Source organism: Rhodococcus sp. WMMA185, from assembly GCF_001767395.1.
In the GTDB taxonomy this organism is placed as follows: Bacteria; Actinomycetota; Actinomycetes; order Mycobacteriales; family Mycobacteriaceae; genus Rhodococcus_F.
In genome coordinates this window covers 3,088,261-3,203,603 of sequence record NZ_CP017014.1, presented here as the reverse complement: position 1 = coordinate 3,203,603, position 115,343 = coordinate 3,088,261, and the positions used below count along the sequence as shown (strand labels likewise).

102 protein-coding genes, 4 tRNA genes, 2 pseudogenes and 1 riboswitch (2 of these 109 only partly in view) are annotated in these 115,343 nt (G+C 64.2%); of the genes and pseudogenes, 55 read left to right on the top strand and 53 right to left on the bottom strand.

All coding sequences use genetic code 11. The annotated features are described in order from the left end of the window. Together BFN03_RS14400 and BFN03_RS14395 are read right to left on the bottom strand one after the other, a co-directional pair. Positions 1-42, bottom strand: the beginning of a protein-coding gene (locus BFN03_RS14400; RefSeq protein WP_070379571.1) for a D-2-hydroxyacid dehydrogenase. 990 nt of this gene lie to the left of the window's left edge; only the first 42 of its 1,032 coding nucleotides appear in the window; it begins with the start codon at positions 40-42; the stop codon falls past the left edge of the window. Positions 43-82: 40 nt separating this feature from the next. After that, on the bottom strand, positions 83-1,546 hold the full coding sequence (locus BFN03_RS14395) for an MDR family MFS transporter (RefSeq protein ID WP_070379570.1): 1,464 nt from the start codon (positions 1,544-1,546) through the stop codon (positions 83-85). 129 nt (positions 1,547-1,675) lie between these two features. Between BFN03_RS14395 and BFN03_RS14390 the strand changes: the two genes are divergently transcribed. Together BFN03_RS14390 and BFN03_RS14385 are read left to right on the top strand one after the other, a co-directional pair. Then, positions 1,676-2,560, top strand: coding sequence for a phosphoribosylaminoimidazolesuccinocarboxamide synthase (locus BFN03_RS14390; protein ID WP_070379569.1), 885 nt, complete (start codon positions 1,676-1,678; stop codon positions 2,558-2,560). 3 nt (positions 2,561-2,563) lie between these two features. Further along, on the top strand, positions 2,564-4,690 hold the full coding sequence (locus BFN03_RS14385; RefSeq protein WP_070379568.1) for a S9 family peptidase: 2,127 nt from the start codon (positions 2,564-2,566) through the stop codon (positions 4,688-4,690). A 102-nt stretch (positions 4,691-4,792) separates the two neighbouring features. Here the strand turns inward: BFN03_RS14385 and BFN03_RS20455 are convergent, their stop codons facing one another. The 3 genes from BFN03_RS20455 to BFN03_RS14370 all read right to left on the bottom strand — a co-directional run bounded on the left by BFN03_RS20455 (position 4,793) and on the right by BFN03_RS14370 (position 7,359). Further along, entirely contained in the window at positions 4,793-4,969 is a 177-nt protein-coding gene (locus BFN03_RS20455) for a hypothetical protein (RefSeq protein WP_157109618.1), read from the bottom strand. A 141-nt stretch (positions 4,970-5,110) separates the two neighbouring features. Then, positions 5,111-5,800 carry a response regulator gene (locus tag BFN03_RS14375; RefSeq protein ID WP_070379566.1) on the bottom strand — a complete coding sequence of 230 codons (690 nt, stop codon included), beginning with the start codon at positions 5,798-5,800 and terminating at the stop codon, positions 5,111-5,113. Beyond that, positions 5,797-7,359, bottom strand: coding sequence for a sensor histidine kinase (locus tag BFN03_RS14370; RefSeq protein ID WP_070380943.1), 1,563 nt, complete (start codon positions 7,357-7,359; stop codon positions 5,797-5,799). The genes BFN03_RS14375 and BFN03_RS14370 overlap by 4 nt, the downstream gene beginning before the upstream one ends. 158 nt (positions 7,360-7,517) lie before the next feature. Between BFN03_RS14370 and BFN03_RS14365 the strand changes: the two genes are divergently transcribed. The 3 genes from BFN03_RS14365 (at position 7,518) to BFN03_RS14355 (ending at position 10,281) form a co-directional block, all read left to right on the top strand. Continuing rightward, positions 7,518-8,903 (top strand): cation:dicarboxylate symporter family transporter, encoded by a 1,386-nt coding sequence (locus BFN03_RS14365; protein ID WP_070379565.1) that lies wholly within the window; start codon positions 7,518-7,520, stop codon positions 8,901-8,903. Between the two features lie 96 nt (positions 8,904-8,999). Further along, positions 9,000-9,494 carry a glutathione peroxidase gene (locus BFN03_RS14360; protein ID WP_070379564.1) on the top strand — a complete coding sequence of 165 codons (495 nt, stop codon included), beginning with the start codon at positions 9,000-9,002 and terminating at the stop codon, positions 9,492-9,494. Positions 9,495-9,576: 82 nt separating this feature from the next. Further along, positions 9,577-10,281 carry a DUF2334 domain-containing protein gene (locus tag BFN03_RS14355; protein WP_070379563.1) on the top strand — a complete coding sequence of 235 codons (705 nt, stop codon included), beginning with the start codon at positions 9,577-9,579 and terminating at the stop codon, positions 10,279-10,281. Positions 10,282-10,298: 17 nt separating this feature from the next. Here the strand turns inward: BFN03_RS14355 and BFN03_RS14350 are convergent, their stop codons facing one another. Beyond that, a complete protein-coding gene (locus tag BFN03_RS14350) occupies positions 10,299-10,946 on the bottom strand; it encodes an MBL fold metallo-hydrolase (RefSeq protein ID WP_070379562.1) in 648 nt (215 codons plus the stop codon). 131 nt (positions 10,947-11,077) lie between these two features. Here BFN03_RS14350 and purS point away from each other — a divergent pair, with 131 nt between their 5' ends. From purS to BFN03_RS14305, 9 genes are all read left to right on the top strand, one after another. After that, on the top strand, positions 11,078-11,317 hold the full coding sequence (gene purS / locus BFN03_RS14345; RefSeq protein WP_070380942.1) for a phosphoribosylformylglycinamidine synthase subunit PurS: 240 nt from the start codon (positions 11,078-11,080) through the stop codon (positions 11,315-11,317). After that, a complete protein-coding gene (purQ, locus tag BFN03_RS14340; protein ID WP_070379561.1) occupies positions 11,314-11,991 on the top strand; it encodes a phosphoribosylformylglycinamidine synthase subunit PurQ in 678 nt (225 codons plus the stop codon). Before purS ends, purQ begins: the two co-directional genes overlap by 4 nt. 61 nt (positions 11,992-12,052) lie before the next feature. Further along, positions 12,053-12,406 carry a VOC family protein gene (locus BFN03_RS14335; RefSeq protein WP_070379560.1) on the top strand — a complete coding sequence of 118 codons (354 nt, stop codon included), beginning with the start codon at positions 12,053-12,055 and terminating at the stop codon, positions 12,404-12,406. Positions 12,407-12,434: 28 nt separating this feature from the next. Continuing rightward, entirely contained in the window at positions 12,435-13,718 is a 1,284-nt protein-coding gene (locus BFN03_RS14330) for a M18 family aminopeptidase (RefSeq protein ID WP_084385790.1), read from the top strand. Between the two features lie 163 nt (positions 13,719-13,881). After that, positions 13,882-15,237 (top strand): DUF4185 domain-containing protein, encoded by a 1,356-nt coding sequence (locus tag BFN03_RS14325; protein ID WP_442971849.1) that lies wholly within the window; start codon positions 13,882-13,884, stop codon positions 15,235-15,237. Positions 15,238-15,356: 119 nt separating this feature from the next. Continuing rightward, positions 15,357-17,633: a phosphoribosylformylglycinamidine synthase subunit PurL gene (gene purL / locus BFN03_RS14320; protein ID WP_070379558.1), complete on the top strand. Its 2,277-nt coding sequence runs from the start codon at positions 15,357-15,359 to the stop codon at positions 17,631-17,633. A 3-nt stretch (positions 17,634-17,636) separates the two neighbouring features. Next, complete coding sequence (locus tag BFN03_RS14315; protein ID WP_070379557.1) at positions 17,637-19,406, top strand: alpha/beta hydrolase; 1,770 nt, start codon at positions 17,637-17,639, stop codon at positions 19,404-19,406. Continuing rightward, positions 19,403-20,071, top strand: a complete 669-nt coding sequence (locus BFN03_RS14310; RefSeq protein ID WP_070379556.1) for a CPBP family intramembrane glutamic endopeptidase — start codon at positions 19,403-19,405, stop codon at positions 20,069-20,071. Before BFN03_RS14315 ends, BFN03_RS14310 begins: the two co-directional genes overlap by 4 nt. 4 nt (positions 20,072-20,075) lie before the next feature. Further along, the gene (locus BFN03_RS14305) at positions 20,076-20,471 is read left to right on the top strand and encodes a sterol carrier family protein (RefSeq protein ID WP_070379555.1); all 396 of its coding nucleotides are present in this window, start codon (positions 20,076-20,078) and stop codon (positions 20,469-20,471) included. Here BFN03_RS14305 and BFN03_RS14300 read toward each other — a convergent pair. Beyond that, positions 20,468-21,862 (bottom strand): class I SAM-dependent methyltransferase, encoded by a 1,395-nt coding sequence (locus tag BFN03_RS14300; RefSeq protein ID WP_070379554.1) that lies wholly within the window; start codon positions 21,860-21,862, stop codon positions 20,468-20,470. The two genes, BFN03_RS14305 and BFN03_RS14300, sit on opposite strands and share 4 nt — an antisense overlap. A 175-nt stretch (positions 21,863-22,037) precedes the next feature. Here BFN03_RS14300 and purF point away from each other — a divergent pair, with 175 nt between their 5' ends. Together purF and purM are read left to right on the top strand one after the other, a co-directional pair. Beyond that, positions 22,038-23,615 carry an amidophosphoribosyltransferase gene (purF, locus tag BFN03_RS14295; protein WP_070379553.1) on the top strand — a complete coding sequence of 526 codons (1,578 nt, stop codon included), beginning with the start codon at positions 22,038-22,040 and terminating at the stop codon, positions 23,613-23,615. A 273-nt stretch (positions 23,616-23,888) separates the two neighbouring features. Then, positions 23,889-24,968 carry a phosphoribosylformylglycinamidine cyclo-ligase gene (gene purM, locus BFN03_RS14290; RefSeq protein ID WP_070379552.1) on the top strand — a complete coding sequence of 360 codons (1,080 nt, stop codon included), beginning with the start codon at positions 23,889-23,891 and terminating at the stop codon, positions 24,966-24,968. A gap of 154 nt (positions 24,969-25,122) precedes the next feature. Here the strand turns inward: purM and BFN03_RS14285 are convergent, their stop codons facing one another. From BFN03_RS14285 to ygfZ, 4 genes are all read right to left on the bottom strand, one after another. After that, complete coding sequence (locus BFN03_RS14285) at positions 25,123-25,323, bottom strand: DUF3073 domain-containing protein (protein WP_005244376.1); 201 nt, start codon at positions 25,321-25,323, stop codon at positions 25,123-25,125. 179 nt (positions 25,324-25,502) lie between these two features. Continuing rightward, positions 25,503-26,456: an asparaginase gene (locus BFN03_RS14280; RefSeq protein WP_070379551.1), complete on the bottom strand. Its 954-nt coding sequence runs from the start codon at positions 26,454-26,456 to the stop codon at positions 25,503-25,505. Next, on the bottom strand, positions 26,453-27,121 hold the full coding sequence (locus BFN03_RS14275) for an MOSC domain-containing protein (protein ID WP_070379550.1): 669 nt from the start codon (positions 27,119-27,121) through the stop codon (positions 26,453-26,455). Before BFN03_RS14275 ends, BFN03_RS14280 begins: the two co-directional genes overlap by 4 nt. Next, positions 27,118-28,239 carry a CAF17-like 4Fe-4S cluster assembly/insertion protein YgfZ gene (gene ygfZ / locus BFN03_RS14270; RefSeq protein WP_070379549.1) on the bottom strand — a complete coding sequence of 374 codons (1,122 nt, stop codon included), beginning with the start codon at positions 28,237-28,239 and terminating at the stop codon, positions 27,118-27,120. Before ygfZ ends, BFN03_RS14275 begins: the two co-directional genes overlap by 4 nt. 42 nt (positions 28,240-28,281) lie before the next feature. Between ygfZ and BFN03_RS14265 the strand changes: the two genes are divergently transcribed. From BFN03_RS14265 to BFN03_RS14235, 7 genes are all read left to right on the top strand, one after another. Further along, positions 28,282-29,154, top strand: coding sequence for an aminodeoxychorismate lyase (locus tag BFN03_RS14265; RefSeq protein WP_070379548.1), 873 nt, complete (start codon positions 28,282-28,284; stop codon positions 29,152-29,154). A 133-nt stretch (positions 29,155-29,287) separates the two neighbouring features. Then, complete coding sequence (locus BFN03_RS14260; protein WP_070379547.1) at positions 29,288-30,784, top strand: cytochrome ubiquinol oxidase subunit I; 1,497 nt, start codon at positions 29,288-29,290, stop codon at positions 30,782-30,784. A gap of 11 nt (positions 30,785-30,795) precedes the next feature. Further along, entirely contained in the window at positions 30,796-31,833 is a 1,038-nt protein-coding gene (gene cydB / locus BFN03_RS14255; protein WP_070379546.1) for a cytochrome d ubiquinol oxidase subunit II, read from the top strand. Then, positions 31,830-33,533, top strand: a complete 1,704-nt coding sequence (gene cydD / locus BFN03_RS14250) for a thiol reductant ABC exporter subunit CydD (RefSeq protein ID WP_070379545.1) — start codon at positions 31,830-31,832, stop codon at positions 33,531-33,533. Before cydB ends, cydD begins: the two co-directional genes overlap by 4 nt. Then, positions 33,523-35,202, top strand: coding sequence for a thiol reductant ABC exporter subunit CydC (gene cydC / locus BFN03_RS14245; RefSeq protein WP_070380940.1), 1,680 nt, complete (start codon positions 33,523-33,525; stop codon positions 35,200-35,202). The genes cydD and cydC overlap by 11 nt, the downstream gene beginning before the upstream one ends. A gap of 323 nt (positions 35,203-35,525) precedes the next feature. After that, entirely contained in the window at positions 35,526-35,903 is a 378-nt protein-coding gene (locus BFN03_RS14240; RefSeq protein WP_070380939.1) for a TA system antitoxin ParD family protein, read from the top strand. Then, positions 35,900-36,481, top strand: a complete 582-nt coding sequence (locus BFN03_RS14235) for a zeta toxin family protein (protein ID WP_070379544.1) — start codon at positions 35,900-35,902, stop codon at positions 36,479-36,481. The genes BFN03_RS14240 and BFN03_RS14235 overlap by 4 nt, the downstream gene beginning before the upstream one ends. A 95-nt stretch (positions 36,482-36,576) precedes the next feature. On the opposite strand, the gene BFN03_RS14230 is transcribed toward BFN03_RS14235, so the two are convergent. The 4 genes from BFN03_RS14230 to BFN03_RS14215 all read right to left on the bottom strand — a co-directional run bounded on the left by BFN03_RS14230 (position 36,577) and on the right by BFN03_RS14215 (position 39,918). After that, positions 36,577-37,299 carry an FABP family protein gene (locus BFN03_RS14230; protein ID WP_070379543.1) on the bottom strand — a complete coding sequence of 241 codons (723 nt, stop codon included), beginning with the start codon at positions 37,297-37,299 and terminating at the stop codon, positions 36,577-36,579. A gap of 240 nt (positions 37,300-37,539) precedes the next feature. Further along, positions 37,540-37,845, bottom strand: coding sequence for a DUF1416 domain-containing protein (locus BFN03_RS14225; RefSeq protein WP_070379542.1), 306 nt, complete (start codon positions 37,843-37,845; stop codon positions 37,540-37,542). A 3-nt stretch (positions 37,846-37,848) separates the two neighbouring features. After that, on the bottom strand, positions 37,849-38,685 hold the full coding sequence (locus tag BFN03_RS14220; RefSeq protein ID WP_070379541.1) for a sulfurtransferase: 837 nt from the start codon (positions 38,683-38,685) through the stop codon (positions 37,849-37,851). 453 nt (positions 38,686-39,138) lie between these two features. Then, positions 39,139-39,918 carry an LmeA family phospholipid-binding protein gene (locus BFN03_RS14215; RefSeq protein WP_070379540.1) on the bottom strand — a complete coding sequence of 260 codons (780 nt, stop codon included), beginning with the start codon at positions 39,916-39,918 and terminating at the stop codon, positions 39,139-39,141. A gap of 137 nt (positions 39,919-40,055) precedes the next feature. Between BFN03_RS14215 and BFN03_RS14210 the strand changes: the two genes are divergently transcribed. The 6 genes from BFN03_RS14210 to pstB all read left to right on the top strand — a co-directional run bounded on the left by BFN03_RS14210 (position 40,056) and on the right by pstB (position 45,979). Next, on the top strand, positions 40,056-40,829 hold the full coding sequence (locus tag BFN03_RS14210; RefSeq protein WP_070380938.1) for a winged helix-turn-helix transcriptional regulator: 774 nt from the start codon (positions 40,056-40,058) through the stop codon (positions 40,827-40,829). Beyond that, positions 40,829-41,749, top strand: a complete 921-nt coding sequence (gene mshD / locus BFN03_RS14205; protein ID WP_070379539.1) for a mycothiol synthase — start codon at positions 40,829-40,831, stop codon at positions 41,747-41,749. Before BFN03_RS14210 ends, mshD begins: the two co-directional genes overlap by 1 nt. Before the next feature lie 232 nt (positions 41,750-41,981). After that, the gene (gene pstS / locus BFN03_RS14200; protein ID WP_070379538.1) at positions 41,982-43,100 is read left to right on the top strand and encodes a phosphate ABC transporter substrate-binding protein PstS; all 1,119 of its coding nucleotides are present in this window, start codon (positions 41,982-41,984) and stop codon (positions 43,098-43,100) included. A 43-nt stretch (positions 43,101-43,143) separates the two neighbouring features. Further along, positions 43,144-44,247: a phosphate ABC transporter permease subunit PstC gene (pstC, locus tag BFN03_RS14195; RefSeq protein ID WP_070379537.1), complete on the top strand. Its 1,104-nt coding sequence runs from the start codon at positions 43,144-43,146 to the stop codon at positions 44,245-44,247. A gap of 3 nt (positions 44,248-44,250) precedes the next feature. Then, positions 44,251-45,159, top strand: a complete 909-nt coding sequence (gene pstA / locus BFN03_RS14190; protein ID WP_070379536.1) for a phosphate ABC transporter permease PstA — start codon at positions 44,251-44,253, stop codon at positions 45,157-45,159. A gap of 43 nt (positions 45,160-45,202) precedes the next feature. Next, positions 45,203-45,979 (top strand): phosphate ABC transporter ATP-binding protein PstB, encoded by a 777-nt coding sequence (gene pstB, locus BFN03_RS14185; RefSeq protein WP_070379535.1) that lies wholly within the window; start codon positions 45,203-45,205, stop codon positions 45,977-45,979. Positions 45,980-46,086: 107 nt separating this feature from the next. Here pstB and phoU read toward each other — a convergent pair whose 3' ends face one another. The 6 genes from phoU to BFN03_RS14155 form a co-directional block, all read right to left on the bottom strand. After that, positions 46,087-46,785: a phosphate signaling complex protein PhoU gene (phoU, locus tag BFN03_RS14180; RefSeq protein ID WP_070379534.1), complete on the bottom strand. Its 699-nt coding sequence runs from the start codon at positions 46,783-46,785 to the stop codon at positions 46,087-46,089. Positions 46,786-46,865: 80 nt separating this feature from the next. Continuing rightward, on the bottom strand, positions 46,866-48,809 hold the full coding sequence (locus BFN03_RS14175; RefSeq protein ID WP_070380937.1) for an LCP family protein: 1,944 nt from the start codon (positions 48,807-48,809) through the stop codon (positions 46,866-46,868). A 120-nt stretch (positions 48,810-48,929) separates the two neighbouring features. After that, entirely contained in the window at positions 48,930-50,072 is a 1,143-nt protein-coding gene (dusB, locus tag BFN03_RS14170; RefSeq protein ID WP_070379533.1) for a tRNA dihydrouridine synthase DusB, read from the bottom strand. A 76-nt stretch (positions 50,073-50,148) separates the two neighbouring features. After that, positions 50,149-51,105 carry an acyl-ACP desaturase gene (locus BFN03_RS14165; protein WP_070379532.1) on the bottom strand — a complete coding sequence of 319 codons (957 nt, stop codon included), beginning with the start codon at positions 51,103-51,105 and terminating at the stop codon, positions 50,149-50,151. Positions 51,106-51,462: 357 nt separating this feature from the next. After that, positions 51,463-52,764, bottom strand: coding sequence for a DUF1116 domain-containing protein (locus tag BFN03_RS14160; protein ID WP_157109617.1), 1,302 nt, complete (start codon positions 52,762-52,764; stop codon positions 51,463-51,465). A gap of 72 nt (positions 52,765-52,836) precedes the next feature. Beyond that, the gene (locus BFN03_RS14155; protein WP_084385628.1) at positions 52,837-53,838 is read right to left on the bottom strand and encodes an urea transporter; all 1,002 of its coding nucleotides are present in this window, start codon (positions 53,836-53,838) and stop codon (positions 52,837-52,839) included. A gap of 355 nt (positions 53,839-54,193) precedes the next feature. Here BFN03_RS14155 and BFN03_RS14150 point away from each other — a divergent pair, with 355 nt between their 5' ends. Together BFN03_RS14150 and BFN03_RS14145 are read left to right on the top strand one after the other, a co-directional pair. Further along, positions 54,194-54,745: a hypothetical protein gene (locus BFN03_RS14150; protein ID WP_070379529.1), complete on the top strand. Its 552-nt coding sequence runs from the start codon at positions 54,194-54,196 to the stop codon at positions 54,743-54,745. Positions 54,746-54,787: 42 nt separating this feature from the next. Beyond that, on the top strand, positions 54,788-56,110 hold the full coding sequence (locus tag BFN03_RS14145) for an MFS transporter (RefSeq protein ID WP_232320278.1): 1,323 nt from the start codon (positions 54,788-54,790) through the stop codon (positions 56,108-56,110). A gap of 151 nt (positions 56,111-56,261) precedes the next feature. Here the strand turns inward: BFN03_RS14145 and BFN03_RS14140 are convergent, their stop codons facing one another. Continuing rightward, positions 56,262-57,152 carry a hypothetical protein gene (locus BFN03_RS14140; RefSeq protein WP_070379528.1) on the bottom strand — a complete coding sequence of 297 codons (891 nt, stop codon included), beginning with the start codon at positions 57,150-57,152 and terminating at the stop codon, positions 56,262-56,264. A gap of 777 nt (positions 57,153-57,929) precedes the next feature. Between BFN03_RS14140 and BFN03_RS14135 the strand changes: the two genes are divergently transcribed. After that, the gene (locus tag BFN03_RS14135; protein ID WP_198163273.1) at positions 57,930-59,174 is read left to right on the top strand and encodes a pentapeptide repeat-containing protein; all 1,245 of its coding nucleotides are present in this window, start codon (positions 57,930-57,932) and stop codon (positions 59,172-59,174) included. Positions 59,175-59,376: 202 nt separating this feature from the next. Here the strand turns inward: BFN03_RS14135 and BFN03_RS14130 are convergent. Then, positions 59,377-59,452, bottom strand: a tRNA-Lys gene (locus tag BFN03_RS14130). A 338-nt stretch (positions 59,453-59,790) separates the two neighbouring features. Between BFN03_RS14130 and BFN03_RS14125 the strand changes: the two genes are divergently transcribed. From BFN03_RS14125 to BFN03_RS14105, 5 genes are all read left to right on the top strand, one after another. Continuing rightward, positions 59,791-60,447, top strand: coding sequence for a TetR/AcrR family transcriptional regulator (locus BFN03_RS14125; RefSeq protein ID WP_070380935.1), 657 nt, complete (start codon positions 59,791-59,793; stop codon positions 60,445-60,447). A 98-nt stretch (positions 60,448-60,545) separates the two neighbouring features. Continuing rightward, positions 60,546-60,618: transfer RNA gene (locus tag BFN03_RS14120), tRNA-Glu, on the top strand. Positions 60,619-60,719: 101 nt separating this feature from the next. Further along, positions 60,720-60,793, top strand: a tRNA-Asp gene (locus BFN03_RS14115). Positions 60,794-60,859: 66 nt separating this feature from the next. After that, positions 60,860-60,936, top strand: a tRNA-Phe gene (locus BFN03_RS14110). Between the two features lie 105 nt (positions 60,937-61,041). After that, positions 61,042-61,695: a TetR family transcriptional regulator gene (locus BFN03_RS14105; protein ID WP_070379526.1), complete on the top strand. Its 654-nt coding sequence runs from the start codon at positions 61,042-61,044 to the stop codon at positions 61,693-61,695. A 16-nt stretch (positions 61,696-61,711) separates the two neighbouring features. Here BFN03_RS14105 and BFN03_RS14100 read toward each other — a convergent pair whose 3' ends face one another. The 5 genes and pseudogenes from BFN03_RS14100 to BFN03_RS20955 all read right to left on the bottom strand — a co-directional run. Beyond that, on the bottom strand, positions 61,712-62,770 hold the full coding sequence (locus tag BFN03_RS14100) for a lysylphosphatidylglycerol synthase transmembrane domain-containing protein (protein WP_070379525.1): 1,059 nt from the start codon (positions 62,768-62,770) through the stop codon (positions 61,712-61,714). A gap of 241 nt (positions 62,771-63,011) precedes the next feature. Further along, positions 63,012-63,896 (bottom strand): universal stress protein, encoded by an 885-nt coding sequence (locus BFN03_RS14095; RefSeq protein WP_070379524.1) that lies wholly within the window; start codon positions 63,894-63,896, stop codon positions 63,012-63,014. Positions 63,897-64,054: 158 nt separating this feature from the next. Then, positions 64,055-64,885: a universal stress protein gene (locus BFN03_RS14090; RefSeq protein ID WP_070379523.1), complete on the bottom strand. Its 831-nt coding sequence runs from the start codon at positions 64,883-64,885 to the stop codon at positions 64,055-64,057. Between the two features lie 100 nt (positions 64,886-64,985). Further along, positions 64,986-66,533, bottom strand: coding sequence for a CYTH and CHAD domain-containing protein (locus tag BFN03_RS20960; protein ID WP_070380934.1), 1,548 nt, complete (start codon positions 66,531-66,533; stop codon positions 64,986-64,988). Positions 66,534-66,581: 48 nt separating this feature from the next. Next, positions 66,582-67,475: pseudogene (locus BFN03_RS20955) on the bottom strand (pseudouridine synthase); the annotation flags it as partial. A gap of 149 nt (positions 67,476-67,624) precedes the next feature. On the opposite strand from BFN03_RS20955, the gene BFN03_RS14075 reads away from it, so the two are divergent. Together BFN03_RS14075 and BFN03_RS14070 are read left to right on the top strand one after the other, a co-directional pair. Beyond that, on the top strand, positions 67,625-69,664 hold the full coding sequence (locus BFN03_RS14075) for a CocE/NonD family hydrolase (protein ID WP_070379522.1): 2,040 nt from the start codon (positions 67,625-67,627) through the stop codon (positions 69,662-69,664). 40 nt (positions 69,665-69,704) lie between these two features. Then, positions 69,705-70,583 (top strand): oxidoreductase, encoded by an 879-nt coding sequence (locus BFN03_RS14070; RefSeq protein WP_070379521.1) that lies wholly within the window; start codon positions 69,705-69,707, stop codon positions 70,581-70,583. 39 nt (positions 70,584-70,622) lie between these two features. Here the strand turns inward: BFN03_RS14070 and BFN03_RS14065 are convergent, their stop codons facing one another. Then, positions 70,623-71,045 carry an organic hydroperoxide resistance protein gene (locus BFN03_RS14065; protein WP_070379520.1) on the bottom strand — a complete coding sequence of 141 codons (423 nt, stop codon included), beginning with the start codon at positions 71,043-71,045 and terminating at the stop codon, positions 70,623-70,625. Between the two features lie 3 nt (positions 71,046-71,048). After that, the gene (locus tag BFN03_RS14060) at positions 71,049-71,507 is read right to left on the bottom strand and encodes a MarR family winged helix-turn-helix transcriptional regulator (RefSeq protein ID WP_070379519.1); all 459 of its coding nucleotides are present in this window, start codon (positions 71,505-71,507) and stop codon (positions 71,049-71,051) included. Between the two features lie 104 nt (positions 71,508-71,611). On the opposite strand from BFN03_RS14060, the gene BFN03_RS14055 reads away from it, so the two are divergent. The 3 genes from BFN03_RS14055 (at position 71,612) to BFN03_RS14045 (ending at position 76,211) form a co-directional block, all read left to right on the top strand. After that, entirely contained in the window at positions 71,612-72,376 is a 765-nt protein-coding gene (locus tag BFN03_RS14055; RefSeq protein WP_070379518.1) for a 3-oxoacyl-ACP reductase, read from the top strand. 26 nt (positions 72,377-72,402) lie between these two features. Then, on the top strand, positions 72,403-73,695 hold the full coding sequence (locus tag BFN03_RS14050) for an LLM class flavin-dependent oxidoreductase (protein WP_070379517.1): 1,293 nt from the start codon (positions 72,403-72,405) through the stop codon (positions 73,693-73,695). Positions 73,696-73,790: 95 nt separating this feature from the next. Then, positions 73,791-76,211, top strand: coding sequence for an ATP-dependent Clp protease ATP-binding subunit (locus tag BFN03_RS14045; RefSeq protein WP_070379516.1), 2,421 nt, complete (start codon positions 73,791-73,793; stop codon positions 76,209-76,211). Positions 76,212-76,432: 221 nt separating this feature from the next. Here the strand turns inward: BFN03_RS14045 and BFN03_RS21035 are convergent. The 5 genes and pseudogenes from BFN03_RS21035 to metE form a co-directional block, all read right to left on the bottom strand. Beyond that, positions 76,433-77,254: pseudogene (locus tag BFN03_RS21035) on the bottom strand (MFS transporter); the annotation flags it as partial. Between the two features lie 485 nt (positions 77,255-77,739). Beyond that, positions 77,740-78,207: a DIP1984 family protein gene (locus BFN03_RS14030; protein ID WP_070379513.1), complete on the bottom strand. Its 468-nt coding sequence runs from the start codon at positions 78,205-78,207 to the stop codon at positions 77,740-77,742. Between the two features lie 247 nt (positions 78,208-78,454). Further along, positions 78,455-79,387, bottom strand: a complete 933-nt coding sequence (locus BFN03_RS14025) for a hydroxymethylglutaryl-CoA lyase (RefSeq protein WP_070379512.1) — start codon at positions 79,385-79,387, stop codon at positions 78,455-78,457. Next, entirely contained in the window at positions 79,384-80,637 is a 1,254-nt protein-coding gene (locus BFN03_RS14020) for a CaiB/BaiF CoA transferase family protein (RefSeq protein WP_070379511.1), read from the bottom strand. Before BFN03_RS14020 ends, BFN03_RS14025 begins: the two co-directional genes overlap by 4 nt. A gap of 47 nt (positions 80,638-80,684) precedes the next feature. Next, entirely contained in the window at positions 80,685-82,952 is a 2,268-nt protein-coding gene (metE, locus tag BFN03_RS14015) for a 5-methyltetrahydropteroyltriglutamate--homocysteine S-methyltransferase (protein WP_070379510.1), read from the bottom strand. 308 nt (positions 82,953-83,260) lie between these two features. Here metE and BFN03_RS14010 point away from each other — a divergent pair, with 308 nt between their 5' ends. Further along, complete coding sequence (locus BFN03_RS14010) at positions 83,261-84,349, top strand: 3-deoxy-7-phosphoheptulonate synthase (protein WP_070379509.1); 1,089 nt, start codon at positions 83,261-83,263, stop codon at positions 84,347-84,349. Here the strand turns inward: BFN03_RS14010 and BFN03_RS14005 are convergent, their stop codons facing one another. The 3 genes from BFN03_RS14005 to thpD form a co-directional block, all read right to left on the bottom strand. After that, complete coding sequence (locus BFN03_RS14005) at positions 84,350-84,997, bottom strand: alpha-ketoglutarate-dependent dioxygenase AlkB (RefSeq protein WP_070379508.1); 648 nt, start codon at positions 84,995-84,997, stop codon at positions 84,350-84,352. It lies immediately after the preceding gene. Positions 84,998-85,047: 50 nt separating this feature from the next. Then, positions 85,048-87,216, bottom strand: a complete 2,169-nt coding sequence (locus BFN03_RS14000; RefSeq protein ID WP_070379507.1) for an MMPL family transporter — start codon at positions 87,214-87,216, stop codon at positions 85,048-85,050. A gap of 171 nt (positions 87,217-87,387) precedes the next feature. Continuing rightward, the gene (thpD, locus tag BFN03_RS13995; RefSeq protein ID WP_070379506.1) at positions 87,388-88,299 is read right to left on the bottom strand and encodes an ectoine hydroxylase; all 912 of its coding nucleotides are present in this window, start codon (positions 88,297-88,299) and stop codon (positions 87,388-87,390) included. A gap of 144 nt (positions 88,300-88,443) precedes the next feature. Between thpD and BFN03_RS13990 the strand changes: the two genes are divergently transcribed. Beyond that, the gene (locus tag BFN03_RS13990; RefSeq protein ID WP_070380933.1) at positions 88,444-89,082 is read left to right on the top strand and encodes a LysE family translocator; all 639 of its coding nucleotides are present in this window, start codon (positions 88,444-88,446) and stop codon (positions 89,080-89,082) included. 87 nt (positions 89,083-89,169) lie between these two features. Here the strand turns inward: BFN03_RS13990 and BFN03_RS13985 are convergent, their stop codons facing one another. The 4 genes from BFN03_RS13985 to BFN03_RS13970 form a co-directional block, all read right to left on the bottom strand. After that, complete coding sequence (locus BFN03_RS13985; RefSeq protein ID WP_070379505.1) at positions 89,170-90,612, bottom strand: PepSY-associated TM helix domain-containing protein; 1,443 nt, start codon at positions 90,610-90,612, stop codon at positions 89,170-89,172. A gap of 67 nt (positions 90,613-90,679) precedes the next feature. Further along, positions 90,680-91,258: a hypothetical protein gene (locus tag BFN03_RS13980; protein WP_084385626.1), complete on the bottom strand. Its 579-nt coding sequence runs from the start codon at positions 91,256-91,258 to the stop codon at positions 90,680-90,682. An 83-nt stretch (positions 91,259-91,341) separates the two neighbouring features. After that, positions 91,342-92,370, bottom strand: coding sequence for an AraC family transcriptional regulator (locus tag BFN03_RS13975; protein ID WP_070379504.1), 1,029 nt, complete (start codon positions 92,368-92,370; stop codon positions 91,342-91,344). A 2-nt stretch (positions 92,371-92,372) separates the two neighbouring features. Then, positions 92,373-93,554, bottom strand: a complete 1,182-nt coding sequence (locus BFN03_RS13970; protein ID WP_070379503.1) for a pyridoxal phosphate-dependent aminotransferase — start codon at positions 93,552-93,554, stop codon at positions 92,373-92,375. Between the two features lie 121 nt (positions 93,555-93,675). Here BFN03_RS13970 and BFN03_RS13965 point away from each other — a divergent pair, with 121 nt between their 5' ends. Next, the gene (locus BFN03_RS13965) at positions 93,676-94,275 is read left to right on the top strand and encodes a carboxymuconolactone decarboxylase family protein (RefSeq protein ID WP_070380931.1); all 600 of its coding nucleotides are present in this window, start codon (positions 93,676-93,678) and stop codon (positions 94,273-94,275) included. Here BFN03_RS13965 and BFN03_RS13960 read toward each other — a convergent pair. Further along, positions 94,270-95,193: a sigma-70 family RNA polymerase sigma factor gene (locus tag BFN03_RS13960; protein ID WP_070379502.1), complete on the bottom strand. Its 924-nt coding sequence runs from the start codon at positions 95,191-95,193 to the stop codon at positions 94,270-94,272. The two genes, BFN03_RS13965 and BFN03_RS13960, sit on opposite strands and share 6 nt — an antisense overlap. A 132-nt stretch (positions 95,194-95,325) precedes the next feature. Here BFN03_RS13960 and BFN03_RS13955 point away from each other — a divergent pair, with 132 nt between their 5' ends. Then, entirely contained in the window at positions 95,326-96,309 is a 984-nt protein-coding gene (locus BFN03_RS13955) for an LLM class F420-dependent oxidoreductase (protein ID WP_070380930.1), read from the top strand. Positions 96,310-96,346: 37 nt separating this feature from the next. Continuing rightward, on the top strand, positions 96,347-96,925 hold the full coding sequence (locus tag BFN03_RS13950) for a GNAT family N-acetyltransferase (RefSeq protein ID WP_070379501.1): 579 nt from the start codon (positions 96,347-96,349) through the stop codon (positions 96,923-96,925). Here BFN03_RS13950 and BFN03_RS13945 read toward each other — a convergent pair. The 3 genes from BFN03_RS13945 to BFN03_RS13935 form a co-directional block, all read right to left on the bottom strand. Further along, positions 96,917-97,585 carry a DUF3239 domain-containing protein gene (locus BFN03_RS13945; RefSeq protein WP_070379500.1) on the bottom strand — a complete coding sequence of 223 codons (669 nt, stop codon included), beginning with the start codon at positions 97,583-97,585 and terminating at the stop codon, positions 96,917-96,919. The two genes, BFN03_RS13950 and BFN03_RS13945, sit on opposite strands and share 9 nt — an antisense overlap. A gap of 38 nt (positions 97,586-97,623) precedes the next feature. Beyond that, positions 97,624-99,303 (bottom strand): DNA repair helicase XPB, encoded by a 1,680-nt coding sequence (locus tag BFN03_RS13940; RefSeq protein ID WP_070379499.1) that lies wholly within the window; start codon positions 99,301-99,303, stop codon positions 97,624-97,626. A 116-nt stretch (positions 99,304-99,419) separates the two neighbouring features. Then, positions 99,420-101,735 (bottom strand): helicase-associated domain-containing protein, encoded by a 2,316-nt coding sequence (locus BFN03_RS13935; RefSeq protein ID WP_070379498.1) that lies wholly within the window; start codon positions 101,733-101,735, stop codon positions 99,420-99,422. A 177-nt stretch (positions 101,736-101,912) separates the two neighbouring features. Here BFN03_RS13935 and BFN03_RS13930 point away from each other — a divergent pair, with 177 nt between their 5' ends. Next, positions 101,913-102,101 (top strand): hypothetical protein, encoded by a 189-nt coding sequence (locus tag BFN03_RS13930; RefSeq protein WP_070379497.1) that lies wholly within the window; start codon positions 101,913-101,915, stop codon positions 102,099-102,101. 66 nt (positions 102,102-102,167) lie between these two features. Here BFN03_RS13930 and BFN03_RS13925 read toward each other — a convergent pair whose 3' ends face one another. The 3 genes from BFN03_RS13925 to BFN03_RS13915 all read right to left on the bottom strand — a co-directional run bounded on the left by BFN03_RS13925 (position 102,168) and on the right by BFN03_RS13915 (position 103,962). Beyond that, positions 102,168-102,779, bottom strand: coding sequence for a resuscitation-promoting factor Rpf1 domain-containing protein (locus tag BFN03_RS13925; RefSeq protein WP_070380929.1), 612 nt, complete (start codon positions 102,777-102,779; stop codon positions 102,168-102,170). Positions 102,780-102,787: 8 nt separating this feature from the next. Further along, a riboswitch (cyclic di-AMP (ydaO/yuaA leader) is annotated at positions 102,788-102,997 on the bottom strand. 243 nt (positions 102,998-103,240) lie between these two features. After that, complete coding sequence (locus tag BFN03_RS13920) at positions 103,241-103,615, bottom strand: YccF domain-containing protein (RefSeq protein ID WP_070379496.1); 375 nt, start codon at positions 103,613-103,615, stop codon at positions 103,241-103,243. Between the two features lie 95 nt (positions 103,616-103,710). Further along, a complete protein-coding gene (locus BFN03_RS13915) occupies positions 103,711-103,962 on the bottom strand; it encodes a hypothetical protein (RefSeq protein WP_070379495.1) in 252 nt (83 codons plus the stop codon). Between the two features lie 185 nt (positions 103,963-104,147). On the opposite strand from BFN03_RS13915, the gene BFN03_RS13910 reads away from it, so the two are divergent. Continuing rightward, a complete protein-coding gene (locus BFN03_RS13910; protein WP_070380928.1) occupies positions 104,148-104,558 on the top strand; it encodes a cold-shock protein in 411 nt (136 codons plus the stop codon). Between the two features lie 42 nt (positions 104,559-104,600). Here the strand turns inward: BFN03_RS13910 and BFN03_RS13905 are convergent, their stop codons facing one another. Both BFN03_RS13905 and BFN03_RS13900 read right to left on the bottom strand, forming a co-directional pair. After that, positions 104,601-105,086, bottom strand: coding sequence for a DUF2771 domain-containing protein (locus BFN03_RS13905; RefSeq protein WP_070380927.1), 486 nt, complete (start codon positions 105,084-105,086; stop codon positions 104,601-104,603). A gap of 6 nt (positions 105,087-105,092) precedes the next feature. Further along, positions 105,093-106,799 carry an MFS transporter gene (locus BFN03_RS13900; protein WP_070379494.1) on the bottom strand — a complete coding sequence of 569 codons (1,707 nt, stop codon included), beginning with the start codon at positions 106,797-106,799 and terminating at the stop codon, positions 105,093-105,095. A gap of 220 nt (positions 106,800-107,019) precedes the next feature. On the opposite strand from BFN03_RS13900, the gene BFN03_RS13895 reads away from it, so the two are divergent. Further along, complete coding sequence (locus BFN03_RS13895) at positions 107,020-108,267, top strand: RNA-guided endonuclease InsQ/TnpB family protein (protein ID WP_070380926.1); 1,248 nt, start codon at positions 107,020-107,022, stop codon at positions 108,265-108,267. Between the two features lie 43 nt (positions 108,268-108,310). On the opposite strand, the gene BFN03_RS13890 is transcribed toward BFN03_RS13895, so the two are convergent. Then, positions 108,311-109,120 carry a glutaminyl-peptide cyclotransferase gene (locus BFN03_RS13890; RefSeq protein WP_070379493.1) on the bottom strand — a complete coding sequence of 270 codons (810 nt, stop codon included), beginning with the start codon at positions 109,118-109,120 and terminating at the stop codon, positions 108,311-108,313. A 41-nt stretch (positions 109,121-109,161) separates the two neighbouring features. Between BFN03_RS13890 and BFN03_RS13885 the strand changes: the two genes are divergently transcribed. The 3 genes from BFN03_RS13885 (at position 109,162) to BFN03_RS13875 (ending at position 113,397) form a co-directional block, all read left to right on the top strand. Further along, positions 109,162-110,097 (top strand): DUF3027 domain-containing protein, encoded by a 936-nt coding sequence (locus tag BFN03_RS13885; RefSeq protein WP_084385625.1) that lies wholly within the window; start codon positions 109,162-109,164, stop codon positions 110,095-110,097. Between the two features lie 125 nt (positions 110,098-110,222). Next, a complete protein-coding gene (locus BFN03_RS13880; protein ID WP_442971848.1) occupies positions 110,223-112,841 on the top strand; it encodes a sacsin N-terminal ATP-binding-like domain-containing protein in 2,619 nt (872 codons plus the stop codon). Continuing rightward, positions 112,831-113,397 carry a phosphatase PAP2 family protein gene (locus BFN03_RS13875; protein ID WP_070379491.1) on the top strand — a complete coding sequence of 189 codons (567 nt, stop codon included), beginning with the start codon at positions 112,831-112,833 and terminating at the stop codon, positions 113,395-113,397. Before BFN03_RS13880 ends, BFN03_RS13875 begins: the two co-directional genes overlap by 11 nt. 65 nt (positions 113,398-113,462) lie before the next feature. On the opposite strand, the gene BFN03_RS13870 is transcribed toward BFN03_RS13875, so the two are convergent. Continuing rightward, positions 113,463-113,711 carry a DUF2530 domain-containing protein gene (locus tag BFN03_RS13870; protein ID WP_070379490.1) on the bottom strand — a complete coding sequence of 83 codons (249 nt, stop codon included), beginning with the start codon at positions 113,709-113,711 and terminating at the stop codon, positions 113,463-113,465. 89 nt (positions 113,712-113,800) lie between these two features. On the opposite strand from BFN03_RS13870, the gene BFN03_RS13865 reads away from it, so the two are divergent. Both BFN03_RS13865 and BFN03_RS13860 read left to right on the top strand, forming a co-directional pair. Further along, positions 113,801-115,255 (top strand): NCS2 family permease, encoded by a 1,455-nt coding sequence (locus tag BFN03_RS13865; protein WP_070380925.1) that lies wholly within the window; start codon positions 113,801-113,803, stop codon positions 115,253-115,255. A gap of 33 nt (positions 115,256-115,288) precedes the next feature. After that, positions 115,289-115,343: the beginning of a MarR family winged helix-turn-helix transcriptional regulator gene (locus BFN03_RS13860; protein ID WP_070379489.1), read on the top strand. The gene runs 377 nt beyond the window's last position; only the first 55 of its 432 coding nucleotides appear in the window; it begins with the start codon at positions 115,289-115,291; its stop codon lies beyond the right edge, outside the window.

Below are 115,343 nucleotides of genomic sequence, written 5' to 3'. Positions count from 1 at the left end.
GAGGTATGAGGCCACGAGCACGTCGACCCGGTTGTTCGGCACAGTTGTCCTCCAATGTCACTCCAAGTGAATGCGAATCCTGTCAGCGCGGACCTCTCGACACCGGACCTCTCGACACCGGCGCGCGCGGCGCCGAGTCGGGGTTCGGGGCGAACTTCGGCATGGCCGCAGAGGCGAGAACGAGCATGACCGCGGCGACGACAAGGGCCAGGAACACCAAATGCAGGGCCTCTGCCAGTGCGGTGGGAGCGGGGTTGTCGGCGCCGCCGAGCCTGGTGTTGACAAGCGCACCGAACAGCGCCACCCCCAAAGCGCTGCCGATGGACCGCCCGAACATATTGGTGGAGGTCACGACACCTCGTTCCGACCACCCGACGCTCGACTGCGCGGCGATGAGGGTGGGGCTGGCCACGAGACCGATCCCACAGCCGATGACGAAGCAGAAGATCGCGGCCTGCCACACGGCTGAGTGAAGGGACAGGGTCGCGGTGAGCCCTGCGCCGATCACGACGATCAGGCTTCCCGCAGTGGCAGTCAAGCGGAAGCCGTATCGCAGGTACACGCGTCCGGCCTGCCCGGAGACAAGGGGCCAGCCGATCGTCAGTGTGGCGAGTGCGAATCCGGCGACCACCGCACTTGTCCCGAACACTCCTTGAGCGAAGGTGGGGATGTAAGTGGTCAGGCCCAGGACGATTGCGCCGAGGAGAAGCGAGACGAGCGTGCTTGCTGCGAGGACGCGCCTGGTGAGCACCCACAGCGGTAGTACCGGCTCACGAGCCCGGCGTTCCACCAGCGCGAAGACGATCAGGAGTCCGCCGCCCGCGGTGAAGATCCCGAGGCTGATCGGCGAACCCCACGCCCATTCGTGTCCGCCCGAGAGCAGCCCCAGGATGAGCAGCGTGGTGCCTGCGGCCAGGATGCCCGCACCGGCGTAATCGATCGACCTGTCCACCCGTTCCCGCTTCTCGTGGAAGTTGCGGATCAACATCGCGGCCGCGAGCAGGCAAATCGGAATATTGACGAAGAAGATCCACCGCCACGACAGGTACTCGGAGAACAGTCCGCCAACGGTGGGACCGATCACCGACGCAATCCCCCAGACGCTCGACAGATAGGCCTGGGCCTTCGGGCGCTCGGTGGTTGTGTAGATGTCCCCCGCGATGGTGAGGCTCATCGGTTGCAGGGCCCCACCGCCCAGGCCCTGCAGTGCTCGGAACGCGATCAAGGCGGGCATGCTCCACGCAAGCCCGCACAGCATGGAACCCACGCTGAATAGAGCGATGCCGATCAGCATCATCGGTTTCCGGCCGAAGATGTCTGCCAATTTGCCGTAGACCGGCACCGATATGGCCTGCGTCAGCAGATAGATCGAGAACAGCCATGGGAACTGCGCGAATCCACCGAGGTCTCCCGCGATGATGTACACCGAGGTCGAGATGATCGTTGTATCGAGCGCAACCAGCGCCATCGCGAGCATCAGTGAAGCGAGGATCAGGCCGCGTTCAGAACGGAACCCCACGTCAGCCTTGGCTGTAACAGTTCGCATGGCGCTCCCGTCACATCGCGTACCTCACAGAACTCGATTCCAAGGCTAACTAAATTTGCGTCTGCGGTATTCCTGCGCAGATCGGTGCCCGTCCCGGCACAGCCGGTTCGGGCTATAGGCTGGTGTACCGTGCGCCCCTCACTCGATTCATACCCGCATCTGACAGGTGGAAAGGTCCGCGACCTCTACACGATCGACGACGAGCACCTCCTGTTGGTTGCGAGCGATCGAATCTCCGCATACGACCACGTCCTCAGTACGCCTATCCCGGACAAGGGTCGGGTGCTCACCGCGATGAGCGTCCTCTTCTTCGGCATCCTCGGCGGCAACAACCATCTGGCCGGGGAGCCCGACGACAGTCGGATCCCCGAGTCCGTTCTCGGCCGCGCATTGGTCGTCCGGAAACTGGACATGATTCCGATCGAGTGTGTCGCCCGCGGATACCTCACCGGGTCCGGGTTGATCGACTACCTGGAATCCGGCGCGGTGTGTGGCGTCGAATTGCCCGAAGGTCTGGTCGAGGCCAGCCAGCTCCCGGATCCGATCTTCACCCCTGCCAGCAAGGCAGATGTCGGTGCCCACGACGAGAACATCACCTTCGCCGCAGTTGTCGACAAGGTGGGGCAAGATCTGGCCGTCAAGCTGCGTGACGACACTCTCGACGTCTATGGCCGTGCCTCGAACTTCGCCGCCGACCGAGGCATCATTCTCGCCGACACCAAGCTCGAGTTCGGCCTGGACCAGGAGGGCAATCTGGTGCTGGCCGACGAGGTACTCACCCCCGACTCTTCTCGGTACTGGCCGGCCGAAGGGTACGAGGCCGGCAGGGTTCAGCCGAGCTTCGACAAGCAGTTCGTGCGCAACTGGCTCACCAGCCCGGAATCCGGCTGGGACCGCGCCTCGGACAGTCCCCCGCCGCCCCTGCCTACCGAGATCGTGGAGGCGACACGTGCCCGCTACATCGAGGCTTACGAGCGGATTTCGGGAATGTCGTTCGACGAGTGGGTGGGCTGAGGCATGACGGCCCACGGATCGAAGCTAGCCCCTCCCGTCGCAAAGACTGTTCCCATTGAACGCGTCCATCACGGGCACACCTTCATCGACGAGTACGAATGGTTGCGGGACAAGGATAATCCCGAAGTAATCGCCTATCTCGAGGCGGAGAACGCGTACACCGAGCAGGAGACCGCCCACCTGGAAGCGATGCGGGATCAGATCTTCCAGGAGATCAAGTCGCGGACGCTGGAAACCGACATGTCGGTGCCCACTCGGAGGGGCGACTGGTGGTACTTCGCCCGCACGATCGAGGGCAAGCAGTACGGAGTGCAGTGCAGGGCTCCGATCGCCAATTCTGACGACTGGACTCCACCTGAGTTGACTCCGGGTGTCGACCTCCCGGGTGAGCAGGTCCTGCTCGACGGCAACGAAGAGGCGAAGGGCCACGACTTCTTCTCCCTCGGCGCCTTCGCGATCAGCCATGACGGCACGCTGCTCGCATACTCCGTGGACGTGGTCGGCGACGAGCGCTACACACTGCGCTTCAAGAACCTCGAAACCGGTGAACTCCTGGCCGACGAGATCACCGGTACCGCTCCCGGGGTCACCTGGGCCATCGACCACAATCACGTCTTCTATCTGACCGTCGACGAGTCATGGCGTCCGGACACCGTGTGGCGGCATGCGCTCGGCACTGACCGGAGTCACGACGTCTCCGTGTTCCACGAACCGGACGAGCGGTTCTGGGTTTCGGTGGGGTCCACTCGAAGCGAGAAGTACCTCATGATCTGGGTGGGTTCGAAGATCACCACTGAAGGCTGGGTGCTCGAATCAGCCAACCCCGAGGGCGAATTCCGTGTGTTGTTGCCCCGCCGCCAGGGCGTCGAATACGTGGTCGAGCACGCGGTGGTCGCGGAGGAAGATCGCTTCCTGATCCTGCACAACGGCTCGATCGAGGGAGAGAAGGCGGAGAACTTTGTACTGACCGAGGCACCGGTCTCCGACCCGACATCGCAGACGACGCTCATCGCACACAGGTCTGATGTCCGGTTGGAAGAGGTCGATGCCTTCTCCGATCACCTCGTGCTCAGTTACCGACGTGAAGCATTGACCCGACTCGCCATCTGGCCGCTCACCGCAGACGGCTACGGCGAACTGAGGGAGATCGAATTCGACGAGGAACTGTTCAGCGTCGGGATCGGTGCCAATCCCGAATGGCGACAGCCCACACTGCGGATGGGGTTCACGTCATTCATCACCCCGGGCCAGGTGTACGACTACGTGCCCGCGACGGGTGAACTCGCGCTGCGAAAGTCCCAGCCGGTCCTCGGTGACTTCGATGCGAACAATTATGAGCAGCAACGCGATTGGGCAGTTGCAGAAGATGGGACCAGAATCCCGCTGTCGATCGTTCGGAGGAAGTCGACAGGTACCGACACGCCCGCTCCGGTGCTCCTCTACGGGTACGGCTCCTATGAGGCCAGCATGGACCCCGCCTTCTCTGTCGCGCGACTGTCACTGCTGGACCGCGGCGTGGTGTTCGTTGTCGCTCACGTGCGTGGCGGCGGCGAGATGGGCAGGCACTGGTACGAGAACGGCAAGACGCTCACGAAGAAGAACACTTTCACCGACTTCGTTTCGTGTGCAAGACATTTGATTGATACCGGCCACACCACGGCGCGGCAGATGATTGCCGACGGTGGCAGTGCCGGTGGCCTGCTGGTGGGTGCGGTGGCGAATCTGGCTCCCGAACTGTTCGCAGGGATCCTCGCCAACGTGCCGTTCGTCGACCCGCTCACCTCGATTCTGGACCCGTCTCTGCCGCTGACTGTCATCGAGTGGGACGAGTGGGGAAATCCCTTGGAGCACCCCGAGGTATACGAGTACATGCGCTCGTACAGCCCCTACGAGAACGTCGAGGCCAAGAGGTATCCCGCAATACTCGCGATCACCAGCCTCAACGACACCAGGGTGCTCTATGTGGAGCCGGCAAAGTGGGTCGCCAAGTTGCGCGCCACCAAGATTGGTGACGCACCGCTGCTCCTCAAGACCGAAATGAGTGCCGGGCACGGCGGTGTCAGCGGACGCTACGAGAAATGGAAGGAAGTAGCGTTCGAGTTCGCCTGGGTGCTGGACAGGATCACCTGACGCGGTGTCGAGCGCTCCCGCGCCGAAGGTTTGACATCGGCTTGGATGGGCGCTACAGCACCGTGCGGCTTCCGCTCGAGATAGCTTGACGTCTCAACGGTTTCAGATGCAGAAGCCGACGAAGAGCGATCCCAAAGGCACCCCGAGACAGATCGCAAGTGAGCCCACGGCCGGGGTGGCCTCCGCGGCCGAGGCCGTGGGGGTGGCAAGAGTGCTGAACGACAGGGCCATTGCGATTGCGGCGAATGAGGTGGCTATTTTCCTGGACATTGCAGACATTGCGAAGATCCTTGTCGGTGTGAATTCGAGCCATCGGTGACTCCCTTTCAATCGAACACCGATGTGACACCGATCACAACCCCTGCGTATGATTCTCTACGACGGGGAAATTCCGTACTATCGCTAGCCGGCGTGCGGACGTCAGCGCATCGTGTATCGGATCTGCGGCCTGCCCGCGCGGCCATACTCGGTGTGCCGGACGAGGACGCCGGCGTCGGCGAGACGTTCCAGATATCGCCAGGCGGTGACCCGAGAAACCCCGATCGCAGCGGCTGTCTCGGCCGCGGTCATTGGTCCGTCCGCATCCCGGATGCATGCCGACACGTGGTCGAGAGTCTGTGGTGCTACACCTTTGGGCGACACCGCGCGTTCGTCGGAAGTGCGGAGGGCGGAAATCGCTCGGTCGATATCGTGTTGGCTCAGCGCGTTGCCACCAGTAGGCAGCGCGTTGCGAAATTCTCGGTAGCGTTCGAGCTTGTCGCGAAACGCCGTGAATGTGAACGGTTTCAGCAGATACAGCGCGACTCCCCGCGCCACAGCGGTCCGGACGATCTCGAGGTCACGGGCCGAGGTTACGGCGATGACGTCGGGGCTGGGCCGCATTCCGCTCAGTGTGGCTGCGACGTCGAGTCCACTGGCGTCCGGCAATCCGATGTCGAGGAGGACGAGGTCGATGGGATCGTCGCCGACACTCGCGGCCGCGACCGTGCGAATGGCCGCTCTTGCGTCGTGGACGACCGAATGCACCGAAAACCCCGGTACTCGTTCGATATAGGCGCGATGTGCTTGGGCGATCAGTGGTTCGTCTTCGACGATCATCACCCGGATCACAATGTCGCTCCCTCGACGGGAATCTCGACCACGACCATCGATCCGAGCGACGGTTCGGTGCGGAGGGTTCCGTTGTGCCGGGCCACCACCTGGGCAACGAGTGCCAGTCCCAGCCCGCGTGGACCGGACTTGGTGGAATAGCCCCGCACGGCATACTTGTCGAGTTCGCCGACGGGAATTCCGGGGCCGCTGTCCGCTACCTGCACGACCAGCATCGAGTTCTCCTCTCGAACACTCACTTCCACCCAGGCGTCAGATCCGGGAGAGTTCGTACTGCCGGCAGCGTCGATCGCGTTGTCGACGAGATTTCCTACCAGCGTGACGAGTTCACGGGCGCTGAGCCGGGTCACCGGCCCGAGGGCGGTGTCGTCCGTGACGGTCAGATCGACGCCGCGTTCGGCGGCTACGCCCACTTTGCCGAGCAGGAGTGCGGCGAGCGCGGGTTCGTGCACCGCAGTCATCAGACGGTCGATCAGAACCTGCGACAACCGCAGATCCTCGGTCGCGAACGCGATGGCGTCCTCGTAGCGGCCCAGTTCGACCATCGTGATGATCGTGTGTAGTCGGTTGGCGGATTCGTGAGCTTGCGACCGGAGCGATTCGGCGAATCCGCGTACCGAATCGAGTTCACCCATGATGCTTTGCAGTTCGGTGCGGTCACGCAATGTCAGCACGGTACCGACGCGGTGTCCGTTCCGTTCTACCGGTTCCCGGCTGACCAGAAGCACACGGTCGGCGGTCAGATGTGTTTCGTCCCGAGAGTCACCTTCCTGCTGGTGCCGCAGCGAAGCAGGGAGAGCGGAGACCGGTACCCTGCCTTCGGGGAGGTCGAGCAGCCTGCGAGCCTCGTCGTTTACGACTTCGGCTTCAGCGGAATCGCCGGTGTCGCGGCCGAGTACCACCAGGCCCTCACCGATCGAATGCAGGACGGCGTCGTGGTGCTCGTACATGCGGCGCAGTTCGTCGGGTGCCATGCCCAGGGTCTGACGGCGCAGGCGTCGGCTCAGAACGAAGGCTCCGAACGCTGATATCACCAGCCCGATCGCGGCGACGGAGAAGATGGTCGGCAGGCTGTCGGTCAGCTGGTGGCCGATCCTCTCGCGGGTGACTCCCGCGGAGACGAGGCCGACGATCCGCCCGTCGTCGAAGACTGGCGCAACCGTTCGGACGGACGGCCCGAGCGAGCCGGCGTACGTCTCGGTGAATGTCTCTCCGGCGAGGGCTCGTTCGGTGTTTCCGGAGAAGATTCCGCCGATCATCTCGGGATTGGTGTGCGTATATCGAACGCCTTCAGGCGTCATCACCACGATGAAATCGATGCCCGTGGCGAGACGGATCAGCTCTGTCTCGGGCTGCAGGACCGCAGTCGGATCGGGGGTCTGCAGGGCTTCGACGGTGCCGTTCGACAGCGCGAGCGTCGTGGCGACGGCGGTCACCGCGCGCTCAGCGGATTCGTCGTTCTCGTGGCGCTGGTCTATGACGGCAAGTGCCGTCCCCACCCCGATGACCAGTACCAATACGACAAGTTGCAGGAGGAAGAGCTGCCCGGCCACGCTAATGGGCCGTCTAGCCGGATGGTTGGGCACTGCAGTTCTCCTGAACGAAATGAACACAAACTTCTCGAGCCGAGCGATCGGCTGCAAGATTCCCCGAGACGTGATCGCGGTCACCACCCGGCTCACCGATCAGCTTGCCATTCGAACTGGAGGAGGACTCTATGAGAAGTGCCACGGGGACTGCGAAGAGACACGACAGAACCCACTGGTTGTACATCGGGGTCATTGTTGCCGTCATCGCCGGCATCCTCGTCGGCTGGCTAGCGCCGGGGGCAGGCAAGTCGGTCGGCGTGCTCGGCACGATGTTCGTGGATCTGATCAAGATGATGATCAGCCCGGTGATCTTCTGCACGATCGTGCTGGGTGTCGGCTCGGTGAAGGCTGCAGCCAAGGTCGGGAAGGTCGGCGGGCTCGCGCTCACGTACTTCATCGGTATGTCCACCGTTGCTCTCGGCATCGGGCTGCTGGTGGGAAACCTGCTTCAGCCCGGTTCCGGGCTGAGCATCAGCGCCGATGCCGCCGGATCCGGCGCGCAACTAGCCGAGAAGGCTCACGGCGCCGGTGGCACCATCGATTTCATCTCGTCGATCATCCCGACCTCGCTGCTGTCTTCGCTGACGGCAGGGAGCGTCCTTCAGACACTGTTCGTCGCCTTGCTCGTCGGCTTCGGTGTGCAGGCAATGGGGAAGCAGGGTGAACCGATCCTGCGGGGTGTCGGCCATGCCCAGAAGCTCGTGTTCAAGATCCTGTCGATGATCCTGTGGCTGGCGCCGATCGGTGCCTTCGGTGCGATCGCCAACGTGGTCGGACAGACCGGCCTTTCCGCCGTGGTCCAGCTCGCGACCCTGATGCTCGGTTTCTACTTGACTTGCCTGATCTTCGTCTTCGGAGTGCTCGGAGCGGTCCTGCGCGCCGTAGCGGGCGTCTCGATCTTCAAACTGGTGAAGTACCTGGCCCGCGAATACCTACTGATCTTCGCCACGTCTTCGTCCGAGTCGGCCCTGCCCCGGCTGATCGCGAAGATGGAGCACATCGGCGTCGAGCGCACCACTGTCGGGGTTGTCGTTCCCACCGGCTACTCGTTCAATCTCGACGGCACCGCGATCTACCTGACGATGGCGTCGATCTTCATCGCGGACGCGATGGGGCAGCCGCTGCAGTTCACAGAACAGCTCTCGTTGTTGGTGTTCATGATCATCGCGTCCAAGGGTGCCGCCGGAGTCACGGGTGCCGGTCTTGCCACGCTCGCGGGAGGGCTACAGAGCCACCGACCCGAACTACTCGACGGCGTTGGCCTCATCGTCGGTATCGACCGGTTCATGTCCGAGGCCCGTGCAGTCACGAACTTCTCCGGCAACGCTGTTGCCACCCTTCTCGTCGGCTCGTGGACCGACACTGTAGACACCGCGCGTGTGCGTACCGTCCTGGACGGCAAGCTGCCGTTCGACGAGGCGACGATGGTCGACGACGGACACGGTGAGGTCGTCGATCAGCACGCGGTCGAGCTACCTGCCAGCAGCGAGCAGCGCGTGCTCGCGAAGGTGTGACAACGCGACCGGGGTAAACCTCTGCGCGCCCGATTGATTCGACGCTCCGGGCGTGCAGAGGTTCCGCGCAGAGGTTCGTTGGCTACGTTGGTTCTCATGACGACCCCACTCCAGGTAATAGGCATCAACACGCTCGGCGGAACCCCGACCTCGCTCGGCGAGTATGGCGGCCGTGCCGTGCTCGTGGTGAACGTCGCATCGAAGTGCGGACTCACACCTCAGTACAAGGGCCTCGAGAAGCTGGCCACCGACTACGCCGACCGAGGATTGACCGTCGTCGGAGTGCCGTGCAACCAGTTCATGGGGCAGGAACCCGGCACTCCGGAAGAGATCGCGACCTTCTGCTCCACCAGTTACGGGGTCACGTTCCCGCTGCTCGAAAAGATCGAGGTCAATGGCGAGAATCGGCATCCGCTGTACGTCGAGCTGACAAAGGCAACGGACAGCGAGGGTGCGGCGGGAGACATTCAGTGGAACTTCGAGAAGTTCCTCGTCGCTCCCGACGGCACGGTCGTCAACCGGTTCCGTCCCCGTACCGAACCCGATGCTCCGGAGGTCATCGCCGCGATCGAGGCCGTTTTGCCGCGATAGATGGCCGACCGCCGAGCAGAATTTGCCGCGGCGACCATCTGGGTTGGGTCCTCGTTCACGTCGTTCTGTGAGAGTTGGGAACATGACCGGGCAGCTGATCGTGTCGGTGTCAGGTATCAGGAATGAGACTTGTTCGTTCGCGGCGTCGATGGCCGAGGAGTTGGACTCGCGCGGCGTGCCGCTGTCGCTGCTGGTTGCCCCGCGCATGAAGGACAAGTATCGGCTGGTGAAGGACCTCGCGACCCAGAATTGGCTTCGTGAGCGCAGGTCTGCCGGTGACGCCGTTCTCTTGCACGGGTACGACCAGGCCGCAACGAAGCGTCGGCGGGCCGAGTTCGCGGTGCTGCCCGAGCACGAGGCACGGCTGCGTCTGCTCGCGGCGGATCGCGTGATGGAGCAGGTCGGTCTGCGCACGCGGCTGTTCGCTCCGCCGCGCTGGGTGGCTTCGCCGGGCGCGGTCTCGGCACTACCGTCCGTGGGGTTCAGGTTGCTGGCCGACACGACAGCCATCCACGACCTCACGCGCGGGATGACTGTGCGATCGCGCGTGCTGAGGATCAGTGGCGGATCGCGTGCCGAACCGTGGTGGTGTAGGGCGCTCGTGCTCGCGGCGGGCCGGACCGCCCGGCGCGGTGGGGTGGTGCGCGTCGCGATCACCGCCAAGCAGTTGGATTCCTCCGGTCCTCGGCAGGCCCTGCTCGATGCCGTCGACCTCGCCCTCCACCACGGTGCGCAGCCGACGGTGTATCGGTGGCAGCCGCGAAACCCCGGGGTCGGCGCGGCATGAGTTGCGGCCGCCCGAGATCAGGCGACCTCGATGCTCGACTCCTCGGGCATGGTGCGGAAGTCGGTCCCGTCCGCTGCCATGTCTGAGAAGCGGGCGTAGAAGATTCCCGTGGCCTCGTCGGCGATGATGGCTTGATGAATGGGCACCGCCACTCGGGGTGCGACGGCGCGCAGGTAGTCGATGGTCTCGGACATCTTCATCCACGGAGCCGCTGCGGGCAGGGCGAGCACATCGACCCTCTGTTCGGGGACGAATAGCGAGTCGCCCGGGTGCATCAGCTGAGCGGGGTTGGCGGCGTCTCCGAGCAGGAATGCCGTGTTGTCGATCACCGGGATGTCGGGGTGGATCACAGCGTGTGTCCCTCCGGTTCCGGTGACATGCACGTTGCCGACGTCGAATTCATCGCCGGCATGCACTCCCTGCCACTTGCCGCCGAGCTGGGCCGCGGTCTGTGGGTCCGAGAACAGCGCTGCCCCGGGGTTCGCCTCGATGAGTGCGGGTAGCCGTTCCTGGTCGACGTGATCGGCGTGTTGGTGCGTCACAAGGATCGCATCCAGGCCGGTGATGCCTTCGAATCCGTGAGAGAAATTACCGGGATCGATGAGAATGGTCGATCCGTTCAACTCGACGAGAACACAACTGTGGCCGAAGTGAGTCAGTCTCATGCATTCGAGTATGCGCCTGCATGCATGCCTCGTCCCGCTCGTCCGATGAGGAGTGCAGTCAGCGAGCCCGGTAAACTTCCGGGTGCCCGGTGCTCCGCTCTGGGCTCGCGTTCAACTACCGAGGAGAGCACGTGGCGCGTGTCGTCGTCGAAGTCATGCCCAAGGCCGAGATTCTCGACCCTCAGGGCCAGGCCATTGCTGGAGCGCTGCCCCGGCTCGGCTTCGCTGGAGTGTCCGACGTCCGTCAGGGCAAGAGATTCGAGCTCGAGGTCGACGGCAGCGTCGATGATGCTCAGCTCGAGAAGATCGCCGAGGCACTGTTGGCCAACACGGTGATCGAGGACTGGACCGTCAGGCGCGTCGAGGCATGAGCGCCCGCGTCGGAGTAATCACATTCCCCGGCACGCTCGACGACGTCGACGCCGCACGCGCGGTGAACCTCGCAGGCGGTGAGGCCGTGAGCCTCTGGCACGGCGATGCCGACCTCAGGGCCGTCGACGCCGTTGTCGTGCCCGGTGGCTTCTCCTACGGTGACTACTTGCGTGCGGGCGCGATCGCCCGCTTCGCTCCCGTAATGGGCAAGGTGGTCCAGGCGGCGAAGGGTGGTATGCCAATCCTGGGCATCTGCAACGGGTTTCAGATTCTGTGTGAAGCCGGTTTGCTGCCCGGTGCCCTTACTCGCAACGAGGGCCTGCACTTCATCTGCCGGGACGAGTGGCTGAAGGTGGAGACGACCTCCACGGCGTGGACCTCTCGCTACGAGCAGGGCGCCGAGATCCTCATCCCACTCAAGTCGGGTGAGGGTCGCTACCAGGCATCGCAGTCCGTACTTGACGAACTCGAGGGGGAAGGCCGCGTGGTGTTCCGCTACGCCGGCGACAACCCGAATGGTTCCCAGCGCGGTATTGCAGGAATCTCATCGGCCGACGGACGCGTCGTCGGGCTGATGCCGCACCCGGAACACGCAACCGAGCCGCTCACCGGTCCCAGCGATGACGGGCTCGGCATGTTCTACTCCGTTCTCGACAGCGTGATCACCGCCTGATCGGCGCGGGTGGACCGCAATTCGGCGGACACATGTCGGTGGTCACCTCTACGGTGCAGGCATGGCAATCACACTCGGCATGATCACCTTCGATACAACGGATCCCAAGCCTCTCGCGGCCTGGTGGGCCAAGCAGATGGCGGGGAAGGTAGAGCAGGAGAACGACGGCTGGTTCTGCGTCGTCAGTCTTCCTGAATCCCCGCAGAAACTTGCCTTCCAGAAGGTCGACAACCCCACACCCGGGAAGAACCGCGTCCATCTCGATCTCGGGTCCGACGACCTCGACGGCGAAGTGGCCAGGATGACCTCGGATGGCGCCACCCTGGTCGATCAGCACGAGATGAACGGTTTCCGCTGGGTCACGCTCGCCGATCCGGCAGGCAACCAGTTCTGCATCGCGGGTCCGGAGGCGTAGGCAGCCCTGTGGAGGCATGATTGTCGCCATGCCTTCCACAACATGGGCTGACGCCCAGGGACTGTGTACCTTCGTCGACGCGTCACCGTCGCCGTTCCATGTGTGTGCGACGGTGTCGATGTCGCTCGCAGGCAACGGTTTCACCGAGCTGCGTGAGACGGATTCTTGGCCTGCGGAACCCGGACGCTACTTCCTGGTGCGCGGCGGATCGCTCATCGCGTGGAGCACCGACCAGGTTGGCCGTACTGCACCGTTCCGAATCGTTGGCGGGCATACCGACAGCCCGAACCTGCGCGTCAAGCAGCATCCGGACCTGACGTCGGCCGGGTGGCAGATGGTGGGCCTCGAACCGTACGGTGGCGCCTGGCTCAACTCGTGGCTCGACCGCGATTTGGGTATCTCGGGCCGGCTCAGCGTACGGGCCGGGAACAGGGTGGAACAGAAGCTGGTCCGCATAGACGAGCCGATCCTGCGGGTGCCGCAATTGGCCATCCACCTCTCCGAGGATCGCAAGGGCGTTCAGCTCGACCCGCAGCGCCATCTCAACGCGGTGTGGGGCGTCGGGACCGAGCGGCGATCATTCATCGACTTCGTGGCCGGTGAGGCGGAGGTTTCCCCAGACTCGGTGCTCGGGTGGGAACTGATGACCCACGACCTCGCACCGAGCGCCTTGGTGGGAGCCGAGCAGGACTTGGTGAGCGCTCCGAGGCTCGACAACCAGGGCACCTGCTACGCGGGAACCCTGGCATTGCTGGCAGCGGCCGAGAATCCGGGCACCCATGTTCCGGTACTCGCACTGTTCGACCACGAAGAAGTGGGCAGTATGTCGGATCGTGGGGCGTTCTCGGATCTGCTGAATACCGTCCTCGAGCGGATCGTCCTCGGTCGTGGCGGCGGCCGAGAAGAGTTTCTGCAGACCATGGCCGGGTCGGTGTGTGCGTCAGGAGACATGGCGCACGCGACACACCCCAACTACCCCGAACGACATGAGCCTGCCCACCAGATTGCCGTCAACGGGGGTCCGGTACTCAAGGTCAACCAGAACCTGCGGTACGCCACCGACGCGGCCGGGGCGGGCGCGTTCGCGCTCGCCTGCGACCAGGCGGGGGTGCCCCTGCAGCGGTACGTGCACCGGGCGGATCTGCCGTGCGGATCCACCATCGGCCCGATCACGGCCTCGCGGACGGGACTGTCCACCGTCGACGTCGGCGCCGCCCAACTGGGCATGCACTCCTCGCGAGAATTCATGGGCGCCCGTGACGTACGGGCGTATTCCGATGCGCTGGGTGCCTTCCTGACGCCGACGGGCTAGCATCTCCGCCCGTCGGCGACGCGGCTCGACCGGCAACGGTCGAGAAGCTATTTACGGTTGATAACAATTGTCACAACAACCACTCCAGTAACACTTTGCTGGTGTTGGCTGAGCCTTGCTCCCTTCCGTGTCTGCAGTCTCGAATCCCGAAAGGACCTTGTCGGTGCATCCTGTGAAGTGGTCTTGGCCGGTGACGTTGTCTGCGACCGTGGTCGCACTCTTGCTCTCGACGTCAGCGGTCGCGGCGGCCCCGGCTCTGGGGGGACCGTGTGGTCAGGGAGGATCGGGAAGTTCCAGCGGCAGCTTCGGTTCCAGCGGCAGCAGCGGTAGCAGCGGTTCCAGCGGTAGCCTCCGCGTGCTGGCAGCGGCCATGCCCTGGATCATCGGCCCGCCCGACGGCGGCGTCCCGCAGCTGACCGGTAGGACCGAGGCGATCGAGATGGTCACCGGTCCGGGCAGCCCGAACGACACCATCAAACGCTTCAACGTCTCAGGCACCGACTTGGGCATCATGTGGGACAACGGCATAGTCGGAGAAGACAACCACGTGCTGATGGCCTTCGGTGACACCGTCGGCGACTGCGATGCCCCCGGAGACGATTGGCGCAGCAACGTGCTGTTCCGCAGTTCTGACAAGACCCTGTCCAATGGCATGCGCATCGACAGTTCACCGCTGGACGGGGCCAACAACTCGAAGGAGATCATCCCGGGCTTCGCGGACGGCCTGCCGGTGGAGTTCACGACCATTCCCACCGCAGGCATCGCGGTGGACGGCGTGCAGTACGTCCGATTCATGTCGGTGCGGGCCTGGGGCGAGCCGGGATACTGGACCACCAACTATTCGGCCATCGCGTCCTCGATCGACAACGGCGAGAACTGGGTTTTGGAGCCCGCGACCATCCGCACCAACATCGAGGGCATCGACATCCCCGGATTGCCGGCAGTTACCCCCGGCAACTCGCAGTTCCAGCAGAGCGCCTTCGTTCAAGGTGAGGACGGCTATGTCTACGAGTTCGGTACTTCGTCCGGCCGTCAGGGGAGCGCGTTGCTTGCTCGGGTTCCCGGTCCGCAGATCCTCGACCTGAACGCCTACGAGTACTGGGACGGCGAAGATTGGACCACCGACCTCAAGTTCGCGGTGCCGGTGATCGAATCGCCGGTCAGCGAGCTGGGTGTCCAGTGGAACGACTATCTGGGCAAGTACGTGGCGATGTACACCGACGTCACCAACTCGCTCGTGATCCGGCAGGCCGACAACCTCGAGGGGCCGTGGAGCGGGACCGACACCATCCTGAGCGGGCAGCTGGTGCCCTCGCTCTACGGCGGCTTCATGCATCCGTGGTCGAGCGGGCAGAACCTATATTTCGTGGCCACCACCTGGGACCGCTACAACGTGCTCTACATGCGTACCGACCTCGACGGCCTGCAGAAGCCATCGACCGACAAGGTCAACCGGCCGGACCCCGCGACCACCGGAGAAGCGAAGCTTCTGACGATCGACTATCCGGACGAAGAGTGACCCGCCGACGTCGTCGCGGCCGGTCGGTGCGGGAACTGGCCGCCGGATAGACTGGCGAACGGCATGTCGCCGCCAGGGCGTGCCGTTTCGACTCCCGCAGGAAAGGGACTCCACCTCCAGTGTCAGCACACCAGGTCGATACCGTCAGCGCCGCAGCCGCGACTGATGACGTCGCGCAGCCGTTCAAGGAACTCGGCCTCAAGGACGACGAGTACGCCCGCATCAAGGAGATCCTCGGTCGTCGACCCACCGACGCCGAACTCGCGATGTATTCGGTGATGTGGAGTGAGCACTGCTCCTACAAGTCGTCCAAGGTGCACCTGAGGTACTTCGGTGAGACCACGACCGACGAGATGCGCTCGTCGATGCTCGCCGGGATCGGTGAGAACGCGGGCGTGGTCGACATCGGTGACGGCTGGGCGGTGACCTTCAAGGTGGAGAGCCACAACCACCCGTCGTACGTCGAGCCCTACCAGGGTGCGGCCACGGGTGTCGGCGGCATCGTCCGGGACATCATGGCCATGGGTGCACGCCCGATAGCGGTCATGGATCAGCTGCGCTTCGGTGCCGCGGACGCCCCCGACACTCGTCGAGTCGTCGACGGTGTGGTCCGCGGAATCGGCGGCTACGGCAACTCTCTCGGACTGCCCAACGTCGGCGGTGAGACGGTGTTCGACGAGTCCTACGCGGGCAACCCACTGGTCAACGCGCTGTGCGCCGGCGCGATGCGGGTCGAGGATCTGCACCTGGCCTTCGCGTCGGGAGCGGGCAACAAGATCATCCTGTTCGGTGCCCGCACCGGTCTCGACGGAATCGGCGGTGTTTCCGTCCTTGCCTCCGAAACGTTCGACGAGTCGCAGGGGCGCAAGAAACTCCCAGCCGTGCAGGTCGGTGATCCGTTCACCGAGAAAGTCCTCATCGAATGCTGCCTCGATCTGTACTCGGCCAAGCTCGTGGTCGGTATCCAGGACCTCGGCGGCGCCGGACTGTCCTGCGCCACGTCCGAGTTGGCGGCTGCCGGTGACGGTGGCATGCACATCAACCTCGAGCAGGTTCCGATGCGTGCCACAGGCGTGACTCCCGCCGAGGTCCTCTCGAGCGAGTCGCAGGAGCGCATGTGCGCCGTCGTCACCCCCGAGAACGTCGACGCGTTCATGGAGGTCTGCAAGAAGTGGGACGTCCTTGCGACCGTCATCGGCGAGGTCACCGACGGAGATCGCCTGACCATCTCCTGGCACGGCGAGACCGTCGTAGATGTCCCGCCGCGCACCGTCGCCCACGAGGGCCCGGTGTACGAGCGGCCGGTCCAGCGGCCCGAGAGCCAGGACGACCTGGTTGCGAACACCACCGCGAGCCTGAAGCGCCCCGAGTCTGCCGCCGAGTTGAAGGCAACTCTGCTGAAGATGCTCGCCTCGCCCGCGCTGTGTAGCCGCAAATGGATCACCGAGCAATACGACCGCTACGTGCGCGGTAACACGGTCTTGGCCGAGAACGCCGACTCCGGTGTGATTCGCGTCGACGAAAAGACCGGTCGCGGAATCGCGCTCGCGACCGATGCGTCCGGTCGCTACACCGCTCTCGATCCCTACGCGGGCGCGCAACTCGCGCTCGCGGAGGCGTTCCGCAATGTCGCGGTCACCGGGGCCACCCCCAAAGCCGTCAGCAACTGCCTCAACTTCGGTTCCCCGGAGGATCCGGGCGTGATGTGGCAGTTCCAGCAGGCCGTCCGCGGTCTGGCAGACGGCTGCGCGAAGCTAGGTATCCCGGTCACCGGCGGCAACGTCAGTTTCTACAACCAGACCGGATCGACCGCGATCCTGCCCACCCCGGTGGTGGCAGTACTCGGGGTCATCGACGACGTGCACCGGCGCATCCCCACCGGCCTCGGACTCGAACCCGGCGAGACGCTGATCCTGCTCGGCGACACCCACGACGAGTTCGACGGGTCGATTTGGTCGCAGGTAGAGCACGGGCATCTTGGTGGGGTCCCGCCGAAGGTCGACCTCGAGCGCGAGCAGCTGCTGGCCGACATCCTCGTTGCCGCTTCCCGCGACGGCTTGGTGTCCGCTGCGCACGACCTCGCCGAGGGAGGACTCGCGCAGGCGGTCGTCGAGGCAGCTCTCGCCGGTGAAACCGGTTGCCGCATACTGCTTCCCGACGGCGCGGATCCGTTTGTCACGTTGTTCTCGGAGTCGTCGGGCCGCGCGCTCGTCGCAGTTCCGCGAACCGAGGAATCCCGCTTCACCGGGATGTGCACGGCGCGTGGTCTTCCGTGGGTGCGCATCGGAGTGGTCGACGAAGGGTCGGATTCTGTCGAGGTCCAAGGGCAATTCTCGGTGACGCTGGCGGAACTGCGCGAGACCTTCGAAGGAACTCTGCCGGCATTGTTCGGGTGATGAATGGTCGATTCTGGGGCACTGGAGAAGACTGATGCCGAGCGGCGGGGGCGCTCGCGTCTGGTAGATCCTGCGGTCCTCAGGGGTCCCCGCCTCGACCGGATGTGGCGATTCCTTCGCCTCGACTTCACGGGCATCGCCTTTGCGACCCTGTTCTTCTGCTGGTCGCTGACGCCATCGCTGCTGCCCCGCGACTGGTTGTTCCAGGGTCTGATCGGCGGCATCAACGCGGCTATCGGGTACACGGTCGGAGCGGTGATCGGCTGGGTTGTGCGCCGATACCTCCTTCGGCGGCGATCCTGGTGGCCGCCACCGGAACCGTGGGCGACTGGGCTGAAGGTCATCGTTGTCCTCGCCTGTGGGATCGCGACCATTGTGATGCTTGCCTACTCCGCGGCCTGGCAACGGGAACTCGCCGCGCTGATGGGCGCCGAGAGGACCACGACCACCGGGTACATCCGCACCGGGGGTCTGAGCTTGCTTGTGGGTGGCGCGATCGTCGCGGTATGGCGACTGTTGCGTGAACTGGTTCGGTGGATCGCGGCATGGCTCATCCGACGCTGGCGTCTCACGATCCCGATGGCTACCACGGTGGGCATTCTGATCGTGACCGTGTTGTTCTTCCTCCTCGTCGACGGCGTCCTCAAGCGAGGCGTCTACTCGGCTACCAACGCGGCATTCAGCCTCCAGAACTCTTCGACCAGGAACGGTGCCGAACAACCGCTCGATTCGGCACGGTCGGGCAGCCCCGAGTCGTACGCACCTTGGGACACACTCGGTTACGAGGGCCGGAACTTCGTGTCCCGTGGTCTCGATGCCGACGAACTCACCGCGGTGAACGGTGCACCCGCGAAGGATCCGATTCGTGTCTACGCCGGCCTCGATACGGCCGAGGACGCCGAAAAGCGAATGGACATCGTCATCGACGAACTCGAGCGCACCGGGGCATTCGACCGGGAGGTTCTCGTCGTCATCCCGACCACCGGTACCGGCTGGGTCAATCCGACTGCGGCCCAGGCGATCGAGTTGGTGCACAACGGCGACACCGCGCTGGTGGCGAGCCAGTACTCGTTCCTGCCGAGTTGGATCTCTTTCCTTGCCGACCGCGAGAAGGCCGAAGAGGCGGGGAAGATGCTGATCGACCGGGTGCACGAACGCTGGTTGCTCGAGCCCGAGGCCACCCGGCCCAAATTGATGGTCTACGGCGAGAGTTTGGGCACCCAAGCGGGGGAGGGGGCCTTCAGCACTCTGGCCGATATCCGGCAGACCGTCGACGGCGTGCTGTGGGTGGGGCCTCCCAACGGGAACCGGTTGTGGGGGGAACTGGTTCGGAACAGGGATCCGGGAAGCACGGAGATCGAACCCGTGTACGGGGGAGGTCTGGTGGTGCGGTTCGCCGACAACCGGGCAGACATGCTGGAGAACGCCGAGCAATGGAGTTCGCCACGCATCCTGTACGTTCAGTTCCCGTCCGACCCTGTGGTGTGGTGGTCGCCGGACCTCGCGTTCACCCGGCCTGACTGGCTGACCGAACCGCCCGGCCAGGATCGTTCACCGTCCATGAAATGGTTTCCGTTCGTGACGTTTTGGCAGGTGTCGGCCGATCTCACCAATGCGGCTGGTGTGCCGGACGGTCACGGTCACAACTACGGGACGCTCGTCCTCGACGGTTGGATCGCCGTCGCGCAACCGGAGGGATGGACCGCCCTCGACACCGAACGGGTCCGGTCGGCTCTCGAATCCATCGCCGGGACAGAGGGTCCGGAGAAGTGAGCAGATTCGGCTCGGTTGTGAGTGCGGCGCTGACAATCGTGTGGAACAACGCGGTACTTCCGAGATCGGGTCTTGATGCGACCGGGCGCGCTGCGGCCGGTGGCGCGTTCGGTCTTGCGGCGGTGGCGTCCGCACGCGCGGCAGGGTATCGCGTCGACGAACTCGGGCTGTCCGCTTCGAAGGTGCCGGCTGGGCTGAGATACGGCGCCGCTGCTTCGGCAGTCCCGCTTGCCGGATATGTGGTTGCGCTGAGCGTTCCGGCGCTGAGGAAGCGGATTCCGCAGAGGCGGACCTCCCCAGATCTCGCCGGTTGGGTGGGTTTCCGGATACCGGTGGGAACCGTGATCCACGAGGAACTGGTGTTCCGCAGCGCCTTGCGGGCGATGCTCGGCCGGGCTTGGCCGGCGCGGACGGCCCGCGTCCTGCACGCGACGACGTTCGGGTTGTGGCACGTTCGTGCGGCCCGGATCGCGGGCGACTCGATCGTCGCGACACTGCTGTTCACCGGTCTCTCAGCGTGGGCGTTCGATTGGCTGCGCCGGCGCAGCGGAAGTGTCGTAGCTCCCGGTCTGCTGCACCTTTCGGTCAACGTCGGGGGCGCGATCGCATCCGAAGTGGCACGCTGCGCCGCAGCCGAAGTGGTACAGGCGCGCCCAGTAGATTGAGCCCATGCCGTCACGTCGTGCCGTGGATCCTGCCGAATTCCGAGCCGCCGTCGCCTCGGTCGGTCCGTGGTTGCGCGGTGAGACCGACGAGGTGCCTGCGCGCCCGCAGTTGGCGGCCGCGGTCCGCCTCAGCGCCCGGACCCTCGAGCAGGTGGCCCCGGGTTCGAGCGTCGAGGTACGGGTTCCCCCGTTCGTGGCGGTGCAGTGCATCGAGGGTCCGCGGCATACCCGGGGCACCCCGCCCAACGTCGTGGAGACCGATCCGAGGACGTGGTTGCTGCTGGTGACCGGGCTTGTGGAGTTCGATGACGCGAATGCTGGTGGTGTCCTCACGGCGTCGGGAAGCCGTGCAGGGGAGATTTCCCATTGGCTGCCGCTGCTGCGTGTCCAGCGCGGCTAGCTGCAATTCCTGGGGGCGTTGTCAGCGCCTAGCCACATCGCTCGGGTGCGAGGCAATCCGCTCCCGCCGTCGTCCGAGGGGCGCACGGCGAGCACCTGATGGATCGTGAGCCGGCCCTTCTCCTCGAACCCCAGAGCACTGGCCGCGAGGTACAGCAACCAGGTACGCGCCCTTTCCGCGCCGACGAGCTCGACCGCGTGATCCCAGGAGCCCCGCAGTCGGTCCACCCATGCCCGCAAGGTGAGCGCGTAGTGCTCGCGCAGCGCCTCGGTGTCGCGCACCTCGAGCCCTGCCCGTTCGAATGCGTCGATAGTTCTGCTCAGTGGTAGCACCTCGCCGTCCGGGAAGATGTAGTTCTCGATCAGTCCCGGCGAGTAGCCCGCATCGGCGCGAGAGCGAACCGAGGCGATGGCGTGGTTGAGCAGGAGTCCCCGCGGACGCAACAGATCGAACAGTTGCTCCGCATACCCCGGGAGCGCCGATGCGCCGACGTGCTCGGACATGCCGATGCTCGAGATTACGTCGTACGGTCCGTCCGTCACGTCGCGATAGTCCTGCACCCGTATTTCGACCTGGTCGGACAGCCCGGCCTCCGCGACCCGGGAGCGCGCCCACCGCGCCTGTTCGTGGCTGAGGGTGACACCGACGACGGAGACGTTGTACTTCTGCGCGGCGTGGATCGCCATCGAACCCCAGCCGCATCCCACGTCCAGCAGTCGCATCCCGGATTCGAGCCTCAGTTTGCGGCAGACCAGGTCCAGCTTGTCGATTTGGGCCTCATTCAAGGACCCGCGCGCGTCCGGATCTTCGGGTCGCTGGTCCCAGTACCCACAGGAGTAGACCATCGTCGGCCCGAGGAACAGGCGGTAGAAATCGTTTCCCACGTCGTAGTGATGTGAGACCGACGATGCGTCCCGCTCCTTGCTGTGCTTGGTACCGCGCCGCCGGGGCACCTCGACCGACGGTGGTCGGGGTGGCAATCCGAGTCCGCCCAGACGGACGAACGTCGCCAGTGACCGCGCGATCGTTCGGTGGCCGCCATGGCGGACGAACGTCGGCAGCGCCCGCACGACCGTTCGGCGCTCGGTTCCGCGCAGGCTGAGAGCTTCCAATCGGCCGACAAGATCGGGGAGGGCCAGAAGATGGAACACATCGCCCTCGATTTCCAGGTCACCGGCCACATACGCCCGGACCAGGCCGAGTTCGTTCGGTGACCACAGCACCCGACGGATAGCGCGGCGGTTGCGGAAGACGACCGTGACGTTTGATTCAGGCCCCGCCTCGGAGCCATCCCAGCAGCGGACATGCACGGGCAGAGGGATGCCCATCACACCCTCGAAAGCGGTCAACAGGCGCTGCGCTGCGGTCGGAGCCGCGGTGCGGTGGTTCATTGGAACAAGCTCCCCCTCTGATGCTCGAGGTTTGCCGATCCGTATCGAAACTATCCTATTTCTGTTCGTTCTTTAGCGAGTCGGCCCGACTCGACCCCCGCCGTGGTCAAAGCACCGGCGGATGGCACGTAGACTGAGCTTGCCCCCCACACGCCCATCCCCAGGGAGCACCCCGGTGACCAGAGCCGATCTGTCGGTCCATAGTCCAAACCTCCTTTCTTCGAGCCCGTCCGACGAGGACGAGAACGAGCCCCGCGAAGAGTGCGGGGTGTTCGGCGTCTGGGCGCCCGGAGAGGATGTAGCCAAGCTCACCTACTACGGACTCTATGCACTGCAGCACCGCGGGCAGGAGGCGGCAGGTATCGCCGTCGCCGACGGGTCTCAGGTGCTGGTCTTCAAGGATGTCGGCCTGGTCAGCCAGGTATTCGACGAGCAGACCCTCGCGGCGATGCCCGGTCATGTCGCGGTGGGTCATTGCCGCTACTCGACTACCGGTTCCTCTACGTGGGACAACGCGCAGCCGATCTTCCGGACCACAGCCGCCGGTAGCGGCATCGCACTCGGGCACAACGGCAATCTGGTCAATACCGCAGAGCTTGCCCAGCGTGCGCGCGAAGCGGGACTCGTGAGCGACAAGCGCCCAGGTGGCGCCTCGTCCGATTCGGATCTGGTCGGGGCACTCCTCGCCCACGCGGCCGCCGACACCACCATCGAACAGGCGGCCATGACGCTGCTGCCCACATTGCGGGGCGCCTACTGTTTCACGTTCATGGACGAGCACACGCTCTACGCGGCCCGCGACCCGTACGGTATCCGCCCGCTGTGTCTCGGACGCCTGGACCGTGGCTGGGTGGTGGCGAGCGAGACGGCTGCGCTCGACATCGTGGGCGCGTCTTTCGTGCGCGACATCGAGCCGGGCGAACTGCTTGCCATCGACGCGGACGGTGTCCGTTCCTCGCGTTTCGCGAACCCTGAGCCGAAGGGCTGTGTGTTCGAGTACGTATATCTTGCACGCCCGGACAGCGTCATCAGCGGACGGTCTGTGCACTCCACTCGCGTCGAGATCGGTCGCCGCCTCGCCGCCGAGAATCCCGTCGACGGCGATCTGGTGATCCCGGTACCGGAGTCGGGCACCCCCGCGGCAGTCGGGTACGCGCAGGGGTCGGGGATTCCGTACGGTCAGGGTCTGATGAAGAACGCCTACGTCGGCCGTACCTTCATTCAGCCGTCCCAGACGATCCGCCAGCTGGGTATCCGTCTCAAGCTCAACCCGCTCAAGGAAGTCATTCGCGGCAAGCGCCTAGTGGTGGTGGACGACTCCATCGTCCGCGGCAACACCCAGCGAGCGCTCATCCGGATGCTCCGGGAGGCCGGTGCCTTGGAGATCCATGTTCGGATCGCGTCGCCGCCGGTCAAGTGGCCCTGTTTCTACGGCATCGACTTTGCCTCGCCGGCCGAGCTGATTGCCAACGGCGCGAGTGGCGGTGCAGAGCCCGGCAGCTTCGAGGAGATGCTCGAGGGCGTACGCCGCTCGATCGGTGCGGACACCCTCGGTTACATCTCGATCGACAGCATGATCGCCGCCACGGAACAGCCGGAGTCGCGATTGTGCGCGGCCTGCTTCGACGGCGAGTACCCCATCACGGTTCCTGCGGAGATCGGTAAGAACGTTCTCGAAGGAATGCTCGAGAGCGCTGCGGGAAGTCCGGCGACCCGTGAGAACGATAATGCGAGTGCCCTCAGTCGGCCCTAGATCTCTTGTGGGTGTGGCGTCCTCGGGTGGCCGAGGGTGCGGGGCCTTCGTCTGATGGGGTACCGCCCCGTCGGTTCCAATCGCGGAATCACGAAACGGGAGGTCGCATGTGCTTCTCCCGGTTGTCCGCTGATCGAGGCCCGCACCCTCGAGCGGGGATTGGTCTGGCGATTCCGGTACCGTTAGGGCGCAATCGCAGCTCGATTGCCCGACCGACGAGACTATTGACGATCAACAGTTTGACGAGCAACAGAAGGCTGGAGTAACAACCCCATGACCGAGGATCCGACAAGTCGCCCTGGCGCCTCCTACGCCGATGCAGGAGTGGATATCGCCGCAGGCGACCGGGCGGTGGAGCTCTTCGCTCCCCTGGCCAAGAAGGCCAGCCGGCCCGAGGTTCTCGGTGGTCTCGGTGGATTCGCCGGCCTGTTCTCGCTCAAGGGTGATTACAAGGAGCCGCTGCTCGCAGCCTCTACCGACGGCGTGGGCACCAAACTCGCGGTAGCGCAGGCGCTGGACAAGCACGACACCGTGGGCCTGGACCTGGTCGCCATGGTGGTCGACGATCTCGTCGTGTGCGGTGCCGAGCCGCTCTTCCTTCAGGACTACATCGCCGTCGGGCGAGTTGTCCCGGAGCGAGTTGCCGAGCTCGTCAACGGTATCGCGGAAGGTTGCATCCAGGCTGGCTGCGCGCTGCTCGGTGGAGAGACGGCCGAGCATCCCGGTGTGATGGCCGACGGCGACTATGACATCTCAGCGACGGGAGTCGGCGTCGTCGAGGCCGATCAGGTTCTCGGGCCTGATCGCGTGCGTCCGGGTGACGTCGTGATCGCCATGGGGTCGTCGGGACTGCATTCCAACGGCTATTCGCTCGCCCGTAAGGTCCTGCTCGAGATCGGCCACATGAGCCTGACGGCGCATGTCGACGAGTTCGGCCGCACGCTGGGTGAGGAGATGCTCGAACCCACCAAGATCTACGCGAAGGACTGCCTGGCGCTCGCCGCCGAGACCGAGGTGCGAACGTTCTGCCACGTCACGGGTGGCGGACTCGCCGGCAACCTGGCACGCGTCATGCCCAAGGGTCTGGTCGCCGAACTGGACCGTGGCACCTGGAGTCCCGCCCCGATCTTCACGATGATTGCGCAGCGCGGCCGGGTCGAGCGGCTGGAGATGGAGCAGACCTTCAACATGGGTGTCGGCATGGTTGCCGTCGTCGCGCCCGAAGACGTCGATCGCGCGCTGGCTGTCTTGACGGCACGGCACATCGACTGCTGGACGCTCGGCACTGTCAAGAAGTCCAAGGATGTGTCGGCGCCTCGCGCAGTTCTTTCCGGCGACCACCCGAGGTTCTGATCCCCGGGGGTTCGCCAGGTTCAAAGGTAGCGAGAATGTCCTTCGGCGCAGGGGAGTTCGTAGCCCCGAGCCGCTGATACACAGGCCTGCATATGCGTAGCCCGAAATGAGGGGGAGCCGAATGGCTCCCCCTCATTTCGTTGTGTCTTGAACTTCAGCGCCGCCAGTCGTCGTCGTCCTCCCGGGAGTGACCCTCCCTGTCGGCACGCTGGTCAGCGAAGACCTCGTCCCGATGCGAGTTGGACGACCCACCTGAGAGCTCTCGTTGCAGGCTGTCAAAATCCGTGGTCGGTACGCTGTACTTCAGCTCGCGTGCAACCTTGGTCTGCTTTGCCTTAGCCCGGCCGCGGCCCATGGCTGACCCCCTCGCGCTTTCGCGGGGCGGCCTGGGGAATTTGGCGGCCCCGTTTGAGTGTGTATGTTCCTGCCCCACACTCTAGCGTGGAAAAGTCGCTTGCGCCTCCATCCCCACTCGAAAGGCGTGTCAGTTAGGTCTCACTGCCGCGTGCGGACCCCGGTGATGTGACCTAGCTTTCACACGACTCCGGGAATCGCGCAGACGGTGCCCACCCTGACGCCGCCGCCGAGCACGGGTTGTGATGCGAGAGCCGCCAGATCCTCGGTCCACCGAACGCCCATATGGCGCAGAAGTGCTGTGGCGAGCGGCAACCGGGCACGCTCGTGACCATCGTCGATCTTCAGCGCAAAGGCCGAACCGTTCGGCAATGCTCCTGCGTAGACACCATCGGCACCTGCCTTCGTAAGCAGTCCGGGCACCGCCGGCATCAGTCGTGCGTCGTCCTTGCCGCTTCCCGACACGAGGTAAGGGTGCTCACGGATGGCGTCGGCGACGGCGAGTTCGGGGGAGTCGGTTTCTGCGGTCACGAGTCGGGCGAATGCTCGAGCGAGATGTGTCAGCGACAGTGGGACGATCGGTAGCCCGCAACCGTCGATTCCTAGTTCGACGTCGACGTCGCCGCTGATAGAACCCAGCGTTTCCACGATCGCGAGTTGCAGCGGATGAGTCGGCTCGAGGTAGCTGTCGGTGGGCCAGTCATTGATCATGCAGGTCGCGAGCATTGCCGCGTGCTTGCCGGAGCAGTTCATGTACACCGGTCGGGGGAGTTCACCCGCAGCCAGCAGCTCGGCGCGGGCGAGCTCGTTGGAGGGAAGATCGGAGGGGCATCGGAGCTGAGAGCCGTCGAGCCCGTGGCGAACGAGGAGCTGCTCGACGAGTTCTATGTGATCAGATTCACCCTCATGGGATGCTGTCGCGATCGCGAGTTCCTCAGAGCTGGCCGGATCGAAGCCGTTCCGCAGCATCGTCACAGCCTGCCAGGGCTTGTTCGAAGATCGTGGGTAGATGGGCGTGTGCACCTCGCCGAGGCTGAGGGCGATCTCGCCGTCTGCCCGCAGGATCACCGCGGAACCGCGGTGGACGCACTCACGGAACCCGGAACGTACGACCTCGACCAGTTCGACGCTCACTGCGGAACCTGCTCTTCCAGTCCGGCGATCTGTCGCCGGGCGTTCTCGGCAACGCTGGGTGAGAGGTTCTCCTGCTGTTCGAGCAAGCCGACGAGTCTCTCCGGATCTCGGCCGGTGAACAGATCCCGCACCGTGACACCGTGAGCGGGCACGTGGAGTCGGTGGACGGTGTCGCCTGCGGTGATCGATCCCTCGGTCACCACCCGTAGGTATGCGCCCGTGTCGGCGCGCTGGGTGAAGCGCTTGACCCATCTCGGTTCGCCGGCCCACACGCCGAATGTGCCGCACGGCGTCCGGGGGCCCGTCACCTCCAGTTCGGTCGTGCCGATTCGCCAGCGTTCCCCGATGACAGCATCCGTAGTGGCGATCTGGTCGAGGCGCAGGTTCTCGCCGAACCAGCCCGGGGGAAGCTCGCGCCCGAGTTCCGATTCCCAGCGCTGCGCTTCGGCTTCCAGATAGGCATAGACGGCCTTGAAAGGGCCGCCGTGAGATCTGGTGTCGCAGACGTAGTCGCCGGTCAGGCCGTGGGCCGTCACACGCACAGCACCGTCGACGGGTCGTTTGTCGATGGCGGTGCGGGGTACCCGCCCGGTCCCGCTGTCGCGCTCGCGGTGCAGGACGCAGACGGCGAGCACCTTTCCGTGCGCCGCGGCGAAGGTGTTCATCGGCCCCTCAGCCGATCGATCGCGGCGCGGCCCGCCTGTATCCCGTCGTCCTTTTCCACCGAGTCGGGATCGATAGAGGCGGCGCACGGTCCGGCAATGAGTTCGGTGTCGATGGGGATGGAGCGTTTGAGGAGGGCCAGCGCGATGGGGCCGAGGTCGTAGTGGTCGATTACCGTGCCGATCCGCCCGACGGCGCGGTCGTTCACCGTCACCGGGTCACCGGGGACCGGCCTGCCCTCGGCGCTGCCGTCGAGGTGTAGCAGAACCAGACGGCGAGGCGGCTTGCCGAGATTGTGAACTCGAGCCACCGTCTCCTGTCCCCGGTAGCAACCCTTCTCGAGGTGCACCGCGCCGTGTTCGGCGGGGCTGCCGATCCAGCGCACCTCGTGCGGGATGGTCCGGTCGTCGGTATCGAGGCCGATCCGGGGCCGCGCGGCAGCGACCCGGAGTGCCTCGAACGCCCACGTTCCGGCCGGTTCGGCACCGGCGGAGGTGAGTCGCGCCCACCAGTCGCCGAGGTGCTCGCGTGGAACGAGGAGGTCGAACGAGTCCGCGGCCGGCCACGGCATGCGCCGGACGAAGCCGCCGTCTGGAACTTTCACGGCGGCATACGGCTCCGCGGGGGCGTTCACGTCGGCTCGGGCAAGGATGGACGGCGCCTCGGGGCCAAGCACGCTGAGGACAGCCAATTCGTTGCCGTCGCGGGGTTCAGCCTTGGCCCAGAACACCATCTTGGTCAGGAACGAGAGCAGTGACGGCCCTCGCTCCGCCTCGGTGTCGATCCAGGTGACGCCGTCCAGATCGGTTTGCACGAAGTGATGTTCGACGCGTCCGTTGGCGTCGAGGCTGAGATTTTCGGCACTGGCTCCGTCCGGGAGATCGGAGACATGTTGGCTCGAGATGGTGTGTAGCCATGTGAGTCGTTCGGTTCCGCCGATCGCGATGACGAACCGGTGGGACCGGTCGACTACGACTGCCGAGCGCTCGGCCTTGCGCTGTTCGCCGAGGGGATCGCCGTAGTGCCAGGCGACGCCGGCATCGGGGGAGTGCTCCGGCGCCGGGACCGCGCCCGCGGTTGTGAGGAGTGGACTGGGTGAGACGGGCAGTGTGTCGACCACTCATCCAGTCTAGGGCGCAGTGCTGGTCGATAGGCTGGCCGCATGTCTGATCAAGTGCTGGTGACGTTGGACCACGAAGTGCGAGACGCCGATGCCCCGCTACTGCACGCGGATGATCTGGCAGTGGTGCGTGGGGACGGGGTTTTCGAGACGCTGTTGGTGCGTGGCGGCCGCGTACTCAAGTTGGAGCAGCATCTCAATCGACTCGAGGCATCTGCCCATGCCCTCGGATTGCCCAGTCCGGATCGCGGCGACTGGCGACGGGCCGTGGGAATGGCTGCGAAGGAGTGGGGGAGCGAGCGGGAGGGCGCCATGCGACTGGTGCTCAGTCGCGGACGAGAGTCCGGCGGGGCCGAGACTGCGTTCGTCACGGTCGGGCCGGTATCCGAGCGGATCCTTCAAGCGCGGCGAGACGGGGTTTCGGTACTCACGCTGGCACGTGGCTACTCGGTGGACTTGTCGGCGAGTGCGCCATGGCAACTACTCGGCGCGAAGACTCTGTCCTACGCGACGAATATGGCAGCTCTGCGCTACGCGGCCACGTTCGGTGCGGATGATGTGATCTTCGTCAGCAGTGAGGGCAATGTGTTGGAAGGGCCACGATCGACGGTGATCATCGCCCGTGGGAAGACTCTCCTCACACCACCTCCCGAGCATGGAATCCTGCCTGGCACCACCCAGCAGGCTCTGTACAAGGTGGCGTCCGCCAGGGGATTCAGTTGCGAATACGCTGCCCTTAGTCCGGCGGACCTCATCACAGCGGACGGCGTGTGGCTGATCTCGAGCATCACGACTGCCGCCCGTGTGCGAAAGATCGACGGCTTGGTTCTGCCCCCCGCACCCCGAGCGGACGAGATCGTCGAATTGGTCGACCTGGCTATCGAGTCGGGGGGTACCGAATTCACGGAGGATTGACGCTTCTACTACATTTCGTAGTAGCGGCGTGTCGGGTGCAGAATGGCCCAGCAGCACGTTGTCTTCAGGGTTCGGGCGCAGAGCCCCCGTCCAGCCCTGAAATTTGTCCTACGGGCCTAGTTTCGGAGAAGACATGGACGCCTTGGATGTCTCCCGGTGGCAGTTCGGCATAACCACCGTCTATCACTTCATCCTCGTTCCGCTGACGATCGGGCTCGCCCCGATGATCGCGGTCATGCAGACGATGTGGGTGGTCACCGGAAAGGACCACTGGTACCGGCTCACCAAGTTCTTCGGGAAACTCTTCCTGATCAATTTCGCTCTGGGTGTCGCAACCGGCATCGTGCAGGAGTTCCAGTTCGGCATGAACTGGAGCGAGTACTCGCGCTTCGTCGGCGACGTGTTCGGCGCTCCGCTCGCTCTCGAGGGCCTCGTGGCCTTCTTCCTCGAATCGACGTTCCTCGGGCTCTGGATCTTCGGCTGGGGCCGGCTGCCCAAACTGGTCCATCTCGCCACCATCTGGCTGGTCGCGATCGGGGTGAATGCGTCCGCGTACTTCATCATCACCGCGAATTCGTTCATGCAGCACCCGGTGGGGGCGGATTTCAACCCCGAGACCGGGCGCGCTGAACTCACCAGCATCTGGGCGCTGCTCACCAACAACACTGCGCTCGCAGCCTTCCCGCACGTCGTGGCCGGTGCCTTCCTCACCGCAGGCACCTTCGTGGCCGGTGTCGGCGGTTGGTGGATGGTGCGCAGCATGCGCAAGTCCAAGGAAGCCGCCGAACCGGTCGAGGCGCAAAAGCATGAAGAGACCGCAAGGACGATGTTCCGTCCGGTCACCATCTTCGCCCTCTGGGTCATGGTGGCGTCCGGCATCGGGCTGGCCGTTACCGGCGACATCCAGGCCAAGCTGATGTTCGAGCAGCAACCCATGAAGATGGCGTCGGCGGAATCGCTCTGCCACACCGAGACCGGGGCAGACTTCTCGATACTCACAGTGGGTACCCAGAACAACTGCGAGAACATCACCCAGATCATCAAGATTCCCGGGCTCACCTCCTTCCTGGCCGATGGCGACTTCAACTCCACCATCGAAGGCGTCACCGAACTCCAGGCGCAGTACGAGGAGACGTACGGACCCGGCAACTACCAGCCGAACTTGTTCGTCACCTACTGGACCTTCCGGGCAATGATCGGCTGGGCGGCCGGCTCGGCACTGCTCGCCGTCGTCGGGCTGTGGATGACCCGCGGCGGGCGAGTGCCGGACAAGAAGTGGTTCGGCTGGCTGTCCATTCTCATGATCCCGACACCCTTCTTGGGCAACAGTGCCGGATGGGTGTTCACCGAGATGGGCCGTCAACCGTGGGTCGTGGCACCCAACCCGACCGGCGTAGACATGATCCGGCTGACAGTCGACCAGGGCGTTTCGAATCACTCGGCGCTGACCGTTTGGGTTTCGCTGATCACGTTCACGATCGTGTACGGGGCGCTGGCTGTCGTGTGGTTCGGACTGATACGTCGCTACACGATCGAGGGTCCGCTCGAACACGACGAGCATCCGCCGGGCGAGGACCACGACGAGCCCGAAGAACCGGATTCGCCCAAACCATTGTCGTTCGCGTACTAGGGGAGCTGGTCATGGGACTTCAAGAAGTATGGTTCATCCTGATCGCAGTGCTCTTCATCGGGTACTTCGTGCTCGAGGGGTTCGACTTCGGCGTAGGGATGCTGATGCCGTTGCTCGGCAGGCGCAAGGACCCGAACGGCGATACCCGCAGGCGGGTGGTGCTCAACACCATCGGCCCGGTGTGGGACGGCAACGAAGTGTGGCTCATCACCGGCGGCGGCGCGTTGTTCGCGGCGTTCCCCGAGTGGTACGCGACTTTGTTCTCGGGCTTCTACCTACCACTGCTGATCATTCTCGTTGCGCTGATCGTCCGAATCTGCGCCATCGAGTACCGCGGCAAGATCGACGACGACACGTGGCGACGACGTTGCGACTGGGGCATCGTCTTCGGTTCGTGGGTGCCCGCCGTGCTGTGGGGCGTCGCATTCGCGAACATCGTGCGGGGCGTTGAGATCGACGCCGACAAGCAGGTCACCTCGAGCTTCCTCGATCTGCTCAACCCCTACGCACTGCTGGGCGGTCTCACGACGGCTCTCGTCTTCGCGTTGCACGGTGCGGTGTTCCTGGCCCTGAAGACGGCGGACGATGTACGAGCGGATGCTGTCACGCTGGCATCGCGGTTGGCTGTGCCCGCCGTCCCGGTCGCGGGGGGATTCGTGTTGTGGACCCAGTTGGCCTACGGCAAGGGCTGGACCTGGATTCTGGTCTTGGCCGCCGCCGCTGCGCTCCTCGGGGTCGTCGCGTTCACTCGCGCCGAGCGTGAGGGATGGGCCTTCCTGCTCACGTCGGTCGCCGTCGTCGGTGCGGTTGCCCTGCTGTTCGGTTCGTTGTTCCCCAACGTCATGCCGTCCACGATCGATGCCGCTTACAACCTGACGATCTACAACGCCTCGTCGAGTCACTACACGTTGACTGTGATGACGTGGGCCGCGGCATTCCTCACCCCGGTGGTGCTGATCTACCAGGGTTGGACGTATTGGGTGTTCCGTCAAAGGATTTCGACCAAGCACATCCCGCCGTCTATCGGGCTCCCGTCGAAGCGCACATGACCACAGAGGTAGGCGACGCTCCCGCACCGGAACAGGTAAGTCCCGGCGCGGAGCGTGCCTCCCGGCGCCCCGTCGATCCGCGCCTGTGGCGCTACTCGGCAGCTGCCCGTGGGTATCTCGTTCTCACGGTAGGCCTCTCGGTAGTCAATGTCGCGATGGTGATCGTGTCGGCGCTCATGATCGGCCGGGTGCTCGGTGGCGTGATTGTCGATGGCGCCACCGACTTCGGACGGTGGTCCGCCGAGTTGGTGACCCTCGCGATCGCGGTGGTTGTTCGGGTGGCCGGCACGTGGTTGCAGTCCCGGTTCGCACACCGGTCCGCCACGCGTGTCGTCGCGGAACTGAGGGGCGAGGTGCTCGGTGTCGCCACTCGGATGCCGGTGCGCGACCTCGATCCGCGGCGTGACGAGATCGCGACCGTCCTCACTCGCGGAATCGACGGCCTGCTGCCGTACCTCACCGGCTATCTGCCGGCACTGGTACTCGCGGCCACGCTCACCCCGGCAACGTTGGTGGTCATCGCCTTTCAGGATATGACGTCGGCGGCGATAATCTTCGTCACGCTACCGCTGATCCCGATCTTCATGATCCTCATCGGCCTGCTCACCAAGGGGAAGGCCGCACAGACCCTGACTGCAATGACCGCGTTGTCTTCGCAGTTGCTCGATCTCCTGGCTGGGTTACCGACACTTCGCGCACTCGGCCGTGAGCAGGGACCGGCAACGCGGATACGGGAACTCGGCGACGCCCACCGGCGTACAGCGATGTCGTCGTTGCGGATCGCGTTCCTGTCCTCGATGGTGCTCGAATTGCTGGCGACCCTGTGCGTGGCACTCGTTGCGGTCAGCATCGGCCTGCGGTTGGTGTACGGAGACATGACGCTCGAAGCGGGGATCGTGGCGCTGATCCTCGCGCCCGAGGTGTACCTTCCTCTGCGGATGGTGGGCACCCAGTTCCACGCGGCCGAGGACGGAATGACCGCGGCGAGTAGAGCCTTCGCGGTCATCGACAGCGACCGGCCCGATTCCGACGGCGGCAGCGAAATCGTCGAGGCAGTGGGGGCACGCATCGAATTCGAGAAGGTGGGCATTCGTTCCCGACACGGCCATGCGCCTCGGGACTTGACCGGCGTCCTCGAACCCGGAACTGTGTCGGTGTTGACCGGACCGAACGGATCCGGGAAGTCGACTGCGGTGCAAGCCCTTCTCGGGCTCATCGATGTGGACCACGGGGAGGTGCGGGTCGCAGGAACGTCCGTGGAGGCACTGGACCGGTCCTCGTGGTGGGCGCAGGTGGCATGGCTCCCACAGCATCCCGTCCTCGTCCCCGGAACCCTGGCCGAGAACCTTCATCTGATCGGTGACGTGGTTGATCTCGACCAGGCCTGCGCAGCAACAGGGTTCGATGCAGTTCTTGCCGAACTCCCAGACGGTTGGGGTACGCGGGTCGGCGCTGGGGGAGTGGGGCTCTCGCTCGGCCAGCGTCAGCGTCTCGCTCTGACCCGAGTTCTCGCGACCCGACGTCCCGTTCTGGTGCTCGACGAACCCACCGCGCACCTCGACGACAGCTCAGAACGGTCCGTGCTCGACTCGCTACGGCGCTTGGCCGCCGCGGGGCGGACCGTCGTGGTCGTAGGGCATCGGCCGAGCCTTCTCGAGTCCGCAGATCAAGTGATCAAGGTGAGTGCCGATGTCGGGTGACCCGTTGATGCGGGCGTTGCCGCTTCTCGAACTGAGACCCGGGCGGGTATTGCGCGCAGTTGCCGCCGGAGTCGTCACCTTGGGCAGTGCGCTGGCGCTCGCAGCACTTTCGGCGTGGTTGATCACACGGGCGTGGCAGATGCCACCGGTCCTGGACCTCAGCGTGGCCGTCGTGGCGGTGCGGGCACTCGGCATCTCCCGCGGCGTGTTCCGCTACCTCGAACGGTTGGCCACCCATGACACCGCGTTGCGCGGGACCACCTCCGCCCGTGCGCAGCTGTACCAGAGACTCGCTGATGGTGAACCTGCTGCCGCGGCGGGACTGCGTCGTGGTGAACTCCTCTCACGCACGGGAGAGGACGTCGATACTCTCGGTGACGTCGTGGTGCGTGCGCTCGTCCCCATCGCTGTTGCCGGCGTACTGGCCGTCGCAGCCGTCGGCATTCTTGCATTCATCTCGCCCGCAGCAGCATTGGTGCTCGCGCTTGCGCTTGTGGTGTCCGGGGTTGCGGCGCCGTGGTTGTCTGCGCGTGCCTCGCGCGCGGCCGAGGATGCCGGTGCGCAGGCGAGGGCGCGGCTGAGCGAGAGCGCCGTGACTGCGCTCGATCACGCCGGCGAACTCCGCGTAGCTGGTCGGCTCGACCAGACGGTGTCCCGGGCGGTCGCCGCCGACCGTGCAGCCGTGGCCGGGACTGACCGTGCTGCCGTACCGATCGCTTTCGCCGACGCGGCCACGCCCCTCGCAACCGGCGTGAGCGTGGTCGCTTCACTGCTCATCGGCATGAACCTCTACTCGTCCGGAACGATGACTCCGATGGCGATGGGGATTCTTGTGTTGCTGCCGCTTTCGGCTTTCGAAGCTACCTCCGCCCTACCGGCGGCGGCGGTGGCGCTCACTCGGGCCAGGATCGCTTCACGTCGCATCCTCGCCGTCCTGGACGCAGCGACCGCCGATCGACGCATCGGGAACCGGGATCTGGATGGTCCGATCGGGATTGTCGCGGAAGCGCTGCGATGTGGGTGGCCGGCCGGCTCTGCGACGGCACCTCTCGACCTCGACCTCCCACCGGGCGCCCGCGTCGCCGTGGTTGGGCGCAGTGGCTCAGGAAAGACTGCCACTTTGATGACGCTTGCCGGACTGCTTCCACCGATCTCGGGGACCGTCCAAGTCGACGGCACGGATCTTCGCGACGTGAGGTCCGGCGCTCTACGCCATGACGTCGGTTTCTTCGCCGAGGATGCGCATTTGTTCGACACGACGGTGCTCGAGAATCTGCGGGTGGCCCGCGGCGATATCCAGGAAGCGGAGGCACTCGAGGTGTTAGGTGCCGTCGGACTCGGGGACTGGGTGTCCGGGTTACCTGAGGGCTTGAACACGACGCTCGCAGGCGGCGCCAGGGCAGTTTCGGGCGGGCAGCGGCGGCGATTGCTGCTGGCTCGGGCTCTCCTGTCGCCCGCGCGGGTGCTGTTGCTCGATGAACCGACCGAACATCTCGATGCAGTCGAGGGTGCGGACCTGCTTCGAAGACTGCTCGCCCGCGACGGCGGACTGGTGTCGCCGCAGCGCACCGTCGTGGTCGTCACCCACCAGCTGCCCGAAAGTACCGGCGCCGACCTGGTGGTACACGTGGAGAAAACGGGGCACGAAAATACGTTGCTGACTCCGTGAGCTCGGCGTACTTTCTTCTGTACACGAGGAAGGAGGTGGTCTGAAGTTGAATGACAAACGGACACGTGAGGTGGCTGCAGGCTAGCCGCTACCGCCGGCGGAATTCACTGACCGCGCGAGCGGCTAGCGAATCCCAGGCAGCTACCCGGCCCTCGAGCCCCCGGTCTTTGTCCAGATCGGGACCGGTGCTACAGCACCGGACGGCTCGGGGGCCGTTCTGCGTCCACAATGTGCAAAGGAATCGCAGTGAGCTGTGAACAGTGCAAATGCCCCTCGTAGCAGATTGCTACAATAGCTTGGTGGTGTCGCCCGAAGGAGGAGTCATGACGGCTGGCGTCGATAAGGTCACCAGGATTGCGTCGGAACTCGTCGATGCGGCGGCAGCCGAGGGTAAGCGCGAGCACCGTTCGGCACGTCAGCAGCTCGAACACTGGGCCCGGGTGGGTCGCGAGGTGTCGAACCAGCGACAGATCGCCCGCCGGCGCGTCGAGGCCGCTCTGGCCGGCCGGATGCCACTGCGTGCACTGTCCGCCGAGGAAGGCGCGGTGTTCAACGCCGAGATAGCGGCAACACTCGAAGAATCACTCGCAACCGGCAACCATGTCGCCGACCGCGCCGCGCAGGGCCGCGCGACGGTCTCGCTCGACGAACAGGGCCGCGTCGTCAAGCACCTACCTGACGGCACCCAGATCCTCCTGTGAGACGTCTCGATCTAGTGGTCGGGCCGAACGGCGCCGGCAAGTCGGCCTTCGTCGAGCAACGCCTCGCGCCGCTGCTGCCCGCAAGCGTATTGGTCAACGCCGACGTGATCGCCAAGGACCGCTGGCCCGACGCAACGGAGGAGCACTCCTACGAGGCCGCGCGGATCGCAGCGACCATCCGGGACGCCCTGATTGAGCAGGGCGAGTCGTTCATTGCCGAGACCGTGTTTTCGCACCCATCGAAATTGGAACTGATCGACCGGGCGCGGCAAGCCGGGTATGTCGTCGTGCTGCACGTGGTCCTGGTGCCAGTCGAGTTGGCGGTCGCGCGTGTTGCGGAGCGGGTCCTCGAGGGCGGGCATTCGGTGCCCGAGGAGAAGATCCGCGAGCGATTCAAGCGCCTGTGGGCGCTGGTGGTCGACGCGATTGACCGAGTCGACCACGCGACCGTCTACGACAACACCGCCGCGGACGTTACACGGATCGTCGCACGGTTTGTCGACGGTGACGCGGTCGGCGAAATCACCTGGCCCACGTGGACTCCGGAAGAGCTGATGCCGACCGGCGGTCATCCGTGAGTCGTCAAGGGTGCTCTCCTGAAGCCGAGGAAACCAGTGCGGCGACCCGATCCTTGGGCAGCGAAATTCCCTGTGTGAGTCAGCGCCCTGCAGGGTCAGCCGATGTAGCGGGAAAGTCGCGCGGAGAGGCGGGGGAGGAGTTCTCCGTCGGCGATGACGCGCTCCTCGACGTAGGCCAGGTCGCCGCCCTCGACAATGCCGTAGAGACGTTTGGCGCCGCCGACCAGGGCGCCGGAGGAGCTGCGAATCACGACATCGGTCGCGAGTTCCCACGACGACTGGGTAAGGGCACGGCCGTAGAACAATTCGACTACGCCGGAACTATGGGTGAGGAGAAGTTCGACGACTTCTTCGTCGGCGCTCCCCGGGATCCCGTCTCCGCTGATTCGCCAGAAGCCGGACTCGCGAAGGTCGGGGCGTACGTATTCGCCTTCGTCGTCGAGGACCCAGGACCGCGATTCCCAGCTGAGGTAGTTGCCGCCATCGTGGGAGACGATGATCTGCTGGCCGAAGCGGTAGTCGCCCGTGTCGGGGTCGTGGCCCTCTCCTTCACCGCGCCACACACCGACCAGGGGCAGTACTGCCAGAAGGTCGTTGTCCAGATCCGGGCCGAGGCGGAGATTGGCGGTGTCCTCGGGCAGCGGAAGGCCGGGAAGCTGAGATATGTTTCGCGATGCCGTCGTCTTTGAACGCTCGATGGCATCGGCGACGGCCGCATCGCCACTACCGCGCCGCACGCCAGGGGTGTCCCCGGCCGAAGCATCGGTGCTCGGGTGCTCGGAGGAGGGATCCGCTCCTGCGTCCGGGGTGTGACTCACGATTAGTCGGTGATCAGGCGGTAGATCGTGTACACGGAGAACCACGTGATCAACACGGCGGCAAGGACAAGAAGTACCTCGAAGAAGACAACCACGGTGACATCATAAACCGAGGTCGCCGAGCGGTCGAAACGGGAGAGAAGTTTGCCGGAGGCCGCAGCTGTGCCAAGTTCGGCGCTCGCATGCCAGAAGGGCCCGCTCCGAATCGGAGCGGGCCCTTCCGGTGTGTCGCTGAGTGATCTACTCGCCGACCGTGACGTCGACGTTGACGACGCCGGCTCCGGTCGGGCTCACCGTGGAGGTGCCGTTGCCTGAGCTGGACAGTGCCCGCACGGTCCAGTTGCCGGGGGCTGCGAAGAAGCGGAAGTCGCCGGTTCCCGAGGCGACGACCTCGGCGGTGAACTCTCCGCCGCCGTCGAGGAGGCGCACGAACGCCCCACCGATCGGCTGACCGTCAGCCGCGAGCACGCGGCCGGTGATGACGGTTTCCTTCTCTACATCCACGCCTGCGGGCAGGGTCTGGGTCTGTACTGGTGCTCCGCACATGATTCAGTGAACCTCCAACTCGATTGGTGCGCCGACGAGTGAGCCGTATTCGACCCAGCTGCCGTCGTAATTCTTGACATCGGACTTGCCGAGGATTTCCTTGAGCACGAACCAGGTGTGGCTCGAGCGTTCACCGATTCGGCAGTACGCGATCGTGGGCTTGGACTCGTCGTAGCCCTTCTCCGCGTACAGCTCCTCGAGGGCTTCGTCCGACTTGAAGGTGCCGTCCTCGTTGGCGGTAGTGCTCCACGGGATGTTGATCGCACCGGGGACGTGCCCACGCTGCTGAGCCTGTTCCTGCGGCAGGTGCGCCGGCGCGAGAATCTTGCCGGAGAACTCGTCGGGCGAACGGACGTCGATAAGGTTCTTGTTTCCGATGGCGGCGATGACCTCGTCGCGGAATGCGCGGATCGACAGGTCGGGCGTCTTGGCCTGGTACTGGGTGGCCTCGCGGGTGACCGTCTCGCGTGAGAGGGGGCGACCGTCGAGTTCCCACTTCTTGCGGCCACCGTCGATCAGCTTGACGTCCTGGTGGCCGTACAGCTTGAAGTACCAGTACGCATAGGCGGCGAACCAGTTGTTGTTGCCACCGTAGAGAACGACGGTGTCGTCGTTGGCGACGCCCTTGGCGGACAGGAGGTCGGAGAACTGCTGCTGGTTGAGGAAGTCGCGGCGGACTCCGTCCTGCAGATCCTTGCGCCAGTCGAGGCGGATGGCACCTTCGATGTGGCCTCCGTCGTATGCGCTGGTGTCCTCGTCGACCTCTACGAAAACGGTCTTGGGGGCTTTGAGGTTCTGCTCGGCCCAGTCGGCGGAGACTAGGACATCGGAGCGAGCCATGGTGTTCCTTTCGATGGTGTGCTACTCGGTGTGTGCTTACCCGGTTCGGGTGGTCGTGACCGGCAACGCGGAATGTCCGGTCACGGATGCCGACCTTCAGGGCGTCGAGTGAGGTGGATAGATGAAGCGCTTCTGCGTAGGTCCGCAATACAGGCTGGGCGCCGAGGAACGATGGAAGATGTCGTCATCGCAAGTCTCGATCACGTGCATGAAGTCTGCGGCGTCAGCAGGAAACGACAGCCCTGGTGATCAGCGGCAGATACAGTCACAGGCCCCGAGGCGACACAGGTCAACCGTGCGGCGTCGGGTGAGCATGAGCTCCTGGCTGGATTGCACGGCGGCCAGTTTACCCGGTTTTCCATGAATCCGAAGCCGGGGGCCGGGTGTGAGATTTCTGGCAGTTCCGCGTAGCGGAAGGGGCGTCGACGCTCGCTTCCGCTACCGGGTCGTGGCTTATCTTCTCTGCAACCCGTCGAGGGTGATCGTGACGTTGTTCCCCACGCCTTCGATGACGATCTGAGATCCCCTCGCGTATACCTCGGTCGGCTGCACCCCGAACGGGAGTTCCCGGGGATCGATCGTCTGGGTGAAGAGTCCGAGAATCACGGGGGCCAGCGGATCAGGGATGCTGTAGTCGGTGCTGCCGTTCGGCCCGAAGTTGAAGTCGCTGGCGACGATCTTCACCTGGCCGTTGTCGAGCACCAGGTCGGCATGGACGCTGACCGTCGTCTCGATCGGCCCGACCGGGACCGTACCTGTGAGGACCACTCCGCCTGCGGTGGGCGTGCCCGAACCGCCGGAACCGCCGGTGCCGTCCGACCTGTTGGCCGGTGGGGCCGACACTTGAAGGTCCGCGATACCGAGGAACTGGCCCAATTCGGTGGCATCGATGAGCATCCTGCCGGAAAGGTGATCGACGGGAACGGTCGCCACGGTGCCGTCCACCAATTCGGACAGCGGAGCAGTGACACCCTGTAGCGTGGACTCGATCGTCACCTCACCTACCTCACTACTTTGGACCCCACGCGCGCGAATCTCGATATCGTTGTACTTTCCTTCCCATGCCTGGGTGAGAAACGGGAAACCGTGCACAGTGACCTCGGGGTCTGCTGTGAGTGACGCGCCGGCCCTCAGTTCCCGGGACACCCGGTATTCCGCATACGCCGCCGAACCGAAGTCGACGACGAGACCGAGAGCGACGAGGAATACGATTCCAATGATGAGTTTCCGCACGGACCCATTCTGGCCGACACCCTCGGGTGGAATGTCGGCGCTACGTGCTTTAGATGGGTCGCTGGGGTTCGGCGCACCGAACTTCCCCTGCGGCGCGCTACTCTGTCACCGACAAAACTGTCGCGATGGGAGGTCGTGTGGAGTTACTGCTTCTTACCTCCGACCCCAATCCTGAGGTGGTCTTGCCTGCCTTGGCGCTCCTGGCGCATTCGGTGCGGCCGGCCTCGAAGGAGGTCTCCTCGCTCCTCGAGGCGCATTCGGCCGACGTTGCTCTGGTCGACGCGCGCGTCGACCTCGCGGCGGCTCGCGGGCTCTGCAGGCTGTTGGGGAGCACTGGTTCGGCAGTTCCGGTGGTGGCGGTACTGACGGAGGGCGGTCTGGTGGCCGTCAACTCCGATTGGGGACTCGACGACATACTGCTCCCGGACACCGGGCCCGCCGAGGTCGATGCCCGTCTCCGCCTACTGGTAGGACGCAGTGGTGGCGGTATGAGCCCGGAGTCCTCCGGCACGATCACTCTCGGCGAGTTGGTGATCGACGAGGGCACTTACACGGCCCGACTTCGCGGACGTCCCCTCGATCTCACGTATAAGGAGTTCGAACTCCTCAAATACCTTGCACAACATGCGGGCCGGGTCTTCACCCGTGCACAGTTGCTGCAGGAGGTGTGGGGATACGACTTCTTCGGCGGTACCCGGACGGTCGACGTTCACGTGCGTCGTCTACGTGCCAAACTCGGCAGCGAGTACGAATCGTTGATCGGCACCGTGCGCAATGTCGGCTACAAGGCGGTTCGTCCCGCACGCACCAAGTCGGGCGCATCCGGCAATTCGGCGGCATCCGGCGATGAACTCGACGACCAAGGCGCCGACGACGAAGGCGCCGAATTCGAATCCGCGGAAGGGATCTGATGGACATTCCCGGGCAGTCCTGGTCGGCGCGACTCGAACCCCGTCAGGTGGCCGGTGTATCCGCTCTCCTGGACCGCGCGACGGCGGTCGACGGTACTTCCCCCGTATCGGAGCAGGGAGTCCACGCCGTGTCCGGCTTCGGCGGCACAACTGGTGTGCGTCACCTGGTTTGGGCCGATGCCGACAGGATCGTCGGATACGCACAGTTGCAGCCGGGGCACGGGGATCATCCCGCCATGGCCGAAGTGGTGGTGGACCCCGAGGCCCGCGGTCGGGGGATCGGCGGCAGGCTCGTGACCGAGGCACTCTCCGAGGGAGGGCCGGATGCGAGGGTCTGGGCGCACGGGAATTTGCCGGCAGCGCAGGCGGTAGCACGGCGACTCGAGCTCGTTTGCGCGCGCGAACTTCTGCAGTTGCGACGCCCGCTCGCCGACACAAGCCTGCCGGAACTTGTTGTACCGGAGGGCATTTCACTTCGGATCTACCGCGGTATCGAGGACGATTCCGAAGTGCTGCGCGTCAATGGCGCCGCATTCGCCTGGCACCCGGAGCAGGGGTCGTGGACCGAGCGTGAGTTGGCGGAGCGCCGCGCGGAAGCGTGGTTCGATCCCGCGGGATTGTTCATGGCATTTTCCACCACGAACGAGGATCGGCTCCTCGGGTTCCACTGGACCAAGGTGCACCCGAAACAAGGTGATGACCCGGCAATCGGTGAGGTCTACGTCGTGGCCATCGGACCCGAAGCGCAGGGGCGGGGCCTCGGCCGGTTGTTGACACTCGCCGGATTGCACTATCTCCGCGACCGCGGGCTCGGCGCGGTGCTGCTCTATGTGGAGGGCGACAACACTTCCGCACTGCGCACGTACAACCGTCTCGGGTTCGAGAAGTTCCATGTCGACGTGGCGTATGCGCGTGTGTGACGCTGCGCACGGCAACGAGACCGTTCTCGAGGTCGGACCAGGCGTTCGTCTCGGAAGCGTGAATTGAGACTTACTCTGTTCACTTTCCGTTCACCAGTCGTGGTCCATCTGGTAATCGACCACCTCTATTTTTCTTCGTGGGCAACGCCGTGTTGCCCGGCGCCGGAGTGTCTTGTGCCGCGCCCCAAGTCGCCGCCCGCTCCCGGGCGTGACGGTATTTCCGGAGGACTAGGTGAATTTCAAGCGCAGCGGAACCGTATTCGGTGCAGTGGCCGTGGGAGCACTGACCTTGGCCGCGTGTGGCAGCGACAACAACGCCACGGTGAGCGGCGTCGACGCCTCCGCGTCGAGCGCAACGTGTGATGGAAAAGAGAACCTCTCTGCCGCAGGTTCCACGGCACAGAAGAATGCTATGGACCAGTTCGTGTCCACCTACATCTCCGTTTGCCAGGAGAAGGGCAAGCAGGTCAACGTCGCGTACAACCCGAGTGGTTCGGGAGACGGACGCACCCAGTTCATTGCCGGCCAGACCGACTTCAGCGGATCCGACTCTCCGATTGAGGGTGAGCAGGCGCAGCTGGCGACAGAACGTTGCGTCGGCGGAGAGGCATGGAACCTTCCTCTGGTCTTCGGGCCCGTCGCCATGGCATACAACCTCGACGGTGTCGACAACCTGGTGTTGAACGGCGAAGTCATCGCCAACATCTTCAACGGAACCATCACCAACTGGAACGACCCGGCCATCGCCGCACTCAACGAGGGCGTCACTCTGCCGGACCAGACCATCACCCCGGTCATCCGCTCCGATTCCTCGGGCACGACGGACAACTTCCAGCTGTACCTGGAAGCCGCCTCCAACGGGGCGTGGACCTCCGGAGCGGGTTCCGACTTCACCGGCGGGACCGGCGAAGGAGCCAGGGGCTCGGCGGGTGTCGCTCAGGCTGTCGCCTCCGACACCGGCTCGATCACGTACGTGGAGAAGTCCTTCGCGGACCAGAACAACTTGTCGATCGCGCAGATCGACAACGGCTCCGGCCCCGTCGAGTTGACCACCGAGACCGCATCCAAGTCCATCGAGGATGCACAGTTCGTGAATGCGGACGGCGGCGACCTGACTCTCGACCTCAGCACGATCTACGGAACCAGTGAACCCGGGGCCTACCCTCTGGTGCTCGCCACCTACGAGATCGTCTGCTCGGACGGCTACCCGGCCGACACCGCCGCCGCGGTGAAGTCCTTCCTGACGAGTGCTGCGCACGAAGGGCAGAGCAACCTCGCAGAGCTGGGTTATGTCCCGCTTCCTGAGGGTATGCAGGCGAAGCTGACCGAGTCGATCGACGCGATCGGCTGATCGCCGACCGTCGGCTCGGGTCCCCCGGTCCCCAGATACTCTGATGAGAGAGAATGCCAGCGCGCGGACGAAAGACGCGCCTATCGAATCAGTACCTCGCACCTCCGGCCCTGCTTCTCGTGGGGCCGGAGGTGAGCGGTCCGAACGGCACCCGGAGGCCGAGTTGAGTTCCCCTGAGATCCAGACCCAGACGCCGGGGCCTAAGACAGCGTCGCGTGGGAAGTCGGCCACCCGTCTTGGGGACCGTGTCTTTTCTGGGGCCGCATCGAGTGCGGCCATCTTCATCTCCGTGCTCATCGCCGCTATCGGCGTGTTCCTCATCTGGCGCGCAGTCCCTGCGTTGAGCCGCAACCAGGCGAACTTCCTCACCAGCCATGAGTGGTTCACCGTCGACATCAACGACATGGCGTTCGGCGTCCTCGACCTGTTCCAGGTCACTGTGATGGTCTCGCTGTTCGCCCTGGTTCTGGCCATGCCAGTCGCGCTTGGTATCGCGATCTTCCTTGCCGCGTATTCGCCGCAGTGGCTCAAGCGCCCGCTGGCGTACGTGGTCGACCTGCTGGCCGCAGTGCCTTCCGTTGTGTACGGATTGTGGGGCCTGCTGGTGTTGGAACCGGTGATTCAGCCGGTCGCCGTCTGGTTGAACGAGAACCTCGGCTGGTTCCCGCTGTTCGCGACAGGCACCACTTCGATTACCGGCGGCGGCACCATCTTCACCGCGGGCATCGTGCTCGCGGTAATGATCCTGCCCATCATCACCGCGGTGACCCGTGAGGTGTTCGTGCAGACACCCACCTCCCACATCGAGGCGGCGCTCGCCCTGGGTGCCACCCGGTGGGAAGTGGTGCGCACCACGATCATTCCGTTCGGTAAGTCCGCTTACATCAGCGGTTCGATGCTCGGCCTGGGGCGCGCCCTGGGTGAGACCATGGCGCTGTACCTCATTCTGCGCACCACTTCGCAGGCCTTCGGGTGGTCGTTGTTCGATGGAGGTGCCACCATCGCTTCCAAGATCGCCCTCGGCTACGCAGAGTTCAACAACGACATTCAAGCAGGTGCCTATATCGCGGCCGGTCTGGTGCTCTTCGTGCTCACGTTCGCCGTGAATGCCGCTGCGCGTGCTGTGATCACCGGAAAGAAGGGCTGACCGATGACCACAACACTCGACAAACCGGTCAAGACGCCGACGTTCAAAGGGGTCGGTACCCGTCGGCGAATCACCGATCTCGTGGCCACCGCACTCGTGACCCTGGCGGTGATAGTGGCGCTGATTCCACTCTTGTGGGTGCTGCTCACCGCGATCGTGAAGGGCCTTCCCGCCCTGACCTCGGCCACGTGGTTCACCAACTCGCTCAGCGGGTTGTCGGCTTCGGATCCGGGCGGTGGTATCTATCACGCCCTCGTCGGCACGCTCATGCAGGGACTCGTGGCCGCGGCGATGTCTATCCCCCTGGGACTGTTCGTCGCGATCTATCTCGTCGAATACGCCGACCGGAAGTCGCATCTGGCCAGGTTGACCACCTTCATGATCGATATCCTCAGCGGTGTCCCGTCCATCGTTGCCGCCCTGTTCATCTACGCGTTGTGGATCACGACGTTCGGTTTCCCCAAGTCGGGATTCGCGGTATCGCTCGCGCTGGTCCTGCTGATGGTTCCCGTCGTAGCTCGCAGTACGGAGGAGATGCTCCGTGTCGTTCCGCAGGATCTGCGCGAGGCGTCCTACGCGCTGGGGGTCCCGAAGTGGAAGACGGTTGTCAGGATCGTGCTTCCTACCGCACTGCCTGGAATCATCACCGGTGTGATGCTCGCTCTCGCCCGAGTGATGGGAGAGGCCGCCCCGCTGCTGATCCTCGTCGGATATGCGCCCTTCATCAACTTCGACCTCTTCGGTGGTGAGATGGGCACGCTGCCAGGCGTCATGGTGGCGGAGATGAACAACCCAACGGATGCGGGCACCAACCGAATCTGGGGTGCAGCGCTGACACTTATCCTCCTCATCGCACTGCTCAACGTCGTGGCCAAGGTTGTCGGCCACTTCTCGCAGATCCGTACCAAGTGACACATACACTCGATTTTGAACACCAATCAGTAGGGAGCCGGTAATGGCCAAGCGTCTGGATCTCAAGGACGTCAACATCTATTACGGTAAGTTTCACGCCGTTGCGGATGTCCGGCTGTCCGTTCCCCCGAGGAATGTGACCGCCTTCATCGGTCCGTCCGGTTGCGGCAAGTCCACTGTCCTGCGGTCGCTGAACCGGATGCACGAGGTAACTCCTGGTGCGCGCGTTGAAGGTTCGATTCTGCTCGATGGCGAAGACATCTACGATTCCGGCGTCGATCCGGTCGGTGTTCGCAAGACGATCGGCATGGTTTTCCAACGGCCCAATCCGTTTCCGACGATGTCGATCAAGGACAACGTGGTGGCTGGGCTCAAGCTGCAGGGTGAGCGAAACAAGAAGCGGCTCGACGAGATTGCCGAGAGCTCCCTGCGCGGAGCGAATCTATGGAACGAGGTCAAGGACCGCCTCGACAAGCCCGGTGGAGGGCTGTCCGGCGGTCAGCAGCAACGTTTGTGCATCGCCCGCGCGATCGCCGTTTCTCCGGACGTGCTCCTGATGGACGAGCCGTGTTCGGCTCTCGATCCGATTTCGACCCTCGCGATCGAAGACCTCATCACCGAGCTGAAGCGGGATTTTACAATCGTGATCGTCACGCACAACATGCAGCAGGCGGCTCGTGTCAGTGACCAGACCGCGTTCTTCAACATCGAGGCCACGGGTATGCCCGGCCGGCTCGTCGAGGTTGACGACACAGAGAAGATCTTCTCCAACCCGACGCAAAAGGCCACCGAGGATTACATCTCGGGCCGGTTCGGATAGGGCCGGCTGGGTCGAATTAGGACGTCGAAATAGGACACAGGGCAGCAGCGGAGAACGCCCCGACCGGATATCCGGTCGGGGCGTTCTCCGTGAAGAGGTGCGGCTACTTACGGTTGCGGGTATGCCGTGAGGTTGTCGGCGTCGGTATTGGCGGTCTCCGTCTCGTCGGGCAGTTTGCCGGTGACCAGGAAGATCACTCGACGACCCACCTCGACGGCATGGTCGGCGAAACGCTCGTAGAAGCGGCCGAGCAGGGTGACGTCAACGGCGGCAGCCACGCCGTTTTGCCAATCGCGGTCCATCAGCACGGTGAACAGGTGACGGTGGAGATCGTCCATCGCCTTGTCTTCCTCGCGAAGGCGTGCGGCCCTTTCGGGGTCGCGGGTCTCGAGAACCTCTCGGGCAGCCGCACCGATGGACACGGCGATCCGCCCCATCTCGGCGAAGTAGCCGTTGACCTCCTCGGGAAGCACATGGTTGGGATGCCGGCGGCGCGCGATCTTGGCGACATGAAGCGCCAGCGCCCCCATGCGGTCGATATCGGCAACAATTTGGATCCCGCTGACGACCGAGCGGAGGTCACCGGCTACCGGTGATTGCAGCGCGAGCAGTGCGAACGCCCGTTCCTCGCAGACTGTGCTGAGTTCGGTGATCTTGTCGTGTTCGCTGATCACCTGCTCGGCCAGGGCGAGGTCGGCCTGCAGCAACGACTGGGTGGCTCGCTCCATAGCAGCCCCTGCAAGCCCCGCCATCTCGCCGAGCAGATCGGCCAGCTCGGTCATCTGTTCTGTGTACGCCACTCGCATGGGGTCATACCTTACGGTGTGCGAGAAACCAGGTCATGATTTTTCGGTGAACGCGGGGTGAATCAGTCCCGTTTGCGCTCTTACGTGCAGGTCACGTCGCCGGCGTTGACCACTGCGAGGTCCGTCGGGATGTACACCTCCTCCGGCTCGCCGACGCGAACATCCGCCACGCTTACCGGAGTGTTGGACGCGACAGGTGTCTGCACGGTACCGGAGAAATCAGAACCGAGTGCGACCTCGACGACCGTGCCGAGTCCCCTGGCCGATTCAAGGATCGCACCGGGAAATGACGACGCAAGGGTGGCTGCTTCGGCTTCGTGCTCGGGCGAGAACCGGACGACGGTGTCGTCGGTGTTGCCCGCCCAGTAGTTGCCGACGTCGTAGATTTCGAAGCCCTCGGCTTCGAGCGAGGCCGCGACCGTCGCTGCGAGCCCCGACTCGCCCGAGGCGTTCGAGACCTGCACGCTCACACTCGACGGGTCAACGGTCTGGACGGATTGTGGTGCCGGTTGCGCTGCGAGCTCAGGGAGCGGTTCTGCCCGCTTCTCACCGGGCAGGTCGTCGTCGTCGATGATGGCCTTGAAGATGGCCTTGATGTCGTCGGTGCGGGGGATTTCGTTTCCCCACTCGTTCGTTCCCGCGGTGGGCACTGTCAGGAAGGTGACTGCGCCCGCATCCATATTCTGCAGTGAGCGGCCCAGCGTGACCAGTGAGTCGGTGTCGATGTTCTCGACGAACGTTTCACTGGTGAACGCGTTGATAAACCCGTTGAGCTTAGAGGGGTTGAGCAGCACCTGGCTCGACAGCGCCCCGCGGAGCAGGGAGGAGAGGAATATCTGCTGGCGATTGATTCGGCCGTAGTCGCCGTTGCCTTCCGCCGCCACATGTCGGGCGCGAACGAAGTCCAGTGCGGTCTTTCCGTCCAAGTGATGCGTTCCCGCTTCCGGCAGCACCGTGCCGAGGATTCCGTCCTCGAGCGGTTGTGGGGTGCATACCTCCACGCCGCCGATCTCGTCGACCATCGACTCGAAGCCGGCGAAGTCCATGCCCACGAAGTGTCCGATCTTCAGCCCGGACATCTTCTGAATCACCTTGACCAGGCATTTCGGCCCACCTAGCGCGTAGGTTGCGTTCAATTTGTCGCCGTAGGCGGAGGGGTATGTTTCGTCCGTATAGGTGCCGGTGTCGTTGTCCCAGCCCTGGCAGACGGGGCGCTCGACGTCGAGGTCACGGGGAAACGACACCCCGACCACCCTGCTTCGGTCAGCGGGGATGTTGATGAGCATCACTACGTCGGCCCGTGCGCCTTCTGCGTCCGCGACGGTTCCGGCGCCGATCTCGCCACTTGCGCCCGCTCGGGTATCGGTTCCGACGATCAGATAAGTCTCGTCACCCATCTGCCCGAGTGCGTCCACGATGTCCGTCGACTCCGTGTCGAGGGCCGCGATCTGGTCGAATTTGCCCATGGTCGACTGGAGATAACCCCAGACTGTGCCGGTTCCAGCCAGCGCGCCCACTGCCACCATCGCAACCATGGCGCGCCCGGCCTTGCGCAGGCGTTTTCGTCGACGGGACCTGTTCAACGCCGCCCGGGTGACTCCGGGACTTCCGACCGCTCGAGGCTCGGAGACGCTCTCGGGGGTGTCGGAGAGCCAGGCGGGCTCCGACGTTCCGACCGGTGGAATTTGTTGGTCGTTGACGGCGGGAATGAACTCGGTCTTGTCCGGATCGTTCGGGCTACGCGAATCGACCCCCGAGACCTTGTTCACCAGATTTGCGACGGGAACTCCGCCCAGCTTGCCTGCGGCCCGGCGGGCTACTCGGCCACCGTCCTGGTTGGGTGGCTCGGTTGGTCTGAACTGGGAAGGCTCGCTTGGGGCGTGGCCTTCGGGAGGAGACTGTCGCGGCGGAACCGGGCGTTGCTTCCGGAGCTGAGCTTCTCGAAAGCTCCGGTCCGCGAGTTGACGCTCCCAGGGAGCGCGGGATCCGGGCTGCGGTGGCTCCGAACTGTGACCATCACCCACCGATTCAACCTGCCCCTTCTTGCCCACTCGATCGTTCGTCGGCCCTGACGATCCAGTCATGATACTTAGTGAAGCTCGAGGCCTCGCAAATGAAGCGGTGTGAGATATCTTCTTTATCTACTAGCCGCCGGAATGAAGCATGTCGGCGCCAGCAGGGACCAGACAGTCCTCGGGGTCGTCGAGCCAGCCCTCGGGCAGCGCGACGGTACCTGGTGATCCCTGACGTCCGCGCGGTCCCTCGGCGTCCTTGGGGAACGGGACGGTGGGGTCGAGTTGCTCGAGGAGACTGTCGAGTTCGGTCAGGGTGCTCACCAGCGCCATCGCGACTCGCAGTTCGGACCCTGCGGGGAAGCCGCGTAGGTACCAGGACACGTGCTTACGAAGCTCTCGGAGGCCCTTGTCCTCACCGTGGTGGGCGGCAAGAAGTTCGGCGTGCCGGCGGATGATGGCGGAGACTTCGCCGAGGGTGGGAGGGGTAGGTATCGGGTTGCCGTTGAGCGCGGCGCTCAACTCGGCGAACAGCCACGGTCGTCCGAGGCAGCCGCGGCCTACTACGACACCGTCACAACCGGTCTGCGCCATCATCCGCGCCGCATCTTCGGCGGCAAAGATGTCGCCGTTGCCGAGAACAGGCACGTCGGTGACGTGCTCTTTGAGGCGGGTGATCTCGTTCCAGTCGGCCGTGCCGGAGTACCGCTGCGCGGCGGTGCGCGCGTGGAGCGCGATTGCGGCCGCGCCCTCGTCGGCGGCAATCCGCCCGGCGTCGAGATGGGTGTGGTGTTCCGCATCGATTCCGACGCGGAACTTCACGGTGACAGGGATGTCGGTGCCCTCGGTAGCCTTCACGGCGGCCGCGACGATCCGACCGAACAGGGCGCGCTTATATGGCAGTGCTGCGCCCCCACCCTTTCGCGTCACCTTCGGGACTGGGCAGCCGAAGTTCATGTCGATGTGATCGGCCATGTTTTCATCCACGATCATCTTGGCCGCCGCATAGGTGGTGTCGGGGTCGACGGTGTACAACTGCAGCGACCGCGGTGTTTCCGTAGGGCCGAACGTGGTCATGTGCAGGGTTGCGGGCTGACGCTCGACAAGCGCACGTGCCGTCACCATCTCGCAGACGTACAGGCCGGACGTGCTGCCCGCGCGCTCCGTCTCGAGCTCACGACACAGCGTGCGGAACGCGACATTGGTGATGCCGGCCATAGGGGCCAGAACCACCGGGCTGCGCAGCTCGAGTGATCCGATTCGAAGCGATGACATTGACAACCTCTGGAAACTGGAAAAGAAAATGTGCCCGGCACCGAATCCGGTACCGGGCTCAGGATAGCTGGTTGCGCTACGAGATCCTTTGTTCGCGCTTTTCAGCCTCACGCGCCAGCATGCGGTCACGCTGCTCCTCGAACCTGGTGGCTTGGGCATCGAGGTTCTCCAGGAACTTGCCCAGGCGCTCACGAATCTCCTCGCCTCGGGCGGTGAAGTCGTCCCGCTCGAAGACGTTCCACTTGCGGAGGACGGGCATGACGACCTCCTCGAGATGCTGGCGGAGATCGTAGATGCCGTGCTTGGCCATCAGCACCCCGTTGCGCCGGAAGTTCGGCATGCCGGCGCCGGGCATATGGAAGTGTTCGACGACCATGTCGATGGCCTCGAGCGCTTGATCGGGCGCGAGGTCGAGAGCCGCACCGCACATGTTTCGGTAGAAGATCATGTGCAGGTTCTCGTCCGCGGCGATGCGCTGGAGCATCTTGTCGGCGATCGGGTCATTGCAGGCCTTGCCGGTGTTGCGGTGGCTGACCCGGGTGGCGAGTTCCTGGAAGGTGACGTAGGCGACGGAATGGAGGAAGCCCGCTTCGACGCCGGAGGGGGATGCGAACCCGTTCGTCATGTGCTCCATGCGGAAGCGTTCGAGTTCGACGGGGTCGACGGCGCGCGTCACGACTAGGTAGTCGCGCATCACGATGCCGTGCCGGTTTTCCTCGGCGGTCCAGCGACCGACCCACGTGCCCCAGGCCCCGTCACGCGAAAAGTTCTCGGCGATCTCACGGTGGTATGAGGGCAAGTTGTCCTCGGTGAGGAGATTGGTGATCATCGCGGCCTTGGCGACCTCGTCGAGCCGGGATTGCTCAGGGTCCCAGTCGACGCCGCCCAACTCAGCGAAGTTGCGCCCTTCGTCCCACGGGATGTAGTCGTGGGGGTGCCACTCTTTTGCCATGGAGAGGTGGCGGTTGACGTTCTCTTCTGCTGCGGGAGAAAGCTCGCGGAGCAGTTCGAGTTGGGTCAGATCCCTCGCCATGTGAGATGCCTCCAGGTAGCTTGATTCGACTTCAGCCCGCGTTGACTTTGCTCAGCCTACGGCACCGTAAGTAGGTTGGTAAACGCTTTCGGAGCCCTGGGAAATCCGTCGGAACTGCCCTAGCCGAGTCGTCAGTCGAGTCGTCCGGGGTCGACCGTGACGGGTCCAACTGTGCCCACTCTTCCGACGCTCTGCGCGAAGTCTGTGTGTGTTCGCAGTGCCCAGCGTAGGCAAGTCTGGAGATATCTGCGCGCCCGACTCGCGGAGGGTTTGTCCGGCCTTTCGGTTCGTGGCCACCGGACTGCCTGCGACCGTGGGTTTGCTGCTGCTGCGATTGCTTCGAGTGCCGGAGCGATTCTAAATTTCCAGGTCGCCGAACCCGATCGCGGCATCAACGAACGCCTCCATCGGGGGGTGGAGGAACCCGACACCAGCTGACGGATGATTCATGTGCTTGTGGGCAAGCCCAGAATTGACTGCTGGTCGAATGTTCTTTTCGACGATCTTCAAGATATCGAAACCCATGGGTGATCCGCGGCCATCCAGCGCAGGAATTTCGAAGGCATCGCTTTCCGCCTCGGTGATGCCATACAGCTGCAATGTGATGTTTGTCGCGTCCTGGCGCGAACCCGATATCGACCTGGCAGTACCTCCCAGGCCCAGGGTCTCGGTAATCGCACTATCGCCCATATCGCGATTGACATCCGATGGCGACAGTCCCGGCATCAATTGGCCGCGACCAATTTCCGCGAGCCCGGTAAACCATTGATCACCCAATCCTGATACTTTGATGCCGAATTCGGTACCGTTGCGTGCCATTACGGTCACAATGCTGCTGTGGTTCACATTGTTGCCCGCAAGGGTGATCGCTTTACAGGTTGCCATAATGGGGTTCAGGGCGAATAAACCATCGTTGTAGATCAAGTTGATGATCTTCGTGAGTGTCTCTCGATCGCCGCATGCTTTGAGCAGGCCAGGCATCAACGTTCTCAAGAAAAGGGGAGTTGCAGCGTCCATGGTGACATGGCAATCGTCTCCCATCAGCAAGCTTCTGCCGATTATAGGGAGCAGATCGATGTGTCCGGCCTCCTCGATCGCCTGGCCAAGCAGGGGAGCCAGTGTGCTCTCTATCCAATGAAGGTGATCAATCGCAGGTTTCTCGAAGACACCGAATCGAACCGAACTGCCAAGAAAGTCGCCCAGATCATCGCTGATATTGGAATACACCCTTTGGCCGGACGATTGGTCTTCGACAATATAAACAGACATGGAAGACGTAATGATGCCGGCCATCGGGCCTACAGCCCTGTGGTCGTGACAGGGCTCTAAATCCACTTCCCCGTCAATCACCATCCGAGCCGCTTCTTCTTCGTTCTTAGCCAGACCCTCGAACAGCAGACCACCAATAATTGCACCCTTCAAAGGGCCGGAAGCTCTGGCCCATGTGATTGGAGGGCCTGCATGGAGGATCAGGTTTTCACGCATTTCCGGGATATGCTCTTTGGCCTTTCCGATTCCGACTAATGTGGGATTGGCCTGCTTCATGCGCTTGATGGCCTCGGCATTGGCTTGTCGGATCACGTCCATGTGTTTTGGACGATTCTGAACCTTCTGCAGGACTTCATCAATGCTCGGCCTGACAAAATCTGGAGAGTTCACGGTCGCTCCTCGTAGCGTAGGTAGCGGTGGGCGCTGCTACTCCTGTAAGACGCCGCTTTCCGACGGTCTAGCTCAAGGGTTCTGATCTCCTACTTGATTCTGCCCATCGATGCCAGGGTCGGAACCCGTTTTCGTGATCTCAGCAGCCGATTCAACTCCTTCTGCAGGAGACAACCACTTTCGCTCTATCCAGCCGAGAGCGAGCACGAGCCACACCGCAGACACGAACGGCGCTGACGCCGCCGGCACGCTGAGGCTGTTGAACGCCGGCATGGTGATCGTTGCGATGAGAGCAGCCAAAATGGCTAGCCTGAGCTTGTTTCCGCAGAGCACATAGACGCCGACTGCTGCCAGTACCGCGTTGAATCCATAAAGGCCGAGGTCGACGCTCGTCGGGTCGACATCCCGGTAGTAGTACGAGACCGCAGTGCCGATGATGGCCCCGACCAAGGCAACTACTCCATGCCGCCAGTTGCTCAACAGGACGCCGACGAGAAACAACGAACCCGACCAGATGTTTGGAGAAAGAACTGCTTCGCCCAAGCTGGACAACACAGCGATGACGGGAGTGAACACCGTCGACTGTGAACTATCGAAGGTGACCGGCTCGAGAACGCCGAGATGCGGCGCCAGGGCGAAGAGCGTCCACAGAATGATCAAGAACGGCAGTACCAGAATGGGAAACGGCAAAATCCTGACCAAGAGGTGCACCATAACGACCGCGACCACGACGCAAACGAGCAGCACGACCCACATCCCGAGATTCGTCCAATCGGTTTGGAGAAATGTGGGCAGTGCGAGTGCGATCAGACAGGGATTGAGGCCGGCAAACCCGGCCGCAAGGGCGGCCCCCCGTTCGCCCAGCAACATGCGTCCACCGGGAGCGATGATCGCGGCCACCAGCAGATAGGCAGCCGCTATGGGTGATTCCACGAGGACGGCGGCCAAGAAGAATAGTGCAGTCAGTTCGTTCGATTGAAAGCAAAGCTGAGAGCAACCGCGTAACACCAGGCGGTAGTAGGGAACTCGGTCGTCTTCGACGGGGGGGAAAATGAGATCAACGGGTTGCCTCATTAACCGCATGCTAGTTGTGTGCGACTTGGGCGACCGCCGTTTCGGTCGATCCACCGTAGGGGTCGGGAGCAAAGTGCACACAGCGCATCGGATGTGGTTATGCACCTGCGTGTTCCGAATATGCTGTCGGACTGGTGTTCCTGCTTTGTATCGTCGGCACCGAAGCGCTCGAGCATCCGGTTGCAGTCTTCTGCATTGCTGCAGACAATCGTTATATGGCGACAACCTGAGTGGATGGGAAAGAATCGCTGCCGAATTGCCCGAAGCTGTCCGGGCGGACGTCGAACAATGAGATGGTTATCCAGCTTTCCTAGGTGCTTGGATCGAGAAGCGTCGCCGACGTAGGGAGAAGATCATGACGGCTGGAGACAGTGAATCCACCCCTGCAGTGGCGAAGTCAAGGCTGCCGTCCTGGGCAAAGAGGGCCATTGTCGCCGCCATTCTTCTGGCGGTTCTGGTTGTTGCCTACCTCGTCCTCGCTGCGTATCTTCCGCGAGCGTGGGCTCAGAATGTAGGCGGTCTGGCTGACGGGAGCTTTGCGGGCGGAATCTTGTGGGGGCTGTTATTCGGTTTCGTCTGCACGCTCTTTCCGTTGCTGCTGTTCTACTGGGCTTTCAGGTTGCTGAGGCGACATCGCTTCAAGCCGATGCAGATCGTGTTGGTGATTGTCGGGTTCTTGGTGCTGATTCCCAACATCTTGACGCTGAGTGTGGTGCTCGGCAGCAACAGTGCCGCACACGCGGGGGAGCGGATCATGGATGTAGACGCGCCCGGATTCAGAGGTGCCTCTCTGGCTGGAGCGATCATCGCGGTCGTTCTATTCCTGGGTGGGCTCGCCCTCGCCTACACCTATCGCAAGAGGGGCGAGGACCTCGCCCAGATTCGGAAGGACGCGAGCGACAAATAGGGCCAGTTGCCGGGTGAACCCATCGCGGGTAAACCCGATTTCGTGTTCTCCGTATCGCGCAGCCTCGACGGTGATCATCGCCTGCAGATGTTGTTCGCAATCGGCGCGGGCAATGCGATGGAGTCCTTCGACTGGGGCATCTACGCGACCTTCGCCGTGTTCTTTGCGCCGCAGTTCTTCGACAGTGGCAGTTCGATTTCCAACATTCTCGATACGTTCGGGGTGTTCGCGGTGGGGTTTATTGCACGCCCGTTCGGCGGTCTCCTCTTCGGGTGGTTGGCGGACCTGAGAGGCCGTCAACTGTCGATGAGCCTGACGATCGGGGTGGCAGCTGCGGGCAGTTTGGTGATCGGGTCGAGTCCCACTCATGCGACCATCGGGACCTGGGCGGCTGTCATCTTGGTAATTTGCCGATTGGTCCAGGGTCTCGCGCAGGGTGGCGAGCTCCCGTCGGCGCAGACATACCTCAGCGAGGTCGCGCCGCGCCAGCAGCGAGGTCTGTGGTCCAGTCTGCTCTACTTCTCGGGCGCGATCGGCACGATGGCAGGCATCCTGCTGGCCGCAGTTCTGTCTACGGAGCTGACCGACGAGCAGATGTACGACTTCGGCTGGCGAATCCCCTTCATTCTCGGGGGCATGTTCGCTCTGTTCGCCCTATACATGCGTTGCAGGATGGCTGAAACCGAAATCTTCACGCAGGAACTCGCAGCGGCGAAGGCACGGCCAGGCCATGTATCGGTGTTGAACAAGATATGGAAACACCCCGGACTGCTGGTTCGCGTCGCCGGCATCACCGTCGGCGTGACGGTTGTCTACTACGTGTGGGCGATATCGGCACCCGCGTACGCAATTTCCGTTCGGGGCGTGCCCGCGACAGCGGCTCTCTGGGCCGGCGTCTTCGCCAACTTGGTGTATCTGGCTGCCCTTGTGTTCTGGGGATTCGTTTCCGACAAGATTGGGCGAAAACCCGTCTTGCTCTTCGGTGTGGTGAGTCTTATGGTCTTGCTGCATCCGCTCAACGCGATCGTGAGGGGGCAGGCGTGGCAGCTGTTCACCGCGATGACGATCGCGATGGCCCTGATCGCTTGCACCGTCTCCATCCTGCCCGCGGTGTACGCGGAAATGTTCCCGACTGCGATCCGTGCGACGGGGTTCGGCGTTCCCTATTCTCTCGTGGTCGCGTTGTTCGGCGGTACGGCGCCGTATCTGCAGACATTCTTCGCGGACAAGGGGATTGCGAGCGCCTTCATCTGGTACGCAATCGCGATGTTGGCCATCACCGTAGCCACGATCGTCTGCATTCCCGAGACCAAGGCGTTGGACCTGAGCGGCGCGACTGATCGTGACGGCGCATCCGAGAGATAGTCCCGCCCCGGAATCGACCAAACCCTGCCGAACGATCCCCGGTTGGACTCGGTCCCCCGAAAACGGCACGGCCGCCGCAACATTCCCACATCGGGAGTGTTGCGGCGGCCGTGCGAATTTCGCCTCAGGCGGGGCCTTCGGTGCTACTGAATCAGGGAGCGAGGCCTGCGAGGCCTGCGATGGCCAGGCCGCCCGCAACCAGACCGCCGACGACCAGACCGCCGACGGCCCAGGGGTTGAGGCCCTCGCCGTTTTCGCCGGTCAGGCTGCCGAAGAGATTGTCAGCGGGTGCCTCCGCGACGGTGATCGTAACCGGCGCGGCACCTTCGTCCGTTCCCCACTTGAACTGCTTGCCGTCCGAACGGTTCCAGAAGCAGTCCCAGGTCACGGTGTAGGTTCCAGCCGCGAGCTCGAAGTCGACGCCCTTGGTCTTCTTCTTCTGGACGTACTTATTGGCCTTCTCGAAAACGACCTGGTCCGCATCGTCAGCGTCCGTCACCTTCAAACCGCACGTTGCGGAGGGGTCCTTGGTGAGGGTGCTGACGAACGTAGCGGTGACGGGCGCTACGTCGGCGCCGTCTTCGATCTCCACGTTCGTCGAGACATCGAGGGTCAGGTCTCCCGGGGCTGCGTCCTCGATGGTGAAGGGGAACGGCTGAGCCGTCGGCTCCACACCCGAAACTTCGATCGTTCCCCACCGCTCCCAGTCCTCGGCTGACCAGCAGGTCCAGCCGACAACATAGTCGCCGGGTTCGTTGATAGTAACCGGGGCGGGCTCGAGGGGGGCGTCAGGTTCGACTGAAGTCCCACGCACGATGCGCGTCGTACTCGCGTCGGCGGCATCGGGCGCGTACCAGATATCGCAGCCCAGGGTGCTCTCGGTGCTGTTGTCGATACTGACGGTGAGTTCGTTGCCGGCGACTGTGGCGGAGAGGGCGACGAGATCCTCATGCTCGGTCGCCTGGGCCGGTGCTGCGAACGAGGCAGCGGCGATAGGGGCCGCAAGCAGTCCAATCGCTGCAGTGCGAACGGACGTCTTCATAGGTACTCCTTCGGTCAAACGGCCCGCACACGAACGCATGCGGGTATGCGCAGCTGGCTGGCTGATAGTTGGCCACAGAGCCCGATCGGAATCCCCCCGAACAGGTCGCTTTCGTACCTGCTGTGCGGCTTGAAGTTAACACGGACTCTCAGATCGGATGGGCGGACCAACCCACTTGTTGACCTCATGGGAATAGTTGAGCCGTGGTCAAAAGTATTGCTGCACTGGACAAATAAGAGAAAATGTGAGACGCATCACAGCGTGGCGACGAGGGCGGTGGGTAGGCCGAACGCCGTGCTGGAACCTCGGCGCCGCTGCGACCAACAGATCGTCGCGTCGACGGTTCTTGGCTGTTGGGATTCAGTGAACTCGCAAAACAGGTCTTACCGGTCGAGGCGGTTGAGCGATATGGTTCTGTCCGACAACGGTTTCCACTTTCGACGCGAGCGATACCTCGTGGGTCTCGTGGCTGGTCTTGTCTGCGTGGGAGTCTCGATAGCCGATGCGGGTTCGGCCTTCTCGAGTAGAACCTTTCCGTAGCAACGTGATACGTGCGCATCCGTTCGCTACGGCAGGCGACCCGGGGCACGCTCGAAGTGGGTCGAAGGCGTGCGTACTGCGAAACTTCGTCTGGAACATCTGCCCGGTGGATGGTGTGTCATACGCGTCATGCACAATCACCGGTGTTTCGAAATCACGGGGGCGGATGCAGTTCTAGTCGGCGACCCCATCAATGACGACGCGAGCGGCCGCGTCTCCACGGGAGGATGGAACCGAATGACGCTGCTGAGACGAACTTCCCCTAGCACGGGCTCCGACGTCGCTTATTACTCGCGACGCACATGGGCGCGCAGGGGTGGAGCGGCGGCTCTCAGCGTGGGACTGGCGACAGCCGCCATGGTGACTGTGACCCCGGTCGCCAACGCTGAGATCGTCATCGGTGACTGCACCATCGTTGACAACCCCAATCCCGAGAATCACACCGTCTGCCCCGGGGTGGACCTCACCGGCTCAGATCTGAAAGGCCTCGACTTTTCGTATGCAGACCTCAGTGGCGCGACCCTGGAGGATGCGGACCTCAGCCGCACTAAGTTCATCGGCGCGAACCTGACCGACGCGGAAATGGATTTCGCAAGACTACTCAGTTCGGATCTGGCTGGCGCCGACCTGACCGGCGCCAGCTTGAAGTTTGCGAGAATATTCGATGCGAACTTCAACAACGCCAACCTGACCGGCGCCAACCTGACTTACGCATACCTGCGCAAGAACATTATCAATGGCGAAGCAAGGGCGAATTTCACCGACGCCAACTTGACCGACGCGGACCTGAGCAACATGGAACTGGCCGGTGCCGAGCTCAGTGGGATAAACCTGACCGGGGCCGATCTGGACCATGCGGACCTGACTGGCACGGTGCTGATTCCTTCCGACACGACTGTGGCGGTGGGGGAGTCCGGTAACGCAACGGTCACCTGGCCCACGCCTCCGAGCCTGACCGGAACCACCTTCGAAAACTGTGATCGTGCATCGGGCAGCAGCTTTCCGATGGGGACTACAACGGTGCGTTGCACCGTCAGCACCAGCGCGGGTCAGGGAGTGGGCACGTTCACAGTTACTGTGCGGCATCCGTCTTTCCCATGGATTGGGGCCCCCGAGGATGGCTCGGACGGGGACCATTACTCCGCGACGGTCGGGGACAGCTTCTTCGTCTGGTTCGAGACCGGGGGATTCCCGACTCCGACCGTCACCACCACGAGCGAACTACCGGCGGGGCTGACTCTGTCTGAAGAAGGCGTCCTCTCCGGGACACCTACGGAAGCAGGATCATTTCCGATCACCATTACCGCTACCAACATCGCGGGGGAAGACACCTTGGAGATGACTCTTGACGTCGACGACGGCGAAGGCGGCAACGGCAGCTCGGACATCGACACCGGCAGCCTGGTCGTCGGGGGCCTTGTAGTCGGCGGCCTCGTCGCGGGCGGACTGGCGCTCGCCGGCCTCACCGGAGTCACTGGCTGACCCGGCAACGCCGAAGGCCCCGCCTACGGCGGACTAATGCGGCCGTCGCAACACTCTCGATGTGGGAATGTTGCGACGGTCGTTTCGTTTTCGTCGGAACCGTGATCGGGTCGGCAAGGTTGTTCTGTTCCGGGGTGCCGGTGAAGGTCTCGTGTGATCTACTTCCGTCTGAACCAGGCAATGTTGCAGCGCAGCCTAGGTGTGGTGCCCCCAGTAGGACTCGAACCTACGACCTGCGGATTAAAAGTCCGTAGCTCTACCAACTGAGCTATAGGGGCGCGGGGTCAGAGTCTAAACTGCCGACGGCGACGGTCGGCACCGCACCCCCACACGGCGTGTTGAGCCGAGGGATATAGAAGTCGGCTCGGGTGCGCACCCCCTGCAGTGCACCCGAGCCGAGCAAAACTATACCATCCGGTGTGTTTTTGATGGCGGTCAAACCCACGGCATGTTCAACCGCCTCATGTTTTCCAAGTCTGTTTTGTGATCGAATACAAGACTTGAAGACTGGTTTGTTGGTTTTTTCAAAACAGGGATACTGTTATGCGATGGCACCGGTCTCGTCCCGGGTGGGCGATGGCAGGGAGTGTCACACCTGGAAGAAGGATTCACTGCCATGGCACGTCAACAGGAGCGTGCGCGTCGCACCCGCGCAGCGCTGGTGGAGTCAGCTGCGATCGAGTTCGCGAAGCGCGGGTATGCGGCCGCGTCGGTCAACACGATCTTGGAGGGCTCGAACGCCACCAAGGGGGCTATGTACTTCCACTTCCAGTCCAAGGAAGACCTGGCTCGCGCCGTCCTCCAGGCCGGTGTCGAACAGTTCGTCGCTCTGACTGATCGTTGGAAACATCGCACGGATGTCGGGCCTTTCGAGGCGCTCCACGGCCTGGTAGTCGATCTGGCGAGGTTGTTCCACTCGTCTGTGATTGTCCGGGCCGAGTTTCGGTTGATCGTAGAACCCGAGTTCTATTCCGACGTACTCGCCGGTGGCGCGCAGGTATGGGGTCGCACGGCGCGTGAGTTCGCATGCCGCGCCGAGGGTGAGGGATTGTTGCGCGCGGGCGCCGACCCCGAGAAATTCACCCGCGTGCTCGCGGCGTCCATCGCCGGCCAGAGATACATGTCGGACATGCTGGCGCTAGAAGGCGACCTCGATACGCGCTTCGAGGAATCGCTCGAGGTGGTTCTCGCTGCGATGGCGTCGCAAGAATGGCTCGAGAAGTTTGCGGAGCAAGGATGGCCGGATTGCGGCTCGGAACTGCCCGATTTATAGCCTGACCTGCCGATTTGGGGATTTCTCCCTTCGTGTCCTAAGCTATCCAAGCTCCCAACGGAACGCCGTTGAGGTACTGGTTCGGAGAAATCCGACGGGCCCCCTTCGTCTAGCGGCCTAGGACGCCGCCCTTTCAAGGCGGTAGCGCGGGTTCGAATCCCGTAGGGGGTACGTTTGACCGGTGTCGAGCATGCGGTATGGTTCGGCAGCAGCAAATGTGACAAGTAGGATCGCTTTACAGCTTTCGTTGTGAAGCACAGCAGGAAAAGCAAGGCCCTGTGGCGCAGTTGGTTAGCGCGCCGCCCTGTCACGGCGGAGGTCGCGGGTTCGAGTCCCGTCAGGGTCGCAAGAGTGGTGCCAGCATTCGTTGCTGGCGGCACATTGCGATTGGCATTCGGTTCGGGTGCCGTCCGGCCAGGTAGCTCAGTTGGTACGAGCGTCCGCCTGAAAAGCGGAAGGTCGCCGGTTCGATCCCGGCCCTGGCCACCATGAGTATTCGAGACTCCGTTGCCGAGCAATCCGGCAGCGGAGTTTTTCTTTGGGCGCAGAGAGCGACCCGATCGGCGGAGTTCACGGTTGGCTAGGCTGACCTTCATGAACAGTGCAGGAGAGCCCTTGGTGGCGGGCGGCGACGGACTGCTGACGTTGCTTCGCGATGGGCAACTACCCTCGCGTGGGGCCAAGGCGCCACAGCGCGAACGCTACCAACGCGTCGTCGCCGCCGCGATGGAGCTCGCCTCCGAAGGCGGGTACGAGGCGGTGCAGATGCGGGCGATCGCCGACCGGGCCCAGGTTGCCCTCGGAACGGTGTATCGGTATTTCCCCTCCAAGAACCACATGCTGGTGATGGGGCTCTTGATGGTGTTCGACGGGTTGCGCGAACGATTCGAAGACGTCGAGATCCCTGGTGAGACACCGTCCGAGCGAATTCTGTTCGTCCTGCGGAAGAACACGGAAGTACTCGAGAAGGACCGGCTGAAGTATGAGGCCATGGTGCGGGCCTTCATGTTTGCGGATGCGTCCGCGACGGCAGAGCTGGACGCGTTCGGGGCTTTGATGACCGAGATGTTCGCCAAGAGCATCGGTGTCGACGAGGTCTCCGACGATCAACTCAACGCGATCCGCGTGATTGGCGACGTGTGGATGTCGAGCCTCGTGTCATGGGTGGCCGGTCGCATTTCCGTCGACGAGGTGATGGCCCACCTCGCTCTCGCCGTCCGGCTGGTCTTTCGGAGGCTGGGCGGATAGCTCGTGAGTGGGGGCCCTACCTTCCGCCGCGCCACAGCGGTTCGAGGTCGGGGCCCTCGCCGTCTTGCTGCCGTCCTCGATATCTCAGTGCGAACACGATCCAACCGACGGCGGCCACGAGCAAGAAGCTCACAATCCGGTAGACGACGATCGCGGACACCGCTTCGGCACCGGTCATTCCGCTAGCGGTAAGCGCTGGAACCAGAACCGCGTCCATTACCCCGAGACCCCCGGGAAGGAGCGGGATCGCCGACCCGGCCGCTTTGCCCGCCGCGTACGCGACGGCGAGTCCGGCAATGCCCGGGTGTCCCCCGATCGCGTAGCAGGCGAACGCGAGACAAGAAACGTCGGCGATCCAGTTGAACAGCGACCAACCGAATGCGCGTGCAGTGTCGGCACGACCCATCCGTACCGCGCTCATTTGGCTCACGATGTGCTTCCACTGGCGAACCCCGGTCAGCGGCGGCTTCTTTCGGAGCGTGTTGAAGGCCCTCAGCGCCGTGATGCCTACGCCTTCGAGTGCGTTTGGTCTCGACGCCGCGTACTGGGCCAGGATGAGAAAGGCGCACAGGCCGCCGAATGTGAAGATCAGCGAGAACGGGTTGGTCGTGGCTCCGACGAGCAGAGCGCCCGTCAGGCCGAGGAGTGCCAGTCCGACAGCTTGGAGAGCGCCGGCCATCACGAGCTGCCAGGTGGCCACGACCGGTGTCGCGCCCCAGGTCCGGGTCTGCCGGTAGGTGAACGTTGCCGCCAGCACCGGACCACCCGGAAGCGTCGCGCTCATCGAATTCGCAGCGAGGATGACCGCCAACGATTGCCGCTGCTGGACGCGCACGCCCGCCACACCGAGCAGGCACCGCTGGACACTTGCAAAGCTGGACATCGATGCCATTGCGGCGACGATGGCTGCAGCCACCCAACCCCATTGGAGGTCGCCGAGGTTGCGGACGCTGTCGGACAGATCCGGCCAGATGAGGATCAGCTCGACCGTGAGCACCACGACGAGCACGCCACCGATCACCCATTCGACCCGCCGTCTCCGCGGCTTGGGGTGATTGTCTTCGGCGTTGGTCATATGTGTCCATTACGCGTGGCAGGTGATTACACCGTATACCCGCCGTGGTCATCTCGTTCTCGGTCTGGTGAGCGTGGCGCAGTGGAGGCGCTCTGGGTTTGACGGGGACGGTGAGTGCGACTCTCGGACATGCCCCACGCGCCCGAGCGGTACTGCGAGTTGGGCGGCGCACTCGCGATGAGCGTGACCTACGCGGTAGGCAGACTGGTGGGCACGGGTCTGCTGTCGTCGCGGGTGAGGGTCACTGGCTTCGGCAGATCATTATCGCGCAATTTGCGTGATGGAGCAGATTCTGGCTTGTCGACCCCATTAACGCGCCGAGCACCGCTCCTCGGCCATGACTACCGACGACGATCAACTGGGCGTCGTCCGCATACTTCATTATTGCGTCTGCCGCGGAGCCCTGCTCGGCAACTTGCTTTACGGCTACATCCGGGAAGATTTCCGCCTCGCCGGCGAGGCCTTCCGCGAGAAGGGCCTCTTCCTCTTGCCGCACTGCGTCCCAGTCCACAAGCAAGCCGCGCGTCTTGCCACCACTTGCGGGGGAGCCCTGCCACGTGTGGACGCCGACCAGCGGTGCGTCGAAGAACGACGCGAACTCGAATGCGTGTCTCACTGCATCTCGGCTGAGATCGCTTCCGTCAACGCCGACGACTACCGGACGTTGGTCCGGTGGAGCACCCTCCCCGCGCAGGATGACGACCGGGCACGGTGCGCGGTTGGCGACGTGGAGTGCGGTCGAGCCGACGAACACCGATCGGAAGGCTCCTGCGCCCGTGGACCCGAGCACAATCATCCTGGCTCGGTCGGAGGCTTCGAGTAGGGCGGTACGTCCGGGACCCGGACTGATGGTGGTCTCGACCGCGAGACGTGGAAAACGCTTTCTCACCAGCGTCTGGGCCGCATCGATGATGGCTTCGCCGTCCTCTCGTACCTGATCGAGGAACCGCGACTCCAACATGACCGCTGCCGGGCTGTACAGCGGGCCGTCCTGAGGGAGCGCATGCACGAGGGACAGCGGAGCATCCCATTTGGACGCAACTGCGGCGCCCCACAGCGCTGCTCTGGTGGAGGTGTCGGATCCGTCCACGCCGACGACGACGCAATAGCCTGTGCGTGCACTCAACGGGGGCTCCCTTCGGTGACACCGGTCCACGACAGCAAGTTGCTGTGCTTCCACGGTGCCTTACACCGAGTGTCTACTTCCAGTTGTTTCTTGAATGACCTCTCGAGCCTTTCCACTCAATGTGCACGAATTCGGGGGTGCACGAGTTCAGGCGTCTGTCATCTTTCTCGACAGATCATTACCGGACAATTCGCGTGATGGAGCAGATGCTGGCTTGTCGAGCCGATCAACGCACCGAGCACCCGTCCTCGGCCGTGGCTGCCGACGACGATCAACTGTCCGTCCTCCGCGTGTTCCATCATCGCAGTTGCCGGGGCCCTTTGCTCGGCAACCCTGGTCACCGATACATCCGGGTATCGTTCCGACTCGCCGGCAAGAGCCTCGGACAGGAGCGCGACCTCCTCCTCTTTCATCGCATCCCAGTCCATGAGCATCTTTCGCGAACCGCTCTTGAGTGCGGGGGAGCCCTGCCACGTGTGTACGGCGACCAGCGGTGCACCGAAGAATGACGCGAACTCGAAGGCGTGGTTCGCCGCCTCGCGGCTGAGCTCGCTTCCGTCGAGGCCGACGATCACCGGGCGCTGGTCCGGTGGGGCACCGTCTCCGCGGATGACAACGACCGGGCACTTTGCGCGGTTGGCGACGTGGAGTGCGGTCGAACCGATGAGCGCGGAACGGACCGTCTCCGCGCCAGTCGACCCGAGCACAACCAGCCTGGCCCGTTCCGTGGTCTCGAGCAAGACGGTGTCTGCTGAACCTTGTTTGACGGTGGTCTCGACTTTGAGATCGGGAAAGTGCTGCCCCAGCATGGTCCGCGCCGTGTCGAAGATGGCTTTGCCGTCCGGTGAGCTTTCACGCCGGCCCGCGTGGGCCAGGGACAATGGCTCACCCCACTTGGACGCGACTGCCGCGCCCCACATCGCTGCTCTGGTGGAGGCGTCGGAACCGTCCAGTCCGACGACAACGGAGTGACCGTGGGGTGTGCTCATAGTGGCTCCCTTTGCTGGCGCTAGTGCGCTTCCGACCGTTCCTCGCTCCACACTGCCCTTCAACTAGTCCCTACTTCAAGAATTTTCTTGACGACTTTTCCTACTTCAAGATTTTTCTTGCCGACTTTCTTACCGACTTCCAGTCGGCCTTCAGCTGCGCAGCGAGGGAATCGCCGATCACTAGGTTTCTGTGGAAGAGCATCCCGCAACCCAGACTTGACCGGGCCGGGTGCTGGTCTTCGGCCGCCATGCGGAGAAGATGCTGTCGTGACATCACCGCGTCCTGATAGTCGCCGAGGAGATCCTGGAATTCTTTGAAAGCGTCGAGGGCACGCTCCGACCTGCCCGGGCTGAGTTGCTGCGTGGCTTCGATCGCGTAGCGCATCTGTTTGGAGCGCTTGCGTGCCTGGTGCATGAGCACGTCGCGATCCGCTCGTGTCTCGGCCTTTCGCGCCCGCCTCACCCGACGCTCGACGGAGCGTGTCAGCTTCCGCAGTGTGGCCGCGACTTGCTTGACGGAAGGTGAGCCCGTGCCGGACTCGATGCCGTCGACGAACCCGTCCAGGGCAGACAGAAGCGCGAGATAGCGATCCGAATCCAGGGTTGCGAGTGCCTCGGGTCGAGCAGCGGCGAAGAGGCCCGAGAAGTACTCGTCAATCCGTGCGCGGACGATCTCTCGGTCGGGCATCTCGGGAATCTCGTCGAGCGCGGCCACGAGCCTGCTCCACTGAACCTGCGCGTCGCGTGCACCGCCGAGGCTCTGCCCCAACCACCGTAGTTCGCCGACAAGGTCTTCGGCGGTTTCTCGTTCGCCCAGGTGGGCCCCATACACTTGCAACACGCTGCGGATACGTCTCGCCGCAACCCTGAGGGCGTGGACGGAATCCTCTGTGTCCCGACGGACTTCGATATCGGCTCGGGTGAGCGCGTGAACCTGTTCATCGAGGTATTCCCTCAGCAGGCGTCGCGGGTGGAGCTTCTTGTTCGCCCCCTTCGTGAGGCGGGGAGGTAATGGCTCCACGACGGTGTCGCCGAGCGCGCGCCGAAGCTTGGAGGGGTTCTCCGAGCGCACCATCCCGCAATCGCGCAGGCGAGAGTCAATGGCGTCCAACAGTTTCTGGCCGCCTGCGCCCTGCTCCACCTCGATCTCGCGCCACACTCGCTCGTCCGGACCCGCGGATCCATCGGGGACCGCTGCGATCACGACGTCCGAGACGACTTCCGCCAGCGCCGTTCCCGACGAATCCAGCAAACGGTGACGCTCGCGGTCAGTGCTGATCAGCGCGACCGGGTTCACCGCAGCTCCGCGGGTGATGGCGGTGAGCAGATCCGTGTATGGGGTGGGGACCTCGATGTCCGGCTCCGCGGCTTCGGGCGGTAGTTGTAGTTCGGTGCGCGCGTCCGCTCCCGCGGGCAGCTTCAGGTGCCATCCCGCGTCTTCGCCACCCTCTCTACGCCGGAGGGTGATTCCGGCGGTCAGGAGCCGTAGGTCGCTGGTGTCGTAGTAGAGGGCGGAAAGCCGAATCGAGTCGATCCGCGGTTCCCCCTCTACGCCGGGCAGTCCGGAGAGGCTCGGAATTTGCTGCTCTGCTCCGGCCTCGTACTTCCGCTCCACCTCGGAGACGGCCTCAGGCGTTGCTGTAGTCATCTCATTATCATTCTGCCTCGGCACACGAATGGGAAGCGAGGTGTCGTCCGGCCAGTCGAGGCTGGCCCGGCTCTCGAAACGCCGCAGCGCGCCAGAGTAGGGGTCGCGGAATTCCACGGATCGCGCCAGCAGGCTCAGGGGTGTCGAATAGTCCTCAGCGGCAACATCATAAAAGTCCGGGTAGAAGTTGTCGCCAAATATCGGAATGCCGAGTGAACTCATGTGGACACGCAACTGATGCGTCTTGCCGGTGTGGGGCACCAGGAGGTAGCGGGCAGCCTCGCCACGGGTCTCGAGGAGTTCGATGCGACTCTCGCTGTTGGCCGGCCCGTCCACCTCATATGCCTTCAAGACGCCACGATCCTTGACGATCCGGCTTCGGACAGTGGTGGGCAATTCGAGGCCGGAATCATAGCGGGCAAGCGCCTCGTACTCCTTCGTCACCTGACGCCGCTCGAACAGCAACTGGTAGTCGCGCCTGACTTCACGGCGCACCGTGAAGATCAGAACCCCAGCGGTCAGCCGATCCAACCGGTGTGCCGGTGTCAGGTCGGGAAGATCGAGAGCGCGCCGCAACCGGACCAGCGCTGACTCGGCAACGTAAGCGCCCCGCGGTGTGCTGGCCAGGAAGTGGGGCTTGTCGACGACGAGGAGGTTCTCGTCGCGGTGAAGGATTTCTATCTCGAAGGGCACCCGGCTCTCGACTGGCGGATCCCGGTACAGGTAGACGAACTTGCGGGGCGTGAACTGGGTGGATTCGGTGATCGGCAGGCCGCGCTCGTCCACTACTTCCTTGGCCGCCACCTTCTCTCGAAGCCGGATCTCGTCGTTCGGAAATCGTGCGACGAGGTATTCGAGGATCGTGGACCACGCGCCGTCATCCGGCATCCTCAGTCGGGTCGGGTTGAGGCCGTGGCGGACGGGAAGTGGAGCGTCGGGCACCCTGCCACGGTAGTCGAGGCCCTGATTCGCCGTTCACCTGGCAGACAGTCGTGGCGGCATCCGGTAAATTTGTCATAACTTGTGGCGTGGGCCACTGCTGACCGATCGAGTGGGCACGTCATCGGAACAACTCGCGAGAGGTCTTGGTGATGGTGCGGCAGCGGGCGTTTCGACCGGGTACGGCAGCGATCTCTCTCGTGATGGCCCTGGGGCTCACGGCAGTTTCGAGCGCGACGGCATCGGCCGATCCGACCGGCGGGGTCGCGGGTGCGCGGTGGACAGCCGCGGTCGAGGCGCCGCCCGCTTACCCCCTGATCGCCATCGACTGGGACGTGCCCATCACCATGAGTGACGGAACGGTTTTGAAGGCCAACGTTTACCGACCGGCTGATGCGTCAGGCAACCCGATCGAGACCAAGATGCCGTCGGTCTTGAACATCACCCCCTACACGAAGTTGATCAGTAGCATCGTCGACTCCGTGCTCGCGATACCCGGCTATCAGGACACTGTCGTCAACCTGGTGAATTCGTACAACTTGGCCGGAACGCCACTCGAGGGAGTGGACGAGCTGATGGGACTGCTGACCGGGGGCGGCATGCGGGTCTTCGCGGTCAACCGTGACCTTGTGCAGAATGGTTACACCCAGGTGGTGGTCGATACCCGCGGCACCGGCTTCTCGCAAGGCGAATGGCAGGCGCTCGGACCCGTCGAGCAGCGGGATTCGGTCGAGGTCATCGATTGGATGAGCAAACAGAGTTGGTCCGATGGCAAGGTCGCGATGGTGGGAGTGTCCTACTCGGCCATCAACTCACTGCAGGCCGCCGGACATCAGCCGCCCGCGTTGAAAGCGATCTTTCCCATGGAGCCGGGCGACGATCTGCTTCGCGACATCGTCGGTACGGGTGGCGGTCTGGGAGTCGGTTTCATGCCGCCGTGGCTGGCGTTGGTCAACGGACTCAAGCTCATTCCCAACCTGCAGGATCTCGCGCAGGGGCGCTTCGACGAGCAGTGGTTGCAAGATCGGTTGCGCGATCCACTGACGCTCTTTCCCGCTCTGACCGATGCGCTGACGACACAGGAATGGAGCGACCTTGCCCCCGGCACGCTAGAGGTGGTGCAGGACGGGCCGTTCTACGAGGAGCGAGAAACGCAAACGGACAAAATCGAAGTACCGACCATGCTCTACGGCGCCTGGCACGACATATTCGCCAACAGTGAGCCGAGGCTCTACAACGAGATCCGGCTTCCCGCCGGTCGGAAACAACTGATCATGAGCGACGCCTACCACATCACGGTCGGGAGCGGCTTTGGAGAACCCGGTGCGCCTCCACGGCTCGACGTACTCGAGCGCGCATGGCTCGACAAGTGGCTCAAGGGCATTGACAACGGAATCGAAGAATACGGTCCGGTCACCCTCTATCAGCAGGGCAACGGTTGGACGACCACCGATCAGTTCCCGCGTGCGGGTGTCGACTACCAGCGGATGTACCTTTCCGGGGCTCCGAGCGGAACTGCCGGCCACGCCGCATACGACGGCAGCCTGATCGCGTCGGAGCCCACCGACTCGGCCCGGCTCACCGTCTCGCCCGGCCTGCGAGGTTTCTGCTCGCGCGACTCGGTCGAGGGGACGGCGGGGGTGACCGTCGTCCTCGGGCCGATGTGCAGCAAGGACTCCCGATTTCAGGAGGTCGAGGGATTGACATTCACCAGCGCCCCGGTCGAGCGACCGACCGAACTGTCGGGACCGGTCAACCTGCACCTCGAGACGGTGCTCGACGCCACGGACGGATTCTGGGCAGTCACGCTCAACGACGTCGCCCCCGACGGCACATCGACCGTTCTCACCAACGGAGCGCTCACCGCATCGTTCCGAGCCGTGGACGACTCACGGAGTACGAAGTCGGCGAATGGGGATTACGCTGAGCCTGAACACTTTCTGACTCTGGATACTCGTCAGCCCCAGGTTCCGGGTGAGGTGACACCTATCGATATCAACCTCGTGCCCACGGATGCGGTTCTCGCGCCGGGGCATCGGCTACGCGTCGACGTATACGCGAGTAGCGTTCCCCGGTACCTGCCCATCGGACCGATACTCGCCGACAGTCAGTTGAAGCCACAGCACCTTCAACTCGCCCCGGACCGGCCCAGTTTCGTCAATCTTCCTCTGGTACGGACGCAGGCGTGGTGACGGGTGACGCGGTGGTGCCGTCATCCGTAGTCTTGAACCCATGACCAAATGGACAGATTCCGACATCGCCGATCAGGATGGCCGCACGTTCGTCGTCACCGGCGCCAATAGTGGTTTGGGCGCGGTGGCAGCGCGAGCTCTGGGTAGGGCCGGAGCGCACGTTGTGCTGGCTTGCCGCAACACCGGGAAGGGGGAAGCGGTTGCGCGATCGATCGGGGACAACGCGGAAGTCCGCCGCCTCGATCTGTCGGATCTGAAGTCCGTACGCGAGTTCGCCGCCGGAATCGACTCCCTTGACGTGCTGGTGAACAACGCCGGCGTGATGGCAGTGCCGAAGGGCAGGACTGCCGATGGATTCGAAATGCAGATCGGCACAAATCATCTGGGGCATTTCGCACTGACCGGACTACTCCTGGACAAGATCACCGATCGCGTTGCCACGATGTCGAGCACGGCGCATCAGATCGGCACCATCGATCTGGAAGATCTCAACTGGGAATCCCGCAGGTACAGCCGATGGGCGGCATACGGGCAGTCGAAGCTCGCGAACCTTCTGTTCACCTACGAGTTGCAGCGTCGACTGAATGCGGCCGGTTCGCCGCTCAAGGCGGTGGCCGCACATCCGGGTTACGCGTCGACGAATCTGCAGTCGCACACCGAGTCGATTCTCGACAAGGTGATGGGGATCGGCAACGCGATCGTCGCGCAGTCGGCGGAGATGGGGGCATTGCCGATGCTCTATGCGGCCGCGGCCCCTGAAGTGTTCGGTGGCAGCTACATCGGGCCGGACGGACCGTTCGAGCAACGCGGATACCCGAAGGTGGTCGGTTCCAGCAAGAAGTCGCAGGACGAGCGAACCGCAGCTGCCCTGTGGTCGCTGTCGGAAGACTTGACGGGCGTCGAGTACAAGTTCACCTGATTCGACGCCCGCCGAGCCTGTTCCCTAGTGTTCAGTGACCTAGTCTTCGGAGACCTCGAGGGTGACGTCGATGTTGCCGCGGGTGGCGTTGGAGTACGGGCAGACCTGGTGCGCCTTCTCGGTCAGGTCGAGCGCTTCCTGGCGCGGCAGGTGCGGCAGTGAAACCTCGAGGGTGACGGCGAGGCCGAATCCGCCACCGTCGATCGGGCCGATCCCGACGCGGGCGCCGACAGCCGAGTCGGTGACATCGGCCTTGACTTGGCGGGCGATCAACTGCAGTGCCGAGTGGAAGCAAGCCGCGTATCCGGCTGCGAACAACTGCTCCGGGTTGGTCCCGTCTCCCGATCCCCCCATTTCGGCGGGAATGGCGAGGTTCAGGTCGAGCCGTCCGTCCGATGTGCGGGCGTGGCCGTTGCGGCCTTCTCCGGTCGCGAGGGCTTCTGCGGTGTAGAGGACGTTCATGGACTACTTCTTTCTCGTGGGGGTGGTAGTGCTATGACGGTGAAGCGATTCGGTGAGGCGGGTCAGGGTGTCGCGCAGGGCTGCTAGCTCGTCGACGTCCATACCCGTCGAGCGGGTCAGTTCTGCCGGAATACCAATGGCCTCCTCGCGGAGCGCGGCGCCCGATTCGGTCAGGTGGATGCTGACCCGACGTTCGTCGGCCGGTGAACGTCGGCGTTCGAGCAGGCCCAGAACTTCAAGTCGCTTGAGTAGCGGCGACAGTGTGCCGGTGTCGAGAGCGAGGGCGTCGCACAGTTCGCTCACGCCGCGTCCATCGTGCTCCCAGAGTGCTAGCAACACCAAGTACTGCGGGTAGGTCACGCCAAGCTTTTCCAGCAGCGGCCGGTAGGTGGCCGTCATCGCCCTGGAAGCCGAGTACAGCGCGAAGCACACTTGCCGGTCGAGCTCGAGAGCGTTGGTCACCGCAAAATAGTTGCACACAACTTAATTGTGTGCAACCCATTTGGGTGAGGCCTACACTGTGGCCTATCCGATGTCTCGTCGCCGGCGAAACGGAAGGTGAGAGCATGCAGCTCGACAAGCAAGTCGTCCTGGTGACCGGTGGGGGTCGGGGCCTCGGCGCCTCGATCGTGCGGTCGTTCGCGCGGCAGGGTGCGCGCGTGATCGTCAACTACCGCAACAGTCGGGACGCGGCCGCAGAACTCGTGTCGTCCCTCGGCGCACGCAACGCAATCGCCTTGCAGGCCGACGTCACCGAGGCGGGGCAGGTGGGTGGCCTGTTTGCCGCGGCCGAGGAACATTTCGGGTCGCCGGTGACCACGGTGATCAACAACGCTCTCGCCGATTTCTCCTTCAACGGCGACGCCCGCGACAAGCCGGACACCATCGCGTGGGAGGCGTTCGACACCCAGTTTCGGGGAAGCGTCCAGGCGGCGCTGAACACGACCCAAGCCGCGCTGCCGGGCATGCGCTCGCTCGGGTTCGGCCGGATCGTGAACGTCGGAACCAACCTGTTCCAGAACCCGGTCGTTCCGTATCACGATTACACGGCGGCCAAGGCGGCGGTGTTGTCGTTGACTCGCACACTCGCTGCCGACCTCGGTCCCGATGGCATCACCGTGAACATGGTGTCAGGTGGCCTGTTGCGGACCACGGACGCGAGCGCTGCTACGCCGGACGAGGTATTCGATCTGATCGCCTCCAGCACACCGCTCCGAAGCGTCACTACTCCGGACGAATTCGCTGATGCGGTCCTGTTCTTCGCTTCCCCGTGGTCACGCGCGGTGACCGGCCAGAACCTCGTCGTCGACGGCGGCCTGGTCAAGGACTGACCTGAACGGCCTGGTCGAGGATCGAGATGGGAAGTCAACTGCACTTCAACGCGTTCTTGTTCGGGTGCGGCCACCACGGAGCGTCCTGGCGGCACCCGGAATCGTCGGTTGACCGACTCGGCGACATCACCTACTACGAGGAACTGGCGCAGATCGCCGAACGCGGTTGCCTTGACGCGGTCTTTTTTGCCGACGGCCACTCGGTGCGCAACCCCGCCTCCGGCTCGTGGTGGTTCCTCGAGCCGCTCACCGCGCTGTCGGCGATGGCACGCGCCACCGAGCGGGTCGGGCTGGTGAGCACGGTGTCCACCACGTTTTACACGCCGTTCCACGCCGCCCGGATGCTGGCCTCGCTCGACCACATCAGCAGGGGCCGCGTCGGCTGGAACGTCGTGACGTCGATGTTCGACGCCGAGGCACGCAACCACGGCCTCGAGGAGATGCCCCCGCACGATGAGCGCTATGCGCGTGCCGCAGAATTCGTCGACGTCGCGCTGGCCCTGTGGGATTCGTGGGAACCGGACGCACTCGTCCTGGACCGTGGAGGGATGTTCGCGGATCCGGCCAAGGTGAATCCGATCCACCATCGGGGGAGCCATTTTCTGGTCGACGGACCGCTGACCGTGCCGCACTCGCCGCAGGGCCGCCCCGTGCTGTTCCAGGCGGGCGCGTCCGATCAGGGGCGCGACCTTGCCGCTCGGTATGCGGAGGGCATCTACGCCGTCGCTTACGATCTCCCGGCCGCACAGAGCTACTACGACGACGTCAAGAAGCGCGTTCGGCAGGCGGGCCGCAACTCGGACGAGGTCGTCGTGATGCCCGGATTGGTCACCTACGTGGGATCGACCACCGAGGAGGCCAGGCGCAAGAAGGCGGAACTCGACGCGCTGCTGCCCACCTCGCAGTCGCTGGCGCAGTTGTCGATGTTCGTCGAGCAAGACTGCAGTGACTGGGAACTGGATGCGCCGGTTCCGCCGGTGCCGCCGTTGGCTCAATTCACGGGACCGCACGGCCGGTACGAGACGATCCTGCGGATTATCGAGAAGGACCGACCCACCGTGCGCGCACTGCTGGGCACGCTGGCGGCCGGCGGCGGTCACTGCACGATGATCGGCACTCCGGAGTCGATTGCCGACGAGATAGAACTGTGGTTCCGCCGCGGCGGAGCCGACGGCTTCAACCTGATGCCTCCGCTGTATCCGAGCGGCTTGGCCGACTTCGTCGACGAAGTGATCCCAGTCCTACAGAAGCGGAAACTGTTCCGCTCCCGGTATGAGACGAATACGCTGCGTGACCATCTGCGAGGACCCGGGGAGTGACCTTTACCAGAATTTTCCATTGATTTGGGAATTGAACTAGGAGCTGGCACGTTAGTTGAGTGAGAAACGCTCAACTTCTTACAGGAGGCTTCGGAATGCCAGCATTCTTCGGGCCACAGGGCCCCGGGCGCATCGACATCAGCCGTCTCATGAGCCGGTCCACCCAGGAGCTCATGGCGGGTGCGGCCCGCTTCGCCGCTGGCCGCGGCGACACGGACCTCGACGCCCTGCACGTTCTGCGGGTTATGGCGGAACAGGACCCGGCCAAGTCTCTGATGGAGCGGGCCGGAGCCGACCCCTCGTCCGTTTCGGACGAGGTCGAACGGCGTCTTCCTCGAAGCGGGAACTCGTCGGGCTTCGCTGTGCCGACGATCGGCGGCACGCTTCAGGCGGCTCTGCTCGAGGCGCACCAACTAGCGCGTGCCCTCGGGTCCGGCTACATCGCACCCGAGCATCTCTTCCTGGCACTCGCCGCCGATCAAGACCAAGCGGCGGGGAAGTTGCTGGCATCCGAGGGCATCACCGCGGAGAGTTTGCAGAGGGCCGTGCAGGGTGGATCCGGCGAAGAAGGCACCGACAGCAAGACCCCGACACTCGACAAATACGGCTTCGATCTCACTGAACGGGCGCGCAGTGGCGGCGTCGACCCGGTCATCGGCCGGGCGGACGAGATCGAACAGACCATCGAGATCCTGTCACGCCGCACGAAGAACAACCCCGTTCTGGTGGGCGAGGCCGGAGTCGGCAAGACCGCGATCGTCGAGGGTTTGGCGCAGCGCATCGTCGACGGCGACGTTCCCGATCGGCTGACGGGCAAGCGCATCGTGCAGCTCGACCTGTCGAGCATGGTGTCGGGCACTCGATACCGCGGCGACTTCGAGGAGCGCCTGAACAAGGTGATCGACGAGATCTCCGCCCACTCGGACGAGTTGATCGTCTTCATCGACGAGGTCCATTCGATCGCGGGCGCCGGAGGCGGCGCCGAGGGCGCGATGGATGCGGGCAACATTCTCAAGCCGAAGCTGGCCCGTGGCGAGCTACACATCGTGGGCGCCACCACGCTCGACGAGTACCGCACCCACATCGAGAAGGACCCGGCGCTCGAACGTCGATTCCAGCCGGTGACGGTCGCGGAACCTACCACCGGGGACGCCATAGCGATCCTGTCCGGTCTGCGAGACAGGTACGAGGAGCATCACGGCGTTCGGTACAGCGACGAGGCAATCTCTGCCGCCGTCGAGTTGTCGGCCCGCTACATCGGCGACCGCTTCCTGCCGGACAAGGCGATCGACCTGATCGATCAGGCCGGCGCCCGGCTGCGGTTGCAGACACCGAGTGTGGACGTCGAAGCCCTGCAGAAGAAGGTGGCCGAACTCGAGCAGGCCAAGGGTCAGGCCGTCGCCGACGAGCAATACGAGAAGGCGTCGGGACTGCGCGACGAGATCGCGGGCGTCCAGGCGCGGATCGACGGCAGGGCCGACGTACCCGACAGCACGCCGGAGGTGACCGCAGAGCAGATTGCCGAGGTCGTGTCGCGGGCCACCGGAATTCCGGCCAGCCAGATGACCGAGGAGGAGAAGGAACGCCTGCGTCGCCTCGAGGACGAGCTGCATCGTCGCGTCGTCGGTCAGGACGACGCCGTGAAGGCGATTGCCCGGGCGGTTCGTCGCAGCCGCACCGGCATGAACGATCCGGACCGTCCCGTCGGGAGCTTCCTGTTCCTCGGGCCGACCGGTGTCGGAAAGACCGAACTCGCGAAGGCTTTGGCCGCCACACTGTTCGGCGACGAGAGCAAGATGCTGCGGCTGGACATGAGCGAGTTCGGCGAGCGGCACACCGTCAGCCGGCTCGTCGGGGCTCCCCCCGGCTACGTCGGATACGGGGAGGCTGGACAGCTCACCGAACAGGTGCGGCGGAACCCGTACTCGGTGATCCTGCTCGACGAGATCGAGAAGGCGCACCCGGACGTGTTCAATACGCTGTTGCAGGTGCTCGACGACGGTCGGCTCACCGACGGTCAGGGGCGGACGGTGGACTTCAACAACACCGTTCTGATCATGACCAGCAACCTCGGGTCCGACATCATCTCGAGCAAGTCCGGGGCACTGGGCTTCACCACGGGTGACGCCGAGGCTTCCGAGAAGCCGCTACGGGACCGGGTGATGGGTCGGCTGCGCGAGTCGATGCGGCCGGAGTTCCTCAACCGCATCGACGAGATCGTGATCTTCCGCAAGCTCGACGCCGAGCAGTTGCACCGGATCACTGATCTGCTGTTGGACGACAGCCGGAAGAGGCTGCAGTCCAAGGGCATCGAGATCTCGTTCAGCGACGCTGCCGTCAGCTGGATTGCCGAGCACGGGCACCAACCCGAATTCGGGGCCCGGCCCTTGCGCCGTTCGATCCAACGGGCCGTCGACGATCGGATCGCCGATCTACTGCTCGACGATCTCCTGGGGGAAGGCGGCCGCGTCGCGGTCGGAGTGTCCGACGACGAGCTCGACCTCGTGGTCGGCTGAGCGAGGTACGAGTGGCACAGTGCGCTCCGGCGCACTGTGCCACCTGCGGGTTCGCTCGACTGCATGGCCTCCGTGTAGTTCCACTCATCACTCGGTTGCACCGAACCGGCGCACGCCAGGTACGAGCAGGGACAGCAAAACCGAAGCGAGAAGTACCGATACCCCGATCCGATACCGGCAGCGCAGAATCCCACATACGCGACCCACATCGGCCCGTTGAGGATCAGCGACACCGGGACCAAGCCTTGGAGCAAGAGCGCGAGAACCGCGACAACCCCTACCCGAGCGGTCTTCACGCGCAGGGCGACAATCGCGCCACAGATCGCATCGAGGGCCTCGACGGCGAGTAGGAAGCCGTACTGGGCCTGCGCCGATCGCGCCTCGAGCCATACCGGAACGAGTACGGCAAGTGGCGCCATGACGAGACCGACCTGGACGGCGCCCTGACACATCACCGCGAGGATCCAAGGCGTGCGGGCGACCGTTCGGAGACCCTCGAAAATCCTTGATGCTTCCGGGTCCGCTTCTCCACTGAGCTTGGAAGGTGGGCAGCCCAGTAGGACGATGATGGATGCAGTCGCAACCACCGCGGCGATCGGGAGGACATTCTCGATCGCGCCGGTGAGTGCGACGACACTGATCAGTCCGGGCGCGACGACGGCAGCGACCTTCGAACTCAGCGACCTCAACGCATTTGCGGGCCTTCGCAGGCGCGGATCAACTACCTCACCTATGTACGTGCTGTATGCGGGCCGGAACACGCCGACACCAGCCCCGGCGATCGCCCCTGCCGCGATGAGAGAGACAAGACTGTCGGTGGAGAGGTAGAGCGTGAGAAGGCCGACCACGCCCAAGCGCGCGATATCCGACACGATCAGAATGGTGCGCCGCGAGAACGCGTCGAGCAGCAGGGTCGCGGCGGCGAGCACAACCAGGCCGCCCACACCCGACGCGGCAACGAATGCCGCGATATCGCTGCCACCGGATTGCCTGCTCACGAGCAGTATCGGCACGCCGGCAGCGATCAGGCCGTCGCCGATCATGTTCAATGCCTGAATTATCGCCAGACGTAAGAACACTGGGTCACGCAGTACCGATGCGGCCCCGTCCTGCTGTGCAACTCTCATACCAGGGCCTCGACGATGTCAGTCGCGATCGAACTCAACTGATGCCTACCAGGATCGTATTGACGGTCGACCCATGCCGCGTGGGCGACGGCTTGGTCGTAGAGAAACTCGTTTACCGCTGAACCTCCATTGTCGAGCCAGCCCCACGTGAGTGGCGAAGTGTGCTCACAGCGTCCTTCGCCACTCACGTGTGTGAGGAGCCCCTTACCCGCCCTCGCCGTTCCCGATCAGCACTCGGTGTTGAGATGTGCGGTGTACTTCGTCACCTGTGCGTTGTGCAGGGCTGCACTGTGATCCGGGTGTACCGGGGTGCGCTGCCCTCCGCGCAAGAGGTGGGGTCGGATTCCCGCCGACCGCGGTATGTGCTCGCCTCTGGAACGGCTACCTACTACTCACGGCGGTCAGTCGAGCAACTCGACTTCCCAATTCGCCTTCTGCACTTGCATATCGATCTCGCGGATCTGCCCTGCGAGATCGTCTGCCGTCCGCCGCAGATCCCGGACGGGCAACGCCGCGACGAAGACGAGTTCGGACCGAAGCTGTCTACCATATCGATCCTGCTCACGCCCGGAGGCAGCATCCGCCGCTGCGGACACCACTCGATGCCGAATTCGTAGCACGTCCCGCCGGGCCAGCGCATCCGTGATACTCGCATCACCCAGTGGCGCAGCGGCGTTCGTCCGATTGATCCTTCGGACGAGAACCTCCGTCCGGTCCAGGGCCTCCTCGAGTTCGAGGAGCAGCGATGCAGCGTCCTCGGCGGGCGACTCACCCTCCTGATGTCGTGCATTCGTCAGAATGCGTGACTGAAGTTGCTCCACGCGTCGCGTCAGATCGCCCCGCTCAGCCAGTGCCTCAGCCAACTTCATACGTACCTCCTTTCCTGAATTCGTTGTAGGACATCACGAACGGGGAAGAAGGGTCACGGCACCGGGTGGGTGCGGAGCGAATTGGGTCGAGTGCAGAGCGAAGTGTGTCGACCTCGTGGGTGAATTCCCCAGACCATCGTCGTGGAGAGAAATCTTGGGGGGCGCTCATGCGCCTTTCGTCGAGTCGAGATTTTGCATTCTCAACAAGTACCACATCGCTGCTCGTTTAGCGACAGCCGAATTGCGCTCATTCGTCGATGACCCACTCGAAGGTGTTGGCCTTCGATCGGGCACCCTGGGCGGCCTTCGAGTGGTTTTCCTCGCCCAGTTCTGCGAGTGTCGCCTCGGACAGTTCCACCACAGACCGGAACGTGTCCGGGGTGAGCCAGTCGGGACGGGTGGCGAAGAGCAGGTCTTCGCTCGACGTGTTGCCGCTGGCCCCGGGGGCGAACGGGCAGCCGCCGAGCCCTCCGAGAGCGCCGTCGACGGTCATCGCGCCGGCCGCGATGGCGGCCAGGTTGTTTGCCACACCGAGTCCCCAGGTGTCGTGGCCGTGAAAGACGATGCTGCGATGAGGAGTTTCCCATCGCACACGGGACACCAGTGAGCTCACCTCTGCGGGGATCGCCTGGCCGAGCGTGTCACAAATGACGATGTCGACGGCGCCGTGCGCGCGCGGATCGTTGGCGATGTCGATCACTCGCCGCAGCGGGACTCGGCCCTCGAACGGGCACGTGAAGGAGGTCGCGATGCACAGTTGAATGCTGCCGCCGATCTCTTGCGCGAGTTCGATCGCGGCGGGCATCGCGGCGAGGCTGTCCTCGGTGGACCGTCCGATGTTGGCCTGGTTGTGCGAATCCGATGCGGAGAAGCAGTACTGAAAATGCTTGGCACCGGCTGCGGCAGCCTTCTCGACGTGCCGTGGAGTGGCAACCCATACCCAGCAGTGGTCGAGTTCGTCCGGTGTGAGTTCGGTGATCACCTCGACAGTGTTGGCCATCGGCGGGACGAGGTCGGGGCGGGCCATCGATCCCACTTCCAGGGCGGGAACGCCGAGTTCGAGAAGACGCCGCGCGATCTCGAGTTTGCGGCCGGTCGGCAGCATCTTGCCGGTCAACTGCAGGCCGTCGCGGAGGGTGACATCGCGCAGAAGCGCACGTGATTCGAAGGTGAGAGTCATGCCGTCCCGCCTTCGGTGCGGCCGATGATGGCGTCGATCTGATCCGGGGTCTTGCCGAGCACTGTTTCGAGGACTTCCCGGGTGTGCTCGCCGAGGTCGGGCCCGACATTGCGGATGGGCAGCGATTGGCCTCCTATCACCGGGACGATCCCGGGAAATCCGACCTGCTTCGGCCGGGCTTCGCCGGTATCGACGGTGAAGCGCTGGATCATGTTCCGGGCCGCGTACTGCTCGTCGTTGCAGATGTCGGCGGCGGTGCTGATCGGGCCGGACGGCACCTCCGCGTCGTCGAGGATCTTCAGCGCTTCGTCGCGGGAGTGCCGGGCTGTCCACTCGCCGATCGCGGCGTCGAGTTCGTCGCGGCGGGCCCACCGGCCCGCGTTGGTCGACAGCTCCGGATCGGCGCCGAGGTCGGGACGGCCGATGGTGTCCATATAGCGCGCGAAGATGGCGTCACCGTTGCCGGCAATGATGATGCTGTTGCCGTCTTTGCAGGTATAGGCATTGGACGGGGCGATGCCCTCCATGCGTCCGCCGACGCGTTCGCGTTTGATGCCGTAGGCGAGATAGTCGGGGATGAGTGATTCCATCATCGACAGGATCGATTCGTTGAGGGCGACGTCGATAATCCGATGTGGCAGTGGCGGGCCCGCCACTTCGGCAACCTTCGCCGCTTCCCGCTGGAACAGTGCCATAACGGCACCGAAGGCCGCGTAAAGCCCGGCAATGGAGTCGCCGATGGACACACCCACTCGCACCGGGGGACGGTCGGGGTCGCCCACGAGTTCACGGAACCCACCCGCGGCCTCGGCAACTGCTGCGAATCCGGGTCGCTGCGACATCGGGCCTGTCTGCCCGAACGCGGAGACTCGGGTGATCACCAGTTCGGGGTTGACTTCCGCGAGCGCGTCCGGTCCGATACCCCATTTCTCGAGGGTGCCGGGCCGGAAGTTCTCGAGCAGAACGTCGCACTCGGCGGCAAGGTCGAGGACGAGTCGGCGGCCCTCCTCGGTGCGCAGGTCCAGGACGATCGATTTCTTGTTGCGATTGATCGTGCGATACAGCATCGAAGTGTCGCCCGAATAGAGGCGCCAGTTGCGTAGTTCGTCACCGGTCCTCGGGCGCTCGACCTTGATGACCTCGGCGCCGAAATCGGCGAGAATGCGCCCCGCGGTCGGCGCGGCGATGTAGTTACCCAGTTCGAGTACCCGCACCCCGTCGAGGGGGGCAATGGTGTCGGCGGAATCCATAAATCATCCTTAGCTGACGTCGTAGCTCGGGGCAAGGTCCCATCGATCTACTTCTGCAACTTTGCGCGCATCAGTTTCGCCGCTTGGACGAGATTGCCGAGCGAGGCCTCGACCTCAGACGGGGTGCGGGTCTTCAGACCGCAGTCGGGATTGACCCAGAGCCTTTCGGCGGGAACAGCGTTCAACGCTTCGGTCAATAGACCGGTGATCTCTTCGACGCCGGGCACGCGCGGCGAGTGGATGTCGTACACCCCGGGGCCGACTCCGAGATCGAAGCCCACCGCGTTGAGGTCGCCCAGGACCTCCATGTGCGAGCGCGCCGCCTCGATGGACGTCACGTCGGCGTCGAGATTGGCTATGGCCTCGATGACGTCGCCGAACTCCGAGTAGCAGAGGTGCGTATGGATCTGCGTCGAGTCGGCTACACCCGACGTCGCGAGCCGGAACGCGCCGACCGCCCAGTCGAGATAGGCCTGCTGATCGGCCGACCGCAGGGGCAGCAGCTCGCGTAGCGCGGGTTCGTCCACCTGAATGATCCGAATGCCCGCTTGCTGTAGGTCCACCGTTTCGTCGCGGATCGCCAGCGCGACCTGGTTGGCCGAATCCGCCAGTGGCTGGTCGTCGCGTACGAACGACCATGCGAGAATCGTGACGGGGCCGGTGAGCATTCCCTTGACCGGACGCCGAGTCAATGACTGGGCGAATGTGATCCACTCGATCGTCATGGGGTTCGGTCGCCGCACGTCGCCGTAGAGGATCGGCGGCCGCACGCAGCGAGTGCCGTACGACTGCACCCAGCCATTGGTGGTTGCTACGAAGCCGTCGAGCTGCTCGGCGAAGTACTGCACCATGTCGTTGCGTTCGGGTTCGCCGTGTACGAGCACATCGAGATCCAACTTCTCCTGCAATGCCACGACGTCGGAGATTTCGGCGCGCATCCGGTTCACGTAGTCGGTCTCGTCGATCTCACCCTTGCGCAGCGCCGCGCGGGCCAGGCGGATTCGACTGGTCTGTGGATACGACCCCAAGGTCGTCGTGGGGAGGAGCGGCAGCGCCAACGCCGATTGTGCTTCCCGCCGCTGCGCCGCCGGGCCGCGGCCCGGGTCGGAAGCGGTAAGAGCCTCCAATCGGGAGCGGACAGCGGTGTCGCGCAGACGCGGGTCGGTGTTGCGGGTAGCCGCCGCTGCGCGGGCCGATGTGAACTCGTCGGTGACCGATTCGTCGCCGCCGGTCATGGCTCTACCGAGAACCACTACTTCGAGGACCTTCTCGGCGCCGAAGGCCAGCCACGACCGCAGCGTGTCGTCGAGGTCGGTCTCACCGTCCAGGGTGTATGGGACGTGCAGCAGGGAGCATGAGGTGGACACGGCGAGCGATCCGACGTGTCCGGCGAGGGCGGCAAGCTCGGTCGACGCCCGGTCGAGATCGGTGCGCCAGATGTTGCGCCCGTCGACGATGCCTGCGACAACATGCTTGCGTTCGAGCCCGGGAACCGAAGCGAGCGAATCGGATCCGGCTACCAGGTCGACAGCCAGCCCGTCGACGTCGGAGGATGCAAGTGCCGGAAGCACCTCACCCAGGCTCCCGAAGTAAGACGCAACGAGGATCGCGGGACGTGCTTGAATCGCGGACAACTGATCGTAAGCGCGCTTGGTGGAGGCGATTTCGTCTTCCGTGCGGTCTGCGACGAGTGCGGGCTCGTCGATCTGGACCCATTCGGCACCGGCGTCGGCGAGGAGAGCGAGCAGGTCTGCATATAGTGGGACGATCTCGTCGAGACGCTCGAGCAGCGGAGCGTCCGAGCCGACCGACTTCGACAGAAGCAGGAACGTCACTGGGCCCACCACGACCGGGCGGGCCGGAATACCCAGGGCCAAAGCCTCTTCGAGCTCGCGGAGCACCTTTGACGGGTTGAGGGCGAACATGGTGGAGGGGGAGATCTCGGGGACCAGGTAGTGATAATTGGTGTCGAACCACTTGGTCATTTCGAGCGGCGGGACCGTGGCGTTGCCTCGGGCGGCGGCGAAATAGCGGTGGAGGTCGTCCCCGATTTCGGCGACGCGTTCAGGCAGGGCGCCGAGCATGGCTGCGGTATCGAGGACGTGATCGTAGTAGGAAAACGTGTTGACGGGCACGGAGTCGACCCCTGCATTGCGCAGACCGATCCAAGTCTGTCGTCGTAGGTCCCTCGCCACCGAGTCGAGTGCTTCTGCATCCAAGCCGCCGGCCCAATAGGACTCCACGGCCTTCTTGAGTTCGCGGTTGGGACCGATCCGAGGTGAGCCCAGTACGGTCGCTGTGAAGGTGGATGTCACGAGTTCCTCCGCATGCTATGGACTTCCAGCTGCCGGGGTACCGCCTGCGTTGTGGTGTGGATCACTCAATGGTTGCATATGCGGCGTGGGTGGCGCAGACCGGAGAGGGTGGGTGTGGCGATCCGAGAGCGAAGCCGCTACTGTGTCTGCCATGCAGTGCGCATATTTTTGGTTTAGCAGGCCGGCCCCGGGTGGGTCGGTCGGCGTGACCACGCGCTGACTTCTTTCACCCAGAGCCGGATTACAGACCGGCTCCCGGGGTTTTCACAGTCTTCGAGGGTCGGCCTGAGAACAGGAACGACGAATTCATGACTGTCACTCTCGATACCGCCAGCCGAAGCGATCGTCTCGACGAACAGCGCACGGTGAGCATCAGCCCATTGGTGGCTCCGTCCGTTGTGCGCAGTGAGTACGCCCCCGACGAGGTAGCGTCCGCGACCGTGCGTACGGGACGTGCCGACACCGTGAAGGTGCTCGATGGCGAAGACGACCGCCTACTCGTTGTGGTCGGACCGTGCTCGGTGCACGACCCCGTCGCGGCGATGGACTACGCGCGGCGTCTGGCCGCAAAGGCGGATGAGCTGCGGGACGACCTGCACATCGTGATGCGGGTCTACTTCGAGAAGCCGCGCACCACGCTGGGCTGGAAGGGTCTGCTCAACGATCCGAACCTCGACGGCACGTTCGATATCGACACCGGAATCCGCATGGGCCGCAAACTCCTCCTCGACGTGTCCTCGCTCGGCCTTCCCGTCGGTTGCGAGTTCCTCGATCCGATCATGCCGCAGTACATCGCGGATCTGGTCACCTACGGGGCGATCGGCGCGCGTACCGCAGCCAGCCAGGTGCACCGCCAGCTGTGCAGCGCACTCTCGATGCCGGTAGGTATCAAGAACTCCACCGAGGGTGACGTTCAGGTGGCGGTCGACGGCACGCGGGCTGCCGCGGCGAGTCACGTATTCCCCGGCACCGACCTGGACGGGCACGCGGCCCTGATCCGTACCGCCGGGAACCCGGACTGTCATGTGATCCTGCGTGGCGGAAGCGACGGTCCCAACTACGACGCGGAGACCGTGTCCGACACCCTGGCCCGCCTGCGCAAGTCGGGACTGCCCGAGCGCGTTGTCATCGACGCGAGCCACGGCAACAGCAGCAAGAACCACGAGAAGCAAGTGGACGTCCTGGGCGACATCGCACGTCGTCTCCAGGCGGGGGAGCGAGGGATCGCCGGCGTCATGGTGGAGAGCTTCATCGAGGCGGGCCGCCAGGATCTCACGCTCGGGAAGGCCGAGGATCTCACCTACGGTCAGTCCATCACCGACGCCTGCATCGACTGGAACACGACGTCGGCGCAGTTGGATCGATTGGCTCAGGCGGTGGCAGCGCGCCGCGGTTAACTACCGGACGCCCCGCGTTCGGAACTGGACGCTGATTCGCGGTCCGAGCGGGCGGGCGCTCTTCGGTACGCAATGCTCCCAGGTGCGCTGGCAGGATCCGCCCATCACCAGAAGATCGCCGTGGCCCAGTGAGTACCGGATCGAGTGCCCGCCGCCGCGCGGACGCAACATCAGCGCCCGATCCGTGCCGAGAGACAGGATGGCCACCATCGTGTCCTCGGTGCGGCTGCGGCCGGTGTCGTCGCCGTGCCAGGCGACGCTGTCGGAGCCGTCGCGGTAGAAGCACAGGCCGGTCGTCACGAACGATTCACCGAGCTCGGCCCGATAGTGACTGTTCAGGGCCCCACGCGCCGCATCGAGGGCCGGATCTGGGAGCGGATCGTTCACGTCGTAGAAACGGACGAGCCGTGGGACGTCGACGACGCGGTCGTACATCCGCCTGCGCTCGGCTCGCCAAGGCACTGTCTCGGCGAGCGTCGTAAACAGCTGACTCGAACCAGTCATCCAGTTCGGGCGCACGTCGACCCATGCACCCGACGTCAGTGTGCGCCGGGTGACCGTGTGCCCGAGCTCACCCAGTTCGATGCCCAGTGACGCGTCATCGAACAGTGATGCCTGCAGCTCGTATCCCGAGTTGGCCGATGGCATGGGCACAGTCTAACGCGTTCTTCGAACATATGTTCCAATCGAGGGAGCGGTCACCCGACGTCAGTGGGTTCGAACTGGCGCCCGTTGTCGCTGTCGCCTGTCGACCTCTGCCTGCCAGGCCACCAGAACGGGCGCCCCTCTAGGGCGGCCAGGCTCGGTACCAGCATCGGAGCCATCGCGAAAGCGGCGATGGCGACACCGGTCGCCACGCCGAATCCGAGTTGGACGAGGTTGTCCAGACCGGTGAGGGTCAGCGACGCGAAGGTCAGGGCCAGGATCAGGCCGGCGGCAGCCACCGTGGGAGCGTCGTTGGATACGGCGATGCGTGCGGCATCGCGTGAGTTGTAGCCGCCTCGGAACTCCTCGCGCAGCCGCGAGGCGAGCAGGATGTTGTAGTCGGTACCGATCGCGACGACGAACAGGTAGAGCACGATCGGGATCGAGAAATCGATGCCGACGTAACCCAAACCGTGCAGGAACACGAGCACCACGCCGCCGAGGGTGGCAACGAATGTCAGTGCGACGCAGAGCAAGAGATTGAGGGGAGCCAGCACCGCGAGGAGGAGGAGCGCGAGGATGGCGGCGATCGCGATCCCGGCAACAGGGAACACGAGGCGAGTGTCGGCAGCGAGTTGCGCTCTGACATCGGCGAACGTGGATGTCTCTCCGCCCACAACGACTTGTGCACCCGGGACGGCTCCGTGAGCGGTGTCGCGGATCGGTCCTTCGACCAGGTCGAGGGCAGAATTCGTGTAGGGGTCGTCGCCGAGGATCACGTTGATGAGAGCGGCTTGGCCGTCCTGGCTGAGTTGGGGTGGGGTCACGGAGGACACTCCCTGCACCTGCGAGAGCGATGTGACCAGGGGAGTGAGAGAATTCGGGTCCAGTGGGTCCGGGGCGACCACATACACCAGAGTCGGGCTCAGTGCGCCGGCGGGGAACGATTCGCTGAGAGTGTCATACGCTTGCTGTGACGGTGTGTCGGAAGGTAATTCGCCAAGCGTGTTGTACGTGGACTTGTAGCCCGGAGCGAAGGCGGCAAGCGCGATCAGCACCACACCGACAGCGGCGGCGAATACGGCTGGATGGCGTCCGATGGTGGATCCGATCGAGGCGAACGGCGTGCGGGGACTGTCGCTGCCCGGTCCGAGCGGCCAGAACAGGTGCCGGCCGAGCACGGTGAACACGGCGGGGATGAGCGTCAGTGCGGTCACGAGCATCACGGAAACCGCCACGATGAGACCGGGCGCGAGTGTGGCGAGCGAGCCGAGTCGGGCCAGCAGCAGGGCGGCGAAGGCGGCGACGACCGTCAGTGCTGACGACGCGATTACTCTGCCTACGACGCCAACCGAAAAGATCAGCGATTCCTGATGTTCGGATAGGCCGTTGCCGGAGACGGCGCTTCCGTCGCGTGCGTTCTGCCGTAGTCGCTCTCGATAGCGGAACAGCAGGAAGACAAGGTAGTCGGTGCCTATGCCGAACAGGACGACGACGAGCAAAGGTTGCAGTGTCGTGCTGACCTCGAAATCGAACACATCCGCCAAGACGGCGGTCAGCCCCATGACCACAGCCAATACCGCTCCGATCACGACTACCGGCAACACTGCGATGATCGGACTGCGGAAGATCAGGCTGAGCAGGGAAAGGATGATGACGATCGTGGCGATCGTGATGACCCTGTCCGCATTGTTGTACGCGTTGGTGGTGTCTACCTGAATGGCTGCGTTCCCCGTCAACCCGCTGACGAGTCCGGTGCCTTCCAGCCCCTTCTGCGCATCATCGCGGACGATCGGAACAGCGGAATCTGCCACCTCGTCGCCCGGTTGCCCGTCGAACACCACCTGAAGAGCGGCAGCTTTCCCGTCGGCCGAGAAGGATTCCTGCGAACCCTGCACACTCACCACACCCGGTATCGCCGAATTTTGAAGCGTGGTAGCGAGGTTCAACGCGGTTTGCTGATCGGTGGAAGACAAGGCGGCGCCGTCCGCGCGGGTAACCACCACACTGCCGGTCGCGCCGGACAGGCTGGGGAAATACTCGTTCCCGATGTTCTGCGCCTCGGAGGATTCAAAGGAGCTGGGTAGGAACGACTGTTGGTTCCCGGTGGTGAAGTCGTCGAGACTGGGCGAGAATACGACGACGGCGACTGCGGCGATCACCCATGCCGAGATGACCCGCCACGGATGGGCGACGACTGTGCGAGCGATGTAGGCAAACATCCTTCCCCCTACCAGGCGACGGAGGTTCGACCGCCCGAGCGGGGTGGCCGCACACTGCCCCGCTATCGTCGCATGTCAGGGGTTTGAAAAGGGTGTGAATGAACGTCAGTCCATTCCTCACGGCCCGAGCAACACGTCACGCGGGCTCGGGCCGCGGGCCGTGGTAGTTCGTTACCGCAAGGGTGTGAAATCCCGGCTACCGAGATAATCGGGGCGCGGCGCCGGAGCGGCAAACGGTTCCGTCAGCGTGTTCTCCACGCTGTTGAACACGATGAAGAGGTTGGAGCGCGAGAACGGTGTGATGTTGCCGTTCGAGCCGTGCATGCAGTTCGAATCGAATACCGTGGCGGAGCCTGCTGCACCGGTCATTACGTCGATTCCGTACTCGTTGGCCATCCGCGTGAGGGTGGGGCGATCGGGCGATCCGGTCGGCGGGGTGTAGCTGACCAGCGATTCCTTGTAGTAGTCCTCCGGGGTCTCGCCTGCACACGAGACGAAGGCGCGATGCGAACCGGGCATTATCATCAGGCCGCCGTTGTGCCCGTAGTTCTCGGTCAGCGCGATAGAGATACTCGCGGCGCGGGGCCTGGGCATTCCGTCTTCGGCATGCCAGGTCTCGAAGTCGGAGTGCCAGTAGAACGGCCCACCGGTGAAGCCGGGCTTGAAGTTCAGCCGAGACTGGTGGATGTACACCTCGGAACCGAGGATCTGCCTGGCGATGCCGACGACTTCTGGGCGGCGGACGATCTCGTCGACGACATCGCTGAGGCGGTGGACGTCGAAGATGGAACGGACGTCGCCGTTGCCGTTCTCCCTCACGACGCGGGCATCACCCTGGAGGGTGTCGGTCTCCGCTAGGCGCGTCATCTCGTCCAGGAGATCGAATACGTCCTGCGGAGGAATGATCTTGTCGGCGCAGTGGTATCCGCGCCTGTCGTAGTCCTCTAGCTGGGCTGCGGAGAGAGGTCCGGGCTTCGGATCACCCGTAAGGGGATCGAACCAAGTGACCGGATCCTCTCGTAGCAAGAGCGTGCATTCGTTGCGGTCCCTCGTGGGGTAACTGTCAGCGACGGCTGTACGCATAGCTTGTGTTTCACCCTTTCGGATTTGACAACGGTCTACTCTCCCGACGTTCCCACTGGTCGTCGGCGAATGCAACCGGACACAGGTCCACCGAAGCTGGACTGGACCGCGACGGCGAGGCGTCGCGGTGAGATTCTCCCCGTCATGGTTGACACGACGGCAGTACTCGGTGTGGCGGCGATCTCACTCGGTTTGGTGATCACCCCAGGCCCCAACATGTTGTATCTGGTCTCGCGCAGCATTACTCAGGGGCGGAGGGCAGGCTTGATCTCGTTGGCCGGTGTCGCTTTCGGGTTCCTGTGCTATCTGGCCGCTGCGATTCTGGGGATCTCAGCGGTGTTCTCAGCGGTTCCCCAGGCGTACACGGCGCTGAAGCTCGCAGGCGCGTGCTATTTGGGGTGGCTCGCTTGGCAGGCATTGAGGCCAGGTAGCACGGCGATCTTCGCCCCAGCCCAGTCGAAGTCCGGAGCGGTGCGAAGCGATTCCTCCCGCAAGCTCTTTCTCATGGGTGCGACCACGAACCTTCTCAATCCCAAGATTGCCGTGATGTATTTGGCCCTGATTCCGCAGTTTGTCCACCCCGAGTCAGGGTCAGTATGGTTGCAGAGCCTGTTGCTCGGCGGTGTGCAGATCACCGTCGCACTGACCTTGAACGCGGTGCTTGTCTGTCTGGCAGGATCCGTCGCGGTCTTCCTGTCTGATCGGCCGACGTGGGCTCGTGCCCAGAAGATGTTGATGGGCACAGTTCTCGGCGGTCTCGCCGTCCATTTGGCAATCGATTGAGCACGCTCTGATGGGCGCGGAAGCTCTTCGGATATGAAGCGGCCGGTCGGGCTGCTGCGCAAGCTGCCCGACCGGCCGACCCTACGCCTATGCGCGGGATCGCTGGTATGCCCCGATCATGGCATCGATCAACACGAAACCGAGCAGGCTCACTCCGAGGAGCGGAACGAACCATCCGACAGCGACGGCAACGGCGACCCCGGCCGCGACGCGCCATGCGGGCAGGCGTCGAATCGACCCTCGGGGCGGTGGGCGTCCGACGGACCACTGTGAACCGCGTGTCGGGCGTCTGCGCCACCACATGAGGTATCCGCGCACGATCACGGTAGTGAGCGCGACGGCCAGTGCGAGTAGGGCCAACTGGTTCGCGAGGCCGAACAGCAGACCCATGTGCAGTGCGATTCCCCAGGAGGTCAGCTTGGCGGCAAGAGGCCAGTCGGCGAAACGCAGTGTGTCGGTCACCGTCCCGGTCTGTCCGTCGACCGCGATCGAATCGGTACCGAACACCCAAGGCGTCCGAACCTCGGTGACGGTATAGGCGGTGTCGGTGGTCGCCGGGAATCTGACCTCGACGGCCCCGTCGAGTCCATGGTGTTGTGCGATCGCCAGAATCGAATCGATCCCCGCGACTCCCGTCCGGTCGTCGACTTCGGAGAATGACTCACCCGCGTCGCTTCCGTGGCTGGAGTGGTTGTCGCCGTCGGAAGGCGTGGCGGACGAGAGCGACGTGGTGAGCGTGGGCGTCGTCCACCTGAGCGCCTCACGCATTGCACCGACGTTCTCCCCGGCGTAGGTCGACCAAGTCAGCCCGGTTGCCGAGAGAAAGAGAAGGCCTACGCCGATCCAGAGACCGACCACTCCGTGCCAGCTGAGCGTGCGTCGCCGCCCCTTCGCGTTCAGGTCGGGGGTCAGCAGTCGTGCCGCGGAGGAGTTCGAGCGGCGGGCGCGCAGGTATCGGCCGACCCAGAGGTAGATTCCGCCCAGTGCGATGACCCACAGCCACGACGCCGCCAGTTCGCTGTAGAGGCGGCCCGGCTCGCCGAGGTGCAGGTCGCGGTGCAACTGGCTGATCCACGTCCGCAGCGGCAGCGCATCCCTGCCGTAGACGGCGGCCTCACCCAGCGTGGCTCCGGTGCCAGGGTCGACGAACACGGCGAGGTGTTTCCCGTCGCCCAGCGTCGGGTCGGTGAACAGAACTTTCGTCGAGTCTCCCGGTGCGGGCGCCGGACGGACGGCGGCGAGGGCCAGATCCGGTCGTTCCCGCTGAGCGGACGCGATCTGCTCTGCCACCGGTATCGGATCGCCACCGGATTCCACTCGCAGATAATCGCGGTAGACGAACTGTTCGATGGTCGGCGCGGCCGCGTAGAGGCCGCCGCTGATCGTGGCGATGAGGATGAACGGTGCCACGAGGATCCCCGCATAGAAGTGCAGTCGCAGCATCAGTGCGCGGAATGGGGAACCGGTTCCGGATGAGCCGGCCGGGTCAGGCGCGCGTGACGGCGCGCGTTTGGGCATGGAAATGGACATGAAAGATCTCGTTTCGCCTCAGCGGACAGGGGGTAGCGCAGCGGCGCCCACCTGCCGGTGTGCGTCGCTACGAGAGGAGTTGTGCGAAAGGTCTTGGAGGTCCTCGGGTTCCGATGCCCGAAGAGGCGAGTAGACGAAGAACGACCCGTGCGTGGTAGGCGACCGGCTGCGCCGTCGACCGATCCGCGCCGTCGTCGACCGCCACCAACAGCACCCGCGTCACACGCCTGACGACGGAGGTCGCTATCGAGAATCCGCGTTCGGCCGCTCGAATCAGCAGGGCGGTGATCAGGACCGCGCCCGCGTGTGCGCCGGTCATCGGCGCGGTCGGCAGGCTCAGTGGATGGGCAGATGCCGCGGCGAGCGCCGAGTGCCCGACGACCTGGCCTGCGACGAGAACTGCCATCAAGGCCAGCAGCGGGCGTCGTGTGGTGCGAACTGTTGCGCCGAGCACACCGACAGCCGAGCAAGCGAACAGAAGTAGGGCCAGCGGTCCCTGACCGATGGACGTGTGGCCTCCGCCCGCCGCATGCGCTGCGATACTCACCGCGCCCGACGTGCCGCCGACGAAGGCTCCGCGTAGCCGTGCGGCACTACCCCCGAAGATCCCGCGCGTCGGCGCCACGACTGGGGGCTGCGCAATCACCGGGACAGCATACTGGGAGCTGCGATGGGTCGGTGCTACGCGCGGGCGTCAGCTACTCCGGATGCGTGTGTCGGCCGGGTGCGTCAACGGTAGGAACTCGGCGTACCGCCGGTCCAGCGCTTGAACGCACGGCGGAACGCGCTGGACTCGGAGAAGCCGAGCCGTGCCGACAGATCCTCTACGGTCTCGCCGCGCCGGAGCCCGGCGATGGCGGCGTCGCGCAGGACTTCCTCTCTCAGTTGGTTGAGTGACGTTCCCTCCTGACGGAGGAGGCGTCGAAGATGCGGCACGCTGATCGACAGCATCTGAGCGATGTCCTCGGCGGTGGATGTGCGGCCCTTGAGCCCGAGTTCGAGCACGCGCCGTACCTGAGCCGACGCCGAGCTGTCGTAGTCCCGCTCGGACATCAGGAGGGTGGGTGACTCGCGGAGATAGTTCTCGAGTGTCTGCTCGTTCTGAATGATCGGTGCACGCATCACGGCGTTGTCGAATTCTATTGCGGGGATGCGGGAATCGAAGTGGACGGGGATGCCGAAGATGTGATCGTAGTTCTCGGCGAGACGCGGGACCGGAGCTGGATACGGCAGTTCTGCTGCCAGCAGTGGCACCCGCTTGCCCACGAGCCATGCGGCGAAACGGTGGAGCAGGATCAGCAGGAAGTCGGTGATGAGCCGAGCGGCCTCGAGCGACAGGTCGGGATCCTCGGTCTGCATCGAGGCGGCGGGGCGGATATCTATGCTCATCCGTGTCCCGCCGTTGGGTCCGGAAGAGATGTGCAACGCGGGTAGAGCCGGCAGTGCGTGGAGGATGTCGGCCATCCGCTCGAGGGCCGCCGACAGATTCTCGGTGTGAATCAGCGCGAGACACACCAGCCGAAAGGTGCCGCGGGGGACGGGTGCCGGGCCCAGTCCGAACAATTCGTCATCGGTGATCTGCCAGACCGCCTGAGTGAAGGCTGTGACCTGCGCCGGAGTCAATCGGGCCAGAGGGTCCGAGAGGGAGGCTGTCGTGAGGCCCGCCGCAGAGAGCGCGGGCGACAGGTCCAGCCCGCTGCGCGAGGACATTTCGAGCGCGCGCTGCACGAAATCGGCGGGGATGGTGCGTGCGGTCACGATCAGGAGGCCCCGAGGGTTCTCAGTCGTCGTCCGGCCTCTTCGAGTACGTGGTCTTGCTTGCAGAATGCAAAGCGCACCAGGGTGTTCCACGGCTGCGATTGGTCGGTGAACACGCTGACCGGTACGGACGCGACGCCGATACGCTCGGGAAGTGTGCGACAGAAATCGATACCGTCGTGCTCGCCTATTGCGGTGATATCGGCGCAGAGGTAGTACGTGCCGCCGCCCGTCAAGACGTCGAAACCGGCTCCTGCGAGCGCGTCGTAGAGCACGTCGCGCTTGGCCTGCAGCCTGTTCCGCAGTCCCTTCACCCACTGTTGTTCGTACGTCAATGCGTGGGCAATGGCGGGCTGGAACGGTCCGCCGCCGACGAAAGACAGGTATTGCTTCGCAGTGCGCACCGCCGTGACCAGTTCGGCCGGACCACATGCCCAGCCGATCTTCCATCCGGTAACGCTGAACGTCTTCGCGGCACTAGAGACGGAGACGGTGCGTTCGTACATCCCCGGCAGTGTCGCCAGGGGAGTGTGCGTCCGTCCGTCGAAGACCAGATGCTCGTACACCTCGTCGGTAAGAACAAGCAGGTCGTGTTCGCAGGCGATCTCGGCGATGGCGCCGATCTCTTCCCGGGTGAAGACCGTTCCCGTGGGGTTGTGCGGGGTATTGACCACCAGCATCTTCGTCTTCGGAGTGATGGCGGCCCGGAGAGCGTCGAGGTCGACGACGAATTCCGTGCCCGAGCGGGCCAGCGGCACGCTGCGCCGCACCGCACCCGCGAGCGCGACCGAGGCCGCGTAGGAGTCGTAGTACGGCTCTATCAGCACCACTTCCTCACCCGGCTCGACGAGGCCGAGAATCGCGGCGCTGATTGCCTCGGTGGCGCCGACGGTGATCAGCACCTCCGAATCGGGGTCATGGTCGAGACCGTATCGAGTCAGCCGGTCCGCGGCGACGGCTTGACGTAGCACCGGCATGCCCGGGCCGGGCGGGTACTGGTTCAAGCCATCGGCGATGGCCTGGCGTGCAGTGTCGAGCATCGACACCGGCCCGTCGCTGTCCGGGAATCCCTGGCCGAGGTTGATGGCGTCGTGGCTGACCGCGAGCGCAGTCATCTCGGCGAAGATGGTGGACGTGAACGGCTGCAAGCGCGCAGCGGTGCGGTTGCGCGGCGTTTCGGGCATTACTGCAGCGTAGTCGGTGTGATGCGGGGTGGCACAGCTGGCCGCGTCACGTTCGGCGAGGCTATCTCGTCCTTATCTATAGACGGCGCGCAAAAGGCGGCCGACGACGATGGAGGACACAATGCCGCGCATTCCCGCAATGGCCCCGGCCGACGCCGGCCCGTTGGTCAAGGTCGCGTACAAGTACGCGGCCCACAAGTTCGACGAGGTGCCCGAGCCGTTCACCGTGCTCGCCCACCACCGCAAGCTGTTCGTCGCGTCAGCTCGCCACGAGATGGCGGTCCAGAAGGCGTCGACCGTGCTCCCTGCGCACGTGCGTGAGATCGCCATCTACCGTGTTGCCTGGACCATCGGCTGCTCGTGGTGCGTGGACTTCGGCACGATGCTGCAACGTCTCGAGGGATTGGACGTCGAGCGACTCGAGCACATCGCAGACTACGCGGACTCGCCCGCGTACAGCGACGATGAGCGCGCGGCCATCGCATATGCCGATGCAATGACCGCGACACCCACAGAGGTCACCGACGAGCAGGTCGAGGATCTCGAGCGCCGGTTCGGGCGCGACGGCGTAATCGAGCTTTCCTATCAGATCGGGTTGGAGAACATGCGGGCCCGAATGTACTCGGCCCTGGGCATCACGGAGCAGGGATTCAGTACCGATTCGTGCCGCGTGCCGTGGGCGGACGGCGACGCCACGGTCATGAAGGGGCCGGGGTCATGAAGGGCCCAGCCTGATCCCGCCGAACTTTTCCGGATTCGCAATGTCGTAGGCGGCGTAGACGACACCGTCCCTGACGGTGAACGCGCTGACTCGTGGTGGCGAACTTCGGCGAGTTCCTTCACCGGTGATTCCCTTGTGTAAGCCGCCGAGCTGGCCGTTCACCAGGACGGGCCGGATGGTCGTGAACCACTCCGGCCCGTAGAGCCGGGCGAGGCCGAGGAAGAAGCGCGCGGTCTTGTCTGCACCACGGATTATGTTGATCGCGGTGCTGGTGGTGCTGGTGGTGCCGTTGGCATCGCCGATGACCAGGGCATCTGGGTGCAGCGCTGCGACTACGGCGTCGACGTCCCCGCCAGAGATGGCGTCGAGTAGACGTTGCACGGCGAGGGCATGTTCTTGGTCGGAAACGGCAGGGGCGGCTTCAGCAGCGGCCTTGCGTGCTCTCGAGGCGAGCTGTCGCGCAGTAGGTACTTCGACACCGAGGATGCTCGCCACTTCGTCGAAGGGCACGCCGAACCCGTCGTGCAAGACGAACGAGACCCGCTGCTGCGGAGTGAGCGTGTCGAGCACGATCAGGGCCGCCAAACGGTTGTCTTCCTCCTGGACAACGGATTCCAATGGATCGGGTTCGCGGGACGGAGACAACGATGTGACGATCGGCTCCGGAAGCCATTGGCCGACATACTGTTCCCGCCGCGCCGCGGCCGAACGCAACCGGTCCAGGCAGATCCTGCCGACCACTGTGGTGAGCCAGCCTGCAAGGTCGCGGATACTCCCGGCATCCGCACCATGGAGTCGGAGCCACGACTCCTGCACCGCGTCCTCCGCGTCACTGACACTTCCCGTCAGCCGGTAGGCGACCGAAAGCAGATGCCGACGGTGAGCTTCGAACTCGTCCGCCAGTTCGGCTACAGCCATGCCGATAATCCTAGCTTCGTTTGCCCGGGCTTTGATCGACTGAGGAATCGGTCGTGGATACAGGGATCAGCGGTAGCCGGTCGAAACTTCCCCTACCGGTCAAGAGTGGAAAACGTAGGTACATTCGTTCTCATGCGCTTCGGATTGTTCGTCCCTCAAGGTTGGCGACTGGATCTGGTCGGTATCGACCCCGCGGATCAGTGGTCGGTGATGCGCGATATCGCGCTGCGTGCCGACCAGAAGTCGTGGGATTCGCTCTGGGTCTATGACCACTTCCATACCGTCCCCGTTCCCACAGAGGAGGCAACGCACGAGGCGTGGACACTCATGTCCGCTCTTGCGGCGGTCACCTCTCGGGTGCGTCTGGGGCAGATGTGTACTGCGATGAGCTACCGCAACCCGGCGTACCTCGCGAAGGTCGCCGCCACCATCGACATCATCTCCGGCGGCCGTATCGAAATGGGGATCGGCGGAGGCTGGTACGAGCACGAGTGGCGGGCGTACGGGTATGGATTCCCCTCGGCCGGAGAACGTCTCGGCAGGCTCGATGAGGGTGTGCAGATCATGCGCCAGGCCTGGGCCGAGGGTTCGGCCACCTTGGACGGCAAGCACTATCAGGTCGATGGTGCGATCGTGCGGCCGCGTCCGTTGCAGGAAGGCGGTATTCCGCTGTGGATTGCCGGCGGTGGCGAGAAGGTGACGCTGAAAATCGCGGCGAAGTATGCCCAATACACCAACTTCGACGGAACCCCTGAAACGTTCGCGCGCAAGTCCGAACTGCTGCGGGGGCACTGCGACACCGTCGGTACCGACTTCGACGCCATTGTGCGATCAGCCAACTACAACGTCGCGATCGGGGCCACCGAGGCCGAGGTCGAGCAGCGGTTGGAGACGCTGAAGCAGCGCCTCACGCCCTACGTCGGTGCCGACGCCGCCGAGGGATCGCTTGCGGCGTTCCGGGGGTTGCCGGCCGTGGGAACGCCGGAACAGATTGTCGAGAAGTTGTCCTCCTTGGAGAAGCAGGGAATGACGTACGGCATCTTCTACTTCCCCGAAGCCGCATATGACACATCAGGCATTGAACTGTTCGAGCAGGAAGTCTTGCCCGCGCTGTAGTAACATTCCGAATCCGCACGGGCATGGAGAGGCAAGCATGTTCGTCGTCGCATTGAATTCCGAAAAGGTCTGGTTGAGACCACCGGTGCCGACCGACATCGATGAGATCTGCGCGGTGTGCGAACACGGTTCCATCGCCGTGTGGACGACCCTGCCCGCGCCTTACACGAGCTTGGACGCAGAGCGCTTCGTCCGGCACACGGCGCCCTCTGGCTGGTCGGATCGGAGCCCCACGTGGACACTTCGGGAATCAGAGGATGGGCCCGTGGTGGGAATGATCGGTCTCGGTGCTAGAGACGCCACCGCAGGGGAGATCGGCTACTTTCTCTCGCCCGCAGCGAGATCGCGGGGATTGATGACAGCCGCGATGAGGCTGGTGTGCGATTTCGCCTTTCGGTCCGATGGAATGGCGTTGGAACGGATCGACTGGCGCGCGTTCGTCGGCAATCGGGCATCGGCGGCGGTCGCCCGGCGGGTGGGATTTCGGTTCGAGGGAGTTCAGCGGGCAGGGTTGGTGCAGCGTGGCGTCCGTCGCGATACCTGGATGGCCGGCCTGCTGGCCGACGACCCGCGGCGGCCCGTCGACGGCTGGCCCGCTGCCAGCTGCTCAACGTAGGTTCTCTGGAAGTTCCCTCTCGGACAAGATGACTCGCTGGTCGGGGCTGGTCCGAATCTGTTTCGACTCGGCGATTCGGCTCCGTAGGAAGTCCCACTCGACCTGATCGATCGCACTGGTCGCTCGAGAGTGCACGGCGGCGTCCCGGGTGCCCCATTCGATTGGCATCGGGCTGACCATCTCCCACGCGTCTGCCTCACTGTGGGTACGGCGGTCGCTGAGCAGAGCGACCGACGGCACCTTGTCGCCAACGCTGCGCTTCCGACCGGCAGGAACTGGAACGTTGCGGGTGACCAGCGCGTACAACGGCGCGCGCGTACCGGGTTTCGCGATGTCGATCAGCGACAGGAGTGTCATCGCTCGCGGGTGGATCTCGGACACGACCGCAGGCACCAGTGGACTCTTCGCGTACAAGTCCTCGATGCTCCCCACCTTCCTCGGCACCCACAGCGCCACCCACACAGACGCGAGGGCGGCGATCGCAGACAGGACGCCGAGGACTATCGTCCATGGCTCGGCCAGCAGGATCAGACCAACCGCGGCAGCTGCGAACACCAACCCCACGATGATCGCGGCCACCTGAAGGCGTCGCATATCGGCCCAGGTCTGGTTGACGGACTTCGCGTAGGGTCGGTCGACGGTGAACTCGAAATGTCGCACGGGCTCAGCTTAGGGCCCTCGGGTGTGGCGACCGTCGGTCACCCGATGGTTGGACCCAACAGGTCGTCGGCGTCGGTAATTCGGTAGGCGTATCCCTGCTCGGCCAGAAAGCGCTGTCGGTGCGCGGCGTACTCCGCGTCGAGGGTGTCACGGGCCACCACCGAGTAGAAGTGAGCCTGGCCGCCATCGTGCTTGGGGCGCAGCAGCCGCCCGAGCCGCTGGGCTTCTTCTTGTCGTGAACCGAACGTCCCCGAGACCTGGACGGCGACTGATGCTTCCGGGAGGTCGATCGAGAAGTTGGCAACCTTGCTGACCACGAGGATTCTGATCTCACCTGCGCGGAACTTGTCGAACAGTTCTTCCCGGTCTTTGGTCTTGGTAGAGCCCTGGATCACCGGGGCGCCGAGGGCCTCGCCCAGCTCGTCGAGCTGGTCGAGGTAGGCGCCGATGATCAGAGTCGGTGCGTCGGTGTGCCGCTCGAGGATCGACTTCACCACCGCAATCTTGGTGTGCGCGGTCGAACACAGTCGGTAGCGTTCGTCGGGTTCGGCGACGGCGTACGACATGCGCTCGGCATCTGTCAGCGTCACCCGCACCTCGACACAGTCGGCGGGGGCAATCCATCCCTGCGCCTCGATGTCCTTCCACGGGGCGTCATACCGCTTGGGTCCGATGAGCGAGAACACGTCGCCTTCGCGACCGTCTTCACGCACCAGGGTTGCGGTGAGGCCGAGCCGCCGCCGTGATTGCAGGTCTGCGGTCATGCGGAACACCGGCGCGGGAAGGAGATGGACCTCGTCGTAGATCACCAGCCCCCAGTCTCGGGAATCGAACAGCTCGAGGTGCTTGTACTCGCCCTTCGTACGCCGGGTGATCACCTGATACGTGGCGATGGTGACCGGACGGATTTCCTTGCGCTCACCCGAGTACTCGCCGATCTCTTGTTCGGTGAGTGAGGTGCGCGCAATTAGCTCGCGCTTCCACTGCCGTCCGGCGACTGTGTTCGTGACCAGGATCAAGGTGGTGGCCTTCGCCCTGGCCATCGCCGCCGCGCCGACCATCGTCTTGCCCGCGCCGCAAGGGAGAACGACGACGCCGGACCCGCCCGCCCAGAACGAGTCTGCGGCCATCTTCTGGTAGTCGCGCAAGTGCCAGCGGCCGTCCACGGACCCAGCCCCCGTGCCGTCGAAATCGAGGTCGATGGGATGGGCCTCGCCGTCGACGTATCCGGCGAGGTCTTCCGCCGGCCACCCGACTTTGAGCAGTAGCTGTTTGAGGCGGCCTCGCTCGCTCGGGTGGACGATGACGGTGTCGTCGTCGACGCGTTCACCGAGCATCGGCGCGATCTTCTTGTGCCGCGTGACCTCGGTGAGGACGGCGCGGTCGAGGCTGACGAGGGTCAATCCGTGGGCGGGGTTCTTCACCAGTTGCAGGCGACCGTAGCGGGCCATCGTATCGACGATGTCGACGAGCAATGGCTGTGGGACCGCGTATCGGGAGTAGTTGACCAGCGCGTCGACCACCTGCTCGGCGTCGTGACCGGCCGCCCGTGCATTCCACAGTGCCAGGGGAGTGATCCGGTAGGTGTGCACGTGTTCGGGAGCGCGCTCGAGTTCCGCGAACGGCGCGATCGCCTGGCGGGCGTCGTTCGCGCGTTCGTGATCGACCTCCAACAGCAGGGTCTTGTCGGACTGGACGATCAACGGTCCGTCGGTCACGTAAAGCCTCCTCGTGTGCGATCTACGGATGTAGTCAGCTTGTCCATTGTCCTGATATGTGCGCCGCGGCGCCACGACACTCACCCGACGAGATGCCAGATACCCCCACAGTCGAGTCAGTCGACCCGGGTGACGGAAGTAATGCGATGGAGCATGAACTGCCGGACACTGCCGCTCGCAGGGTCGAACGCGTCGAGTTGGCCACCTCCGACGGTTACGGGTTCGACGACGCGGTGGGACGCGATGCCCTGGGCATCGACGTAGCCGATGGCGACACTGGCCCGCTCGCGCGCCGCGGTGGCGAGGAGGGCGACGGTTGCCGCACTGCCTGCCCGCGAACCGTCGGAGCGAACACTATCGGAGCCCTTGGTCGATGCCGCGAGATCGCCTGCCCGCAGAGTTCGCACCACTGCAGCGAGTTGGGCATCGGTGGGGACGGCCGGCGTTCGGTAGGCCGCAGCCTTTCGGCGGTTCATGACGCGCGCGCCACGAGAGCGAAGGTCGACGAGCGCGCCCGACGCGTCCTCACCCGCGGGAGCGAAGCCTGCTGCCCGCAATTCGTCCAGTACCGCACGCAGCGGTGCCTGCGAGACCGCCACGGTTGGTGCCAATGCCCGCAGAGCCAGGGAAGCGGCAACAGGTGAGGCGAGGACTTCAGCGAGCAATGCCGGGTCCTCGCAGCGGACGAAGGACGACGCGACACCGGCCCGTAATCGTCCGTGCCGTCTCGCAACATCGTCGATCAGGTATGACAGCGACTGCGGAACGGGCGTGCGTGACCGTGTGGAAAACAGGCTGTGGAGCTCCGCTGCCGTCATCCCGACGTCGAGCGCACGTCGGACGCTGGCCTCGCTGATCCGGTACATCGATGCCGCGCCCGCCGACTCGATGTCCGCGACCAGTGCGATCTGCTCGAGTAGGTCTGGAGTCAGCGGACCCGGCGCGACCACGGTCAGGTCGGCCTGTACGAGCACGTGGTCGACGGGTTCGGGAAGGCACGAGTGCATCTCGCCCTCGGCGTCGCCTCCGTGCAGCAGAGCCCGGCCGGGCGAACTGAGGGCCCCGCGTGCGATAAGCCCCAGCGCTGCGGCCTCGTCGAGCGTGCGCGCCACCGCGTGAACCCGAAGTCGGGCGCCCCAGCGTGGACGACGCCAGGCCAGCAGTCGGCTGACCTCCACGGCGCCCGCCGACTGGCCGCTGTCGAGCTCGGCCAAGAGCCCGAGGATCGCCTGCCGGTCGCGGGGTGCGGACGGCGCCCGCGCCTCGTCGGAGAGCGCCGCCACCGGCTTGTCGTTGGCGTCGCGCATCCCGATGAACCAGGCCATGCGGGGCAACGCCAGCCACGCTTCGGCAAGAGAGTGCCAGCGCCTCGCAACCGGAGCGTGGAGCCAATTGTCGACGGCTGTGGTCGGGGCCCAGTAGCTCTCCCCACCATCAACCGCTGGTACGGGGTCGGGGATACCGCGGGCGATCAGCCCGGCAGCCGACAGGAGCTCCACCAAGAGACTCAACCGGTTCTCGTCGATGCCTGTCGTCTTGGAAATGCGCCGCAGTTCACGGACGCCGAGGCCGCCTGCTCGCAGCGCAGGAGCCGGGGCCTCGCCGAGTGCCTCGAGGACGTCTTCGCAATGGCGCACCAGTTCGAGTGTCTCGCCTGCCGCAGTGGCATTGACATCGGCAGGCTTGTGCTCGCGTCCCGCGACCTTCGGCGGAGTGAGTGATGTGACGTCGAAGACTGCCTCTCCGCGTAGGACCTGCCGCACCTGATGGTGCAGTTCGACGGTCTCGTCGTCGATCCGTCGGAGTAACCCGGCTGCGAGGAGTCGCTGGACTGGTCTGTCCGGTGGTGTTCCGGGGGCGGCGTCCCTGGTGCGCCCGATCGGACTCGACTTCGACAGCGTCTCGAGTATTTCGCTCTCGACGGGCTGCAACCCGCCGATCGCCGCGGTGATCGTGGGTTCGTCGAGCGCCTCGGTGGGCTGGGCGCCCAGCCCGATGCGCCACGGGATGGTGGCCACCACCGCGGGAACGATGCGAAGGGTGGTCTTGTCGCCCCAGACGAGTGCCAGCATCCGCAGTGTTCTCAGGGCGGCGTCGACGACCTTCTTCGTCGCCCGAGACCCCACGGCTTCTTGCAGTTGGGTTCGTGACACCCCGACCTCGTCCGCGTGCTCTAGGGCGAGGAGTTCGAGAATGCCGAAGTCCAGGGTCGTGAGATCGTCTGCTGCACGTGCCACGGAGGCCCGCTGTTCGGCGCGTCCGGCGAGAACGGCGACAGTCGAAGGTGGCGGTACCGCAAGATCGGGGCGCTTGCGCAACAGATCAGTCAACTCGGCATCGCTGAACGCGGCCAACCACGCCGCGAAGCTACCGACGTCGCGCGGATCGGCAGCGGCGGTGGTGCTTGCGGTGGCGTCGTCGGTATGGGTCATCGACTATTAGATTAGTTCTCGAGAAGTCGGTCACCGAGCGGGGCGAGAAAGTGGTCACCGAGCGGGGCGAGAAAGTGGTCACCGAGCGGGGCGAGAATCTGCTGTTCGTGTCGAGCCGAGCACCTGTTGCAAAGACCTGGGCTGTACGTCGCCACGCTCTCCTGTCAAAATGACCCCGTGGCTAACAATGCGAAGAATCAGTACGTGGACCCGGGGTGGCCTGAGACCGCCGATGGAGATCAGGCCGTGACCGAGCTGTCGTCGACCCGTGCGGGAGGGCTGTCGCCGTTCGGTGAGGACACCGAGTTCCCGTTGCCGGTGGAGTCGCTGCCGTACGCACATCCGTACACAGTGATCAACCGCTGACCCAGAAACACAAGAGTGGCCCTGCACCGGATTCAGTGCAGGGCCACTCTTGTGTTTCTGGGAAATCTACTTCGGGAGCAGAGCCTTGTTCGCGTTGACGAACTGCAGGATCTGGGGATCGATGTGGAAGCCCTGAGCCTGGACTGCGTCGATCGCGTTGTCGATGGCATCTGCGATCTGCGGTGCAGCGGGATGAGTTTCGATGAGGTCGGCGAGAATGGGGCCCACGGGGGCGGTGGGGGCGGCCTCGGGTGTCTCGACCGCTTCGGGTGCCTCGCGCACCAGCTCGGGTGCGGTGCGCTGAGTGGGCGCGCTCGTCAGACCGAGGCTCGAGGAACAGGACGGCCATGCGCCCCAGCCCTGGGATTCGAGGACCCTCTCGGCGACGACGATCTGCTGTTCGCGTGTGGCCTGGTGTGCGGTGGCGGCGTACTCGCCTCCGCCGTGTCCGGACCAGGTGGTCGGTGAGAACTGGAGGCCGCCCTGGTAGCCGTTTCCGGTGTTGATGGCCCAGTTTCCGCCGGACTCGCACTGCGCAAGACGGTCCCAGTCGGAATCGGGCGCCGCGTTTGCGGTGCCAGAGAAGGCTGCTCCGGCCACACCCATGATCGCGCTGGTGACGGCGACCTTGGCGACATTGCGGCCGGTGTTACTCGGTTTGCGATGGCGTCCGCTCATTGTGGTCGAGATCCTCTCCACACGCGCCTGCGAGGTCAGCTGTCGGGTTCGGGCTGAGAGGTCGCCCGGCCTGATCTCTCGCGTGCGCGAGAGCGTCTGGCTTCACCCCAAGGTTCGAGTGTGTGTTGCACATTCGAACCGGTGTCCATCCGAGAACTCACGTTCTCCAGGAGGACCTTGGGTCCCCCGTCCTCGTCCCTGGAATGCTTCGTTGGGAATCCGATACCCGCGGGACGAGGCTTGGCGCGGCGGGTCGGACGTGGCCGATGTTCCTCGGCCGGTGATGACCGTAATCGGACAAAGCCTCGATGTCACTATTTGATAACGCAACGTGTCTCGGTCCGTTATCGAGTTCCGTTCGGGCGCGGGCAGACTCTTCGCAGCTAGGGGCGATGCTGCGACTTTCTCATCGGACTGCCAGAACTTCGTTATCGCGTCGTTATGTGAGAAAGCTCACATCATCAACGTGCGTCGACTATGTCCTTGCCGAGGGACATGAGGGAGATGGGGATCATTTTGAGGTTCGCGACGGCCAAGGGGATGCCGATGATGGTGATCGCCATTGCTATCGCAGAGACGAGGTGCCCGATCGCGAGCCAGAGTCCCGCGACGATGAGCCAGATGACGTTGCCGATCAGCGAACCCACTCCGGCCGTCGGTTTGTCGACCACGGTCTTGCCGAACGGCCACAGCGCATACACGCCCACGCGGAACGACGCGATGCCGAACGGGATGGTGATGATCAGGATGCAGCAGATGATGCCGGCGACGAAGTACCCCAGCGCCAGCCACAGGCCGCCGAACAGCAGCCAGATGATGTTGAGCAACAGTCTCATGATGGTCCCCCTTGGTTGATGTTCGGCTCAGTGTCACGCTCGGTGCCAGGGCTCGGTACTTACGGCTCGGTGCCCCCGCGCGGCGCACAGGATCGTCAGCGCGCCCGCTTGCCCTGCCGCAAGGCCGCGACGATTCCGAGTAAGAATCCGACAGGACACGCGAGGGCGACGAGATAGAGAGCGAGTCCAGGCTCGCTGCCGGACAAGATCGGGGTCAGGAAGATGGCCACGATGGCCACGAAACCGACCGCGAAGAGGACGAGTGCGACCCGCAGGAAGGCGTCGCCGATCCGAGTCGGGCGAGCCGTGCTCCCGGGTGTCGATTCATGCGTCGATTCGTGGGCCACAACTTGCAACGATAGTTCCTGCAAAACTCGAATGATGGATAGGGCCTGCGCAAGGTAGACTGTGAGTGCTGCGCGTCCCGCACCAGAGGTGGGGCGCGCTGTTTTGCGAACTGCATACCAGTGCAACGACATACTGCATACCAGTGCAACAAAAGCGCACTTCAAGGGATGAGCGGGTGAACGCGGTGCCGACCGGCAAGGTGAAGTGGTACGACGTCGAAAAGGGATTCGGTTTTCTGTCGCAGGACGAGGGGGAGGACGTCTATGTGCGTTCGTCTGCTCTGCCCGCAGGCGTCGAGGGCCTCAAAGCCGGTCAGCGTGTCGAGTTCGGTATGGCTGCCGGACGGCGCGGCCCCCAGGCGCTGAGCCTGAAGGTTCTCGACCCGGCACCGTCGGTGCGCCAGAACGCAGCGCGCAAGGAGCCTGCAGCCAAGAAACACACGCCGGACGAACTGCACGGCATGGTCGAGGACATGATCACACTCCTCGAGGCGAAGGTTCAGCCAGATCTGCGCAGGGGCAAGTACCCGGACCGCAAGACGGCCCAGCGCATCTCCGAAGTGGTTCGCGCCGTCGCCCGCGAACTCGACAGCTGACCCGAGTTCTGCACTGCAGGCGATCTCCGGCCGGAGGCGCGATCAGGCTGTCTTGATCGACCAGACCGCACGGGCGTGTGGGAGCCCCTCTTGGTCCACGACGGCTGAAGGCAACTGAATCTCGACGCCGGCCAGTTGCAGTTCCTCGGACGACGGCACGGTCACGGCGCGCTTCTCGCCGGCGCGGTATGCCTGTTGCAAGATGACGGGTGCCCCCGAAGGATCCTGGTAGAGGGCGAAGATCCGCCACGGCGCGTCGACGATTTCCGGCGGAAGTGACAACTGCAAGGGGTAGCCAGGTGGGACGTCGAGTTCGGTGACGCCGAAACTCTGGCAGTCCTCGAGGTAGAGGTTGCAATACGCCAGGGGAGATACGCGTTCGGTTCGGTCATGCGCGAACGCCGTGATTTCCGGCAATCGGTCCGGCGAGTTGCGGACGAGCGTGTAGATGACCCCGACGAAGGCCACGAGGGCCACCACCAGCCCCACCGATAACAATGTCAGGATCTTCTTGGTACGCGACTGCATGCTCACTTACTTCATACTTCCCGTCGATCGGCCGGTCCGGTGGTGGGCCGAGTGAGAGTCGGCCACTTCTTGTTCCGCCAAGACAGGGCGTTTTCCACCGAGCCCTGGCAGGAGAGTATTCCCACGATAGGTGAGGATGGTCTGGACGAGTCCGAGGGTCATGACGGCCGACACCACCGAGAACCCGATCCAGTATTCGGTAGGCAGCAGGACACCGAGCGCACCACCGACCACCCAGCTCAGCTGTAGAACAGTCTCGGATCGTCCGAATCCCGAAGCAATGGATTCTTCAGGCAGATCATGCTGAAGCGACGCGTCCAGCGATACCTTGGCCAGCGCGCTGGCCGCCGATGCGACGAGGGTGGCCAGCGCTGCCGTCAACAGGTTGTCGGTAACGGCAGCGATGACGGCGATGATCCATACCGCAGTCGTGCATCGCAGGACGATCACCGCAGGGCGGCCGAGCTTGAGCCTTGCACCGGTTGCGTTGCCGGTGAAGTTGCCGATCGCGGCGGCCGCGCCGACGAGCGCGAGCATCGCTGCTTGCATGAGGGGTTCGTGGTCGGTTCGGGATTTCGCCACGAACGCGATGTACAACGTCAAGAATCCGGTGAGGACACGGATGGTGCTGTTTCCCCAGAGTCCGGCGATCACCGCGCGGCCCAGCGGCTGTCGGCGCTTGCTCGGCTTCGTCGTGGCCGAGATGCCCGACTGCGGCGCTCGGTTGCGATCGAGGACCTCGGTCGCCCCCTCGTCGCCGTGATAGGTGAGGGTGGCTGGGACCTCGCCCTCGGTTACCTCGACCCACGATGGGATTCGCATGCTGAGGTATGCGCCGAGCGCGGTGATGATCGCCGCCAGCCACAGTGCGCCGACGGAACCGGTAATGAGCGCCAGGCCGCCGGCGACGGCGCCCGCACCGATTGTGCCGCCGATGAGGCCGAACACGGTGAGCCTGGAATTGACTCGAACGAGGTCGATCTCTGGTGGCAATACGCGCGGCGTTACCGCGCTCTTGAGTACCGAGAAGGACTTGCTGAGCACCATCATGCCCAGCGCGGCTGGGTAGAGCACCCAACTGTCGAAATTGAAAACGAGCACGACCACGAGGACCGTTCGCAGCCCGAATGACGTCGCGAGCGCGATGCGTCTGCCGTGCTGCAGCCGGTCGAGCATCGGGCCGATCAGCGGGGCGATCACCGCGAAAGGGGCGATCGTGATCAGTAGATACAGGGCGACCTTGGTCTTGTCCTCACCCGTTGCGGCGGAGAAGAACAGGGTGTTTGCAAGGGCGACCGCAATGGCGGCGTCGGTTGCGAAGTTGGCCATTACCGCGTACGTGAGCGCGGTCAGTCCCGACTTGTCCGCGCCATCGGCCTTCGCTGCGCGATGAAAGGTTGCGATCCCCTTGTTGGTGAGTTCACGGCTCCGCATTGCTGCGACTCGTGTGACCGTGAGTCTTCGTGGCATCGGAGGCGCTTTGGGAGCGCCGGCCACATCCTCGTCGCGGGCGCGCGATTCGTTGCTGCCGACCGGATGAAGGGGAGGAAGCGGCGAGCGTCGGCCTCCTACCCGTGCGGAGGGGGGCAAGTTTCGACCTCCGACGCGGGCCGCGGGTGGGTAATTGTCGTAGCCGGGATGGGCGGTGGGCCCGCCCTTCTCGTCTGGATCCCAACCACCGTCCGAGTCGTAGGGTTCACGCGGTCCGGTCACAAGTCAATTCTCTACTAGTCGGGTGAAATGTGACCGGGCAACCCCAGGCAATGCTGGTCAGGTCGGCATGTCAGCGCTGCGTAGCGAGGAACCCCGGTCCTTCAGGGCCGGGAGGAATCGCGTCCTCTGGTGGGTCGTGCACGAGTAGGTCAGCGGCCTCTCCGTCCGTTTTGGTTCGGGTTTCGGGTTGGTGTCGGTGGCCGCTGTTACGGTCCGGGGTGTGAAGCAGGTGGTGCGGGTGAAGTTGCTGCCGGACGGTCAGCAACTCGATGCTGTGGTGCGCACTCTGGCCGTCTGCAATGACACCGCCACCCTGGTGGCTCGCATCGCGCACGAGAAGCGGGTGTTCCGGAAACGTGATCTGCGGGCGGTCACCTACGCCACCGCCCGCGAGCATGGTGGGTTGGGTGCCCAGGTGGCGCAGTCGGTGATCCGGAAGGTCGCTGATTCGTACACCACGTTGCGGGCCAACCTCCGCAACGGCAGGTACGGGCCGAAAGGCTCCCGCCGCCGGGCGCGGGTGGAGTCCACGCCGATCCGGTTCCGCCCGGATGCGGCCCAACCCTTCGATGACCGGTGTCTGTCCTGGCAGCACGACCCGGACGATAGGGGCGGCACGGTGTCGATTTGGACGGTCGACGGGCGGGTGAAGAACCTGCGGTTCGTCGGGCACCCCGACCAGGTGGCGATGCTCCGTGACTACCGGAAGGGGGAAACCGATCTCGTCGTGCAGCGTGATCGGGCAGGGAAGCCGACCGCCTACCTGATCGCCACGTGTGATCTGCCCGACCCGCCGGTGGCTCACGGGGAGCATCTGAACACCCCGGACGGGTGGATCGGGGTGGATCTGGGGATCGTGAACATCGCGGTCGCCTCCGACCGGACACTTGGTGATCACCTCATCGACACCTTCGGGGATGGTGCCCCGGACGGCCGCGCCGGGCGGGGCAGCACGAAGGACCGCCGCACCCGCAACCGGGAACTGCGGCAGGCGTTGCAAAGGAAGAACACCAAATCCGCTAAACGGTTGTTGCGGCGGCGGGCTCGGAAGGAAGCCCGGTTCGCCGCCGACGTCAACCATCAAATTTCCAAGAAGGTCGTGGCCGTGGCTGAACGCACCGGACGCGGGATCGCCCTGGAGAACCTCACGGGCATCCGCGAACGGGTACGGCTCCGCAAGCCCCAACGGGCCACCCACTCGAGTTGGGCGTTCGCGCAACTCGGGGCCTTCATTTCCTACAAGGCCGCCCGGGTGGGGGTGCCGGTGTTGTCGGTTAATCCGGCCAACACCAGCCGCCGTTGTATCCGGTGTGGTCATATCGACAAGAAGAACCGGCCCCACCAGGACCGGTTCTGTTGTCTCGACTGCGGTTTCGTTGAACACGCAGATATCATCGGCTCGCACAACATCGCGTATCGAGCCGCCGAAGACTACCGGGCCCAGTCAACGGTCCCTGGCGCGGCGTGACACCTGACAGCCAGTGGGGTGTTACAGCTGCAAGCTCAGCCCGTCAGGGCTGAGCAGTTGACGGCACGAACCGCACTTCGTACATGCGGGGCCAGTACTTCCCCGTGAGTAGGAAGTGGTCGGTTCCCGGGATTTGGGCGATGCCATTGAGGACGTCGATGGGACGTGGGCCCGGTGGAAGCGCAGCTCGCAGGGCTGAGGCATCGATCAGTGCGGTGACCCGTCCGTCCGCAGGATCGATGCGAGCAACGATGTCCGTCGTCCAGACGTTCGCATAGATCGATCCGTCTTCTGCGCACTCGAGTTCGTTGAGATTGGTCAGTGGAACACCGTCTCGCTGTACCTCGACGGTGTGCCTGGGCTCGAACGTCACCGGGTCTCGAAATGTGAGGGTGGGTGAGCCGTTGCTCGTGACGAGATACTCGGGCAACGCGCAGATGCCCCATCCCTCACCGTCGAACGGGATCCGTCGCTGCTCGGCCAGCGTGGCGCGATCCCGGACGATGACGAAGCCGTCGCGCCACGTCAACTGCCAAACCGCGCCGTTGCTCACGGTGATGCCCTCTCCGAACAGCGGCGGCGGTAAATCGGCTCTCGCACGGACGACACCGCTGTCGAGATCGGTTGCCTGTATCCACGATTCACCGGGTCGCCCCGTTCCCTCGAGCAGGTCGGGCCCGTCGATTTCGAGCCCTTGGGTGAAGGCATTCGGATCGTGGTCCAAGGTCCGCAGTATCTCGACGCGAAGATCAGTAGCGGACACACCCGATAGTGCGGGACTTTGCGGGGCACATGCGGTGACTACCCACGCCATCGTGAACAGCGCTGCGATGAGGTTCCTGCGGCCGACCATAGAACAAGCATGACAGCCCAAGTGGGCACACAGTTGCGGCGATGCGGCAAACTGGAGGTGTGAGTGTTGCTTCTTCAGACGAGCGCGCGGTAGTGCGTCCGGTACTGGCTGATGCTGTCGAGCTTGCCCGCGCCGCACTAGTCGAATTGCAGGACGGGGGAGTCGGCGACTATCTGGACGTCGTGTCCGAGGACGAGTGCGCCGCGACTCACCGTTTCGTTGCCGACCTTCCGGGCTACAGGGGCTGGCAGTGGGTAGTGGTGGTGGCTGCCGAGCCCGATTCGGACCAAGCCACCGTCAGTGAAATCGCCCTGCTCCCCGGACCTGATGCGTTGGTTGCACCCGCGTGGATACCGTGGGATCAGCGCATTCGCCCGGGCGATCTGTCCGCGGGCGATCTGCTGGCACCTCCTGCCGGCGACCCCCGACTCGTTCCTGGATACGTAGCGAGCGGTGACCCGGAGGTCGATGACGTCGCACTCGAACTAGGCCTCGGCCGTAGACAGGTGATGAGCCTCGAAGGTCGTCTCGACGCGGCGCAGCGTTGGCACGATGGCGACTTCGGCCCCAATTCCGAGATGGCCAAGGCCGCACCGTCAACCTGTGAGTTGTGTGGGTTCTTCCTTCCGCTTGCGGGTTCGATGCGTGCATCGTTCGGGGTCTGTGGAAACGAGATGGCCGCCGACGGGCATGTCGTCGATGCGATGTACGGATGCGGAGCACACTCCGATACGACGCTCCCGTCGGGTGCGGGTTCGCCGCAGTACGGTGCCTACGACGACGGTGCCATCGAGGTGGTCGGAAAGCCCGATGCGGAACCCCAGGTGACCGACGATGCGGAACCCGTGGCGGCCGATGAAGAACCCGTGGCCGACGATGAAGAACCCGTGGCCGACGATGCAGAACCCGAGGTAGTAGAGAAGGCAGAGGCGCAAGCACCCGCCCAACCGGCCGAGGATTCCGCATCGACCAGCTAGCCGATCCATTCGGCACCCGTGCGCTGCGTGACTCGACGCTGCTCGCCTGGCGCACCTCCCCGACCCGGCTCCGTGAGGATGTCGCCGCAGAGTCCGACTTGGTACGCGGCGGCTACCGCGACCGCTTGCTGACCGAACTGGCGCAGAATGCCGCCGACGCCGCGGCCCGCGCCGAAGTGCCCGGTGAGCTGTCGGTGTGCCTCGACGGACGCGTTCTGATCGTGTCCAACACGGGCGCTCCTCTCGACGAGCCGGGAGTCCAGTCGCTGGTCGCGTTGCGCGCGTCGAACAAGGCCGAGGGAGCGGTCGGCCGTTTCGGCGTGGGGTTCACGGCCGTGCTTTCGGTGAGCGACGAGATCGAGATTCGATCGACATCCGGTTCCATCTCCTTTTCCGCCGAGCGGACCAGGTCCGCTATCGATGCCTTCAACGGAGCGGACCCGGGAGCGGTCGTGCCGATACTTCGACTCGCATGGCCGACGGACAAGCGTCCTTGCGCCGGAGTCGAGTCGGAGGTTGTGTTGGCCTTGCGCGACGACGTCCAGGCAGGGTCACTTCTTGCCTACATGGCGCGCGAGGCTACCGACCTGCTGCTCGAACTTCCCCATCTGGTCTCGATCACAGTGGGTGACAGAACGTTTCGTCGGAGCGAACGCCCATTGGATTCGGGTTTGACCGAGATCACGATCGGTGACGACCGCTGGTGGCAGTACGAGTCCGGATGTGCGCGCTGGTTGGTTCCGGTCCACGACGGCGTCGCCTCCCCGGTCATCGAAGACGTGTTGCGCGCACCCACCCGATCCGATGAGACTCTGTCGATCCCCGCGATCCTTGTTGCCGACATCGCCATGCAACCCGATCGACGACGCGTGTTGCCGGGCACCGCGATCGCGACGGTGGCGTCCGGGTACGCCGAGTTCGTAGCCGCCATTCCGCCGGATCAACGAGTGTCCATGATTCCCGTCCCCGCCTTCGCGCGCGGTGAAGTGGACTCTGCGCTACGCGAACACGTGGTTGCCGAGCTCCGAGAGCAGCCTTGGCTGCCGACTGTGGGCGGCAAGGACAGGGCACCGTGCCGGGCGGCGGTCGTACCCGGGCTCACCGAGGAGTTGGGCGAACTTCTCGTCGACATCGTCGACGGTCTGGTCGTCCCGGATCTGTCGGGGCCGCGGTGGTCGAATGCTCTGGCGGCCGTCGACACCCACCGCATCGGCCTGGCCCGGATCACCGAGCTCCTCAGCGGCATCGAACGCGAACCCGACTGGTGGCGGCGACTCTACACGGCGCTCGAACCCCTTGCGGTCGACGCAATCGCTACCGAAGAACTGGCTTCGATCCCGGTTCCGCTGTCCGACGGTCGTACGGTCACCGGCCCGCGAACAGTGTTGGTGGGGCAACACATCGAAGGCGGAGTGAGAGTCGGCTGGACGCGGCTCGTGCACCCCGATGCCGCACACCCCCTGCTGTCGCGACTCGGCGCGAAAACCGCTACCGCGGCCGATATCCTTTCCGAACCGGCATTGCGGAACGAGATCGAAGCCCTCGACCACACGGATTCGGCGGCAGCCGAGGAGCTGTCCTCCGCCGTGCTGGCGCTCGCTGAAGGAGCTGACCTCGGGACGCTGCCGTCGTGGCTCGGACAGTTGCTCCTTCCGTCGGCCGACGGAGAGCTACGCGGCGCGGATGAATTGCTGCTGCCCGGCGCACCTCTCGCCGATGTCCTGGTGGACGATTCGCCGTTTTCCTGCCTCGATGCGTCGTTCGCCGAACGGGTAGGCGAAGACGCACTCCGGGCCGTGGGTGTGGGCTGGGGGTTCACCGTCCTGCGAGCCGAACTTCCCACCGGTCCCGACCATGATCTCGACGACGAGGACCTGTGGTGGGACACGCTCGACGACGACCCCGACACGATCGAGGCCGTCCGAGACCTGGATCTGGTGGACGACAACCGCTGGTCACGGGCGTTGACCATGCTCGCGGGCGATCCGGTCACTCGTCCGTTGCTCGAGGACCGCGGCGGCTACACGGCGTGGTGGCTGCGCCACAATGCCGTGTTGGGTGATCAGGCTCTTGGCTTCCTCCGAGGGCCCGCGGACGACACCTTTGACGGCCTGCTCGATCCCGTCGACCACCCCGAGTCCGCAATATTCGCCGCATCGTTGGCTCCCGCCACGGTCGACTCGCTCGACCTTGCGCAACTGCTTCTCGACCGGCTGGCGGATCCGCGTCGTGAGCCGAGCCCGGCGGTGGTCGTGCGCGCTCACGGGCTGCTCGCCGCCGCCGTCGCCGCGCATGTCCTCGACCTCGAGGACCTCCGGCTACCCGAACACGTACGGAGCATCACCGGCGCGCCGATCGACCCGGCCGAAGCGTTGGTGCTGGACAAGCCCTGGCTCGCCGCTGCCGTGCCCCATGAGCGCCTTGTGGTCGGGGATATCGAGACCGCCGATGCGCTCGCCGATCTTCTCGACCTTCCTGTCGCTTCCGCCGCGGTCCGCGGAACGGTCAGCAGTTCCGGACGCGAGTCGTCGTTCGAACGAGAACCCACCGCCGTGCTCGCCTTCGCGACCCTCGGCCGCACGCTCCCCGAGGGGAACGTATTCGTCCATCCACGGCTCACTGTGAGACTGACCGGCGCGATCGAAGCAGAGGTGGCGGTTCCGTGGTGGGTGGACGAAGGTGGGACCGCGCACTGCTCCGGATCGTGGAGTGGGCAAACGTGGGGTGGTACCGATGTCGATTGATCAGAACGTCCTCGAAAGTGTGGTCGCCGACCGTACTGCGTGGCTGATCGATGTCGCGTCCGTCGTCACGGACACCGGGGGAACCGTCGCCGTCTTGATCGCGTCGGCAGTCCTGACCGTCTCCCTCTTGCTTCGCAATCGCCGCCGAGAAGCCCTACTCGTGTCTGGCGCCGTGCTGTCGGGTCTCGCCGTGATGACAGGACTCAAGAATCTGTGGGAGAGACCGCGTCCACCCCTCCCGGAACGGCTGATCGAGACCTCGACCTACTCGTTCCCCTCGGGCCACGCGATGCTGACGGCCATCCTCATCTGTGTCACGGTTGCCGTGATCCTCCGAGTGGTGCTGGTCCGGCATGTGCAGATCGTGGTTGTCGTCCTTCTGCTGCTGTATACGCTGGCGGTCGGTCTGTCACGGATCTATCTCGCTGCGCACTGGACGACGGACGTACTCGCGGGGTGGGCGTTCGGCGCGCTGTGGGCGGCACTCTGGATCTTCTCGACACGTCCCCAGTTCGGTCGCATCCGATCCAGACGCAATCACGGCACCAACGCTTAGAGCGTGCGGTGCTGTTGGTTCAGAACAGTCCCTGCTGTTGGTCTAGAGCAGTCCCTGCTGTTGGTCTAGAGCAGTCCCTGCTGTGCCCCACGGCTGCCGCGACGGGCCGCTCGCCTCTGCAACGTGAACAATCCGTAGCCGAGGCACCCTACGACCACGCCGGCGATAGTTGTCGGGAACACATTCGACCACCGGTCGCCCGTGACAATCACCACGCCGGCCGCGGCTGCCCACGCCAGTGTCCCCAGGATCAGCGCAGGTCGCGGGTCGGAGAGGCGTTGAGTGAGCGATGGGCGGCCTGTGTTCTCGTTCACGAGCTGAACGTTACCCCTGTCCGCGTGCCCTAATCTCCATGGGCGGTGCGCGACTTCAGGCCGCGATTTCAGGCGAGGAATTGGGAATTATGGGTACGACTCCAAGACTGCTCGACAACTACTTCAAGATCACCGAGCGTGGTTCGACGGTAGGCACGGAGATCCGCGGTGGAGTGGTCACGTTCGTAGCGATGGCGTACATCGTTGTGCTCAATCCCCTCATCCTCGGCAGCTTCTCCCCGGAGGATGCCGCCGCGAAGACCGATGTGCTCGGCAATATTCTCCCCGTGGACCAGTTGGCCGCCGTCACGGCCCTGGTGGCGGGGTTGATGAGCATCATCTTCGGCGTTGTCGCCAACTATCCCTTCGCCATCGCGGCGGGCCTGGGCATCAACAGCCTCCTCGCCGTGACGATCGCGCCGCAGGTCACCTGGCCGGAGGCGATGGGGCTCGTGGTCATCGACGGTGTCATCATCGTCGTACTGGCGCTCACCGGATTCCGGACCGCCGTGTTCAACGCGATTCCGCCCGAGCTGAAGTCGGCGATCGCCGCCGGCATCGGCATGTTCATCGCTTTCATCGGTCTCGTCGATGCCGGGTTCGTGCGCCGCATCCCTGACGCCGCAGGGACCACCGTCCCGGTCGGCCTGGGTATCAACGGATCGATCTCCTCATGGCCGACCGTCACGTTCGTGTTCGGTCTTCTGCTGATGGGCATTCTGGTGGTGCGCAAGGTGCGCGGTGGTCTGCTGATCGGCATCGTCGTCACGACCGTGTTCGCCGCGATCATCGAGGCTGTGGCCGGCGTCGGACCGTCGCTGGGTGTGAACCCCCAGGGCTGGAATCTCAGTGTCCCGGATGCTCCTAACGTGCTGGCCGAACTTCCTGACCTCAGCCTGGTCGGCGAGGTCAGCCTCTTCGGTGCCTTCACGCGTATCGGTGTCCTCGCAGCCAGCCTGCTGGTCTTCACCTTGGTGTTGGCGAACTTCTTCGATGCCATGGGCACGATGACCGGCCTCGGCAAGGAGGCCGGCCTCACGAACGAGAACGGCAACGTCCCCAACATCGGACGCGCACTGGTCGTCGAGGGGGCGGGAGCAGTCGTCGGTGGCGGTGCTTCGGCGTCGTCCAACACGGTGTTCGTGGAGTCCGCGTCGGGTATCGCCGAGGGTGCTCGCACCGGACTGGCGAATGTGGTGACGGGTGTGCTGTTCCTGGCCGCGATGTTCCTCACCCCGCTGTATGAGGTCGTGCCGATCGAGGCAGCGGCCCCGGCGCTGGTCGTGGTCGGTGCAATGATGATCAGCCAGGTTCGCGACATCGACTTCACCAAGTTCTCGATGGCGTTGCCCGCGTTCCTCACCATTGTCGTCATGCCGTTCACGTACTCGATCGCCAACGGTATCGGCGTCGGATTCATCTCCTGGGTTGCCCTGAACGCCGCAGGTGGTGGCATCAGAAAGATTCATCCCTTGATGTGGATTGTGTCGCTGCTTTTCGTGGCCTACTTCGCGGTCGATCCAATCACCAACGCGTTAACGTAAACGCACGCCCGCCGGTCCCGTATTGTCAGTGCAGTGACCACGGAAACCCGAGCACTCGCCAGCGACCTCTCCCTGGCTGTCGTGCGCC

Excerpts from the sequence above, each read along its gene's own strand:
- BFN03_RS14395 (WP_070379570.1), bottom strand. The coding sequence starts at position 1,546 with ATGCGAACTGTTACAGCCAAGGCTGACGTGGGGTTCCGTTCTGAACGC.
- BFN03_RS14385 (WP_070379568.1), top strand. The coding sequence starts at position 2,564 with ATGACGGCCCACGGATCGAAGCTAGCCCCTCCCGTCGCAAAGACTGTT.
- BFN03_RS20455 (WP_157109618.1), bottom strand. The coding sequence starts at position 4,969 with ATGTCTGCAATGTCCAGGAAAATAGCCACCTCATTCGCCGCAATCGCA.
- BFN03_RS14365 (WP_070379565.1), top strand. The coding sequence starts at position 7,518 with ATGAGAAGTGCCACGGGGACTGCGAAGAGACACGACAGAACCCACTGG.
- BFN03_RS14360 (WP_070379564.1), top strand. The coding sequence starts at position 9,000 with ATGACGACCCCACTCCAGGTAATAGGCATCAACACGCTCGGCGGAACC.
- BFN03_RS14355 (WP_070379563.1), top strand. The coding sequence starts at position 9,577 with ATGACCGGGCAGCTGATCGTGTCGGTGTCAGGTATCAGGAATGAGACT.
- BFN03_RS14350 (WP_070379562.1), bottom strand. The coding sequence starts at position 10,946 with ATGAGACTGACTCACTTCGGCCACAGTTGTGTTCTCGTCGAGTTGAAC.
- purQ (WP_070379561.1), top strand. The coding sequence starts at position 11,314 with ATGAGCGCCCGCGTCGGAGTAATCACATTCCCCGGCACGCTCGACGAC.
- BFN03_RS14335 (WP_070379560.1), top strand. The coding sequence starts at position 12,053 with ATGGCAATCACACTCGGCATGATCACCTTCGATACAACGGATCCCAAG.
- BFN03_RS14330 (WP_084385790.1), top strand. The coding sequence starts at position 12,435 with ATGCCTTCCACAACATGGGCTGACGCCCAGGGACTGTGTACCTTCGTC.
- BFN03_RS14315 (WP_070379557.1), top strand. The coding sequence starts at position 17,637 with ATGGTCGATTCTGGGGCACTGGAGAAGACTGATGCCGAGCGGCGGGGG.
- BFN03_RS14305 (WP_070379555.1), top strand. The coding sequence starts at position 20,076 with ATGCCGTCACGTCGTGCCGTGGATCCTGCCGAATTCCGAGCCGCCGTC.
- BFN03_RS14300 (WP_070379554.1), bottom strand. The coding sequence starts at position 21,862 with ATGAACCACCGCACCGCGGCTCCGACCGCAGCGCAGCGCCTGTTGACC.
- purM (WP_070379552.1), top strand. The coding sequence starts at position 23,889 with ATGACCGAGGATCCGACAAGTCGCCCTGGCGCCTCCTACGCCGATGCA.
- BFN03_RS14285 (WP_005244376.1), bottom strand. The coding sequence starts at position 25,323 with ATGGGCCGCGGCCGGGCTAAGGCAAAGCAGACCAAGGTTGCACGCGAG.
- BFN03_RS14275 (WP_070379550.1), bottom strand. The coding sequence starts at position 27,121 with ATGAACACCTTCGCCGCGGCGCACGGAAAGGTGCTCGCCGTCTGCGTC.
- BFN03_RS14265 (WP_070379548.1), top strand. The coding sequence starts at position 28,282 with ATGTCTGATCAAGTGCTGGTGACGTTGGACCACGAAGTGCGAGACGCC.
- BFN03_RS14260 (WP_070379547.1), top strand. The coding sequence starts at position 29,288 with ATGGACGCCTTGGATGTCTCCCGGTGGCAGTTCGGCATAACCACCGTC.
- cydB (WP_070379546.1), top strand. The coding sequence starts at position 30,796 with ATGGGACTTCAAGAAGTATGGTTCATCCTGATCGCAGTGCTCTTCATC.
- cydD (WP_070379545.1), top strand. The coding sequence starts at position 31,830 with ATGACCACAGAGGTAGGCGACGCTCCCGCACCGGAACAGGTAAGTCCC.
- cydC (WP_070380940.1), top strand. The coding sequence starts at position 33,523 with ATGTCGGGTGACCCGTTGATGCGGGCGTTGCCGCTTCTCGAACTGAGA.
- BFN03_RS14240 (WP_070380939.1), top strand. The coding sequence starts at position 35,526 with ATGACGGCTGGCGTCGATAAGGTCACCAGGATTGCGTCGGAACTCGTC.
- BFN03_RS14225 (WP_070379542.1), bottom strand. The coding sequence starts at position 37,845 with ATGTGCGGAGCACCAGTACAGACCCAGACCCTGCCCGCAGGCGTGGAT.
- BFN03_RS14220 (WP_070379541.1), bottom strand. The coding sequence starts at position 38,685 with ATGGCTCGCTCCGATGTCCTAGTCTCCGCCGACTGGGCCGAGCAGAAC.
- mshD (WP_070379539.1), top strand. The coding sequence starts at position 40,829 with ATGGACATTCCCGGGCAGTCCTGGTCGGCGCGACTCGAACCCCGTCAG.
- pstC (WP_070379537.1), top strand. The coding sequence starts at position 43,144 with ATGAGAGAGAATGCCAGCGCGCGGACGAAAGACGCGCCTATCGAATCA.
- pstA (WP_070379536.1), top strand. The coding sequence starts at position 44,251 with ATGACCACAACACTCGACAAACCGGTCAAGACGCCGACGTTCAAAGGG.
- pstB (WP_070379535.1), top strand. The coding sequence starts at position 45,203 with ATGGCCAAGCGTCTGGATCTCAAGGACGTCAACATCTATTACGGTAAG.
- phoU (WP_070379534.1), bottom strand. The coding sequence starts at position 46,785 with ATGCGAGTGGCGTACACAGAACAGATGACCGAGCTGGCCGATCTGCTC.
- dusB (WP_070379533.1), bottom strand. The coding sequence starts at position 50,072 with ATGTCATCGCTTCGAATCGGATCACTCGAGCTGCGCAGCCCGGTGGTT.
- BFN03_RS14165 (WP_070379532.1), bottom strand. The coding sequence starts at position 51,105 with ATGGCGAGGGATCTGACCCAACTCGAACTGCTCCGCGAGCTTTCTCCC.
- BFN03_RS14155 (WP_084385628.1), bottom strand. The coding sequence starts at position 53,838 with ATGAGGCAACCCGTTGATCTCATTTTCCCCCCCGTCGAAGACGACCGA.
- BFN03_RS14150 (WP_070379529.1), top strand. The coding sequence starts at position 54,194 with ATGACGGCTGGAGACAGTGAATCCACCCCTGCAGTGGCGAAGTCAAGG.
- BFN03_RS14140 (WP_070379528.1), bottom strand. The coding sequence starts at position 57,152 with ATGAAGACGTCCGTTCGCACTGCAGCGATTGGACTGCTTGCGGCCCCT.
- BFN03_RS14135 (WP_198163273.1), top strand. The coding sequence starts at position 57,930 with ATGACGCTGCTGAGACGAACTTCCCCTAGCACGGGCTCCGACGTCGCT.
- BFN03_RS14125 (WP_070380935.1), top strand. The coding sequence starts at position 59,791 with ATGGCACGTCAACAGGAGCGTGCGCGTCGCACCCGCGCAGCGCTGGTG.
- BFN03_RS14105 (WP_070379526.1), top strand. The coding sequence starts at position 61,042 with ATGAACAGTGCAGGAGAGCCCTTGGTGGCGGGCGGCGACGGACTGCTG.
- BFN03_RS14100 (WP_070379525.1), bottom strand. The coding sequence starts at position 62,770 with ATGACCAACGCCGAAGACAATCACCCCAAGCCGCGGAGACGGCGGGTC.
- BFN03_RS14090 (WP_070379523.1), bottom strand. The coding sequence starts at position 64,885 with ATGAGCACACCCCACGGTCACTCCGTTGTCGTCGGACTGGACGGTTCC.
- BFN03_RS20960 (WP_070380934.1), bottom strand. The coding sequence starts at position 66,533 with ATGACTACAGCAACGCCTGAGGCCGTCTCCGAGGTGGAGCGGAAGTAC.
- BFN03_RS14075 (WP_070379522.1), top strand. The coding sequence starts at position 67,625 with ATGGTGCGGCAGCGGGCGTTTCGACCGGGTACGGCAGCGATCTCTCTC.
- BFN03_RS14070 (WP_070379521.1), top strand. The coding sequence starts at position 69,705 with ATGACCAAATGGACAGATTCCGACATCGCCGATCAGGATGGCCGCACG.
- BFN03_RS14065 (WP_070379520.1), bottom strand. The coding sequence starts at position 71,045 with ATGAACGTCCTCTACACCGCAGAAGCCCTCGCGACCGGAGAAGGCCGC.
- BFN03_RS14055 (WP_070379518.1), top strand. The coding sequence starts at position 71,612 with ATGCAGCTCGACAAGCAAGTCGTCCTGGTGACCGGTGGGGGTCGGGGC.
- BFN03_RS14050 (WP_070379517.1), top strand. The coding sequence starts at position 72,403 with ATGGGAAGTCAACTGCACTTCAACGCGTTCTTGTTCGGGTGCGGCCAC.
- BFN03_RS14045 (WP_070379516.1), top strand. The coding sequence starts at position 73,791 with ATGCCAGCATTCTTCGGGCCACAGGGCCCCGGGCGCATCGACATCAGC.
- BFN03_RS14030 (WP_070379513.1), bottom strand. The coding sequence starts at position 78,207 with ATGAAGTTGGCTGAGGCACTGGCTGAGCGGGGCGATCTGACGCGACGC.
- BFN03_RS14025 (WP_070379512.1), bottom strand. The coding sequence starts at position 79,387 with ATGACTCTCACCTTCGAATCACGTGCGCTTCTGCGCGATGTCACCCTC.
- BFN03_RS14020 (WP_070379511.1), bottom strand. The coding sequence starts at position 80,637 with ATGGATTCCGCCGACACCATTGCCCCCCTCGACGGGGTGCGGGTACTC.
- BFN03_RS14010 (WP_070379509.1), top strand. The coding sequence starts at position 83,261 with ATGACTGTCACTCTCGATACCGCCAGCCGAAGCGATCGTCTCGACGAA.
- BFN03_RS14005 (WP_070379508.1), bottom strand. The coding sequence starts at position 84,997 with ATGCCATCGGCCAACTCGGGATACGAGCTGCAGGCATCACTGTTCGAT.
- BFN03_RS14000 (WP_070379507.1), bottom strand. The coding sequence starts at position 87,216 with ATGTTTGCCTACATCGCTCGCACAGTCGTCGCCCATCCGTGGCGGGTC.
- thpD (WP_070379506.1), bottom strand. The coding sequence starts at position 88,299 with ATGCGTACAGCCGTCGCTGACAGTTACCCCACGAGGGACCGCAACGAA.
- BFN03_RS13990 (WP_070380933.1), top strand. The coding sequence starts at position 88,444 with ATGGTTGACACGACGGCAGTACTCGGTGTGGCGGCGATCTCACTCGGT.
- BFN03_RS13985 (WP_070379505.1), bottom strand. The coding sequence starts at position 90,612 with ATGTCCATTTCCATGCCCAAACGCGCGCCGTCACGCGCGCCTGACCCG.
- BFN03_RS13970 (WP_070379503.1), bottom strand. The coding sequence starts at position 93,554 with ATGCCCGAAACGCCGCGCAACCGCACCGCTGCGCGCTTGCAGCCGTTC.
- BFN03_RS13965 (WP_070380931.1), top strand. The coding sequence starts at position 93,676 with ATGCCGCGCATTCCCGCAATGGCCCCGGCCGACGCCGGCCCGTTGGTC.
- BFN03_RS13960 (WP_070379502.1), bottom strand. The coding sequence starts at position 95,193 with ATGGCTGTAGCCGAACTGGCGGACGAGTTCGAAGCTCACCGTCGGCAT.
- BFN03_RS13955 (WP_070380930.1), top strand. The coding sequence starts at position 95,326 with ATGCGCTTCGGATTGTTCGTCCCTCAAGGTTGGCGACTGGATCTGGTC.
- BFN03_RS13950 (WP_070379501.1), top strand. The coding sequence starts at position 96,347 with ATGTTCGTCGTCGCATTGAATTCCGAAAAGGTCTGGTTGAGACCACCG.
- BFN03_RS13935 (WP_070379498.1), bottom strand. The coding sequence starts at position 101,735 with ATGACCCATACCGACGACGCCACCGCAAGCACCACCGCCGCTGCCGAT.
- BFN03_RS13925 (WP_070380929.1), bottom strand. The coding sequence starts at position 102,779 with ATGAGCGGACGCCATCGCAAACCGAGTAACACCGGCCGCAATGTCGCC.
- BFN03_RS13920 (WP_070379496.1), bottom strand. The coding sequence starts at position 103,615 with ATGAGACTGTTGCTCAACATCATCTGGCTGCTGTTCGGCGGCCTGTGG.
- BFN03_RS13905 (WP_070380927.1), bottom strand. The coding sequence starts at position 105,086 with ATGCAGTCGCGTACCAAGAAGATCCTGACATTGTTATCGGTGGGGCTG.
- BFN03_RS13890 (WP_070379493.1), bottom strand. The coding sequence starts at position 109,120 with ATGGTCGGCCGCAGGAACCTCATCGCAGCGCTGTTCACGATGGCGTGG.
- BFN03_RS13885 (WP_084385625.1), top strand. The coding sequence starts at position 109,162 with ATGCGGCAAACTGGAGGTGTGAGTGTTGCTTCTTCAGACGAGCGCGCG.
- BFN03_RS13875 (WP_070379491.1), top strand. The coding sequence starts at position 112,831 with ATGTCGATTGATCAGAACGTCCTCGAAAGTGTGGTCGCCGACCGTACT.
- BFN03_RS13865 (WP_070380925.1), top strand. The coding sequence starts at position 113,801 with ATGGGTACGACTCCAAGACTGCTCGACAACTACTTCAAGATCACCGAG.